107 protein-coding genes and 3 tRNA genes (2 of these 110 running past the window's edge) are annotated in these 115,343 nt (G+C 39.3%); 14 read left to right on the top strand and 96 right to left on the bottom strand.

The window, feature by feature from the left end; genetic code table 11:
* The 9 genes from recO to BAU15_RS14165 all read right to left on the bottom strand — a co-directional run.
* Positions 1-270, bottom strand: the beginning of a protein-coding gene (recO, locus tag BAU15_RS14205; protein WP_161843385.1) for a DNA repair protein RecO. It extends 507 nt beyond the left edge of the window; only the first 270 of its 777 coding nucleotides appear in the window; it begins with the start codon at positions 268-270; its stop codon lies beyond the left edge, outside the window.
* A gap of 95 nt (positions 271-365) precedes the next feature.
* Complete coding sequence (era, locus tag BAU15_RS14200; protein WP_161843384.1) at positions 366-1,265, bottom strand: GTPase Era; 900 nt, start codon at positions 1,263-1,265, stop codon at positions 366-368.
* Positions 1,266-1,283: 18 nt separating this feature from the next.
* Positions 1,284-1,718: a diacylglycerol kinase family protein gene (locus BAU15_RS14195; protein WP_420022129.1), complete on the bottom strand. Its 435-nt coding sequence runs from the start codon at positions 1,716-1,718 to the stop codon at positions 1,284-1,286.
* Entirely contained in the window at positions 1,696-2,175 is a 480-nt protein-coding gene (gene ybeY / locus BAU15_RS14190; RefSeq protein ID WP_161843383.1) for an rRNA maturation RNase YbeY, read from the bottom strand. Before ybeY ends, BAU15_RS14195 begins: the two co-directional genes overlap by 23 nt.
* Positions 2,175-4,373, bottom strand: a complete 2,199-nt coding sequence (locus tag BAU15_RS14185) for an HD family phosphohydrolase (RefSeq protein WP_161843382.1) — start codon at positions 4,371-4,373, stop codon at positions 2,175-2,177. Before BAU15_RS14185 ends, ybeY begins: the two co-directional genes overlap by 1 nt.
* 21 nt (positions 4,374-4,394) lie before the next feature.
* Positions 4,395-5,318 (bottom strand): PhoH family protein, encoded by a 924-nt coding sequence (locus tag BAU15_RS14180; protein ID WP_161843422.1) that lies wholly within the window; start codon positions 5,316-5,318, stop codon positions 4,395-4,397.
* A gap of 702 nt (positions 5,319-6,020) precedes the next feature.
* Entirely contained in the window at positions 6,021-6,470 is a 450-nt protein-coding gene (locus BAU15_RS14175) for a GatB/YqeY domain-containing protein (protein ID WP_161843381.1), read from the bottom strand.
* Between the two features lie 26 nt (positions 6,471-6,496).
* Entirely contained in the window at positions 6,497-6,673 is a 177-nt protein-coding gene (rpsU, locus tag BAU15_RS14170; protein ID WP_002356740.1) for a 30S ribosomal protein S21, read from the bottom strand.
* 342 nt (positions 6,674-7,015) lie between these two features.
* Entirely contained in the window at positions 7,016-7,444 is a 429-nt protein-coding gene (locus tag BAU15_RS14165; protein WP_161843380.1) for a Fur family transcriptional regulator, read from the bottom strand.
* Between the two features lie 91 nt (positions 7,445-7,535).
* Here BAU15_RS14165 and BAU15_RS14160 point away from each other — a divergent pair, with 91 nt between their 5' ends.
* Positions 7,536-8,378, top strand: coding sequence for a pyruvate, water dikinase regulatory protein (locus tag BAU15_RS14160; RefSeq protein ID WP_161843379.1), 843 nt, complete (start codon positions 7,536-7,538; stop codon positions 8,376-8,378).
* Between the two features lie 78 nt (positions 8,379-8,456).
* Here the strand turns inward: BAU15_RS14160 and BAU15_RS14155 are convergent, their stop codons facing one another.
* The 8 genes from BAU15_RS14155 to trxB all read right to left on the bottom strand — a co-directional run bounded on the left by BAU15_RS14155 (position 8,457) and on the right by trxB (position 17,667).
* Complete coding sequence (locus BAU15_RS14155; RefSeq protein ID WP_161843378.1) at positions 8,457-9,383, bottom strand: homoserine O-succinyltransferase; 927 nt, start codon at positions 9,381-9,383, stop codon at positions 8,457-8,459.
* 1 nt (position 9,384) lies between these two features.
* Positions 9,385-10,656 carry an O-acetylhomoserine aminocarboxypropyltransferase/cysteine synthase family protein gene (locus BAU15_RS14150; protein WP_161843377.1) on the bottom strand — a complete coding sequence of 424 codons (1,272 nt, stop codon included), beginning with the start codon at positions 10,654-10,656 and terminating at the stop codon, positions 9,385-9,387.
* A gap of 86 nt (positions 10,657-10,742) precedes the next feature.
* Entirely contained in the window at positions 10,743-11,606 is an 864-nt protein-coding gene (gene thrB, locus BAU15_RS14145) for a homoserine kinase (protein ID WP_161843376.1), read from the bottom strand.
* A complete protein-coding gene (thrC, locus tag BAU15_RS14140) occupies positions 11,603-12,661 on the bottom strand; it encodes a threonine synthase (protein WP_161843375.1) in 1,059 nt (352 codons plus the stop codon). Before thrC ends, thrB begins: the two co-directional genes overlap by 4 nt.
* A 3-nt stretch (positions 12,662-12,664) precedes the next feature.
* Positions 12,665-13,960 carry a homoserine dehydrogenase gene (locus BAU15_RS14135; RefSeq protein ID WP_161843374.1) on the bottom strand — a complete coding sequence of 432 codons (1,296 nt, stop codon included), beginning with the start codon at positions 13,958-13,960 and terminating at the stop codon, positions 12,665-12,667.
* A gap of 133 nt (positions 13,961-14,093) precedes the next feature.
* Positions 14,094-14,387 carry an ArsR/SmtB family transcription factor gene (locus BAU15_RS14130; RefSeq protein WP_161843373.1) on the bottom strand — a complete coding sequence of 98 codons (294 nt, stop codon included), beginning with the start codon at positions 14,385-14,387 and terminating at the stop codon, positions 14,094-14,096.
* A 225-nt stretch (positions 14,388-14,612) separates the two neighbouring features.
* Positions 14,613-16,340, bottom strand: coding sequence for a phospho-sugar mutase (locus BAU15_RS14125; protein WP_161843372.1), 1,728 nt, complete (start codon positions 16,338-16,340; stop codon positions 14,613-14,615).
* A gap of 388 nt (positions 16,341-16,728) precedes the next feature.
* Positions 16,729-17,667, bottom strand: a complete 939-nt coding sequence (gene trxB, locus BAU15_RS14120) for a thioredoxin-disulfide reductase (protein ID WP_161843371.1) — start codon at positions 17,665-17,667, stop codon at positions 16,729-16,731.
* 247 nt (positions 17,668-17,914) lie between these two features.
* On the opposite strand from trxB, the gene BAU15_RS14115 reads away from it, so the two are divergent.
* Positions 17,915-19,300 (top strand): MATE family efflux transporter, encoded by a 1,386-nt coding sequence (locus BAU15_RS14115; protein ID WP_202622746.1) that lies wholly within the window; start codon positions 17,915-17,917, stop codon positions 19,298-19,300.
* A gap of 124 nt (positions 19,301-19,424) precedes the next feature.
* Here the strand turns inward: BAU15_RS14115 and BAU15_RS14110 are convergent, their stop codons facing one another.
* Both BAU15_RS14110 and BAU15_RS14105 read right to left on the bottom strand, forming a co-directional pair.
* On the bottom strand, positions 19,425-20,888 hold the full coding sequence (locus BAU15_RS14110) for a glycoside hydrolase family 1 protein (RefSeq protein ID WP_161843370.1): 1,464 nt from the start codon (positions 20,886-20,888) through the stop codon (positions 19,425-19,427).
* A 139-nt stretch (positions 20,889-21,027) separates the two neighbouring features.
* Positions 21,028-22,461: a 6-phospho-beta-glucosidase gene (locus BAU15_RS14105; RefSeq protein ID WP_161843369.1), complete on the bottom strand. Its 1,434-nt coding sequence runs from the start codon at positions 22,459-22,461 to the stop codon at positions 21,028-21,030.
* 248 nt (positions 22,462-22,709) lie between these two features.
* On the opposite strand from BAU15_RS14105, the gene BAU15_RS14100 reads away from it, so the two are divergent.
* Positions 22,710-23,630: a MurR/RpiR family transcriptional regulator gene (locus BAU15_RS14100; RefSeq protein WP_161843368.1), complete on the top strand. Its 921-nt coding sequence runs from the start codon at positions 22,710-22,712 to the stop codon at positions 23,628-23,630.
* Positions 23,631-23,781: 151 nt separating this feature from the next.
* On the opposite strand, the gene BAU15_RS14095 is transcribed toward BAU15_RS14100, so the two are convergent.
* The 7 genes from BAU15_RS14095 to BAU15_RS14065 all read right to left on the bottom strand — a co-directional run bounded on the left by BAU15_RS14095 (position 23,782) and on the right by BAU15_RS14065 (position 33,028).
* Positions 23,782-25,689, bottom strand: coding sequence for a beta-glucoside-specific PTS transporter subunit IIABC (locus BAU15_RS14095; RefSeq protein ID WP_161843367.1), 1,908 nt, complete (start codon positions 25,687-25,689; stop codon positions 23,782-23,784).
* A gap of 140 nt (positions 25,690-25,829) precedes the next feature.
* The gene (gene licT / locus BAU15_RS14090; RefSeq protein WP_161843366.1) at positions 25,830-26,672 is read right to left on the bottom strand and encodes a BglG family transcription antiterminator LicT; all 843 of its coding nucleotides are present in this window, start codon (positions 26,670-26,672) and stop codon (positions 25,830-25,832) included.
* 424 nt (positions 26,673-27,096) lie between these two features.
* Positions 27,097-28,878, bottom strand: a complete 1,782-nt coding sequence (locus BAU15_RS14085) for an ABC transporter ATP-binding protein (RefSeq protein WP_161843365.1) — start codon at positions 28,876-28,878, stop codon at positions 27,097-27,099.
* Positions 28,878-30,629, bottom strand: a complete 1,752-nt coding sequence (locus tag BAU15_RS14080) for an ABC transporter ATP-binding protein (RefSeq protein WP_161843364.1) — start codon at positions 30,627-30,629, stop codon at positions 28,878-28,880. Before BAU15_RS14080 ends, BAU15_RS14085 begins: the two co-directional genes overlap by 1 nt.
* Positions 30,630-30,795: 166 nt before the next feature.
* Positions 30,796-31,011 (bottom strand): YneF family protein, encoded by a 216-nt coding sequence (locus BAU15_RS14075; protein WP_161843363.1) that lies wholly within the window; start codon positions 31,009-31,011, stop codon positions 30,796-30,798.
* A gap of 117 nt (positions 31,012-31,128) precedes the next feature.
* On the bottom strand, positions 31,129-32,019 hold the full coding sequence (locus BAU15_RS14070; protein ID WP_161843362.1) for a deoxyribonuclease IV: 891 nt from the start codon (positions 32,017-32,019) through the stop codon (positions 31,129-31,131).
* A 100-nt stretch (positions 32,020-32,119) separates the two neighbouring features.
* Positions 32,120-33,028 carry an AEC family transporter gene (locus BAU15_RS14065; RefSeq protein ID WP_161843420.1) on the bottom strand — a complete coding sequence of 303 codons (909 nt, stop codon included), beginning with the start codon at positions 33,026-33,028 and terminating at the stop codon, positions 32,120-32,122.
* A gap of 414 nt (positions 33,029-33,442) precedes the next feature.
* Between BAU15_RS14065 and BAU15_RS14060 the strand changes: the two genes are divergently transcribed.
* Positions 33,443-35,899, top strand: coding sequence for a transglycosylase domain-containing protein (locus BAU15_RS14060; RefSeq protein ID WP_420022133.1), 2,457 nt, complete (start codon positions 33,443-33,445; stop codon positions 35,897-35,899).
* 354 nt (positions 35,900-36,253) lie between these two features.
* Here the strand turns inward: BAU15_RS14060 and ccpA are convergent, their stop codons facing one another.
* Positions 36,254-37,255, bottom strand: coding sequence for a catabolite control protein A (gene ccpA, locus BAU15_RS14055; RefSeq protein WP_161843361.1), 1,002 nt, complete (start codon positions 37,253-37,255; stop codon positions 36,254-36,256).
* A 200-nt stretch (positions 37,256-37,455) separates the two neighbouring features.
* Here ccpA and BAU15_RS14050 point away from each other — a divergent pair, with 200 nt between their 5' ends.
* Positions 37,456-38,559, top strand: coding sequence for an aminopeptidase P family protein (locus BAU15_RS14050; RefSeq protein ID WP_161843360.1), 1,104 nt, complete (start codon positions 37,456-37,458; stop codon positions 38,557-38,559).
* 1,145 nt (positions 38,560-39,704) lie between these two features.
* On the opposite strand, the gene BAU15_RS14045 is transcribed toward BAU15_RS14050, so the two are convergent.
* From BAU15_RS14045 to BAU15_RS13930, 24 genes are all read right to left on the bottom strand, one after another.
* Positions 39,705-40,310, bottom strand: a complete 606-nt coding sequence (locus BAU15_RS14045; RefSeq protein WP_161843359.1) for a YtxH domain-containing protein — start codon at positions 40,308-40,310, stop codon at positions 39,705-39,707.
* Between the two features lie 18 nt (positions 40,311-40,328).
* Complete coding sequence (locus tag BAU15_RS14040; protein ID WP_161843358.1) at positions 40,329-40,766, bottom strand: DUF948 domain-containing protein; 438 nt, start codon at positions 40,764-40,766, stop codon at positions 40,329-40,331.
* A 387-nt stretch (positions 40,767-41,153) separates the two neighbouring features.
* On the bottom strand, positions 41,154-42,086 hold the full coding sequence (gene galU, locus BAU15_RS14035) for a UTP--glucose-1-phosphate uridylyltransferase GalU (protein WP_161843357.1): 933 nt from the start codon (positions 42,084-42,086) through the stop codon (positions 41,154-41,156).
* A gap of 39 nt (positions 42,087-42,125) precedes the next feature.
* A complete protein-coding gene (locus BAU15_RS14030) occupies positions 42,126-43,145 on the bottom strand; it encodes an NAD(P)H-dependent glycerol-3-phosphate dehydrogenase (protein WP_161843356.1) in 1,020 nt (339 codons plus the stop codon).
* Between the two features lie 62 nt (positions 43,146-43,207).
* Positions 43,208-44,041: a prolipoprotein diacylglyceryl transferase gene (gene lgt / locus BAU15_RS14025; protein WP_161843355.1), complete on the bottom strand. Its 834-nt coding sequence runs from the start codon at positions 44,039-44,041 to the stop codon at positions 43,208-43,210.
* 11 nt (positions 44,042-44,052) lie between these two features.
* Positions 44,053-44,988: an HPr(Ser) kinase/phosphatase gene (gene hprK, locus BAU15_RS14020; protein ID WP_161843354.1), complete on the bottom strand. Its 936-nt coding sequence runs from the start codon at positions 44,986-44,988 to the stop codon at positions 44,053-44,055.
* A 125-nt stretch (positions 44,989-45,113) separates the two neighbouring features.
* Positions 45,114-45,470 carry a phage holin family protein gene (locus tag BAU15_RS14015; RefSeq protein WP_161843353.1) on the bottom strand — a complete coding sequence of 119 codons (357 nt, stop codon included), beginning with the start codon at positions 45,468-45,470 and terminating at the stop codon, positions 45,114-45,116.
* Positions 45,470-45,793 carry a PspC domain-containing protein gene (locus tag BAU15_RS14010; protein ID WP_161843352.1) on the bottom strand — a complete coding sequence of 108 codons (324 nt, stop codon included), beginning with the start codon at positions 45,791-45,793 and terminating at the stop codon, positions 45,470-45,472. The genes BAU15_RS14015 and BAU15_RS14010 overlap by 1 nt, the downstream gene beginning before the upstream one ends.
* Before the next feature lie 75 nt (positions 45,794-45,868).
* Positions 45,869-47,473, bottom strand: a complete 1,605-nt coding sequence (liaX, locus tag BAU15_RS14005; protein ID WP_161843351.1) for a daptomycin-sensing surface protein LiaX — start codon at positions 47,471-47,473, stop codon at positions 45,869-45,871.
* Between the two features lie 433 nt (positions 47,474-47,906).
* The gene (gene phoU / locus BAU15_RS14000; RefSeq protein ID WP_161843350.1) at positions 47,907-48,578 is read right to left on the bottom strand and encodes a phosphate signaling complex protein PhoU; all 672 of its coding nucleotides are present in this window, start codon (positions 48,576-48,578) and stop codon (positions 47,907-47,909) included.
* Between the two features lie 10 nt (positions 48,579-48,588).
* Positions 48,589-49,347, bottom strand: coding sequence for a phosphate ABC transporter ATP-binding protein PstB (gene pstB / locus BAU15_RS13995; RefSeq protein WP_161843349.1), 759 nt, complete (start codon positions 49,345-49,347; stop codon positions 48,589-48,591).
* Positions 49,348-49,393: 46 nt separating this feature from the next.
* Positions 49,394-50,200 carry a phosphate ABC transporter ATP-binding protein PstB gene (gene pstB / locus BAU15_RS13990; protein ID WP_161843348.1) on the bottom strand — a complete coding sequence of 269 codons (807 nt, stop codon included), beginning with the start codon at positions 50,198-50,200 and terminating at the stop codon, positions 49,394-49,396.
* Between the two features lie 12 nt (positions 50,201-50,212).
* Complete coding sequence (gene pstA / locus BAU15_RS13985) at positions 50,213-51,097, bottom strand: phosphate ABC transporter permease PstA (RefSeq protein WP_161843347.1); 885 nt, start codon at positions 51,095-51,097, stop codon at positions 50,213-50,215.
* Complete coding sequence (gene pstC, locus BAU15_RS13980) at positions 51,097-52,017, bottom strand: phosphate ABC transporter permease subunit PstC (RefSeq protein WP_161843346.1); 921 nt, start codon at positions 52,015-52,017, stop codon at positions 51,097-51,099. Before pstC ends, pstA begins: the two co-directional genes overlap by 1 nt.
* A 130-nt stretch (positions 52,018-52,147) precedes the next feature.
* A complete protein-coding gene (locus tag BAU15_RS13975; RefSeq protein WP_161843345.1) occupies positions 52,148-53,005 on the bottom strand; it encodes a phosphate ABC transporter substrate-binding protein PstS family protein in 858 nt (285 codons plus the stop codon).
* 466 nt (positions 53,006-53,471) lie between these two features.
* Complete coding sequence (gene cls, locus BAU15_RS13970; protein ID WP_161843418.1) at positions 53,472-54,893, bottom strand: cardiolipin synthase; 1,422 nt, start codon at positions 54,891-54,893, stop codon at positions 53,472-53,474.
* Positions 54,894-55,036: 143 nt separating this feature from the next.
* Positions 55,037-55,921, bottom strand: coding sequence for a permease-like cell division protein FtsX (gene ftsX / locus BAU15_RS13965; RefSeq protein ID WP_161843344.1), 885 nt, complete (start codon positions 55,919-55,921; stop codon positions 55,037-55,039).
* The gene (gene ftsE / locus BAU15_RS13960; protein WP_161843343.1) at positions 55,914-56,600 is read right to left on the bottom strand and encodes a cell division ATP-binding protein FtsE; all 687 of its coding nucleotides are present in this window, start codon (positions 56,598-56,600) and stop codon (positions 55,914-55,916) included. The genes ftsX and ftsE overlap by 8 nt, the downstream gene beginning before the upstream one ends.
* Before the next feature lie 103 nt (positions 56,601-56,703).
* Positions 56,704-57,820 (bottom strand): peptide chain release factor 2 gene (gene prfB, locus BAU15_RS13955; RefSeq protein WP_161843342.1). Its coding sequence is split into 2 segments (ribosomal slippage): positions 56,704-57,747 and positions 57,749-57,820, totalling 1,116 coding nucleotides; the frame shifts between segments, so codons are not numbered across the junction.
* A 96-nt stretch (positions 57,821-57,916) separates the two neighbouring features.
* A complete protein-coding gene (gene secA, locus BAU15_RS13950; protein ID WP_161843341.1) occupies positions 57,917-60,454 on the bottom strand; it encodes a preprotein translocase subunit SecA in 2,538 nt (845 codons plus the stop codon).
* Between the two features lie 268 nt (positions 60,455-60,722).
* The gene (gene hpf / locus BAU15_RS13945) at positions 60,723-61,277 is read right to left on the bottom strand and encodes a ribosome hibernation-promoting factor, HPF/YfiA family (protein ID WP_161843340.1); all 555 of its coding nucleotides are present in this window, start codon (positions 61,275-61,277) and stop codon (positions 60,723-60,725) included.
* Positions 61,278-61,420: 143 nt separating this feature from the next.
* Positions 61,421-62,119: a ComF family protein gene (locus tag BAU15_RS13940; RefSeq protein WP_161843339.1), complete on the bottom strand. Its 699-nt coding sequence runs from the start codon at positions 62,117-62,119 to the stop codon at positions 61,421-61,423.
* Positions 62,109-63,425 (bottom strand): ATP-dependent helicase ComFA, encoded by a 1,317-nt coding sequence (locus BAU15_RS13935; protein ID WP_161843338.1) that lies wholly within the window; start codon positions 63,423-63,425, stop codon positions 62,109-62,111. Before BAU15_RS13935 ends, BAU15_RS13940 begins: the two co-directional genes overlap by 11 nt.
* Positions 63,426-63,591: 166 nt before the next feature.
* Positions 63,592-63,879 (bottom strand): DUF7662 domain-containing protein, encoded by a 288-nt coding sequence (locus BAU15_RS13930; protein ID WP_161843337.1) that lies wholly within the window; start codon positions 63,877-63,879, stop codon positions 63,592-63,594.
* Between the two features lie 209 nt (positions 63,880-64,088).
* Here BAU15_RS13930 and BAU15_RS13925 point away from each other — a divergent pair, with 209 nt between their 5' ends.
* Positions 64,089-64,709: a VanZ family protein gene (locus tag BAU15_RS13925; RefSeq protein ID WP_161843336.1), complete on the top strand. Its 621-nt coding sequence runs from the start codon at positions 64,089-64,091 to the stop codon at positions 64,707-64,709.
* An 87-nt stretch (positions 64,710-64,796) separates the two neighbouring features.
* On the top strand, positions 64,797-65,429 hold the full coding sequence (locus tag BAU15_RS13920) for a YigZ family protein (RefSeq protein WP_161843335.1): 633 nt from the start codon (positions 64,797-64,799) through the stop codon (positions 65,427-65,429).
* Positions 65,430-65,511: 82 nt separating this feature from the next.
* Here BAU15_RS13920 and BAU15_RS13915 read toward each other — a convergent pair whose 3' ends face one another.
* Both BAU15_RS13915 and BAU15_RS13910 read right to left on the bottom strand, forming a co-directional pair.
* Positions 65,512-66,219 carry a GntR family transcriptional regulator gene (locus BAU15_RS13915; protein ID WP_161843334.1) on the bottom strand — a complete coding sequence of 236 codons (708 nt, stop codon included), beginning with the start codon at positions 66,217-66,219 and terminating at the stop codon, positions 65,512-65,514.
* A 255-nt stretch (positions 66,220-66,474) separates the two neighbouring features.
* Positions 66,475-70,716: a 2-hydroxyacyl-CoA dehydratase gene (locus BAU15_RS13910; protein ID WP_161843333.1), complete on the bottom strand. Its 4,242-nt coding sequence runs from the start codon at positions 70,714-70,716 to the stop codon at positions 66,475-66,477.
* Between the two features lie 182 nt (positions 70,717-70,898).
* Between BAU15_RS13910 and BAU15_RS13905 the strand changes: the two genes are divergently transcribed.
* On the top strand, positions 70,899-71,504 hold the full coding sequence (locus BAU15_RS13905) for a TetR/AcrR family transcriptional regulator (protein ID WP_161843332.1): 606 nt from the start codon (positions 70,899-70,901) through the stop codon (positions 71,502-71,504).
* A gap of 177 nt (positions 71,505-71,681) precedes the next feature.
* Here the strand turns inward: BAU15_RS13905 and BAU15_RS13900 are convergent.
* From BAU15_RS13900 to secG, 27 genes are all read right to left on the bottom strand, one after another.
* Positions 71,682-71,753 (bottom strand) — tRNA-Gln (locus tag BAU15_RS13900).
* Position 71,754: 1 nt separating this feature from the next.
* Positions 71,755-71,838: transfer RNA gene (locus BAU15_RS13895), tRNA-Tyr, on the bottom strand.
* 102 nt (positions 71,839-71,940) lie between these two features.
* Positions 71,941-72,174 (bottom strand): DUF2969 domain-containing protein, encoded by a 234-nt coding sequence (locus BAU15_RS13890; RefSeq protein ID WP_161843331.1) that lies wholly within the window; start codon positions 72,172-72,174, stop codon positions 71,941-71,943.
* 130 nt (positions 72,175-72,304) lie between these two features.
* Positions 72,305-72,958 carry a CBS domain-containing protein gene (locus BAU15_RS13885; protein WP_161843330.1) on the bottom strand — a complete coding sequence of 218 codons (654 nt, stop codon included), beginning with the start codon at positions 72,956-72,958 and terminating at the stop codon, positions 72,305-72,307.
* Between the two features lie 3 nt (positions 72,959-72,961).
* Positions 72,962-73,666 carry an ABC transporter ATP-binding protein gene (locus BAU15_RS13880; protein WP_161843329.1) on the bottom strand — a complete coding sequence of 235 codons (705 nt, stop codon included), beginning with the start codon at positions 73,664-73,666 and terminating at the stop codon, positions 72,962-72,964.
* Positions 73,666-74,442 (bottom strand): ABC transporter ATP-binding protein, encoded by a 777-nt coding sequence (locus BAU15_RS13875; RefSeq protein WP_161843328.1) that lies wholly within the window; start codon positions 74,440-74,442, stop codon positions 73,666-73,668. The genes BAU15_RS13880 and BAU15_RS13875 overlap by 1 nt, the downstream gene beginning before the upstream one ends.
* Positions 74,423-75,400 carry a branched-chain amino acid ABC transporter permease gene (locus tag BAU15_RS13870; protein ID WP_161843327.1) on the bottom strand — a complete coding sequence of 326 codons (978 nt, stop codon included), beginning with the start codon at positions 75,398-75,400 and terminating at the stop codon, positions 74,423-74,425. The genes BAU15_RS13875 and BAU15_RS13870 overlap by 20 nt, the downstream gene beginning before the upstream one ends.
* Before the next feature lie 10 nt (positions 75,401-75,410).
* Positions 75,411-76,289, bottom strand: a complete 879-nt coding sequence (locus BAU15_RS13865) for a branched-chain amino acid ABC transporter permease (RefSeq protein ID WP_161843417.1) — start codon at positions 76,287-76,289, stop codon at positions 75,411-75,413.
* Positions 76,290-76,423: 134 nt separating this feature from the next.
* Entirely contained in the window at positions 76,424-77,590 is a 1,167-nt protein-coding gene (locus BAU15_RS13860; RefSeq protein ID WP_161843326.1) for an ABC transporter substrate-binding protein, read from the bottom strand.
* 316 nt (positions 77,591-77,906) lie between these two features.
* Positions 77,907-78,779, bottom strand: a complete 873-nt coding sequence (locus tag BAU15_RS13855) for an ROK family protein (RefSeq protein ID WP_161843325.1) — start codon at positions 78,777-78,779, stop codon at positions 77,907-77,909.
* Between the two features lie 119 nt (positions 78,780-78,898).
* Entirely contained in the window at positions 78,899-79,351 is a 453-nt protein-coding gene (locus tag BAU15_RS13850) for a GNAT family N-acetyltransferase (RefSeq protein WP_161843324.1), read from the bottom strand.
* A complete protein-coding gene (yidD, locus tag BAU15_RS13845; protein WP_161843323.1) occupies positions 79,348-79,626 on the bottom strand; it encodes a membrane protein insertion efficiency factor YidD in 279 nt (92 codons plus the stop codon). The genes BAU15_RS13850 and yidD overlap by 4 nt, the downstream gene beginning before the upstream one ends.
* Before the next feature lie 83 nt (positions 79,627-79,709).
* Positions 79,710-79,886, bottom strand: coding sequence for a DNA-directed RNA polymerase subunit beta (locus BAU15_RS13840; RefSeq protein WP_161843322.1), 177 nt, complete (start codon positions 79,884-79,886; stop codon positions 79,710-79,712).
* Between the two features lie 18 nt (positions 79,887-79,904).
* Positions 79,905-81,206: a UDP-N-acetylglucosamine 1-carboxyvinyltransferase gene (gene murA / locus BAU15_RS13835; protein WP_161843321.1), complete on the bottom strand. Its 1,302-nt coding sequence runs from the start codon at positions 81,204-81,206 to the stop codon at positions 79,905-79,907.
* Between the two features lie 94 nt (positions 81,207-81,300).
* Positions 81,301-81,534 carry a DUF1146 family protein gene (locus tag BAU15_RS13830; protein ID WP_161843320.1) on the bottom strand — a complete coding sequence of 78 codons (234 nt, stop codon included), beginning with the start codon at positions 81,532-81,534 and terminating at the stop codon, positions 81,301-81,303.
* Positions 81,535-82,017: 483 nt separating this feature from the next.
* A complete protein-coding gene (locus BAU15_RS13825; RefSeq protein ID WP_161843319.1) occupies positions 82,018-82,440 on the bottom strand; it encodes a F0F1 ATP synthase subunit epsilon in 423 nt (140 codons plus the stop codon).
* A 13-nt stretch (positions 82,441-82,453) separates the two neighbouring features.
* Entirely contained in the window at positions 82,454-83,860 is a 1,407-nt protein-coding gene (gene atpD, locus BAU15_RS13820; protein ID WP_161843318.1) for a F0F1 ATP synthase subunit beta, read from the bottom strand.
* Positions 83,861-83,882: 22 nt separating this feature from the next.
* Positions 83,883-84,794 (bottom strand): F0F1 ATP synthase subunit gamma, encoded by a 912-nt coding sequence (locus BAU15_RS13815; protein ID WP_161843317.1) that lies wholly within the window; start codon positions 84,792-84,794, stop codon positions 83,883-83,885.
* A 17-nt stretch (positions 84,795-84,811) separates the two neighbouring features.
* Entirely contained in the window at positions 84,812-86,368 is a 1,557-nt protein-coding gene (atpA, locus tag BAU15_RS13810) for a F0F1 ATP synthase subunit alpha (protein ID WP_161843316.1), read from the bottom strand.
* A gap of 30 nt (positions 86,369-86,398) precedes the next feature.
* A complete protein-coding gene (gene atpH, locus BAU15_RS13805; protein ID WP_161843315.1) occupies positions 86,399-86,941 on the bottom strand; it encodes an ATP synthase F1 subunit delta in 543 nt (180 codons plus the stop codon).
* Entirely contained in the window at positions 86,928-87,455 is a 528-nt protein-coding gene (gene atpF / locus BAU15_RS13800; RefSeq protein ID WP_161843314.1) for a F0F1 ATP synthase subunit B, read from the bottom strand. The genes atpH and atpF overlap by 14 nt, the downstream gene beginning before the upstream one ends.
* Positions 87,456-87,576: 121 nt before the next feature.
* Positions 87,577-87,789, bottom strand: coding sequence for an ATP synthase F0 subunit C (gene atpE, locus BAU15_RS13795; RefSeq protein ID WP_161843313.1), 213 nt, complete (start codon positions 87,787-87,789; stop codon positions 87,577-87,579).
* A gap of 38 nt (positions 87,790-87,827) precedes the next feature.
* Positions 87,828-88,550, bottom strand: a complete 723-nt coding sequence (gene atpB / locus BAU15_RS13790) for a F0F1 ATP synthase subunit A (protein ID WP_161843312.1) — start codon at positions 88,548-88,550, stop codon at positions 87,828-87,830.
* Between the two features lie 333 nt (positions 88,551-88,883).
* Positions 88,884-89,348, bottom strand: a complete 465-nt coding sequence (gene smpB, locus BAU15_RS13785) for an SsrA-binding protein SmpB (RefSeq protein WP_161843311.1) — start codon at positions 89,346-89,348, stop codon at positions 88,884-88,886.
* Positions 89,349-89,363: 15 nt separating this feature from the next.
* Positions 89,364-91,733: a ribonuclease R gene (gene rnr / locus BAU15_RS13780; protein WP_161843310.1), complete on the bottom strand. Its 2,370-nt coding sequence runs from the start codon at positions 91,731-91,733 to the stop codon at positions 89,364-89,366.
* Complete coding sequence (locus tag BAU15_RS13775) at positions 91,730-92,497, bottom strand: alpha/beta hydrolase (RefSeq protein ID WP_161843309.1); 768 nt, start codon at positions 92,495-92,497, stop codon at positions 91,730-91,732. The genes rnr and BAU15_RS13775 overlap by 4 nt, the downstream gene beginning before the upstream one ends.
* Positions 92,498-92,622: 125 nt before the next feature.
* A complete protein-coding gene (gene secG, locus BAU15_RS13770; protein WP_161843416.1) occupies positions 92,623-92,859 on the bottom strand; it encodes a preprotein translocase subunit SecG in 237 nt (78 codons plus the stop codon).
* 205 nt (positions 92,860-93,064) lie between these two features.
* Between secG and BAU15_RS13765 the strand changes: the two genes are divergently transcribed.
* Complete coding sequence (locus BAU15_RS13765; protein WP_161843308.1) at positions 93,065-93,292, top strand: hypothetical protein; 228 nt, start codon at positions 93,065-93,067, stop codon at positions 93,290-93,292.
* A 351-nt stretch (positions 93,293-93,643) separates the two neighbouring features.
* On the opposite strand, the gene BAU15_RS13760 is transcribed toward BAU15_RS13765, so the two are convergent.
* The 8 genes from BAU15_RS13760 to rpoN all read right to left on the bottom strand — a co-directional run bounded on the left by BAU15_RS13760 (position 93,644) and on the right by rpoN (position 101,607).
* Positions 93,644-93,919 (bottom strand): GNAT family N-acetyltransferase, encoded by a 276-nt coding sequence (locus tag BAU15_RS13760; protein WP_161843307.1) that lies wholly within the window; start codon positions 93,917-93,919, stop codon positions 93,644-93,646.
* 2 nt (positions 93,920-93,921) lie between these two features.
* Positions 93,922-94,194 carry a (4Fe-4S)-binding protein gene (locus BAU15_RS13755; RefSeq protein WP_161843306.1) on the bottom strand — a complete coding sequence of 91 codons (273 nt, stop codon included), beginning with the start codon at positions 94,192-94,194 and terminating at the stop codon, positions 93,922-93,924.
* Between the two features lie 243 nt (positions 94,195-94,437).
* Complete coding sequence (eno, locus tag BAU15_RS13750; RefSeq protein ID WP_161843305.1) at positions 94,438-95,736, bottom strand: phosphopyruvate hydratase; 1,299 nt, start codon at positions 95,734-95,736, stop codon at positions 94,438-94,440.
* A 125-nt stretch (positions 95,737-95,861) separates the two neighbouring features.
* Positions 95,862-96,617 carry a triose-phosphate isomerase gene (tpiA, locus tag BAU15_RS13745; RefSeq protein ID WP_161843304.1) on the bottom strand — a complete coding sequence of 252 codons (756 nt, stop codon included), beginning with the start codon at positions 96,615-96,617 and terminating at the stop codon, positions 95,862-95,864.
* Between the two features lie 66 nt (positions 96,618-96,683).
* Positions 96,684-97,874 (bottom strand): phosphoglycerate kinase, encoded by a 1,191-nt coding sequence (locus BAU15_RS13740; protein ID WP_161843303.1) that lies wholly within the window; start codon positions 97,872-97,874, stop codon positions 96,684-96,686.
* A 113-nt stretch (positions 97,875-97,987) separates the two neighbouring features.
* Entirely contained in the window at positions 97,988-98,989 is a 1,002-nt protein-coding gene (gap, locus tag BAU15_RS13735; RefSeq protein ID WP_161843302.1) for a type I glyceraldehyde-3-phosphate dehydrogenase, read from the bottom strand.
* 40 nt (positions 98,990-99,029) lie between these two features.
* A complete protein-coding gene (locus BAU15_RS13730) occupies positions 99,030-100,067 on the bottom strand; it encodes a sugar-binding transcriptional regulator (RefSeq protein WP_161843301.1) in 1,038 nt (345 codons plus the stop codon).
* Positions 100,068-100,269: 202 nt separating this feature from the next.
* Complete coding sequence (gene rpoN / locus BAU15_RS13725; protein WP_161843300.1) at positions 100,270-101,607, bottom strand: RNA polymerase factor sigma-54; 1,338 nt, start codon at positions 101,605-101,607, stop codon at positions 100,270-100,272.
* A 58-nt stretch (positions 101,608-101,665) separates the two neighbouring features.
* Here rpoN and BAU15_RS13720 point away from each other — a divergent pair.
* Positions 101,666-101,737 (top strand) — tRNA-Arg (locus BAU15_RS13720).
* A gap of 628 nt (positions 101,738-102,365) precedes the next feature.
* On the opposite strand, the gene BAU15_RS13715 is transcribed toward BAU15_RS13720, so the two are convergent.
* The 3 genes from BAU15_RS13715 to BAU15_RS13705 form a co-directional block, all read right to left on the bottom strand.
* Positions 102,366-104,732: a phosphoketolase family protein gene (locus BAU15_RS13715; RefSeq protein WP_161843299.1), complete on the bottom strand. Its 2,367-nt coding sequence runs from the start codon at positions 104,730-104,732 to the stop codon at positions 102,366-102,368.
* A 492-nt stretch (positions 104,733-105,224) separates the two neighbouring features.
* Positions 105,225-105,839, bottom strand: a complete 615-nt coding sequence (gene rpoE, locus BAU15_RS13710; RefSeq protein ID WP_161843298.1) for a DNA-directed RNA polymerase subunit delta — start codon at positions 105,837-105,839, stop codon at positions 105,225-105,227.
* A gap of 76 nt (positions 105,840-105,915) precedes the next feature.
* Complete coding sequence (locus tag BAU15_RS13705; RefSeq protein WP_161843297.1) at positions 105,916-106,353, bottom strand: YwiB family protein; 438 nt, start codon at positions 106,351-106,353, stop codon at positions 105,916-105,918.
* 296 nt (positions 106,354-106,649) lie between these two features.
* Here BAU15_RS13705 and BAU15_RS13700 point away from each other — a divergent pair, with 296 nt between their 5' ends.
* Genes BAU15_RS13700 through yidA form a run of 3 tightly spaced genes read left to right on the top strand, consistent with a single transcriptional unit; the run spans position 106,650 to position 109,679 of the window.
* Positions 106,650-107,483 carry a lipoate--protein ligase family protein gene (locus BAU15_RS13700; protein WP_161843296.1) on the top strand — a complete coding sequence of 278 codons (834 nt, stop codon included), beginning with the start codon at positions 106,650-106,652 and terminating at the stop codon, positions 107,481-107,483.
* Positions 107,480-108,847, top strand: a complete 1,368-nt coding sequence (locus BAU15_RS13695) for an HD domain-containing protein (protein WP_161843295.1) — start codon at positions 107,480-107,482, stop codon at positions 108,845-108,847. The genes BAU15_RS13700 and BAU15_RS13695 overlap by 4 nt, the downstream gene beginning before the upstream one ends.
* Before the next feature lie 16 nt (positions 108,848-108,863).
* Positions 108,864-109,679, top strand: a complete 816-nt coding sequence (yidA, locus tag BAU15_RS13690) for a sugar-phosphatase (RefSeq protein WP_161843294.1) — start codon at positions 108,864-108,866, stop codon at positions 109,677-109,679.
* A 189-nt stretch (positions 109,680-109,868) separates the two neighbouring features.
* On the opposite strand, the gene BAU15_RS13685 is transcribed toward yidA, so the two are convergent.
* Complete coding sequence (locus tag BAU15_RS13685) at positions 109,869-110,309, bottom strand: NUDIX hydrolase (protein ID WP_202622745.1); 441 nt, start codon at positions 110,307-110,309, stop codon at positions 109,869-109,871.
* Between the two features lie 137 nt (positions 110,310-110,446).
* Between BAU15_RS13685 and gloA the strand changes: the two genes are divergently transcribed.
* Positions 110,447-110,821: a lactoylglutathione lyase gene (gene gloA / locus BAU15_RS13680; protein WP_161843293.1), complete on the top strand. Its 375-nt coding sequence runs from the start codon at positions 110,447-110,449 to the stop codon at positions 110,819-110,821.
* Between the two features lie 224 nt (positions 110,822-111,045).
* Here the strand turns inward: gloA and BAU15_RS13675 are convergent, their stop codons facing one another.
* The 4 genes in view from BAU15_RS13675 to BAU15_RS13660 are tightly spaced (at most 41 nt apart) and all read right to left on the bottom strand, a layout consistent with a single transcriptional unit that may run on beyond the window.
* Positions 111,046-112,404, bottom strand: coding sequence for a TrkH family potassium uptake protein (locus tag BAU15_RS13675; RefSeq protein ID WP_161843292.1), 1,359 nt, complete (start codon positions 112,402-112,404; stop codon positions 111,046-111,048).
* Between the two features lie 41 nt (positions 112,405-112,445).
* Positions 112,446-113,084 carry a V-type ATP synthase subunit D gene (locus tag BAU15_RS13670; protein WP_161843291.1) on the bottom strand — a complete coding sequence of 213 codons (639 nt, stop codon included), beginning with the start codon at positions 113,082-113,084 and terminating at the stop codon, positions 112,446-112,448.
* A gap of 4 nt (positions 113,085-113,088) precedes the next feature.
* Positions 113,089-114,465 carry a V-type ATP synthase subunit B gene (locus tag BAU15_RS13665; RefSeq protein WP_161843290.1) on the bottom strand — a complete coding sequence of 459 codons (1,377 nt, stop codon included), beginning with the start codon at positions 114,463-114,465 and terminating at the stop codon, positions 113,089-113,091.
* Positions 114,458-115,343 carry the final stretch of a V-type ATP synthase subunit A gene (locus tag BAU15_RS13660; RefSeq protein WP_161843289.1) on the bottom strand. Its footprint extends 896 nt past the window's final position, so the window shows 886 of its 1,782 coding nt (coding positions 897-1,782); its start codon lies beyond the right edge, outside the window — the gene reads right to left on this strand; it ends in the stop codon at positions 114,458-114,460. Before BAU15_RS13660 ends, BAU15_RS13665 begins: the two co-directional genes overlap by 8 nt.

Genomic DNA, 115,343 nt, shown 5'->3' with positions numbered 1-115,343 from the left:
CAAAAAAATATCCTCTTGGAGTTTCCGGAAACCTTGAATTTCCTTCGCACTATTCAGAAATGATAGACCTTCCTGCCTGAAGTCACCCATATAGATAGCTTCTGTAAAAGGAATCAGCGCAGGTGTTAAAGGATTGTTCTGTCGATGGGCACCCTTGACGTAAAACATCATTTTCCCAGCAGACTCAGTAAATATTTTAACTAATTTATCTTTTTCTTTGTGGTTCCGACTAAAAAGAATGATTCCTTTTGATTCAACCAGATGACTCATGACCTTCCTCCTTCCATCAATCAAAAAGAAAGACTGAGACACAATCGATTGATTTGCGTAGCAGTCTACTCTTTTTTTATCTATTGAGATACAAATTAATATTCATCTTTTCTATACCCAAAATCTTGTAGGTATGTTTGTTTATCTCGCCAATTTTTTTGGACTTTGACCCAGACTTCTAAAAAGACTTTGTCGCCTAATAAAACTTCAATATCTTTACGGGCTTTTGTGCCAATTTGTTTAAGCATTTTGCCGCCTTTACCAATAACAATCCCTTTTTGGCTATCTCTTTCAACAATAATCGTCGCTAAAATACGAACTTTATCATTCTCATCGCGCTGCATTTTGTCGACAACCACCGCTACAGAGTGAGGAACTTCATCTCTCGTCAACTCTAAAACTTTTTCACGGATTAATTCAGAAACGATAAAGTATTCAGGATGGTCAGTTACTTGATCATCAGGGAAATATTGTGGGCCTTCTGGCATACGATCAACTAGGATATCCATTAATCGATCGACATTGTTTCCTTCAGCTGCTGAGATGGGTACGATTTCCGTGAAGTCCATCTGTGAGGTATAGTCCTCGATAATTCCTAATAAACGATCTGGATGAACCTTATCGATTTTGTTAATGAGTAGAAAGACCGGTGAAGAAACATTCTTCAACCGCTCGATGATGAAATCATCGCCGCGGCCACGTTTTTCGTCAGCACTAATCATGAAAAGCACAGCATCGACTTCGCGTAAGGCGCTATAGGCTGCCTCTACCATGAAATCGCCTAAGCGATGTTTTGGTTTATGAATTCCCGGTGTATCGATGAACACCATTTGTGTGTCGGTGGTTGTATAAACCCCTTGAATTTTATTTCTAGTTGTTTGTGCCTTGTCGCTCATGATCGCAATTTTTTGCCCCACAATACGGTTTAATAACGTTGATTTGCCAACGTTTGGTCTGCCTACAATCGCAACAAACCCTGATTTATGTGTAGTCATAGTGCCTCCCTTAGTTATTTAACGAAAAATAAGTTGATATAGTTTGGGGATAAAAATAATCGCCCCGATGCATGCTGCAAATAATGCAGTTAGTAAAACGGCTCCTGCGGCCATGTCTTTGACTCGTTTGCCGATAGGATGAAAATGAAAATCGGTGACCATGTCTACGACATTTTCAAAGATGGTATTGATTATTTCAACAACGAAAACTAAAAAGACAGCTAATAGTAACCAGAGCCATTCCATTTGAGAAAGCTGAAAGATAAAGCCAGCTAGAATAGCAAGAAGGCCGAACAGTCCGTGCTTGCGCATGTTTCGTTCTTCTTGGAAGACGGTCTTAATTCCATGAATGGCGAATTCAACCGAGCGAATAAAATGTTTATTTTTCTCGATGGTTTCATTCCCAATAGGTTCTTTATCAGGTGTCTGGTTATCTTTTGAGTCCATAGGCATCCAATATTTCTTTTTGTAGACCAAACATTTTTTCCTCGTCTTCAGGGATCATGTGGTCATAGCCATTGATGTGTAAAAATCCGTGGACAGAGAGAAACCCTAGTTCTCGTTCATAAGTATGACCGAATTCAGCTGCTTGCTCTGCTGCCCGCTCGATAGAGATCATAATATCGCCTAGATTTCTAGGGATCTCCATCTCATCTCCGTCTTCAAAAATAACTGGGATTTCATCTTCCCCTTCTTCCTCTAAGGCGAAACTGATGACATCTGTCGGTGCATCTTTGCCGCGATAGTCACGGTTGATAACCTGGATTGCTGCATTGTCCATAAAAGTGACCGACATTTCTGTGTCTTCAGGAAGGGAAAGGTAATCCGCTGCAAATTGCAGCAGATTATCAATTTCTTTTATCTTTTCTTCAGAAACTTTGCTTGTCTCATCAATAAAAGTAATATCCATTAGGCATCTCTTCTTTCTTGTTCTTCTTTCATTTTCTCCGCTTCAGACTTCATTTTCGGATATTTAATACGTGAGTGGAAGGTACTGCTTAAGCCATTAATTAATGATTTTTCCACTTTACGAATTTCCTTCAAAGTCAATCCAGAATCATCTAATTGGCCATCGAGAATCCGACTTTCGATTAGGTCAGCGACAAATTTTTCGATTTTTTCATTGGTCGGATGATCCATTGCTCGCACGGCTGCTTCGCAACTATCTGCGATGTTAACAATGCCTGCTTCACGAGATTGTGGACGTGGACCTGGGTAACGAAATTGTTCTTCCGTAACCTCTGGATTTCTTTCTTTTGCTTTCACATAAAAATAACGCATTAAAGTTGTACCATGATGCTGTTTACAAATATCGATAACCATTTCAGGCATCCCATATTCTTCAAGAATTTTTGCCCCATCAATCACGTGACCAAAAATAATCTGCTTGCTATCTTCAGGTAATAAGAAATTATGGGGATTTTCAGCACCCGCTGGCAGATTTTCCACAAAGAAGTTTGCATGTTTAATTTTACCAATATCATGATAGTAACAAGCCACTCGAGTGAGCAAAGAGCGCCCGCCAATTTCGGCGACTGCATTGGCACTTAAATTCGCCACCATCATACTGTGGTGATACGTACCAGGTGCTTCTTCTAATAACTGTTTCAATAATGGATGATTAGGATTACTTAACTCATTTAAAACAATCATACTATCGTCTGTAATCATTAATTCGATATAGGGATGTAAGCCCATGGTCAATAAGAATGACAGTAGGCAGCCGGCTAAGCCACAAACAAGTGCGGTCCAAGTTTTCCCATCACTAAAACTCATTCCTTGATAGATTGTTAATATAGCATTCATCAAGACGGGGAAAATAACGACCCACATGACGGCTGGCCAACCTTGCTCAGAAATTCTCTGATGTTTAACTACTGTGGCCATTAAACCAGCAAATAAATAAGTAATTAAAGTAATTACTAAGAAGTTGGTTCCAATGGAGTCATAGAATACAAACAAGGCAAAAACCACTTGAAAGAGTGCTGCCACAACCCCTGCTCGCCTATTTAAGAAATAGCTGAGAACAAGTGGCGTAAAGGCTGCCGGGAAAAAGAGGGAAATATACATAAGCTGTTCCGATTGAAACATTTGGAAAAATTTCATTAGAACAACGCTCATCGCCATAGCCCCTACGTAAAAGAAGATAAAGCTTTGTTGCTGATCCTCTTGGAATTGGTGCGTAAAATAGAGTAATACTAAAATTTGCATAACAATCGTTAGGAATAGTGCCACTAACGGGAAAATTGACGTATTGGTACTCGTCAATCCTAACAATTTTAATTTTTCGATGGCGTTGGCATCTATTTGACTACCTTCACGGACAATTACTTCCCCTTGAATAATCATTACAGGGAGAACCGCTTGTCGTGCTGCTTCACGCAATTCTTCCGTACGTTTTTCGTTTGGAAAGTCATTAACCACGATACCAAGGTTAAGTAAATAACGAATATCTTGTTGCTGTGCAGCAGTAATATTTAAATATTGTAGTTTATCAGTTGCTTCTTGTTGGAAATTTTCGAGATCATTTTCACGAATCTGTTTAGCCATTTGCTCATCAATTAAGGCTAGACTTTCTGTTCGAATGGTCGCAATTTCCTCAGCGGGCATCATCATAATGGTTTGATAGAACTGATTGGGTAATTTTTGATATAAAGCAACATCCTCATCATTAGCCCCTTCAAATTCTTTCTTTAAGGCCGCCACTCGTTCGTCCGCTGTTGGTTTTGGTACGTTGGTTCCGGACTTAGCTTTGTCAACTTTTTCCTGATATTCCTGATCCACTTGGTTATTTGTCTTTGTAATTAAGGCAAATAGATTATCCAAACGATCATGCTGTTGGCCTGCTAAATCCTCTTGGTAACTGTATTCGGGTGTGACTGCCTCGGCAGCCAACTTACGTTTCTGTTGCGTTTCAGCAGTATTCTCAATCGTCTTATTGGCGCGAATACTTTCTGTCGCCACTTGACCTTCTTTGTAATCAACGGCTTTTTGTTTGACGCTACTGAATGTAATAGCGAATAAAAAGAGAGCAAAAAGAATTAATACGCTGGGCAAAAAGAAGTGTCCTAGCTTCTCTCGTATCTTTAAAACGGTTCTATTAAACACTTATTTACCTCCTACTTCTTCTCAGTCTTTCGGATCCTGTCGCAAGCTTTCTTTTTCGTAAGCTTGGATAATCTCAGCAACAACAGGATGACGAACGACATCGCTTGCTTCAAACGTCACAAAATCAATTTTTTTGATTGATTTTAATGTTCGCTCGGCATGGATTAATCCACTCATAACCCCTCGCGGCAAATCAATCTGGCTACTATCGCCATTGACGATCATCTTGGATTGGAAACCCAGACGAGTTAAAAACATTTTCATTTGAGCAATCGTCGTATTCTGTGCCTCATCAAGAATGACAAAGGCATCATCTAACGTTCGGCCACGCATGTAAGCAAGCGGCGCAATCTCAATGACCCCTCGCTCCATTAAACGATTGGTATGTTCTGTTCCAAAAATTTGGTAAAGAGCATCGTAGACGGGACGTAGATAGGGATCAACTTTTTCTTTTAAATCGCCAGGCAGAAAGCCGAGATTCTCTCCTGCTTCAACTGCTGGACGTGTTAAAATGATTTTTTGTACTTCACCTCTTTTTAAGGCTGCAATTGCCATAACCACAGCTAAAAAGGTTTTCCCAGTCCCAGCGGGTCCAATACCAAAGACCACATCATGCTTTTTGACAGAAGCAACATAATTTTTCTGTCCGATATTCTTAACACGAATTGGTTTGCCATGATGATCTTTGACAATCTCCTCTTCGTACATATCAACGAAATAATCCAATGTCCCTTTCCGAGCCATTTTAAGCGCCGTAACGACATCTGGTGTACTAATATGAATGCCTCGTTTAATCAACTCTTGTAGCATTCGGATGACGTCTGCGACTAAATCGACCTCATCAGGTTCTCCGATAATTTGAATCATCTCTCCACGCGTGTGAATATCAGTTTTTGTATTGTCTTCAAGAAATTTAATATGTTTATCGTGCGCGCCTAAAAGCATACTGATATCATCAGCTGCACCAAGTTTTATTTCCAAAGATTTTGACTCTTCTGCTGTCAAAAATGCGTCATCTCCTTTGATTTATATTCTTACCTATAATACCACATTCTCGGGAAAAGAAAAAATTTCCTATAGGAGAAAAGGCAAGTAAGACCCTTGTCTCTCAACAAATCGAAATAGTTAGAATAATAAGGAAGGAAGAGTGCCAAAAATTGGGTATGGGATAATGGACAACATAAAGTATCTTTACACTTAATTTTTTGAACTATGCACTTATTGGCGCCCTATTCTAATATGGTGAACTGCTCTGGTTTGCTTTATTGGATTACTCATAGTATTTTGGTGGATAATTGTGAAGGCTAGGAGCTTTTTAACTGAAGTGAAATGTACCATTTCACAAAATTGCCCTACGCATAGCATTCCGCTACTACTTGGTTCTGTATAAATAGAACTGCAAAGTAGATCATGCAACTAAATGTCCATGTATAAACGAGTCTGGCAGCTAGGGCCGGGTAAGGAATGAAAATGTCCCATTTTCTTTATTGGCCTACGCATACCATTCCACTAGTGCTAAGGTAATGAAGCGAACTGTTCCAGTTCATTCTATTGCCCTACGCATACCATTCTACTACTGCGATACTTGGTAAGTGGAACTGGCAAAAAAACACCACAGATCTGAATTCTGTGGTGTTTAGCTAATTCTTATTCGGGTTGCAAAAGTTCTTTGACGATTGCATTGACTTGATTGCCGTCTGCTTTGCCTTTTACGTGGGGCATTACAGCACCCATGACTTTGCCGAATTCTTTCGGCGAAGTGGCTCCGGTTTTGGCAATTGCCGTTGTAACGATTTGACGAATTTCTTCTTCAGAAAGTTGCTCAGGCATGTATTTCTCAACAATCACAATCTCACTTTTGACTTTAGCTGCTAAATCATCGCGCCCCGCTTTTTCAAACTCTGATAAAGAATCACGGCGTTGTTTCATTTCGCGAGACAACACTGTTAGTTCTTCTTCTCCGTTCAATTCGTGGCCTACTTTGATCTGCTCGTTTTGAATGGCTGCTTTTAACATACGAACGACTTGCAAGGTTTCCTTGTCTTTCGCCTTCATCGCAGTTTTCATGTCCTCATTCAATGTACTTAGTAGTGACACACTACCAGCTCCAATTCATCGAAAAACTAGAATTTTTTACGTTTTCTAGCTGCTTCAGATTTTTTCTTACGCTTTACGCTTGGTTTTTCGTAGAATTCACGTTTACGAGATTCTTGTAAAGTACCCGCTTTTGACACGGAACGTTTGAAGCGACGAAGAGCATCGTCAAGAGATTCGTTTTTACGAACGACTGTTTTTGACATGTTAATTCCCTCCCTCCGAGCTTAAAAAGTAACCGTTTTTGCTATTGAAAGTTAATACCTCAAAAAACAAGACTGTCCTTAAAATATTATATCGAATGCCCCTCAGACCGTCAAGGTATTATGGGAAAGTTTTGTTAATTATTCGCTTATCTATGAGAATAATCGTAGAAATCGGTGGGATTCTTAGAAAACAGACGATTTTTTTACCGATTATTTGCTAAAATAGAGACGCATTTTTGAGAATTTTAGAACTAAAGTTATTTTTTTGAAGTTTCTTCGAAAAATTATGTTCAAAAAAAGAAAGCAATTAATTCATCGCCTTCTTTTTTCTTAGAGCTAAATTTACTGACATTCTTCACAGCGACCTAAAATTTCAAAACGGTGCCCTTCTATCGTGCAGCCTGAAAGTTGCTCTTCAAAAAAGTTCATCGGGCACATATGAATTTCTTTGGTTTTTCCACAAACGGTGCAAATAAAATGGTGATGATGGCCGACATTTCCTTGGCAGCAATGGAAACGAAACTTCATTTCACCATTAAGGTCCGTCTCTTCTAATAAATCGAGTTCGGAAAAGTCATGGAGATTTCGGTAAATCGTATCGTAGCTTAACCCTGGAAAAGATTCCTGCATATAATGATGGACTTCTTTCGCTGAGACATAGCGATTTCTCTTAATCAGATAGGTCAGTAAAGCTTCCCGCTTTTTAGTATATTTCAGCCCATTATCTTTTAAGCAATCCAGCGATTGTTGGATGAGCGTTTGTTGATTCATTCGAATTCCTCCTAAATCAAAATCGTTCCGACTTACATTTTCGATTTTATGGTATAATAAATTATCAAATTTTGCAAGCGAGGTTTTTATTATGACAGATGGAACAATGGAGATTGTCACGTTTTATGTAATTTCAGATTCAGCCGGCGAAACGGCCTCAAAATTGGCCCAAGCTTCGATGGCGCAGTACCCTTCCGTGGAGTTTAATTTATTCCGCAGAACGTTTGTCAACGACAAGGAGCTCTTATTAAAAGCATTAGAAGATGCAAAAGAAGAAAATGCAATGGTCTTACATACAATTATCAATGAAGAGCTCGTTAAGATTACCCATGAGTTTTGTGAACAGCATAGCTTGTTCAGCTTTGATGTACTCACACCGGCTGTCAGAGAAATCGAACAGCGCTCAGGTGTGGCACCTACTAGAGAACCAGGTGCATTACATCATTTGAACGAAAACTACTTCAAACGCATCAAAGCGATGGAATTTGCCGTAAAATATGACGATGGTAAAGATCCGCGTGGCTTTTTAGAAGCAGATGTCGTTTTACTTGGGGTTTCTCGTACGTCAAAAACACCATTAAGTTTATTTTTAGCCAATAAAAACTTAAAGGTAGCAAATCTGCCGCTTGTCCCACAAGCCCACATTCCAAAACAGATTTGGGAAGTTGATCCTAAGAAAATTGTTGGACTAACAAATGATCCTAATATTCTAAATAATATCCGAAAAGAGCGGATGAAATCATACGGATTAAATCCGGATACCGCCTATTCTGATATTGAAAAGATTAAAGCAGAACTAGTTTTTGCAAATGACTTATACCAAAAGCTCGGCTGCGAAGTGATTAACGTGGCGACTTTATCAATCGAAGAAACAGCCTCAATCATTTTAAATGCGCTGCACTTAGAAGATCATAGTTATTACGGTACGGTCTAAACACACGCAAGTAAAAAAATACGACAGCTCTTGTTGAGCAAGAGCTTGTCAATAAAAAGTGGACTGCACCTGAATTGCTCAGGTGACAGTCCACTTTTCTTGTTTAATATCTTCTAATTTGTAAGGAGTGAATTGATAAACATCATTCAGCCAGTTATGATACAACAGATTAGCATGTGCTCGCCAATTATTATTCACCTGCTGCTGATCTTTATCAACAAAATAATGAGCCGGTGGCAAAGTATCTAGCCCTTTATCCTGATCGCGAGCATATTCATTGGCTAGTGAGTCTGTGTCGTATTCAAAATGTCCTAAAACAAAAATATTTCGATAGTTTTCTGAGGCGATAATTGTCGCCCCAATTTCTTCTGAACGAGCTAATACAGATAATGAGGTCTCCTGCAATTTCAGTTCATCAATCCCTGTGTATCGCGATTGTGGGCAAAAGAAGAGATCATCAAAGCCACGCAATAAGCGAGGTTTACCAATTGGTTTTTGGCTATAGATACCAAATAATTTTTGGTCATATCTGACTTTTTCTATTTGATAATGGTGGTACAGACTGGCTTGTGCTCCCCAACAGATATGGAGTGTTGAGGTGACATTTGTCTGCGACCAATCCATAATTTGCTGCAATTCTTGCCAGTAGTTAACTTCTTCAAAAGCCAACGTTTCAATCGGTGCTCCTGTAATAATCAAGGCGTCGTAACACTGGTCTTTAATCTGCTCAAACTCTAAGTAAAACTTTTTTAGATGATGCAGACTGGTATTTTTATGCACATGACTGGTGATTTTGAGAAATTCCACGTCAATTTGAAGCGGTGTTTGACTGATTAATCGGAGCAATTGCGTTTCTGTATCAATTTTATTAGGCATCAAATTCAGAACTAAAAGTTTCAACGGGCGGATATCTTGCTGCCGAGCCCGCTCATCTTGAATCGCAAAAATATCTTCTTTTTCGAGAATTTGCTTTGCTGGAAAATCATCTAATAATTTAATTGGCATATTATTGCTCCAAAGAAGCGAATGCTTGCGCTAAATCAGCTAAGATATCTTTACTGTTTTCAATCCCACAAGAAATTCGGATTAAGCCTGCTGAAATACCTGCTGCATCTAGTTCTTCGTCACTCAATTGACGATGTGTCGAAGTGGCTGGGTGTAGTGCACAAGTCCGAATATCAGCCACATGGACTTCTAAGCTGACAAGTTCCAGTTTATCTAACCAAGCAGCAGCGACTTCTTTGCCCCCGTTAATTGTGAATGAAATAACGCCGCAAAGCCCATTAGGGACATATTTTTGAGCTAATTCATATTGAGAATCAGTTGCTAATCCAGGATAAGAGACTGTTGAAACATGAGACTGTTTTGCTAAAAATTCAGCGACTTCAAGCGCATTTTGATAGTGACGATCCATCCGGACAGCCAACGTTTCCATTCCAAGGTTTAATAAAAATGAATTATGCGGTGACGGCGTAGCCCCTAAATCTCTCATTAATTGGACACGAGCTTTAGTAATATAGGCAGCGTTGCCAAACGTTTCTGTATAGACTAAGCCATGGTAAGTTACATCCGGTTCGCTAAGCTGCGGGAATTTCCCATTGGTCCAATCGAAATTACCGCTATCGACAATCACGCCCCCTGTTTGTACGGCATGGCCATCTAGGTATTTGGTGGTGCTATGGATAACAATATCCGCGCCATATTCAATCGGCCGACAGAAATAAGGCGTTGCGAAGGTATTATCGATGAAAAAAGGAACGTCTGCTTCATGGGCAAAGGTTGCAAACTTTTCGATATCTAAAACGGCCATAGCAGGATTAGCAATGGTTTCGGCGAAGACTGCTTTAGTATTTGGCTGAAGCGCTTTTTTCAATTCATCTAAGGAAGCTGTTTGGTCGACAAAGGTCACTTCAATGCCCATTTTTTTGAAGGTATGAGCGAATAAGTTGAAGGTTCCGCCATAAATTAAATTAGAAGAAACGAAGTGATCCCCCGCTTCTAAAATATTCAGTAAAGCAAAAAAGGTCGCCGCTTGTCCAGAAGCTGTGCATAAAGCGCCAACGCCGCCTTCCAACGCTGCAATTTTTTGTTCAGCTGCGTCTGTTGTCGGGTTTGCGAGGCGTGTATAAAAATAACCAGCTTTTTCTAAATCGAATAATTTACCAATCTCCTCAGTTGAATCATAAGTATAGGTAGTACTTTGAACGATTGGCATCACTCGAGGTTCTCCATTTTTTGGCTGGTACCCCGCGTGTAGACATTTTGTTTCAAATTCCATAATAACGTCCTCCATTTTTTGTTTTTTTGTAAAAAAAGGCGGTAAGTAATCCCGTACTTACCTAGCCTTTTTATTAGAAAAATTTGTTAGAAAACTTGCACACCTTCTGTATCAACGTGTAACAAATTAATTTGTGCTTTCTCATCGAGTTGCGTTAATCGTGTAATTAGCGCTGCGGTTTTGTCTTCAGGTGTTAAGACGAGAACAGTCGGTCCTGCTCCACTTAGAAAGGCTGCATAACCGCCTTCTTCATGACAAATTTCACGAATCTCCTTCAGATGAGGAACTAGATGTAGGCGGTGATTCTCATGCCATTTATCTTTTTCCATCATGACGCCAGCCAAAGGCAAATTGCCATTTAAAATAGCTGCAATCATCACGTTAGCAATTCCGCTTGCTTCGACTGCTTCGCGATAGTCAATCGTTTCTGGTAAAACACTGCGGCTTTCGGTAGTCAGTAGCTCATGACTAGGCACATAGGCCAGGACCTCACAGTCTGGGAAATGGTGCTTAACATAGCGCACATCCCCTTCTAAGAAACTTGCTACGACAAAATCGCCACAAATCGCTGGAGCAACATTATCCGGATGACCTTCGAGCTCAGTGGCAATTTGCACTTTATCTTTAATTGAAAGATTTAGATTCCCCAGTCGATTGGCTAACTCAATACCAGCGACGATTACAGAAGAACTGCTGCCTAAGCCACGCGCCAAAGGTATTTCTGAGGTCATCTTCAGTTTTTTTGGTGACAAATTAGGTGCGAGAGCCAACGCAGTTTGCAAAAGTAAGTTGGATTCATCTGTCGGTATTTCATCAGAAAGATCATGTTCGATGACCCAAGTGTCTGTATCCTCGCCAATCTCAATAAATAAGTATTCAGACAAAGCGATACCGCAGGAATCAAATCCTGGACCTAAGTTTGCGCTCGTTGCAGGGACCCGAATTTTCATAGTTTCGCGACTCCTTCACGTAAGTGCATGCGCATTTCTTCTAAATCACTCATTTTCGAAATTTTAACATCGGTTGCGTTAATCGCTGTATCTGGATCTTTTAGGCCATTACCAGTAAAGACGGTCACGACTGTTTCACCTGGTTTAATTTTGCCAGATTTGACATGTTGAATGACGCCAGCCAGTGAAGCAGCTGAACCTGGTTCAACAAAGACACCATCCTGGGCTGCAACTTTGCGGTAAGCATTCAAAATTTCTTCATCCGTCACGGCATCGATATAACCAGAAGATTCATCGCGGGCCGCTTCTGCTAAGGTCCAGCTGGCTGGATTACCGATCCGAATCGCTGTCGCAATCGTTTCTGGTTGTTCAACCACTTCGCCGCGAACAATCGCCGCTGCGCCTTCCGCTTCAAATCCGTGCATTCTCGGTAAGGTTGTTCCTTTGACTTCATGCCATTCTTTGAAACCTTTCCAATAAGCTGAAATATTTCCAGCATTTCCTACTGGAATCGCTAAAACGTCAGGAGCCTGTCCTAATTGTTCGCAGACTTCAAAAGCGGCCGTTTTTTGACCTTCTAAACGATACGGATTGACTGAATTCACTAAAGCCACAGCTTCTGTTTTGGCAATATCTCTCACAGCTTTCAAGGCTTCATCGAAGTTTCCTGGAATCGAGATAATATCCGCTCCGTAGACAATTGCTTGCGCTAATTTACCCATCGCGATTTTCCCATCAGGAATGACTACGTAAGCTTTGACGCCAGCACGTGTCGCATAAGCTGCTGCAGCGGCACTGGTATTCCCCGTCGAGGCACAGACAATCGCTTTGGCGCCTTCTTCAACTGCCTTAGCCACTGCCATCACCATCCCACGGTCTTTAAATGAGCCGGTCGGGTTTAATCCTTCATATTTTCCATAGAGCGTAATGCCTAATTCTTTTGACAAATTGTGTAAAGGAATCAGTGGTGTATTCCCCTCAGCCAAAGAAATCATCGGCGTTTTATCGGTAATTGGTAAATACTCTTTATATTGTTTTAATAATCCTTCGTACATTTACTATTCCCCCAAAACTTTCATCGTATTTTCTAAAGAAAATGAAGTCTTTTCGTTAATCTTAGTTAATACTTCATCTAATTTTTTCTTACTTGTCGTATGTGTAATCACAATCACACGCGCTGTTTTGCCATCAGATTTTTGTTGCACGACTTGGTCAAAACTAACATCTGCTTGATTCATAATCTCAGCTAACTGCAAGAATTGTCCGCGCTCATCAGGTACTTCTAAGGATAAGTAATATTTGCTGAAAATTTCTTCATCCCCTGTCAAATGCGTTTCATGACGATAAGCATTAAACATGTGACCAGTTGTTTTCAAACGAATATTTTTAGCAATCGTAATTAAATCACTAACCACAGAGGTTGCGGTCGGCTTAGCACCGGCGCCTGGGCCGTAGTACATTGACTCACCGACGCCTGAACTTTCGATGAAAACCGCGTTAAATTCGTTACTAACAGAAGCCAAAGGATGACTATTTGGGACCAACATCGGCGAAACTTCCACATGGATACTATCGCCCGTTTTCTGTGAAGCTCCGATTAATTTAATCTCATAGCCAAGTTGCTTCGCCATAGTCACATCTTCTAGCGACAAGCCACGAATCCCTTTGACCGAGACTTGCTCCATACCAATGTTCATTCCAAAAGCGAACTGGCTGAGAATAATCATTTTATACGCAGCATCGATGCCATCAACATCATTCGTTGGATCAGATTCCGCAAATCCCAAAGCTTGTGCTTCATCCAACGCTTCCTGATAACTCTTAGCGTGAGTCACCATCTGCGTTAACATGTAGTTGGTGGTCCCATTGACGATGCCTAAAACATTCGTGATGTCGTCGGCAGCTAAGCTATTGGCAATCGTGCGTAAAATGGGGATGCCCCCGGCTACACTGGCTTCATAATATAAATCGCAGTGATGTTTCTGTGCTAAGGCCACTAACTCGCCACCATGTTGAGCCAACAAATCTTTATTGGCAGTTACCACGTGTTTTCCCTTAGCTAAGGCTTGGGAAATGTAGGTTTTGGCAGGTTCAATTTTCCCCATCAATTCCACTACAATGGAGATTTCAGGATCGTCTAAAATTTCATCAATAGAAGCAGTCAATTGAATATCAAATTCGGCAGCTAAGGCTTTTTTAGACTCAACTTCAACGTCACGGACAAAAGCTTTTTCCACGACTAAATCCATTCCTGTCACCTGACGAATTTTTTCTTGATGGGCAATCAGTATTTCGGGTACGCCAGAACCGACAACACCCAGTCCTAGTAAACCAATTTTTAATTTTTCTTCCATACATCCTCCAAAAATAATATCTAGATTAGAAAACTATCATTTTATTTTAATCTTTACCGTTTCTAGTATACCCAAAAACAGTAAAAAAAACTAGAGTTTTCCTGAGAAAATCCAGAAAAAATCTAGCCTATTTCTAATGATGCTGCACGTGTTCAAATGTTTGATCTAAGATGTCTAAGACATGGTGGTCATCCAAGCTATACAGCATAGTTTTTCCCTCACGCTGTGCTTTTACCACACGGTTGTCACGTAGCAATTTTAGTTGATGAGAAACAGCCGACTGCTCCATATCAACCGCTTGACTAATCGCCGTCACATTTTGCTCACCTGATTTTAGAAAGAATAAAATTTTTAGACGTGTTGGATCGCTTAAGACCTTGTACAATTGACTGACTTTTTCAATGTCCTGTTGCGTTTTCTCGCGCACGCACGACCCCTCCTCTACTCAAATCATAAGTTATTGCTAAAACTAGTATAGCAGAATTTTTAAATTATTCGAGAAATTTGCTGAGTATTTCAACGGATTCTCAATAAAAACTCTCAGTTTTTCTCCAGCAATTCCCAAAAACGATACGAACGGGCGTAATGGTTTTTGACTGATGGAGTAACAGAGAGTTTTATTGATACATTTTACTATTGATTACTGTTAGCTTTAGCCTTCAGTAATTTGGTTAATACTTTGTTCGTAAGCCGCAATTTTTGCATCAGCGTCAGCTTGTGAGCTGCCTTTTACGCCAATGTAGAACTTGATTTTTGGTTCAGTTCCAGAAGGACGTACGGCAATCCAAGCTTCATCTTCAAGGACATATTTTAAAACATTTGACGGTGGCGTTGTTAATTTCTCAACCGCACCTGACGCGTCTGTTTTAGTCAATAATTGGAAGTCTTCAGTTTGAACGACTTTTACACCGGCAAATTCTTTCGGTGCTTCTTCACGGAATTTCGTCATCAAAGCGGCAATTTTCGCAGAGCCTTCGATCCCACTCATAGTGACAGAGATGGTTTTTTCAGCAAAATAGCCATACTCTTCGAACATCTCTTGAAGCGCATCGTAAAGTGTTTTGTCTTGTTTTTTGTAGAATGCTGCCACTTCAGCAAGTAAAACAAGTGCTTGAATCGCGTCTTTATCACGAACAAAAGATTTTACAAGGTAGCCGTAGCTTTCTTCAAAACCAAACATAAAGGTTTGCGTGCGATCTTCTTCAAATTGTTGGATTTTCTCAGCAATAAATTTGAAGCCTGTTAAGACGTTCAACATTTTTGTGTCATATTTTTTGGCAATCGCTGTCGGTAATTCACTTGAAACGATTGATTTCAAGACAGCTGCATTTTGTGGCAGTGTGCCTGCTTGTTTATGTGCCTCTAAGATATATTGAATCATTAAAGCCCCAATTTGGTTACCTGAAAGAACTTGGTAGCTGCCATTAGGTAAGCGAACAGCTGCTCCTAAACGGTCAGCATCAGGATCGGTCGCAATAAGTAAGTCAGCATTCTCTTTTTCACCTAAACGGATGGCATACTCAAAAGCAGAATGCTCTTCTGGATTTGGTGATTTAACGGTTGTAAAATCAGGGTCAGCAATCGCTTGTTCAGGGACTAGCTTGAATTGTTCAAAGCCCGCTTGTTTCAAAGCTTTTTCACCCAACATTTTACCTGTTCCGTGTAACGGTGTATAGATTAGTTTCAACGTCTTGCCCATTTCAGCAATAAGCTCAGTGTTGATAGTTACCGCTTTAACTTCTTTTAAATAAGCCGTATCGACTTCTTCACCGATGATGTTAACAAGACCACTATGTTTGACTTCTTCGTCAGATAAGACAGCCACTTCTAAAGGATTTTCAATGCCACGGACATAAGTTGTCAATGCATCCGCATCAGCTGGCGGCATTTGACCCCCATCTTCGCCATAAACTTTGTAGCCATTATAAGCTGCTGGATTGTGTGAAGCCGTAATCATAATTCCTGTAAATGCGTTCAAATGACGAACTGCAAATGAAAGCTCTGGTGTTGGACGTAAACTTTCAAATACAAAAGATGGAATATCATGTTTTGCTAAAGTTTTTGCCGCTTCCATCGCAAACTCTGGCGACATATGACGAGAATCATAAGCAATCGCCACACCACGACGTCTTGTTTCAGGATCCTGCGCATCCATAAAACGAGCTAATCCTTCAGTCGCTTGACGAATCGTATAAATGTTCATCCGATTAATTCCAGGACCTAAGATTCCACGCATACCAGCAGTTCCGAATTCTAAAGGCGCATAAAAAGCATCCTCCAACTGCTCAGGATCTTCTTTCAATGTATTTAATTGTTGTTTTAAATTTTCTTCAAGGCTTGCTTCATTCAGCCATTGTTCATAGACTTGTTCCCAAGACATGACACGACACCTCTTTCTCAAATATTATTTCTTATAAAGTATACCATTCATTATTTATATTTGAAAGACGACATTGCCAGTTGCCAGTTCCACTTGCCAAGTATCGTAGTAGTGGAATGGTATGCGTAGGACAATAAAGAAAATGGAACATTTTCATTCCGTACCCGTCCCTAGCTTGCCAGTTCTGCTAACCAAGTATCGTAGTAGTGGAATGGTATGCGTAGGACAATCCTCTGAAATGGTACATTTCACCACATTATTCGTCCTTAGCTGCCAGACTCGTCTATACAGGGAAATCCAGCGTACAAACAAAAAAGACTATTTAGTACATCCCCACGGATGCACATAAATAGTCTATCTCAGCAAAATAATTACTTAATTACTCGCTTTATTTTTGTTCAATTGCTTCTGGCGTTTCCAAAGCTTCTAAGTATTTATAGACTTCTTGTCCAGCAATTCCACCTTCACCTACAGCTGTAGTGATTTGGCGTAATGTTTTTTCACGAACATCGCCGATTGCATAGATACCAGGAATCGCTGTTTTCATATCTTGATCCGTTTCAATCCAGCCAGCTTCGTTAGTCAAGCCAATTTTTTTGAATGGTTCAGTCAATGGATCCAAGCCGACATAGATGAAAATCCCATTTGCATCTGTTTCTGATACTTCATTTGTCTTAACATTGCGTAATTGTACGCCGGTCATCACCATTTCGTTACCGACAATCTCTTCAACCACAGTATCCCAGATGAAAGAAATTTTTTCATTGGCAAATGCGCGATCTTGAATGATTTTTTGTGCGCGTAATTGATCACGACGGTGAACAATCACTACTTCAGAAGCAAATTGTGTTAAATAAATCGCTTCTTCCACGGCAGAATCGCCGCCACCGACAACCACTAAACGACGGTTACGGAAAAACGCACCATCACACACGGCACAATAAGAAACCCCACGGCCAGCGAATTCTTCTTCGCCTTTGACCCCTAATTTACGATGGTCACAGCCTGTAGCGATGATAATTGTTTTGCCTTTGTAAGTAGTATCTTCACAGATAACTTCCTTGTAGTCGCCGTGATCTTGAATATCTTGCACGATCCCATAGGCGTTTTCTGTGCCAAATTTTGAGACACTTTCATACATTTTATAAGCTAGCTCCGGCCCCATAATCGAGTCGAACCCAGGATAATTTTCTACTTCTGCGGTGTTATTCATTTGGCCACCAGGTGCGCCACGCTCAATCATTAAAACAGACAGATTTGAACGAGATGCATACAACGCTGCGGTCATCCCTGCAGGCCCAGCACCAATAATTATTACGTCATACATAGTAGGAATACCTCCAATAATTTTTAAAGTAAATTCACTTTACAGTGGAAACCCGTTCTTGTCCATATTTCTGCTTGCTCGACTTCACACGAAAATCGACTGTGCATTCTTCCACCGCCGTCCCATGGATTAATTTTAAAGTAAAATAGTCCAGTAAAATCAGCAAGATAATCTATTGACTTATTTTCTCTCTCCTGTAAAATCATCACGATAGTTCTATTATATAGAAGTGGAGGATTACATACAATTGAATAAGAAGAAGTTTTTTTCGATTTCGGACCAAGAATTATTTTTCCTCAGTTGGCCTATTTTCATCGAAATGTTTTTACGGGTTGTTATTGGTAATGTTAATGTTTGGATGATTTCTCATTACTCAGAACCAGCTGTTGCGGCGGTGGGAGCGGCCAATCAATTATTAAATTTAACTGTCTTTATTTATGGCTTTATCACTGTGGGTACACAAATTATCATTGCCCAATTGATTGGTGCGAAGCAAAAGGAAAAGATCCCGACCGTTATCAACTCGGCTCTATTTGGGGCAGTGGTCATCGGCTTGTTGATTAGTTTGATGTTCCTCTTTTTTGCCGGACCATTACTCCGGTTTATGAATTTAGACGCTGAGTTGATTTCGATTGGCGATGGTTACTTACGAATTTATGGTGGCAGCTTATTCATTTCAGCGATTACCGCCACTATTATCGCGGTCATGAGAAGTCACGGGTTTACCCAACCGGCTTTACTCGTTCCAATGTGTGCCAGCATTCTGGCGGTTCTCGGGAATTACGTGGCACTATATAGTCCGTTTGGCTTGCCTCATCTAGGCGTCGATGGGTTAGCGGCATCGAGTGTGTTCGGGAATACGATTGGCCTAGTGATTGCTTGTTACTTATTGAAAAAACATATTCGTTTTTCTATTTTTTCATTCCGAATCAAGCACATCTCGCTTGATTTTGTGAAAAAGATTTTGGCCTATGGCTTGCCTTCATCTGGTGAATCACTTTCTTATCAAGGTGCTCAAGTTGTAGTTACAATGATTGTTGCTTCCTTAGGCTCTAGTGTTTTGATTGCCAAATCTTACGTCACGGCGATTTCCCAATTTGTCTATCTGATTGCTTCATCCCTCAGTCAAGGAAATCAGATTATGATTGGTCGAAATGTCGGTGCCGGTGAATTTGACCGAGCCTCTGCGCGCGGGTTGCGTACGATGAAAATTGGTGTCATCGCATCTGTCAGCATCTGTATTGTCACGTGGATTTTCATCGAACCCTTGATGGGGATTTTCACCACCAATGCAGAAGTCATTGCGATTGCTAAAGGTGTCTTCTTTGTTGAAATATTCTTAGAATGTGCCCGTGCTATTAACATGATTCTAGTCGGTGCGCTGAATGCCAGTGGCGATGTCAAATTCCCACTCATCTGTAGCCTATTGGTTTTATGGGTCATCAGCCTGCCCTTCTCATACTCATTAGCTATTTTCTTCAAATTCGGTTTGATCGGCGTTTGGATTGCCTATGCAATTGACGAAGGACTCCGCAGTGTCTTTATGATTATCCGATGGCGCTCCGGAATCTGGAAAAATAAAGCTGTCGTCCATAAAGAAGTCGAAATTGAAGAAACCGCAGCACCCTTATAAAAGACACTCAGAATATTAGTATTCAGACAATAAATAGTGAGGTTCAACACCGAAATTCAGTGTTGACCCTCACTATTTGTTTAATGAACGGTGTTCCAGAAGTAGCTTCTGCCACAGCCTTTTTTTAATTCGCTAATTCTTCACCGTTTGAAGCAATGACTTGTTTGTACCAATCAAAGGATTTTTTCTTCGTCCGTTTCAACGTGCCATTTCCTTTGTCATCCATATCAACATAGATGAAGCCATAGCGTTTCTTCATTTCGCCAGTGCCGGCAGAGACTAAATCAATACAGCCCCACGTTGTGTAGCCAATCAAATCAACCCCATCAAGTGTCACTGCATCATGCATCGCAGCCACGTGTTTTTGGAAGTAATCGATGCGGTAATCATCTTGAATTGAGCCGTCTGCTTCGATGGTATCAACCGCACCAAAACCATTTTCAACAATAAATAATGGCACGTTGTAGCGGTCATATAATGAACTTAAAGCGATGCGCAAGCCAGTCGGATCAACGCCCCAACCCCATTCAGATTCTTCCAAATAAGGATTTTTAACAGCTGGCATTTGATTCCCACCGACATATTTCACTTTATCAGGATTTGCTGTAGAAACAGTCGACATATAGTAGCTGAAACCAATATAATCAACGGTTCCTTTAGCGATTAATTCATCGTCGCCAGCTTCTTTCTTGATTACAACGCCTTCACGCTCAAATTGTTTCACTTTATGCGCTGGATAATAGCCTTTGACTTGCACATCAATGTAAAATTCTTGCTCACGGTTAAATTGTAAAGCGGCTAAGACATCTTCTGGGCGACAAGAAAGTGGATAACTTGGAATGTAAGCCACCATCATACCGATTTGGAAGTCGGGATTAATTTTTTTCCCTAGTAAGACTGCTTTGGCACTCGCTACAAACAAATGATGTGCTGCTTGGTATTTTGTTTGCGTGTCATTGTTGTGAATCCCAATCTGCGTCCAGCTACGTAAAAAGTTAATTTCATTGAAGGTCATCCAGTATTTCACTTTATCTTTGTAACGTTTAAAGATTGTTTCGCAGAAGAAAATAAAATTATCGATCGTTTGGCGGTCTGACCAGCCATCATGTTCATCTGCTAAATACATTGGAATATCAAAATGGTTGATTGTAACAACCGGTTCAATGTTGTGGGCAATCAATTCATCAAAGACACGATCGTAGAAATCTAAGCCTTCTTCATTGATTTCCATCGTACCTTTAGGACAAATGCGCGCCCATGAAATAGACATACGGAAACATTTAAAGCCCATCTCAGCAAATAGCGCGATATCCTCTTTGTAATGATGATAGAAATCAGTCGCAACATGACTTGGATAGTAAGTATCTTCATCAATGTAACCAACCGCGCCTTCAGGTAAAGCCTGTTCTCTCGTAACGCGCTCGATCTTGCCTTCTTTGGTTTTGTAAGTAATCATTCGAGGTGACTCATGACTGCCGCCAGTAATTGCATCCAACGTGCTTAGTCCTTTCCCGCCTGATAGGTAACCGCCTTCATATTGATTGGCAGCCGTTGCGCCACCCCATAAGAAATCTGTTTTAAAGCCCATTTAATTTTGTCCTCTCTTGGATAAAGATTTTTTTGATTCGTTGAATTGAAAAGAAGAGCCGAGGCCATAGCCCCGTCTCACTTTTCGATTCACTCATATACCTGTTTGCCAAGTATATAAGTGTATAACTGAAGAATTTTTAGTTGTTTTCTAAGTTTTCACCATTTGAAGCAATAACTTGTTTGTACCAGTCAAATGATTTTTTCTTCGTACGTTTTAGTGTTCCGTTGCCGTCATTGTCGCGGTCAACATAGATAAAGCCGTAACGTTTTTTCATTTCGCCAGTTCCTGCAGAGACTAAGTCAATACAGCCCCACGTTGTGTAACCAAGTAAATCAACGCCATCTTCGTCAACAGCATCGCGCATTGCTTGGATGTGTTCTGCAAGATAACTAATACGGTAATCATCCGCAACATAGCCATTTTCATCAGGCACATCGACAGCCCCTAGTCCGTTTTCAACGATGAATAATGGTTTTTGGTAACGATCGTATAAGTCGTTCATCGTGATACGTAGTCCTAGTGGGTCAATTTGCCAACCCCATTCGCTAGCTTCCAAATAAGGATTTTTAACAGATGAGAAGATATTTCCAGCTGTTTTTTCTAAGATTTTTGGATCAGTTGTTGCCACTCGAGATGAGTAGTAAGAGAATGAGATGAAATCAACTGTGTGCTCTTTAAGGAACTCTAAGTCGCCTTCTTCCATCGCCACTTCAATGCCGTTTCTTTCCATTTCTTTCAAAGCGTAGGCTGGGTATTCGCCACGAGATTGCACATCGATGAAGAAGAAGTTTTCACGGTCAGCTTTGCGCGCAGCAAAAACATCTTCTGGTTTACATGTGTACGCGTAGTTTGAACCAGCTGCTAACATACAACCAACTTGGTTTTCAGGATCTACTTCATGGGCAATTTTTGTTGCTAAAGCACTTGCCATTAATTCATGGTGAGCCGCTTGATATTTGATTTGCTCTTTGTTATCGCCTTCTTCAAAATATAAACCAGCGCCCATAAACGGTGCATGTAAAATCATGTTAATTTCGTTAAAGGTTAACCAATATTTAACTAAGCCTTTGTAACGAGTAAAGATAGCGTTACATAGATTTTCATAGAAACCGATCATTTCACGACTACGCCATGCGCCATATTTCTCAACTAAATGCATTGGACAGTCAAAATGAGTGATTGTAACTAATGGTTCAATACCATGTTTGTGACATTCTTTGAATAAGTCTTCGTAGAATTTTAGGCCTTCTTCATTTGGCTCTGTTTCGTCACCTAATGGGAAAATACGGCTCCAAGCAATCGATAAGCGATAAGTTTTAAAGCCCATTTCGCCGAATAAAGCAATGTCTTCTTTGTAGTGGTGATACATATCAATCGCTTCTTTTGCTGGGTAGAAATGGTCATCATCAAATTCGAACATTTTCTTTTCGCCGGTAATTACAGGGAAACGGTCTGGTCCAACTGGTGCTAAGTCAACGTTTGCTAATCCTCTACCGTCTTCATTATAGCCACCTTCACATTGATTGGCTGCTGTTGCGCCGCCCCATAAAAAGTCTTTTCTAAATCCCATCGTTTGGTCACTCCATCTCTTTATTTGTTTTTATTTACAACTTCATTTTCTAACTTGTAAACGTATTTTACAAGGCGAAAAAGAAAAATTACAGATTGATTCGCAAAAATTACGTATTATTTCGCTATATTTTGTAAATTTCATTTACAAAATAACAGAACAATCTTATTTCATGCACATTTTTTCAGAAACTCTCTTTCTTTTCATTTACAAAAACAGTATAATTCGTGTAAACGAGGAGGTCTGAGATGTTAATTCAAGAAAGAATGCAAAAAACGAGCTTCTCTAGCTCTGAACAACAAGTGATCGATTATTTACTAGCGCATACAGAAGGCCTGCAGGATTTGACGATTAAAGATATTGCTGGCGAAGTTTACACCCATCCTTCCACGCTCATCAGAATTGCCAAGAAAATGGGTTATTCTGGTTGGAAGGAATTGAAGGAAGCCTACATCGAAGAAATCACTTATTTGACGAGTCATTTCTCAACCATCGATGCCAATTTCCCTTTCGATCAAAGTGATGGCGTGATGTCGATTGCCTCAAAAATTGGTACATTACAAAAAATGACCATCGACGATACCTTATCCCTTTTACATCATGATGAATTACAAAAAGCCAAACAATATCTATTGCGTGCTGAGACGATTAAAGTCTTCGGTAGTAATGCCAATACCTTGATTTCTCAAGATTTTGCTTTGAAGATGGGTCGACTTGGAAAATCTGTTTCCGTCAGTACTACCTCAGGTGAAGGCCTGTACGAAGCGTGTAATTTGCCAGAAACGAGCTGTGCGATTCTGATTAGCTATACTGGCGAGAATAATTATCTCTTAGAGATTCTAGCTGCGCTGAAAGAAAAAAATATTCCAGTCATCGCACTGACTAGTATCGGAACTAATCAATTAGCAGAAAAAAGCAATTGTGCGTTACGAATGACTACGCGCGAACGGCTCTACTCAAAAATCGGTAGCTTCACCATCAATACATCCATTTGCTATCTGCTAGATGTCTTGTATAGCTGTGTCTTTGGCGAACATTATCGAAAAAATTTCAATCATATTTTTGAGGTTTCTCAGAAAGTCGATAATCGGCGCTCTTCTTCAGAAATTATTCGTGAAGGCAATCCCCAAGAAGTGCTGCATGCCTTAGATTCATGGATTCCCAATTAAGCAACCACGCATGAAAGTTAAACCCTTCAGCATATTGACACGCTGAAGGGATATTTTTTTGTTCACAAGGGTGCGAACAGCTATTTTGCTAAGCATAGTGTTGCAGCTAAACTTAGTCTAGCCCTGCTAGATAATTATAGTGAATATGTGCTTACACAAGTGCCGTGATTAATTCTTCCCCAGCACCAATTGTTTTATTTTGTGATTCTAGAATATCCAGATAATCTCCTGCATTTGTGACAATAATCGGTGTTTCAACGTTGTAGCCAGCTTTTTGTATGGCATCAATATCAAAGCGAACTAGGACTTGGCCTTTTTTCACCGTGTCATTTTGTTGTACAAAGGCTTCAAAATATTTGCCATCCAATTGAACCGTGTCTAAACCGATATGAATTAATAACTCAAGTCCATTGTCAGAGATTAAACCAATCGCATGTTTAGTTGGGAAAAGCGTCATAACTGTGCCATCAAACGGGGCAACAACTTCGCCTTTTGTTGGGTGAATCAAGACGCCTTTACCTAATGCACCTTGAGCAAAGGCAGCATCTTTTGATGTAGCTAATGGCGCAATTGTTCCTTGAATAGGTGTTGCAACGATTTCTTTATTGACGCTAATTTTTGAATCAGAGACAGCTTTCACTTCTTCTTCGACTGCATCATCTTTCCAGAAGAAGAATGTCAGTAGGAAACCAATTAGACCGGCAATCGCAATCCCGATAAATGATTTCATCATACCACTTGCATCGCCTGCTTTGTCGATGAAGTTTACCACACCGAAAATACCTAGGCCACCCATTACGTATGAAATAACACCACTTGACATCATGTAGAATCCAGCAGCAGCAGCTCCAATCATTGAGAAAATGAATGGTTTTTTCTTCGGTAAAGTAATCCCGTAAATCGCCGGTTCAGTTACACCGAAGATCCCTGAGATAATTGCTGGTGGACATAGTGCTTTTAATTTTTTATCTTTCAGTTTGAAGTACATTGCAATAACGACTGCTGTTTGCGCGAAGCTAGCACCAAATGAAGCGACTAATACTTGGCTTGCTCCATCTTGTGTTAATTGCATGATTGCCAATGGAATAACACTCCAGTGAAGTCCAAAAATAACTAAGACTTGCCAGAAGAACCCTAGAATGATTCCGTATAAGGCTGGTGAGAAGTTCATCAATGCGCTAAAGCCTGAGCTTAGTAAATCAGTCAACATGCTAATGATTGGACCAATAATTAAGAAGCCGATAGGTAAAGCAATTAATAAGACGAAAAATGGCACTAAGAATGTTTGAACAACAGCCGGAATGACTTTTTTCGCTATTTTTTGGATTTGAGCGGCAAAAGCAACAATAAAGATGATTGGTACGACACTACTTGTATAGCTTGCTCCTACCCAAGGAATTCCTAAGAACGTTTCGTAGGCAGGTAAGCCAAGTAAACTAAATGGTGCGGCAGCGCCGGCACCGGCACCTGCTTCATAAGCCGCTTGAAGTGCGCCACCTTGAACACTTGGATAACAAAGCGCAGCCCCGATAACGATTCCCACCATTGGATTTAAGCGGAATTTTTTAGCAGCTGTATAACCTAAAATAACGGGCATGAAATAAAAAATTGCATCACCGATGCCGTTTAACATCGTGTAGTTTCCTGAAGTATCTGTATAAAGTTTTAGAAAGACAAAGAGTGCATTTACCCCTTTAACCATTCCGGCAGCAGCTAGAGCGCCCAAGAACGGTTGGAAACAACCACTCAGAATATCAATCAGACGATTAAAAATGTTGCCATCTGACGGCGCTTCTTCTGATTCTCCTGAAAGATGAGCAACCTCGATCACATCGGCATAAACATCAGGCACATGGTTCCCAATTACCACTTGGTATTGACCGCCACTCTTCATGACTGTCACAACGCCGTCCATATTTTTTAAGATGTCATCATTTGCTTTACTTTCATCCTTCAATTTAAAACGTAATCGCGTGATACAGTGCGTCAGGCTGTTAATATTGCCTTCGCCACCGACATTTTCAACAATTTTTTTTGCTAATTCATTGTATTTTCCCATTTTTGTTTCCTCCAATTTTATTTGATTGAAGGTTTAGCCAACTTAATGTCACTATCCAAAAGCCACATCATTTCTGATATCGCAAAAAACTGTAAAACATTTAAAAACCACTATCCTCCTTCTATATTATAGTATTTATTTTACCGATTCTTATCTGCTAAACGCGCAATATGAATCGCTAAGTACATTTTTTCGTCACTCGACATATGATAGTCAAATGATTCAGTTAAGTAACTCTGAATTTTCTCGACACAGGTCACTGCAGTGCCATATTTCTTTTGCACAATCGAGAGTAGCTCCTCTTCAACCTCGCCCTCATGATGGGTATTATTTACCACTCGTGAAAGGAAAAAGCGTAAATGTGTAGTAAAACGATAAAAATAAACGGATTCTTCGTTGATATCAATTTTATAATAATAGCGAACAATATTAATAATATCTTGTAAGGTTTTTGTGAAAGCATACATGTCATCCATCGCTGGATTTTCCGTCTGAGCATTAACGATATGCAAGGCGATGAAACCGGCTTCATCTTCTGAAAGTTGAACACCGTAGCCTTCTTTAATTTTTTCTACCGTACGTTTACCTATTTCAAATTCCTCTGGAAACAAACGTTTGATATCCCATAAGAGGACATTAGGCATTTGAATGTTATTTTTGGTGCGTTCAATCGCGGTATATAAGTGATCGGTGAGTGAAAGATAGATGGATTCATTCAAGGATTTATTTAATTTCTCTTTGGCATAATCGATAATCTGAAAGGCAATAGTCAGATACTCAAGTGGAATATCATGCGCTAGTTCTTGAAATTTTTGCGACATCCCATGGTCGGATAGCTTAAAAATTTTGTCGATTTTTTCTTTTAAAATGAAATCGCCAGGCTTTTTGTTAAACGCCAACCCTTTACCCATCACGACAATTTCGGCTTGATTTTCGTCCTTTGTAACAACCACATTGTTGTTTAATATTTTTTCAATTACCATCTTTTTCCCTCCAAAAATTTATCTAGGATCTGAAAAAAAAGAAAAACCTAATCACTTCATAATGGGTAGACTGCTACCAAGAATGAACTAATTAGGTTTGGCTTGCCTAAGCAATCACCATCCAATATATTGGGTACAGACCCATCATAAACAAAACAAGCAAAGATGTCAACGCTTTCTTGCAAGGAAAATAATTAAAATTCACCTAGTTTTTTATTAGATATTTTTTATTCGGAAAAATGTTGAATTGACGGTCTCTGTAAACGCCCTGTCATTTGTTCTCATTAAAGGGAGTACAACTATCGCGAGTGTTAAGAATCTTCGTAGGATAGGAGTTTTAGTCTTTAAATACAAAAAAAGCAGGATGACTTGTTGTCCATCCCACTTTGATTTATCATTTAGATTTATTATTCATTCGAATCGCTTATACTTCACTGTTTTGCAGTTTATACATATCTGCGTACAGACCGTCTTCGACGAGTAACTCATCGTGTGAACCACGTTCGACGATGTGTCCTTTGTCGAGAACCAAAATTAGATTGGCATCGCGAATTGTTGAAAGTCTGTGGGCGATGGCAATCGTCGTCCGTCCTTGGCGCATGTTGGCTAACCCTTCTTGGATTAAGCCTTCCGTTTCAGTATCGATATTGGCTGTTGCTTCATCTAAGACCAAAACTTTTGGATTGGTCACAATCGTTCGTGCAAATGAAATCAATTGACGTTGCCCACTTGAGTAGCTAGCACCACGCTCAATCACTTTTGCATGGTAATCATTCGGCAATGTCTCGATAAATTTATCGGCTTGAACAAATTTGGCGGCTTCTCTGATTTGATGATCCGTAATGTCTGGATTCAGCATGCGGATATTGCCAGCGATATCGCCGTAAAACATAAAGGCATCTTGTAAGACTAGCCCCATCTTGCGGCGTAATTCTTCTATTGAAAAGTCACGAATATCGATGTCATCTATCAGAATCTGTCCTTCATAGAATTCATAGAAACGCATCAGAACATTAATAATCGAGCTTTTCCCACTCCCTGTATGACCGACTAAAGCGACGGTTTCCCCAGGATTTGCGATGAAAGAAATATTGTTTAAGACATTATTTTTCCCATCATAAGAGAAGCTAACATTACGAAATTCAATCTTTCCTTCAATAATTTCACTCGCAGCGCCCTCATTTTGTTGCGGCGTATATTCTTCGGTATCCATAATTTTAAGGATCCGGCTACCGGCCACAATTCCATCAGTAAAGACGCTTAAGAAATCCATCATTTGTGACATTGGATTAAAGAAGCCTTGAACATAAGTCGTAAAGGCATAGATTAAGCCGACTTCGATTGGCGAATGTAAGGCATCAAAGCCGAACAAACTAAGTGACATTGCCACCGCAATCGCGTATAAAAAGCTGATGATGGGACTCAGTAAAATCGAATTGGTTTTGATCATCGAATAACGCGTTTCGATATAGTCGTTGTTAATTGCTTCAAATTCACCTTCTAAACGCTTCTCTTGGCGGAATTGTTGGATAATTTGCATGCCCGAAATTGATTCATTCAGCTTAGTATTTAGCTGACTCAATTTTTCTCGCATATTTCGATAGATACGTGAGCTAAATTTTTGATAATACCAAATCACGACACCTAAGATAGGTAAGAAAATCAGATTCCACAAAGCAATTTTGGTATTGATTTGAAACATGGCGATAAAGGATGAAACGACTGCAAAGAGTCCCGTTAAGACCATTAAAAAGACATACCAAAAGTCAAAAAGTGTTTCCGTATCATTTGAGACCCGTGAAACGATTGAACCAGCTGGTGTTTGGTCAAAGTAACGCATCCCCAGTGTATGCAGCTTTTCAAAGAGCTTCACACGGATGTGCTGATACGTTTTGAGTGAGGCCATCGAATAGAGAAACCATTGGAAGAACCAAATGATACTCTTTAAAATAACCCCTAATAAATACAATCCGGCAAAGTATAAAATGACTTGTGTCGTGGCAGTTTGTGTGGATAAATAATCGTCCATAAATGTCTGAATAATTCTCGGTAATAATACATTAATTATTGAGAGAACAAAGGCAAACAAGATGGAAACGATAAAGGTTGTGCGAAACGGTTTAGCAAATTTCATCAGTCGTTGAATGATGTTTTTTTGCTCTTTTAACGGAATCGACTTCGTCCATTCTGATTTGTATTCTTCCATTAGGCCTCACTCCCTTCAATTTTTGCTTCTAGTTGTTGCTTGTCCCACATCCGTTTATACCAGCCACCTTTGGCTAATAAACTTTGGTGTGTGCCGCGTTCAACTATTTTTCCTTCATCAATCACGATAATTTCTTTGGCATGCATGACACTACTTAAGCGATGCGCCGAAATAATCGTCGTTTTTTCTTTACGAGCGGCTTTTAAATTTCGCAGAATGGCTTCTTCGGTTTTAGCATCGACGGCTGATAAGGCATCATCTAAAATGAGCAATTCTGGATTAACAATCAATGCGCGGGCAATCGATAGCCGTTGTTTTTGGCCACCTGAGAGAGAGACCCCACGTTCGCCCACCATTGTGTCATAGCCCTCTGGTAAGCCTAAAATATCCTCACCGATATAAGCCATGGTCGCTGCTCGTTCAACTTCTTCTTGGGTGAAATCAGGACTAGCGAAGCGAATGTTGTCTCTAATCGTCATTGAAAATAAGAAATGATCCTGTGGAACATAACCAATCGACTTCATCAATGCGTCCAAAGAATAGTCTTTAATATCATGTCCACCAAAAGTTAATTTCCCAGTATAGCTATCATATTCACGCATCAACAGCTTCAGAATCGTCGTTTTTCCGGCACCAGTTTTGCCGACAATTCCCAGAGTATCCCCTTCATTAATTGAAAATTGAATCTCTGAAAGCGCCGGATGTTCATCTTCTGGATAAGTAAATTCCACCAAATTCATCTCAAGTGTGCCTTTAGCAGGTGCTTTGATTGCATCTAATCGTTCAACAATATGCGTTTTCTCATGAAGCAATTCATTGACCCGATCGTAACTAGCATTCCCACGTTCCAAGACGTTGAACAAACGGCCAATGGCGAACATCGGCCAAACGAGCATCCCGATATAGCTGATGAATGAAACCAGCTGTCCAATCGAGATTTGCCCTTTCATAATATAATTTCCTCCGACGATAATCGTTAGGACATAAGAGATCCCAATAATTAACGTGATAAATGGATCGAATAAGGCATCCAAAAAGTTCACACGTCGATTTTTGATAATCGCATCATCTGCTTTTTCGGCAAAGTCAGCGATATCTTCTTTTTCTTGACCAAAAGTTTTAATGACCTTCATACCGGTGATACTTTCTTGTGCTTTATCATTAATTGCTGAAAAAGCTTCTTGCGATTCACGGAAAGCATCATGTAGTTTTGAGCCTAGAATTTTTGAAGTTAAAGCCAGTAGCGGCAGTGGAATCAGCGCAATCAACGTCAAACGCCAATCAACAAAGATAATCATTGCGATAATCGTTGCGCCCCCCGTAATCAGTGAGTCGGCAAAGGTTAAAATCCCCGCGCCCGCCACATTTTGAATGGCACTTAAGTCATTGGTAGCATGAGCCATCAAATCCCCTGTCCGATATTTTTGATAAAAGACATGATCCATTCGAGTAAAATGCTCGAAGAGTTGTCGACGTAAATCTTTCTCTAAACGAGCCGCACTCCCCCAGATATGGGTACGCCATATGTAGCGAAAAACATATTGCCCAATGGCTGCCAACACAAGGATGATGATCCAGAAACTCATTGTTTTCAGTGAGATATTTTTATCTGCGATCTCATCGATGATAATCCCAATAATTTTTGGTGGTGCTAATTGTACGAAAGCAACTAAAATAAGTGCACTTACGCCATAAATATAATGTTTCTTTTCTTTCTTAAAAAACCAACCTAACTTTCTAAATATCGACATACTTTCCTCCTTCTCTTGAGTGATTTTGAGAGAAAATCACTCGTCCCTACCATAAGTAATCCCTAATTATCCTAAAATAAGACAACAAAAAACAGGCTGAAAGAAATTTCAGCCCGTAATTTTTTCAATAATATGATGTGTCTACAAACAAATGATTTTTTGTTACTTATTTTTGGTTCTTCATTTGTTGCATCATCTGACGTACTTTCTTTTCAGAGGGTTTTTGACCCATTGACGCCATCATTGATCGTAACATTTCCTCATTAACGGGAGGATTTTTCTTAAGATAGTCTTGCATATATTTACGCGCGATGAAGAATCCACCCACAGCGCCTACTAATAAAGCGATAACCGCGATTAGTACAACTATTCCTACTGACATGTAAATCTCTCCTTTCGTCTCAAATTGCTCTCAAGAAATTATTTTACTAGATAAACGGACAAAAGAAAAGGCGTATTTTCAAAATAGTTAAACTTTTTTGAAAATACGTCGCTATTCTTATTGATTTTCTATTTTATTCAGCAAATCGGGATCAAAAACCTTTGATTTCAGCATAGCAATTTCAAAACCATAAGGAGCCTTCGCTGTTTTTTTATCTGGTCCAACATACGGTGTTTCTAGAATTTTAGGTAGTTCAGTTAATTTCTCATGGTGTACGACTTGGCTTAACGCATCAAACCCAATCGTACCAAAGCCGATATTAGCATGACGATCCTTATGTGAGCCCTGCGGATTTTTGGAATCATTGACATGTAAGACTTTTAGACGATCTAAGCCAATAATTTTATCAAACTCCGTTAGTACGCCATCGAAATCTTCGCGGATATTATAGCCAGCATCATTGGTATGACAGGTATCAAAAGTGACAGAAAGTTTTTCATTCAAGGTAACCCCGTCAATAATTGTTGCTAATTCTTCAAAGGTCCGACCAAGCTCCGTCCCTTTTCCTGCCATGGTTTCTAAGGCAATTTGGGCTGTTTGTTCCTTGGTTAAGACTTCATTTAAGCCTTTAATAATTTGTTTCAAGCCAGCATCGACACCCGCACCGACATGTGCACCTGGATGTAAGGTAATTTGCGTCGCGCCTAGTGCTTGGGCCCGCATAATTTCTTCTCGTAAAAATTGAGTAGCAAAGCCAAAGTTTTCTGGTTTAATGGTGTTCCCTAAATTGATGATGTACGGCGCATGGACAACAATATTGGAAAGATTGTGTTCAGCCATAAACTGTTGACCCGCATCAATATTCATTTCTTCGACTGGTTTTCTACGGGTATTTTGTGGCGCTCCCGTGTAAATCATAAAGGTCGTTGCCTTATAGCTAGCCGCCTCTTCTGCTGCTCCGACTAACATTTTTTTACCGCTCATACTTACGTGAGATCCTAATAACATAATTTAGCTCCTTTTTATTTACTCTCTTCTTTGTAACAGATATTTGCTCATTTATAAAGAAATCTGTCTGAACCGGTGTCAAAATTAATCAAAGAATTTGTTAAATACCGATAAAAATTAAGGCCAGTGTCATGCCAAAAAGTCCAATAATAAAACTGATTGAAGAAGTAAAACCGACGACTTCTGGTGCCATTCCCGCCTGCACGCTGTTAATGACGGAGAAGGTTGGGATAGGTGCAAAACAAAGTAAACAGAGAACAATCTTAACCGTATGTGGTAGGGGTAGCAGATAAAATAGAACAAATAAGATCAAACCAAAGCCGAAGCGCACACCGAGTGCTCTTTTTACTAAGGCGTAGCTTTTCTTTGGTAATTTTAATTCCAAGTACAAGCCCACCATAACCATCGACAAAAAAGTATTGGCATTCGCCATTAGTTGTAGCATGTCGATTAAGGCACGAGGCAAGTCAATTTCTCCAGAACGAAGAATCAACATTAATAAATACGCTGAAAAGGGCACGGACTTAAGGAGTTTCTTAACGATTCCAAAAGCTGATACAGGCGCCTTCTCACCGACAATTTTGTCGATAGCCACAGTCGTTCCGCCGGCAAGCATAATACTGTTTCCCATATCAAACATAGCCAATAGGGGTACGGCCGCAGGGAAAAAGCTTTGCAAAAACGGCAAGGTGAAATTTCCTACATTATAGCCAGAAACACTATACATAAAATATTCGCGTTCCTTCATTGATTTATTTTTTGAAAACAACGCACCGATAAAAATCATTAGGCAATTTAAAACAAAGGCAGCTAATAAAAGAAAGAATAAGTTCGCTTGAATTTTTAAGGTAGCGAGGTTAACGATAATTGCTGCAGGTAACGTGAGGTACAAGATGATGATGGACAAGGTGCCACCGTCAGCTTTGGAAAGTAAGTTCAGCCGTTTTAAACTATAACCAAGTAGAATGATAAAAAACAGCCCTAAAGCATTGAAAATAATGGTCTCGATAATTTTTTCCTTCTTTCTTACAAAAAATGAATTCAGTCTCCCCTCGCTGTCTAAGAACCAGAATTTTGTTTCTAGACTATCTAAGTAGCGACGTATCCCTTTTTTTGTTTCGTGTTCATGACTCTCTACTTCTATGTATCAATATTTCGCCAGGTAAGCCACTCCTCTTTGACCACTCTTTTTAGAAAAATTCAGCTTCCTTTTCTCTACAGGATAAAAGGAAGTCCAAAGAAGTTCACATGAGGATTGTTAGACGTATCCTCTAATTCTACCCGAAAGAATGGCTAAATAAAAGAAATTCATGGGCAAATATCCCCTAATTATGAAGTTTTTCTTCAGCTATTGCCCCCATTTTCCCACTAAGCTATTCATACGGATGTTTATTTGCTATAATTATACGGTATAAATTAAAAAATCGAGGTGAGTTCATTGCCCCCATTAAACAATGAAAGGCACAATCAAGACACGAAAAAACACCAAACGTTATTTCGACTAAATATTGTTGTCCGCGTGATTCAGTCCTTACTAACGGTCGGCGTTGTTTTACTGATACTAGGAGGATCCCTTGCGCTAGGCATCGGAACGGGCTATTTTGCCTATCTTGTTGAGGATACTACGATGCCCACGAGAGATGAGTTGAAACGTGATTTAGGGAATATCACTCAAACCTCCAAACTAACTTACAGTGATAACAGTGAGATAGCGACTATTCGTTCAGATTTAATGCGAACTGCCGTAGGTTCTGAAGAAATCTCGGATCTCATAAAAAAAGCCGTCATCACGACCGAGGATGAATATTTCGAAGAGCATAAAGGCTTCGTACCAAAAGCGGTCATTCGGGCATTAGTCTCTGAAGCCACTGGGATTGGCTCTTCAGGGGGGTCAACACTAACGCAGCAATTGGTTAAGCAACAAATTTTATCTGATGAGACGACTTTCAAACGTAAAGCCAATGAAATTATTTTATCTATGCAAATTGAAAAGTATTTCTCAAAAGATGAAATCGTGACGACCTATCTCAATGTTTCCCCTTTTGGCCGTAACAACAAAGGTCAAAATATTGCGGGTGTCCAAGAAGCAGCCAGAGGAATTTTTGGCGTTGATGCCAAAGATGTGAATATAGCGCAAGCTGCGTTTATCGCTGGATTGCCACAAAGTCCGATTGTCTATAGTCCCTATACGAATACGGGCGATTTAAAAGAAGATTATTCGCTGGGACTCAAACGTAAAGATTTTGTACTGTTCAGCATGTATCGGGAAAAGGCTCTTTCTAAAAAAGAATACGAAGAAGCGAAAGCCTACGACCTATCCAAAGATTTCTTGAAAAAAGAAGCAGTCAAAGCTGACGACCAAGGATTTCTCTACTATGCCGTCCTTGAAGAAGCACAAGATGCAATCGCAAAGAAAAATGCCAAAAAAGATGGTATCAGCGACGAAGACTTTGCTGAGGAAGCCACCTACACAGCCTACAAAAATCGTGCCAAAAAAGAATTAGAAAATGGCGGTTATACCGTCCAATCAACGATTGATAAAAATATTTACGCTACCATGCAAGAGGCTGTGCACGATTACGGCTATATGCTCGACGATGGTTCTGGCTCAAGGATTGAGACTGGAAGTGTCTTAATGGAGAACAAAAGTGGTAAAGTCTTAGGCTTTATCGGTAGTCGAGATTACAATACCGATCAGAATAATCATGCTTTTGATACTGTCCGACAAGCAGGGTCTTCTATCAAACCAGTGCTTGTCTACGGTCCAGCGATTGATCAGGGATTGATGGGTTCTGAGACACGAGTTGCCGATTATCCAATGAAGTATAAAGATGGCGGAACAGAGTTAGCTAATGCTACAAATAAAGGCTCAAAAACCTTTCAAACGGTTCGAGAATCGCTAGAATGGTCAAATAATATTCCGGCCTATCATATTTATCAGAAGTTAATCGAAGAAACTGGCTCAGATCAATTTGCCTACGATAACTATTTGAAAAAAATGAACTACCCCGCCTCTCATGACTGGGGCGTGGAAGCAGCACCTTTAGGAACTACGGATGTTACAACACTAGATCAAACAAATGGGTACCAAACCTTAGCCAACGGCGGTGTCTATCAAGAAGGCTATCTGATTGAATCAATTAAGGACAATGAAGGAAATGTCGTCTACCAGCACGAAGCAAAACCAGTAGAAGTCTTCTCCCCTGCTACAGCTTCCATTATGAATGATTTAATGAGAAGTGTGATTGATGCTCAGATTACTTCACCGTTCAAATCAGTCATTAGTGGGCTGGATTGGAATTTAGCCAATGCTGATTGGGTTGGAAAAACGGGGAGTACCGATAACTACGCCGACTCATGGCTGGTACTTTCGACACCCAAAGTTACGATTAGTAATTGGTCAGGACACGGTGAGGCCAATATCCCAATGAATGATGGAAGTGGTGATCGTTCAGCGAATTATATGGCGTATGTGATTAATAAGATCCATCAGAAAAATGGCGATGTCTTCGGAACTAACGATCGTTTCAACCTTTCTAAAGAGGTCAAACAAGTCAAAGTTTCCGACTTCACAGGTGCCCTACCAGCAACGGTTGACTATCAAAATTACAAACTGCAATCGCCAGGAAAAGAAGTCACTTCATTGTGGGCGAAAGATGGCGTAACAGATAGCACCTTCAAGTTTGGGATTGGTGGCACAGATGCCAACTACTCTTCTTATTGGAAAGCTTATCTTGATCGAATAGCTGCAGAACAGAAGAAAGCCGAACAAGCTGCCAAAAAAGCAGCAGCAGATAAGGCCGCTGCCGAAAAAGCTAAAAAAGACAAAGAAAAGACCAACTCCTCTGAGAAAAAACCAGCAGATAAAAAAGAGGATTAAAGCAGTAAGTTGCTTGAGGTAAAAAAGAACTCAACAAAAAGACAGACAAGCATGAAGCATTACTTGGATTATTCTAAAGGAATGAACGAGTTTATCAGCAAAAGTTTGCCTATAATTAAGAGCTATTTTCTGGTGAACACACTTCAGAAAATAGCTCTTATTCGTTTTCTTGTTTATCCGATTAGTCATTATATTGCTTTTGATGTTCTTTAATATTATCTAAACTCAAATGATTACTATTTACTGACCGTCACTTCCTCTATTTTGAAAAAGCAAAAAAGCTTGTCTACATCACTGTGGACAAGCTTTTTTCGAATAAACGGTGTTCCAGAAGTAGCTTCTGTTACAGCCTTTTTATTTAGTCGAGCCTTTTTTATCAATTCCGTAAGGTAAGATAATTGTTTTTTCTTCGACTTCTTCTTTGTTCATCATTTTTGTTAAAAGACGCATTGCCACAGCACCGATATCGTATAAAGGCTGTGTCACGCTTGATAAGCGTGGGCGCGCAACATCTGTTAATAATGAGTTGTTGCTTGTGATGATTTCAAATTCTTCAGGCACTTTTACCCCAGCATCTAACATGCCATCTAAGATACCAATTGCTAATTCATCATCTGTTACGTAAGCAGCAGTTGCGCCACTATTACGGATACGATCAGTTAAGGCAAGTCCGTCTTTAAAGTTATAAGCTGATTCAAAAACAAGTCCTTCGTTGTAAGATAAACCATTTTCAGAAAGTGCTTCTTTGTATCCTTTCACACGGCTTTGACCATTGATTGGATCAATTAATGCTCCACTAACAAAAGCAATTTTTTTGTTGCCATTTTTTGCTAGTAAATCTGTAGCATCTTTGGTTGCACTAGCGTAGTCAATATTTACACTACCTACTTGCTCATCAGGATCGATTGAACCTGCCAAGACCACAGGCGTTTTAGAACGAGAGAATTCACCACGGATTTCATCAGTAATATGATGACCCATGAAAATCACACCATCCACCTGTTTTGCTAATAAATTGTTCAAAACATTGACCTCTTTTTGGTCATTGCCATCAGAATTAGCTAAAATAATGTTGTATTTGTACATTGTCGCAACGTCATCAATTCCACGAGCAAGTGAAGCAAAAAACATATTACTTACATCCGGGATTAAAACCCCAACTGTTGTTGTTTTCTTACTTGCAAGGCCTCGGGCAACGGCATTTGGACGGTAATCTAAGCGATCAATCACTTCTAACACTTTTTTACGAGTGGCTGGTTTTACATTTGGATTGCCATTCACAACACGAGAAACAGTGGCCATAGAAACGTTGGCTTCACGCGCAACATCATAAATTGTAATTGTTTGTTTTTCCATGAAAATTCTCCTATTCATTTTTATATTCCATTTTCTGAAAATGCTATTTACATTTCTAAACTAGAATAGCAGATTCTATAAAATATTGCAACCGTTTTACTCCCGTTTTCATGAAAATTTTTCATTCGTTTCAATTAGTCTGCCGAATGGAATAGTGGTACAATGGATAGGAGAAATCATTACAGAAAGAAGGATCACGAATGAATAAAATCAAATTAGCAGAATTGACAGATTGGATGAAGCAAAATCACTCAGATTTGGCTTATATCAGCGATCCCGGTCACATCGCCTATTTCGCTGGCTATGAAAGTGAACCACATGAGCGGGTGCTTGCGTTGTTTGTTCCCGTCGACAGCGACCCTTTCTTATTCACACCGGCTCTTGAAGTAGAAGATGCTCAAAACAGCTCGTGGGCTTATGATGTTGTGGGCTACTTAGATAGCGAAAATCCTTGGAATAAGATTGCGCGTGAGATTGAAAGTCGTTATGGCAAACCTCAGTCTTTAAGTCTTGAAAAATCAAACTTAACATTAGATCGTTTTAACCAACTAGAAGATGCTTTTCCAGAGACTGATTTTTCCTCTGATTTGAGCCCACTTATTCAACGACTACAGTTACTTAAAACTGAAGAAGAAAAAAATAAATTGATGGAAGCTGGCTCATGGGCAGATGTGGCTTTTGAAATTGGCTTTAAGACCATCAAAGAAGGCGTAACTGAACAAGAATTAGTGGCCGAGATTGAATATCAACTAAAACGTCAAGGCGTTATGGCGATGTCTTTTGACACACTTGTTCTTGCTGGCAAGAATGCGGCGAGTCCTCATGGTAATCCAGGTAAGAACGCGGTGGCTAAGAATGAACTCGTTCTATTTGACCTAGGGGTTGTTTGGAACGGTTATTGCAGCGATGCCACTCGAACAGTTGCCTATCATGAACCAACGGAATTTCAAGAAAAGATTTATTCAATCGTGCTCGAAGCACAACTTAAAGCACAAGCAGCAGTTAAACCAGGTGTCAAAGCCAGTGAGCTAGATAAAATTGCTCGCGATGTCATCGAAAGCTATGGCTATGGTGAATACTTTAATCATCGTCTTGGGCATGGAATTGGTACAACTGTTCATGAATACCCTTCTTTAGTAGAAGGCAATGATCTTGTAATTGAAAAAGGTATGTGCTTCTCACTAGAGCCAGGTATCTATATTCCAGAAAAAGTCGGTGTTCGTATCGAAGACTGTGTCTACGTCACTGAAGACGGCTGCGAACCCTTCACAAAAACTTCGAAAGAATTACAAATTCTTAACTAACTTACTCAGATAAGATAACCGTCCGAAGGCACATTATTGTGTATCGGACGGTTTTTTGCTTCTCAACAGATAGAATCTTACAGTTGATCAAGGTATGGGAAACACCTGACCGTCGCTAAGAAATGCTCCGTGTCACTCAACAAGAGATTTTACTTTTACTTCAGATGAGCGGTACAAACTGGCTAATCAAATACCACAATTGTCTGATTTTATAATTCATAAACTGTTATTTTATGTAGATTAGAGAGATAAAAATAGACCCTTTTTTCCCTACTAGTCTTCATTCGCACAGATTTCACGATAAAAAGTGAAGTGAAAAGAGTGAGTTCACCAGAAAAACCTACTAGGTAATGGATTCTTGCTATTTGACGCTCTTCTATAAATTTCTGAAAGTGTGCGAATAGACACTAGTGGGAAAAAATAGTGAAACCTCTGTGCGAATGAGGAACAGGACTAGCTATAGATTATATTTTTTGATTTTATTATAAAAATTGCCCATAGAATCCCCTATCTATAGGATTCTTACTCCCCTGTACATTTCAATTCGAGCATTGTAGTGAAGAGAAATGTACAGTTTATTCCCACTAGTCTTCATTCGCACAGATTTCACGGTAAAAAGTGAAATGAAAAGAGTGACTTCATCAGGAAAACCTACTAGACAATGGCTTCTTGTCATTTGATGCTCTTCTAAAAATCTCCAAAACTGTGCGAATAGCCACTAGTGGGAAAAAATCCAAAAATCTCTAATTATCAACACTTTACAAAAAATTTTTAAAAAGCAATTTGTTATTGCCAGTCCCACTTATATAAGTAAATTAGTGGGATGGTAGGCGTAGAGCAATCTCGTAAACTGGAACAGTTCACTCCATTTGAAAGCTCCTAGCTGCCAGTCCCACTTACCAAGTTTCGCAGTAGCAGGATGGTAGGCGTAGAGCAATCTTGTGAAATGGTACATTTCACTTCTTTTTTATCATAAGCTTTCAAAGTTCTTTTAAAATCTTTTTATCGTTTTCTAAAAGTCTCGGAATCCGATGCACTCTGGATAAGTCTTCCCTTTGTCGATAGGAAAAACACGATGGATAGCCACTGACGGCAAAAAAAGCTGTGACATTCGCCACAGCTTTTGCTATTCTATTCGATTATTCTTAGATTTGGTCTTTTGTTTCTTCAGCTAGGTCTTTCGCTGTTTCTTGAACTTGCTTGCTGCCTTCTTCAAGGGTTTCTTTTGTTACTTCTTTTGCCTCTTCCACTACTGGCTGTGCTTCATCGACAGCTTCTTTTAGCGTATCTTTGCTATCTTCAGCAGTTTCTTTGACATCAATGATGATATCTTCAGCTGTTTCTTCAGCTAAATCTGATAATTCATCAGCGCCGTCTTTAACTTCAGCAGCAGACTTCTTGAAACGATCAGTCAAATCAGCTGATTGTTGTTTTAATCTTTCTAACATAGAATCTGAAATATCGTGTGCATCATCAAAAGAACTACTTGTTTTATCTTTAATATTTCCAGCCAAGTCACCTGCTTGTTGTGAAAGAACTGTTGCTTTTTCCTTTGCAATTGATCCAAGCTCAGAAGATTTATCCTTTGCATAATCTGTGTAGTCAGACGCCATATCCAATAAATCATCCGCTTGTGCAGCTAAATCTTGACGTAACTCTTTACCTGATTTTGGCGCAAGTAATAACGCGGCAACAGCAGCAGCTGTCCCACCAATAACGGCACCTAATAAAAATCCACCATTTTTTGACATAACCAAATTCCTCCTACTCTATTTTGTATTTTTTTCTGTTGATTTGCTATTTCTGAAAAACTTATAAGCAGTTCCGCCGACTTTTGACGCAACACTTGCTTTCGCTGTTGATTTGCCCACAGAGGTCACTTTATTTAATAGATGCTTACTTGAGCTATTCAAATCAGAAACACTTTCACTCAAATCAGCTACAGCAGTGAACAATGGGTCAATTGTGGCTACTTTGCCATTGACGTCATTCAATAGCTCATTACTTTTAACCAATAGTCCCTCCACTTGACGGGACAAAACATCCACATCATTTGTCACAACATTGACTGTTGTTTTAACTTCTGACACTACATTATCCACATTTTTTAGTGTTTTTGATAATTGTAATAGTACAGGAATCAAAAAGACAACTAATACAACTAGCGCCAGTGCAGCTAGTAAACCTGCGATTTCTAAACCTGACATTTTAACACTCCTTTCAGCCTATAAACCTTATACTTAGCATAGCATTTCCCCATTTTTTGTACAAATAAAAACGCATACTAAATTAAGAAAATCTGTTATCTCTATTGTACAAGAAAAGCAACACATTTGAAACAGTACAGACTTATAAATCTGTCGCATATAGGAAAACTCAGATGTAAAAGACAAAGATTTCCTTTTTTATCAGACTGAGCTAACAGAAGTAAACACTAAAATTGATTTAATAAACAAATCGTAGGTTTTACATTGATTAACAGCACGAATCCATTTAACTAATTCTAGTCGTTTGCCGCCATCTTATATACAGAAAAAGTGGCACATTAATCGGTTTGATTAGTGTACCACTTACTAAGTTTTGTCTTTTTATTTCTATTCTTTTGTTGGTTTGTCTTCTTTTTTGGCTACTGCTTTTTCTGATTTCTTTTGTTCTTCAGCCAGTTCTGCCCCTAAGTCGATAATGTACTGTTTTAAGTTCTTACTTACTTCAGGATGCGTTAAGCCATATTCGATACTAGTTTTCATAAAGCCAAATTTATCGCCAACATCATAACGTTTGCCGGTAAATTCTTGTGCAAAAACGCGTTGTGTTTTGTTTAGCGTATCGATGGCATCAGTGAGCTGAATTTCATTGCCAGCACCGGGTTCTTGATGTTCAAGCACATCAAAGATCTCAGGTGTTAACAAGTAACGGCCGATGATTGCCAAGTCACTTGGAGCTTCTTCAGGATTTGGCTTTTCAACGAAATTTTTAACATTGAACAAGCCTTTTTCAACTTCTTCTCCTGGATTGATAATACCATATTTTGAAGTATCTTCATGTGGAACGCGCATCACTGCTAAAGTCGACGCGTGTGTTCGTTCGTAATCATTAATGAGCTGCTTCGTTAACGGAGTAGTATCTTCCATTAAGTCATCACCCAGCATCACAACAAACGGTTCATTGCCAACAAATGCTCGTGCTTGAAGTACGGCATGGCCTAAACCTTTTGGATGAGATTGACGGATAAAATGAAGATTCACATCGGTTGTTTCTTCTACCAATTTTAGTAGCTCTGTCTTGCCTTTTTCGCGTAGGTTGGTTTCTAGCTCCACATTTGAATCAAAATGATCTTCAATCGGGCGCTTTCCTTTACCGGTAACGATTAAAATATCTTCGATTCCTGATTTCAATGCTTCTTCAACAATAAATTGGATTGTCGGTTTATCAACAATCGGCAACATTTCTTTAGCCATTGCTTTGGTAGCGGGTAGGAAACGTGTTCCTAAGCCGGCTGCTGGAATAACTGCTTTTCTGACTTTCATGCTTACTGCCTCCTAATTTACTAATTACTAGTTTACCTTTTATTTGATTGAAAATTCATTCTCTATTTTGCCATCGCGTAACATAATATCTTTCGCGGCAGCTTTAATTTCCTTACCTTCATAAAGAACGCTATAAATGGTTTCTGTGATAGGCATTTCAACATTGACCTGATGCGCCAGTTCAATTGCTGCTTTAGTAGTAGAAACACCTTCAACAATCATCCCCATATTCTCCAAAACTTCTTGCAGATTGTGGCCTTTACCCAGAAGGTTCCCAGCTCGCCAATTCCGTGAATGGACACTGGTACAGGTCACGATTAAATCACCTACACCACTCAAGCCGATAAAAGTTAACGGATCCGCACCCATCGCAACACCTAGGCGACTTATTTCAGCTAGCCCACGCGTCATGATAGCAGCCTTCGCATCATCACCAAAGCCTAAGCCATGAATAGCACCGGCACCAATCGCGATAATATTTTTTAATGCTGCACCCATCTCGACACCGATGACATCTGTATTTGTGTAAATGCGGAAATAATCATTCATGAATAAGTCTTGGACGTAGGTCGCCTCTTCCACTTTTTCACTCGCCGCTGTAATTGTTGTAATATCGTGCACGGCCACTTCTTCTGCGTGACTAGGTCCAGATAAAACAACCAACCCACGCCGTTTTTCGACAGGGATTTCTTCACATAGAATCTCAGAAATTCGTTTGTGAGTTTCTTGTTCCAACCCTTTACTGGCATGAATAATCAATGGCTTGTTCTTTACTTTTTTGACAAACTCTTGTGCCACTGAGCGAATAGCTTTGGTGGGAACTACAAAAAGAATGGCATCTGCCCCATCAATCGCTATCTCTAGTTCTTTTTCTCCACGAATCGACGCTGGAATTGTTAAATCTGGTAAATAATGACGATTAGTATGATAAGTATTAATCTCATCAATCTGAGCGGCGTTATTGCCCCAAATTCGAACGTCATGTCCGTTTTCTGCCAAGACCTGTGCTAAGGCAGTCCCCCATGAGCCTGGGCCTAATACTGCAATTGTTTGTTTCACTTAAAAGCGCTCCTTCTTGTTTCTTTTCCCTGTTAGTTTACCATAGTAAACATGGGTTTTCATTAAATTAGCCATTGGTTCTCGCCCAATGTCCGATTATATTCTTGTAAATGACTTTCTTTTTTTCGACGCCAAATGAGCAATGCGATTGCGCCAACGAATAGAATAGCTGATAGGGCTTGTGAAACGCGTATATTGGCAAAGAGGTACAAGCTGTCTGTCCGCATTCCTTCGATGAAGAAACGGCCAAAGCTATACCAAATAATGTAGCCAAGAAAGACTTCCCCTTGTTTAAGTAAGTGTTGTTTTTTACGTAGGAAGATTAATAAGATAAAGCCCAGTACATTCCACGTTGATTCATATAAAAAGGTTGGTTGGCGGTAAGCACCGTCAATGTACATATTATCGATGATAACCTGTGGTAAATGTAGTCCCTTTAGAAAAGCCTCTGTGGTCTTCGCGCCAAACGCTTCGTGATTCATAAAATTTCCCACGCGACCAATCGCTTGAGCTAAGATCACACTCGGTGCTGCGATATCCAGAAAGGTCCAAATAGAGATAAAATGATATTTGGAAAAAAAGTATAACGTGATTCCACCAGCAATCAAGCCACCATAAATGGCCAAGCCCCCAGAACGAATATTAAAAATCTGGATGGGATCCTCTAAGTAGAGTTGAATATCAAATAGAACATAATAGAGACGCGCGCCGATAATTGCCATAGGTAAACCCCACAACATAAAATCTGTCACATCATCTTTTTTTAAACCGACACGCACCGCTTCACGGCTGCTGAGCCACATTGCAATGGCAACGCCAGAGACAATCAGTAAAGCATACCAGTAGATAGGCAAGCCAAAGAAGTTGAACGCTACACGGTTGATTTGTGCCAACATAGTAAAACTCCTTAATTTGCAGAATTTTCTTCAATAAGTTTAGTTAATCGTTCTTCAAAGGTCTTCGTCGCATCATAACCCATTGTTTTTGCACGGAAGTTCATGGCAGCCACTTCAATAATGATCGCGACATTTCGCCCTGTTTTGACAGGAATCTTAATCTGCGGTACATGGACTTCAGCAATCTCGACCGTTGTGTCATCAGAACCTAAACGATCATATTTCTTATCCTTTTCCCAAGATTCAAGATAAACCGTCAGCTGAACTTCTGTTGAGCCACGGACAGCACTTGCCCCAAATAAGTTCATCACATCAATGATACCAATCCCACGAATCTCAATTAAATGTTGCAGGATTTTTGGCGGTTCACCAACCACTGTTAATTCGTCTTGTTTATAGACATCCACACGGTCATCCGCAATCAGTCGGTGCCCACGTTTAATTAATTCTAACGCTGTTTCACTTTTCCCGATACCACTATCCCCTTGAATTAAGACACCCAGGCCGTAGACATCAACTAAAACGCCATGAATGCTGGTACGAGGAGCCAAACGGCTATCTAGATAACTAGAAATCTCGCCTAATAGACGGGAAGTTGAAATAGGTGAGCGCAAGACAGCAATATCATATTCTTCTGCTGCTTGAATCATTTCTTTAGTTGCTTCTAAGCCTCTAGAAATTATAAATGCCGGTGTATCCGGGCTGCACATCCGTCTAATCACCATCAAACGTTCTTCCGGTGTCATACGTTCAGCAAATGTTGTTTCTTTACTTCCAAATAATTGTAAACGGTCATGAGAATAATAATTAAAATAACCTGTTAATTCTAAACCAGGTCGTGATACATCACCTGTGACGATGTCACGGTCTAAACTAGTAGCGCTGCCTGTTACGACTTCCAGCGATAATTTATCGACTAGCTGACTTACTTTGACAATCTCTGTCATTACAGTCCCTCATTTCTTATAGTATTCTGTACTATTTTATCATTATCGCAAGCAAGATACTAGAAAGAAATAACCTAAGCTGAGATTAATACTACTCTAGCTTAGGTTATCTATGAATTTCTATTTTATTGATATTTTGACATCGTATGCTCACTGACAATTGTGTTCACTAAAGTCATGATCACCGCAACAAGAATTGCTGCGCCAAAAGAGGAAAAGCCAAATTGCTCTGCACCGACGAAAAAGGAGGTCAATTTTAAGATAATCGCATTGACCACAAAACTAAACAATCCAAAAGTCAAAAGTGTAAATGGTAAAGAAAGGATTGTTAAGACAGGTTTCACTAGCATGTTCAACAGGGACAGAACAAAGCTTGCGATAATGGCTGTTGGAATCCCTTGGACATGAACCATGCTAGGAAATAGGACTGCTAATGAGATAAACGTCAACGAATTTACAACCAGTCGTTGGAAATAGGTCATTAGAAATCACTCCAGTCATCCTCATCAATTTTTTCAGCTTGTTTACGCGTTGCTTTTTTACTATCTTTGTAGCGCGGTCCTTGGTAATTGTTGCTTTGGTAATATGGGTTATCATGACCGTAGTTATTGGCTTGTTTGCGACCTGAAGGGATGAGCAACGCCATGATAATATATAAAATTATTGGGCTTCCAATAAATAAAAAGCTAGCTGCAACATAAATGACACGAGCAATCGTTGGGTCGATCCCAAGGTATTCAGCAATTCCGGCTAATGTCCCTGTAAGAACTACATTTCGATTTGATTTTGTTAATTTTTTTCTCATTATTATTCACCTCTATCCCTTCAAATTTTACACTAGAAAGATGCAAAATGCACCTTTCTAGTTCAAAAAAATTAGTTATTTATCTGTATCTTTTATAAAGATACTTCCTGTTGTTGTTGATAAGCTTACTTGCGCCATTTGCTCTTCAGAGACACGGCGGAATTGAAGCATTTGATTCGTACGTTCTTTCTTTTCACGAACAACTTCATAGTCACTCATACGGCTATTAATTCGGCCAAGGCTTGTTTTAGCATAGCCATCGACGCCTAATTCAACAGGAATCGCAACTTTGACATTCCCGTTGACAGAACTTGCTTCTATCTTGTGTAGCCCAGCACTTTTCGCAGTGATTCGGATATCCCCATTCACTAAGGAAACAGAAACGTTTTGCGGCGCTTCATCAAATGAGGCATTCCCGTTAACTGTTTCAACGATTGAATCTAAAATCTGGCTGTCAGATACACCAATATTGCCGTTAACTCCTTCAATTTCTAGCATCGTTGCTTTAATTTTATTCAATTGGATGTTGCCGTTTGTTGATTTTGTATAGGCATCTTTGACTTCCAATTCATCGATCGTCAAATTACCGTTTAATAGTTTGACAGACACATGGTCGTAGACCCGTGTTGGTAAGTAGAACACCAAGTCTGCGCGAATCCGTTTGTTGGGAATTTGGAAGGAAATTTGGTCATCATCGACGTTAATTTGACTTCTTTGCTCGAACGCTTCAAACGGAGTTTCGGCATCCATCTTGCCATAAAGACGAATCTTCGCTTCAACTTTGACATCTTCCTTATCCCACGTTTTGAATTGGATATTTCCGTTGGCCACTTTGACATCTAAAATGCTCGCTTGAGGTGCTTCATAATAAAACTCATGCTCGAATTTTGTTGACGCAATGCCTGGTACGCGTAAGCTGATATCTTTCCATTCCATATTGTCATTGACTGACTCAGAAACCGTTTGGAAAGTTTGTTTGAGGAATTTGCCCAATTGAGTACCAGCTTCTGCCATTTTCCCGCCAACTTGACCTAATGTTTCATTGGCTTGGTCTTTCCAATCATCTGGAATATCAAATTTCGAACCAATCGATTCTTTTGTTTCAGACCATTGATTTTTGCGGATATTTTTAAGCTCTGCTTCTAATGTTAGTTTTTCTTCTAACAAATCGCTCAATGTGTCTTCTAAGTCTTCCAACTCACCTTGTAAGGCTTCACGGTTTTCCAACTCTTCATCCGTCAAACTACCTAATTCTTCTTTGGTGTCTAACTGCATTGATTGTTCTTGTTTTTCTTTGATTTCTGTGCGAATTCCTTGGATTTCAGCATTGATCTCATCCAATTCAACGGATGCTTGATTGGCTTCTGTCGCTAAATCATCGAGAATTTTTTCTAAATTTTCTTTGTCTTCTTGTTCTTTATCTTTCAAATCTGGAGTTGGTTCTTCGACCTCTTGCCCATTTTCTAAAGCATCTATTAATTTATTGATTTTTTTGTCCTCTTCTGAAGAGCTATTTGCTTTATTCGTCAGGTCTTGATTAGTGGAAGAAACTTTATCCGCCGCCTGTTCAATGTGTTGTTCGTCTTTTGCAGTTGCCATCGTTTCAAGTAAATCTAATGCTTCCTCAGTGGAGAGCACACCTTTTTTTACTAAATCTAAAATACGTTCTCTTTCTTTCATGGAAATTGCCTCCTTGAGCAAATTTATTTTGCAAGGTTTTCCTTACATGCTTATTATGCCTTTTTTTTTACCAAATGTCATAGGACTTTAGTTGTAACTTTTTCTCTGTCTCAAGGTGAAATTTAATTTTTTTGACAAATAAGGCCCATTTATTATCAGGGACTCTTTCTCACCTCAGAAACTCGAGACAAAAATTTATATAACTTTTGTCTGAAGTAACCTCCTTTAATAGTAGAAAGCCAGAAAAATCTAGAAAATAGGTTTGAATGTTTACCTAAGATTGAATATTAGTAAAGTGCATCTAATACCTATAAAAGCATACAAAAAAACTGAGACTGCTGTCAATCAGACAAAAGTCTCAGTTTTTTAATGGTTCCTTATGCAATAGCGATATAGATTGGTTCATATAATTTTATTAGCCTATCTATAGCGACTATTCATCGTGATTCGTGTTTAATTCAGTAATCTTGCCTGTCGCTAAATAGACAATCCATTCACAGATATTTGTCACATAATCAGCGATACGTTCTAAGTAAGTTGCTACATGCAGATAATCCGTCCCACTGACAACTGTTTCTGGGTGATTTTCCATTTTTTTAATCGAGCTATTGTAGATCTGAGTGAAATATTCATTAACCCGTTGATCCATGTTAGCAATCGTGCGGGCATCTTTTTCGTCGGTCTTCACGTAGGCTACTAAGACGTTATCGACCATTTTTTTAACGTAATCAGACATGTCAGAAATTTCTTTTTCGATTTCTGGAATCCGTGTTTCACCTTTGACGCGAATCGTTGATTTTGCGATTGATACCGCATGGTCAGCCATTCTTTCCAAGTCAGAGCTGGCTTTCATAACAGTGATAATCATGCGTAAGTCGGTCGTTACTGGTTGTTGTAAAGCAATCATCTCAAAGCTTTTCTTTTCCAAACGAACTTCCATATCATTGATCGCGACATCATTTTCGATGACTTCTTTAGCCAACGCTTTATCATGTTTGATGTATGATCGAACAGACTTATGCACCGCGCTACTGACCATCATACCCATCTCATAAAACTGATTGTGAAGGTTTAATAGTTCTTCTTCAAATTGTGTACGTAACATATTTCTCCTCCTATCCAAATTTACCAGAAATATAATCTTCTGTTTCTTTCTTTTCAGGTTGTAAAAAGATTTTTTTGGTGTCATTGTATTCAATTAGATGACCATCTAGGAAAAAGGCGGTCTTATCTGAAATCCGTGAAGCTTGTGACATATTATGCGTCACCATAATCATCGTGTATTGTTCGCGTAATTCTAATAGTAGATTCTCAATCTTCCCAGTCGAGATTGGGTCTAGTGCACTGGTGGGTTCATCCAATAGAATAATCTCTGGACTGACCGCTAACACCCGAGCGATACACACACGTTGTTGTTGCCCACCTGATAGTGAGAGCGCACTCTTGTGCAATTTGTCTTTGACATCTTCCCAAACAGAGGCTGCCTTCAAGCTTTCTTCCACTACTCGATCCAACTCTTGTTTGTCTTTGACACCTTTGAGCTTCAAGCCATAAATGACATTCTCGTAGATTGAAAATGGGAACGGATTCGGCTGTTGGAACACCATGCCGATTTCTTTTCTCAGTTCAACTGTGTCCGTTTTAGGACTATAGATATCATTGCCTTTATACATCACACTACCTGTAATCGTCACACTCGGAATCAGATCATTCATGCGATTCAACGAACGCAGATAGGTAGACTTACCGCAACCAGAAGGGCCAATCATAGCAGTAATTTGGCCTTGTTCAATCGCCATATCGATGCCTTTTAAGGCTTCTTTTTTTCCATAATATAGATGTAAATCTTTTGATACGATGATTTCATTTGTCATCTGTGAACCTCCATTTTAGCATTCCTCTGTTCTTAAAGCAAAAAGCTTAGCCAAAGTGACCTGAAACATAATCTTCTGTTGCTTGGACTTTTGGTCGAGTGAAGATTTTTCTAGTTTCATCGTATTCAATCACTTTTCCTAAATAGAAGAATGCCGTGTAATCACTGATACGCGCTGCTTGTTGCATATTATGTGTCACAATAATGATCGTGTAATGGTCTTTCAAATTAATCAAAGTTTCCTCGACCGTCCCAGTCGAGATTGGGTCTAGGGCGCTAGCTGGTTCATCTAAGAGTAAAATATCAGGTTTCATGGCAATCGCGCGAGCAATACAGAGTCGCTGCTGTTGCCCACCAGATAAAGCTAAGGCACTTTTATCTAACGTATCCTTTACTTGGTCCCAAAGAGCGGCTTGTTTTAAGCTAGTTTCGACAATTTCATCTAATTTCCTTTTATCTTTTTCACCATGCTGTTTTAAAGCAAACGTGATATTTTCATAGATTGATTTACTAAATGGATTTGGTCGTTGGAACACCATGCCGACACGCTTACGCATTTCATAGACATCGACTTCTTTTGAATTAATGTTAACATCCTTATACATGATTTCCCCAGTCACCTTGGTATTAGCAATCCCATCATTCATACGATTTAATGAACGTAGATAAGTTGACTTACCACAGCCAGAAGGACCAATTAAAGAAGTGATTTTATTTTTTTCGAATTCCAGTCCGACGCCTTTGATGGCTTCATTTTCACCATACCAGACATGTAAATCGTTGGTGTGTAGCGCAATATTCTGTCTATCCGGTACTGAAATGATATTCGTATCATTTAAGTCATATTCTTTCATATGATCGTCTCCTTATGCTGAAGTCATCTTTTTGTGTAGACGTTTGCCAATGGCACGAGCGCCAAAGTTGAAGAGTAGCACAGCAATAATTAATACTGCTGAAGCCCCTGCTGACACTGCGGCCCCATCAGGCATTGTGCCTTCTGTGTTGACCTTCCAAATATGAACAGCCAGCGTTTCTGCTTGGCGGAAAATACTAATTGGACTTGAAACGCTTAATGGGTTCCAATTGGTAAAGTCTAGTGCTGGTGCGCTTTGACCCGCTGTATAGATTAAAGCCGCTGCTTCTCCAAAAATCCGACCTGAGCTTAAAATAATTCCTGTCAAAATTCCTGGCAATGCTTCTGGAACGACAACTTTCGTCACTGTTTCCCAACGTGATAAGCCAAGTGCTAAACCTGCTTCTCGCTGCGTATAATGGACTGCCCGTAACGACTCTTCTACATTTCTTGTAAGCAATGGTAAATTGAATAAGGTTAAGGCTAGTGCCCCCGAAATAATCGAGAAGCCATATTGAAATTGAATAACAAAAATCAAGAATCCGAATAAACCAACCACTACTGAAGGTAATGAGCTTAAAATCTCGATGGACGTACGAATGATATCTGTCAGCCAATTCTTTGGCGCATATTCTGATAAATAAATTCCGGCTCCCAATGAGATGGGAAAGCTGATAATCATAGTGATGAATAACAAATATAAGGAATTAAATAATTGAATCCCGATTCCTCCGCCAACTTGATAGGCTTTTGAGGGCTCCGTTAGAAATGCCCAAGAAATATGAGGCACACCACGCACTAAAATATACAGTAGTAAAGCTGCGAGAATTAAAACAATAATTCCTGAGATGACATAGAGTATCCCTGTAGCAATTTTATCTGATTTTTTTGCATCCATTATTTAAGCGCCCCCTTCTTACCAATCATGCGGATAACAATATTGAAGAAAAGTGACATTAATAATAGGATTAAGGCCAGCGACCATAACACATTATTTTCGACAGTTCCCATAATCGTATTTCCAATTCCCATAGTCAAAATTGACGTCAGTGTTGATGCCGGCGTTGTAAGGCTAGACGGCATTAAGGCGGCATTCCCGATCACCATTTGAATGGCTAACGCTTCACCAAAGGCCCGCGCCATCCCGAAAACAACTGCAGTCAAAATCCCTGGAACAGCCGCTCGTAAAACAACTTTGTAAATTGTTTGCCAACGTGTTGCTCCTAAGGCCAATGACGCTTCTCGATAGTAACGAGGCACTGATTTTAAGGCATCCACGGTCATCGTTGTGACAGTTGGCAAAATCATAATGAATAAAACAAACGTTCCTGCTAAAATCCCGAACCCTGTGCCACCGAAAACAGAACGCACAGCAGGTACAATTACAGATAAACCGATAAAACCGTAGACAACTGAAGGGATTCCGACAAGCAGTTCGATAACCGGTTGTAGAATTTTCGTGCCTTTTTTAGGTGAAATCTCTGTCATAAAAACAGCTGCGCCAATCGCAAACGGTGTAGCCACGATAGCGGATAAGAACGTCACGATAAACGACCCAACAATCATAGGTAAGGCGCCCACCATGGGTTTGCCATCAGCTCCCAATTGACTAGGATTCCAATCAGAACCGAATAAAAAATCAAGGACATTAATTTTATCCACGAAAAATGTCGCTAATCCTTTGCTTGCGACAAAAAAGAAAATTGAAATAACGACGAGGACGATTAGCGCAATACATAGAAAACTCAAAAGTTTCCCTCGTTGCTCCATCCGTGCCCTTTTTGATTTGGTAAGTAAGACTTTTTTTACATCTTCCAAGCTAGTTCCCCCTCTAAACGATCAGCTATCACTGATAGTTGCATACGTTTCTTAGTTTACTGTTAGAACATCAATTTGGCTTTAACTTCATGTAAAGGTTTTGTGTAGATTGTAAAATTTGTGTAAAGATTTATTTCTCGATGATTTCCCCTTGCCAATCTCGCTCGATAGCCATTTTTGAAACTGGGATATAGCCCAGCTCACCGACAATCTGTTCTTGAATCTCATCAGATAATATATAGTCTAAAAATTCTTTGGTTAAATCAGTTGCTTCGCCGTTTGTATACATATGCTCGTAAGCCCAAATCGTCCAAGCGTTCGTTGTCACGTTCTCATCAGTTGGTGCAACCCCATCCACTGTTAAGGTAGCAACATCATCAGTAATATAAGAGAAGGCGGTATAGCTAATAGCTCCCGGTGTGTCCGCTACAATTTGACGAACCATACCACTAGAATCTTGTTCTTGAGATTTGATAGCCGTTTCCCCATCAAGCACCCATTTTTCAAAAGTACTACGTGTCCCACTACCTGCTGCACGATTCAGTATGACAATCGTTTGATCAGCACCACCCAATTCTTTCCAATTGGTGATTTCTCCTAAAAATACTTTGCGTAAATCAGTCAGAGAAATATCTTTTAAGCCAATATTTTTATTGACAATTGGTGCAATTCCAACAACAGCAACCTTATGGTCAACAAGTTTTTCTGCATCAATCCCTGATTTTTCTTCAGCAAATAAATCAGAATTTCCAATCTCTACGGCGCCCGATTGTACCTGACTCAGCCCCGTTCCACTACCTCCTCCTTGGACATTCACAAATCTCCCCGGATTCTTTGCCTGGTAGTCCTCTGCGACCGTTTCAACTAATGGTTGGAGTGCAGATGAGCCAACTGCTGTAATTGATTCACCACGGTCAATCCATTTTGAACAACCGGTTAATAAAAGTAATGAACCAAACAATGCCAGAATAATTCTATTTTTTTTCATGTATAAACTCCTCTTTAGAAAGATAAAATCAAGTATAGTTTACCATGATATTTACAGATTGGAAATCAATTGTCGAATATCAATAACAAATAATTGAAAAAAAAGTCGATTTTTTTGACTCAAATACTATCTCGAAACCAATCAATGTGCTATACTAATCTTGAAATGCGTCTCTATAAAAGAACATTCTACTCGCTACTTATCTATCGATTTCCCCAAAATCATAGATTCCCCAAAAGTATTGAAATAGAATTGTTTCTGGACGGTTTCATCATTTCTTCGACATTCCCCATATGTTTGCTGAAATGATCATCCCTTTTGAAAGTGTATTGTCTACAAGACGATGCACTTTCTTTTTTTATTTGTATAATAGCAACAGATAAACGCCAATTACTTCTTCAATAAAAGAACTGCTTGCCACAAGAAAAAATTTTTTTCTCGTAGCAAGCAGTTTATTTATAACAGATTATAAGAGTGGTGAGATCAAGCGGGCAAGCCCTTCCTTAATTTTGATTAGGAAGCCACGTTGCTCATATCGTTCACTTGTTAATAGTGCGGAAACTTTTGAATCTTCGTAGAATTCTTTTCGCAATTCCTCAGCAAGTCGCTCATCGTAAATGATTGCATTCACCTCGAAATCTAGTCTAAATGAACGGACATCGATGTTTGCCGAACCAACTGAGACAATCCCGCCATCAATAATCATCGTTTTCGCATGAATAAAGCCATTTTCGTAAGTTTCAATAATTGCTCCATAATCCAGTAACTCAGCTGCAAATGAATAAGTTGCCCAGTAGACTAACATATGATCCGGTTTATTAGGAATCTGAATATGCACCTTAACACCAGAAAGCAGCGCTAACTTCAATGCCTCATGAATCGACTCATCTGGAATATAATAAGGTGTTTGAATTAAAATTTCTTTTTTAGCCACAGAAATCATTTTTAGATAGGTCATTTTAATCTGCTCATGCTCTGAATCAGGACCGCTAGTGACAATCTGCATAGCTTTGTCGCCATCTGAGGTAATCGTTGGAAAGAAGCTTTTCTCGTAGCTTACCTCTTTGGTATGTTGTGAGTTCCAATCCATTAAAAAACGGTTTTGTAAGGCATAGACCGCCTCTCCGTGAATGCGCAAGTGATTATCACGCCAATAACCAAAACGCTTAACAAGCCCCAAATACTCAATTCCAACGTTAAATCCACCTGTATAACCAATTTCGCCATCAATAACAACAATTTTTCGGTGATTGCGATAATTAATACGAGGATTTAAATAAGGCACGAACAACGGAAAGAAAAGTGCCACTTCGCCATCAGCTGCTTTAAGTTCATCAAAGAAGCTCATGGATACTTGAGTAGAGCCCCAGGCATCTAATAAAACACGGACCTTTACGCCACGCTGGGCAGCTTTTATTAAGGCATCCCGCACTTCAATTCCTAGACTATCGCTGCGATAGATATAATATTGTAAATGAATATGGTCGGTTGCCTGATTGATATCTTCTAGTAAAGCATCGAACTTTTCTCGCCCATCGGTAAAAAGTTTGACTTGATTTTTGGTCGTATATAAAGAGCTTTCAAAAACCGTCAACATGTAAATTAGTTGCTTGGGGTCTGCTTGACCAGTTGGCGGATGTGGATAAAGTCCACGCATTAGAGCAAGTTTTTCTTGCTCAATTTCAATATTCATCCCTAACTTAGCTTGCATTTTCAAATCAAAAATTTTATCTTTGGAAATACCACGACCAAAAAAGATATATAGAATAAATCCTAACACTGGAATAAACATCAGAACCATTAGCCAAGCCCAAGTTTGAGCTGTTTGTCGACGCTCTCGAAAAACGATAATTAATGAAAGTAAAATATTAGCGATTAATAAAATCATCGAGAGATTGCTGGTAATAAACTGCAAAGACTCACCCCCTAAAGATGGAAACACATTCCTTTCAAGCATACCCAAATTGAAATTAGAAGTAAAGAAAAAGCGAGCAAAATTTGCTCGCTTTCAACTTATTTTTGATTTGTTTTTTAGATTTTAAGGAATCTACGCATAGAGATAATTGATCCCATTGAACCAATAACGACCCCTATACCGACAATCAATAGATCGATTTTCCAGATAAAGTCATCTGGTTGTAACAATGAATAGTTTGATCGTAAGAACATTGGGTTAGTCAGTCCATAAACTGCTTGATAACCAAATGTGATAATTAAAATAGGAACAATCGCACCAATTAAGCCAATCCAACCGCCTTCTATAAAGAACGGCCAACGAATATAGCCATTTTTGGCCCCTACTAAACGCATAATCTGAATTTCACGTTTTCTAGAGAGAATCGTAATACGGATCGTATTTGATATTAGGAACATGGCAACAAAAATTAATAGCGCCGCCGCACCTAATCCCCATGTCTGAACTGCACCAGCAATCTTCATGATTTTATCAGAAGAATCACCACCGTAATCTGCTTTAAAAACAGCTGGCAATTTCGCCGCTTTTGCCGCAACAGCTTTCGTTTGACTAGGCTCGGTCGTGCTGATTACAAACGTATCATATAGTGGATTACTATCCCCTTCAAAAAGGTTCCAGGCATCCCCCATTGCACTCTGAATTTTCTTTAATTCAGCGTCTTTACTTGAGAATGTAACATCCTCAACATTTGTTAATTTGCGTAATTCAACTTCCAACTTATCAATCTCATCTTGCTTAGTTCCCACATCAATAAAGACGGAAACATTCACATTATTTTCGATATCTGTAGCTAACTTAGTGGCATTCATAATGACCGCTAAAAACACACCTACCAAAGTCAAAGTGATGGTTACCGCACTAACTGAAGCAACGGTCATCCAACCATTACGCTTTAGACTTTTAATACTTTCTAATAGGTGACGGAAAAAAGTTCTAATCATCGTATCCGTATTCCCCTTCCGCTTGATCTCGAATTATTCGACCATTCTCAATAGCGATTACGCGGTGCCGAATTCTGTTTACGATGTTACTATTATGCGTAGCCATCACGATCGTTGTTCCTTGACCATTAATCCGATCTAATAATTTCATGATATCCCATGAATTATCCGGATCAAGATTCCCCGTAGGTTCATCAGCAATTAAAACCTTTGGCGTATTTACGATAGCGCGAGCAATTGAAACTCGTTGTTGTTCCCCACCAGAAAGTTCACTTGGGAACACTCGAACTTTGTGTTTTAAACCAACCAGGTCAAGAACTTCCATTACCCGTTTTTTGATTTCGCGTGGTTTTCTGCCAACGACTTGCATCGCATAGGCAACATTTTCATAGACAGTCTTTTTCGGCAACAATTTATAATCCTGAAAGACAATTCCAATATCACGTCGTAAGTAAGGAACTTCCCGATTTTTTATTTTTAATAAGTCGTGGCCAGCAACATTTAGGACGCCTTTTGTTGCTTTTTCTTCACGATACATTAATTTGATAAACGTTGATTTACCGGCGCCAGAAGGGCCTACCACGTATACAAATTCACCTTGATCAATATTGATCGAGATATTTCGGATGGCAGTTGTCCCATTTGGGTACTTTTTCATTACATCCTGCATTTCAATCATGGCTATCTCTCCATCTCTTTATATTCAATCACAAATCATTATAACATGTAAACATTGCAACTATCTTTCAGCAGTTTACAATTATATTTCAATTCAATGAATTCTAACGAGGCTCATTCTGAGTTAAGCGCATTTTCAGATAGGCATCGATAAAATGATCTAGATCGCCATCCATCACAGCTTGCACATTCCCTGTTTCATAGTCAGTCCGATGATCTTTAACCATCGAGTAAGGATGGAAAACATAGGAGCGAATCTGTGAGCCCCAACCAATTTCCATTTGTTCCCCTTTTAGTGCAGCTGCTTCTTGTTCTTTTTTCTCGATTTCGAGTTGATAAAGTTTTGCTTTCAGCATGCCCATCGCTTGTTCTCTATTCTTTAATTGCGAACGTTGTGCTTGGCTAGCTACCACTGTTCCAGTAGGTAAATGGGTAATTCGCACGGCTGATTCCGTTTTATTAATATGCTGACCACCCGCTCCACTTGCTCGGTAAGTGTCAATTTTTAAATCATCTGAGTTAATCTCTACCTCGACTGTACCGTCTAACTCAGGCATCACATCGACTGAACAAAATGAAGTGTGGCGGCGATTAGCCGAGTCAAAAGGAGAGATTCGCACCAAGCGATGCACACCCTTTTCAGATTTTAAATAGCCATATGCATTGTGCCCTTTAATTAGTAAAGTAACACTTTTAATCCCTGCTTCATCGCCTGCTTGATAATCCAATGTCTCCACTTGATAACCATGCTGTTCTGACCAACGCGTGTACATCCGTAACAGCATACTACCCCAGTCTTGGGATTCCGTACCCCCTGCCCCCGGATGTAATTCTAAAATAACATTATTCTTGTCATAAGGTTCATCTAAAAGCATTGATAATTCGTACGTAGCTAGTTTTTCATCCAACTGATTGATGCGCGTTTCCAATTCGACTTGTAAATCTGCATCAAATTCTTCCTGTTGCATCTCAGCCATCACAGTCAGTTCTTCTAATTCTTCGGCCAACTGATTAAATTGATCAAAAGTTTCCTTATTGGCATTATTTTCATTAATTATTTTTTGGGCATGGACACTATCGTCCCAAAAACCAGGTTCAGCCATCTGATGCTCTGCTTCGGCAATATCTTCCTCCAGCTGATCTAAGTCAAAGAGACCCCCTAAAACTTGTGACCTTTTGTTCCATGGATTCTAGTAAATTTCGTATTTCAGCAATTTCCATTTCTATTCCTTCTTTCTGTATAGTAACAAGAAACTGAGGCAAAACTCAAAAGAATTTTGCCTCAGCGATTGATTTCATTTTGACCGAGCTAAAAATCTAGTCAGCATTTCTTCCATGACAATTTTTGAATTTTTTCCCGCTACCACAAGGACAAGGATCATTTCTGCCTACCTTGTTTACTTGAACAGGGCTCTTCTTGTCGCTTGTATTACTCTTTTCTACAACGTCTTCAGGCTCTTCTTGGTAATTTGCTTCACCACGAACAACTTGTTCACGTTCAACGTTTTGGCGGATTTCAGCTTTCATGAAGAGACGAGTCACTTCATATTCGATAGCACCAATCATGTCTTCAAACATCTTGTAGCCTTCAGTTTGGTATTCTACCAATGGATTGTTTTGTCCATAAGCACGTAAACCAACTGATTGACGTAATTGATCCATCGCATCGATGTGATCTGTCCATTTTGTATCAACAACACGTAAGATAACGACTTTTTGGAATTCTAATAATTGTTCAGGTCCATTTAGGTGCCCTGATTTGACTTCCATGACTTCTTTTGCTCGATTGTATAAATCTGTTTTGATGTCTTCAGCAGATTTATTTTTCAAATCAGCAACAGTAATTGAATCTTCATGAACTAAAGCGCTCGCCGCAAAATCAACGATTCCCTCAAGATTCCATTGTTCTTTTTCTAGCTGAGTATGGGCATCAACCACTCGGTCGATCGTCCGTTTCACCATGTTCATTAAAGCATCAGTTAAGTTGTTTTCTTCCATGATTACTGCAAGACGTTGTTTGTAGATAACCTCACGCTGTTCACGCATTACATCATCATACTGTAAGACATTCTTACGTGTATCATAGTTATTTCCTTCCACTCGTTTTTGAGCAGATTCAACTTGTTTACTGAACATTTTACTTTGGATAACAGAATCTTCTTCATCCAATTTCATGCGATCTAAGAATGCTTTAATTCGTTCAGAACCAAAACGCTTCATCAAATCATCTTCCAATGAAAGATAGAATTGAGAAACCCCTGGATCACCCTGACGACCCGCACGTCCACGCAACTGATTATCAATACGGCGTGATTCATGACGTTCTGTACCGATAACAGCAAGACCGCCAAGTTCAACAACGCCCAAGCCTAATTTAATATCGGTCCCACGACCCGCCATATTGGTAGCAATTGTAACTGCACCTTTTTGGCCGGCATTCATGATAATTTCCGCTTCTTTAAAGTGATTTTTCGCATTCAAGACTTCATGAGGTACCTTTTCTTTGTTAAGCATCTCTGATAAAAGTTCAGAAGTTTCAACGGCAACTGTCCCCACTAGGATTGGTTGGCCTTTGCGGTAACGTTCTTTAATATCTTTAACAACTGCATTAAACTTGCTTGTTAAAGTTGGATACAATAAATCTGCCCGGTCATCACGAATAATTGGTTTATTCGTAGGGATTTGGAAGACTTGAATATTGTAGATTTCACGGAACTCTTCTTCTTCAGTCTTAGCCGTACCGGTCATCCCAGCAAGCTTTTTGTACATACGGAAGTAGTTCTGGAAAGTAATCGTCGCCATTGTTTTTGTTTCATCTTCAATCTCGACACTTTCTTTTGCTTCAATCGCTTGGTGTAAGCCATCAGAATAACGACGACCATCCATGATACGACCAGTAAATTGGTCAACGATTAAAACTTTGCCTTCTTGAACCACATAATCGATATCGCGGAGCATGATATAGTTTGCCCGCAATGCTTGATCCATATGGTGAGTTAAGGCTGTATTTTCGATATCATAAAGATTTTCTAAGCTAAATGTTTCTTCCGCTTTTTCAATCCCAGCTTCAGTCAAACTAATTGTTTTTGATTGGATATCAATTTTGTAATCTTCTTCTTCTTTTAGACGTTTAACGAAGTTATCTGTCCGCGTATAAAGAGCCGTTGATTTTTCTGCTTGTCCAGAAATAATCAAAGGAGTTCTCGCTTCATCAATCAAAATAGAATCGACTTCATCGACAATTGCATAATTTAGTGGACGTTGCACCATTTGGCTGCGGTATACCACCATGTTATCTCTTAGATAATCAAAGCCTAATTCGTTATTTGTGCTATAAGTAATATCGCAGGCATAAGCCGCACGTTTTTCTTCAGAAGATTTTGAGTTAATGTTCAATCCAACTGATAAGCCTAGGAAATTGTACAATTCACCCATTTCTGTCGAGTCACGAGTTGCTAAGTATTCATTGACGGTAACTACGTGCACGCCTTCGCCGGTAATTGCATTTAAGTATACAGGCATTGTGGCAGTCAAGGTTTTCCCTTCACCTGTTCTCATCTCAGGGATATTGCCGTCGTGTAACACGACCCCACCCATTAACTGCACTCGATAAGGATATAAACCGAGCACACGTTTTGCTGCCTCACGGACAACAGCAAAAGCTTCAGGTAATAATTGGTCTAAGGTTTCGCCTGCTTGATAGCGCGTTTTAAATTCTTCTGTTTTCGCTGTCAATGCTTCATCTGTTAGAGCAGCCATGGCATCCGCATGTGCTTCAACTTTTTTTGCTATACCTTCTAGCCGTTTAAGTTCTTTATTATCATTTTCAATTATTTTTTTCAAAAAATTGGCCATTCGTTTATTCTTCTCCTTTTATCTCACTTCTTTTTATTACAATACACCAAAGTGTAAATTCTCCCGTATATTTTATCATTTCTTACGTGCAAATGAAATAACCTTAAGAGAAATACACACGAACTTTGACACATTCTAGTTTATTATGTACTTTTTTGCGATAAAAAGATAGCTATTTTAGTAATAAAACAACAGATTTTTATATTTTTATAAAATAAAAAGGAGGTACGACATAGTGTCATACCTCTTTTCTATTTGATAGAAATGATTAATCTGTTTCGATTAATCCATATTTGCCATCTTTACGACGATAAACAATGCTTGTTCCGTTCGTTTCAGCATCTTCAAAAATGAAGAAGTTATGGCCTAACATGTTCATTTGAAGTACTGCTTCTTCACTATCCATAGGTTTTAGTGATAAGCGTTTTGTACGAACGATATCAAGTTCTGATTCGTTTTCGTCTTCCCCGTTACTTTCATTAAAGAAAGTAGCTGCTGCTGCAGTATTGACTGCAGTTTCACGAGACTTACGGTTAATTTTTGTTTTAAATTTGCGGATTTGGCGCTCTAATTTATCAACAACCAAATCGATACTTGCATATAGATCTGGTGAAGTTTCTTCTGCGCGTAAAACAAGATAAGGAAGTGGAATTGTTACTTCAACTTTAGCTGTTTTCTCAGTATAAACTTTTAAATTCACATGAGCAGTTGCTTCAGGTGCTTCACTAAAGTAGCGTTCTAATTTACCGACTTTCTTTTCTACATAATCGCGAATAGCGTCTGTCACTTCAATATTTTCTCCACGAACATTGTATCTAAACATAAAAATTACCCCTTTCGTCTACCACATCCAAAGAAGGAAAAGGACCACTCTTTTTGCCTTCTTTATACTCTTATTATATCGAACTTTAGCCTATTTGCAAATTAAATCGCTATCATTTCTGAAGATTCTGAAACAAGTGGTATTTATCGCGCAAAAGTCAGACTTTCAACTTTTGCAGGATTTGCTAAACGTAAGCATTCGGCAGCATGAAATAACGTTCTACCTGTTGTATAAACGTCATCGATTAATAAGATTGACTGATGTTTAATCTGGGCTTTTTCTACTGCTAAGACATATGGCTGTGGCATTAATAAACGCTCTTGTCGCGTCTTCCCTGATTGGGGAGCAAGTTCTAGTCGTTTCAGTAAAGGTACAAAAGGAATCGATGCCGCCAATAAGACCCCTTCAACTTGATTAAACCCACGCTGTTTTTGCCGCTCAATCGATAGCGGTAACGGACAAATCAATGTGTTTTTATACGTACGCTGAGAAAGTGTCCGCTTTAATCTCTCAGAAAAAGTCCCTCTTAGTTGATAATCTCCTGAAAATTTGTAGCTTGAAATCCATTCTTTAAATGAATAATCATAGCGAAAGAGAGCTCGATTTTTAAAAGAATATGTCGGGTATCTTTTTTGCCAATACAAGCAATCTGCGCACAAACCAGGCTCCTCTTTCATAGAGGTGTCCCGGCCACAACCAGGACAAGCAGTAGTCGGGTCAATCTGATGAAAGAGCTGGGTACAATGACTACAAAGTTCAAATAGCGGAATGGACACTAAGCCTAAAATTTCTGCTAGCGAGAGAGTTCTGACGAGCGGTTCTTTACAGTAACTACACTTCATCGATAAGTCCTCTTTCTCTAGCTAACTGATTGGTCTGTTTAATTTCTCTAATAGCGGCTTTCATCGCGACTGTCTGCTCATCATAGATAAAGCAGACACGCCCAAAATTAAAAGGTCCTTTACGATCCACTCGCCCGGCAATCTGGATCAGTGTTGCCTTAGTAAATACCGGATGATTCGCCCCAAGGATAATGACGGAAACTTGTTCAAAAGTAACACCACGTTCTAATATCGTTGTACACAAAAAAAGTTGGAATTGTTGTTGCCGCATCTGTTGAACTTTCTCTGTTCGCAGTGGATCATTAGCGTGGACTTGCTCAATCACTAAGTCAGGAAAATATCTCTGTAATGCAGAAAATAAACTTTCCATAAGCGCGATACTCGGACAAAATAACAAAATGTGATTTTTTTGAATAAGCCGTTCAATCAGACGGCAAAGTGTGGCTAACCGTTTACCTTGCTGGCAATGTTTTTGCCAGGCATACCACCAAATGTTCTCAGGCTCAGGTAAAGGGCGTCTGTGAAATCGTGCAGGCAATTGACTAATCGTAAAGGTCGCTTGGATTGCCTTGACTAATCTTTGTGGCGGGGTAGCTGTTAGATAAGTCAAACACGCTTCGGTTTTCTGCGCTTGGGCCACCGCCGCGCTGAGTCGTGCATCCCCTTCAAAAGGAAATGAATCAACTTCGTCTACGATTAACAAATCAAAGGCTTGATAGAAATGCAATAATTGATGCGTCGTACAAATAACCAATGAAGTGTACGCATAAGAAACTTCGCTTGCACTATACAGTAAAGCGATTATTTCATTCGGAAAAATTGCTTTTAGACGAGGATACAATTCTAAGCAGACGTCAATGCGAGGAGCGGCAATTGCTACTCTTTCTCCTCTAGAAAGGGCGGCAGCAATCGCTTTGAAAAGGATCTCGGTCTTGCCGGCACCTGTCACCGCATGGATTAGATGAGGACTCTTTTCAGCTACACTACGACATAAAGCATCTGAAATTTCTTCTTGAGCAGCTGTTAATTGGCCAGTCCAAGTCATCAATACTTCACGCACTTGGTGGTCGGGTTCTGCTTGATGAATCAGCTGCTGACTAGTATCAAGCCGTCCCATCTGAATACACGCCGGACAATAGAAGTATCCGGAAGGCAACGCGACGGACTCTTTCAATGTATCTGTCTGACACCTTGTACAATGTATATAAGCTCCCTCGACGCTGACCGCCGGAAATAGTTGATATTCTTCTGCCAATGCTTCAAAACGTGGTGTCCATAAGACTCTTCTTCCCCAAAGCTCTTCCATAAAAAAATCACCTCAAAATAAGCTACGCATTTATCTGGCCTAATTTTTTCTAAGGCAAGAGATAAATGAATCTTAGTTGAAGTGATAGATAAAATTTAGTCAATTGATACATAATTAAAAGTTGTGCAGAGCGCTAGTTCCAGTAATCCGCCCATTTAACTTGAATTTATAGGGAAAACCAAGTTGATTTAACCAGCTGATTAAAAACCGCATATTCTTTTCTAAGATTAATCTGAACGACTTCATACCCCGCGTTAAGCCAGCCGTACGCACCCTTTTCAGGATGTTTATAGTCGTTGGCCCACCAGTCTGTTTCCGTTCGAGCCGTTTTTGGTAAGCCTGAATGAGGGAAAAGCAGCTCATCCAATTGAGTGAAAGTCAGTGTTACCTGAGAGCCTCCATTATTTTTTAAATATTCGGTTATTGCATCATATTTTTTTGCCCGTTCCTGCATGATCACTCACCCACCCTTTTCTTCTATTATCGCACAAATTACGCCCTCTGCAAATGATTACCTAGAAAGTTTACGCATGTATCCAACTATGTAAATTACTTTATATTCTTCCCATCATTGAGAAATGCACATTTTATAATGCGTGTTGTTTTACAGGAAATAATCGATTAAACTTACAGTAATTAATTTGATTGGAGTTGAGTAAAATAATGAATAAAGTAAAATCAATCGGGCTATTTATTGGGCTCTTTGTTCTTTCTTTTCTTTTTTGTCGCTGGCTATACATGAATGTTTTTTATTTTTATTTAATGCCCATGTTGGCTTCCTTCAATGGAAATTTTTCAGATGATTTTTGGTTTTCGCTTCTGTTGCTGACTATCGGCAGCCTGATAATCAGTACATTGCTTTATCAAATCATTCGTTTTCGGACACTGAGCCCGCTATTTATTAAGGTATTCTATGGAATCTATTTCTTGTTTTTAGGCTACTTTTTATTTTTTAAAAGTATCGGAATACAAGGAATCTCCCTAAATCCATTTTCTTTTATCACAGATTTCATCAGTGGCGATTCGATGATTGTCTTATTGAACATCATTTGTTTTATCCCTCTTGGCTTTTTATTTGTTTTGAATACGAAAAATAGCTTGTTGTTCCTAGGCTTTATTTTAGTTGTTGAGATCAGTCAGTATAGTTTCCATCTGGGCTTTTTTGATGCAGGAGATATCGTCGCCAATTTTGCTGGCTTTGTGATTGGTAGCCTGATTGTGAAAAGTAAATTTTACAAGTCTATTTTTCGAAACGCTGATTTTATTCAAAGGGAACTCATTTAAAGGAGCTCTTTTCATCTGGATTCTCAAATGACCAAGTTGAAAGTTCGCGCTATTTTTCCTATACTAGCTAGTGAGGGGTGAAGGACAATGGATCAATATATTACGATTAAAGAAAACTATCAAACAGAAATTGAAATCAAAAAGTCGCGATTTATTTGTTTTTTAAAACGAATTGAAACCGAAGAGCAAGCAAAATCCTTCATTCAAGAAATAAAAAAAGAACATTGGAAAGCCAATCATAATTGCAGTGCCTTTGTGCTGGGTGAGAATCAAGCAATTCAGCGCAGTAGCGATGATGGCGAACCTAGTGGTACAGCTGGTGTTCCCATGCTTGAGGTCCTCAAAAAAAATCAAGTGATGAATGTTGCGGCAGTCGTCACTCGCTACTTCGGCGGGACCAAACTAGGCGCTGGAGGTCTAATTCGTGCTTATTCAGGTGCAGTTGCCCAGGCAATCGCCGAAATTGGGCTTGTGCGTGGCGTTTTACAGCAGGAAGTCTTGATACATACTAGTTATCCTTTATTAGGGAAAGTTCAAAACTTTCTAGAGCTCAATCAATATGTGATAAAAGAGACGCTATATACAGAGGCCATCACAGTGATTGCGATGGTCGATCAAGCCGAATTAGCCGTCTTTCAAGCAAGCATCACCGATCTTCTGAATGGTCAAGTCACCTTTGAGGAAGGCGAAACCAGCTATGTCGAGACGCTGATTTCTTAATCTTCAACAATAACCGTCAATCTTTAGAAATAAAAAAGCTTCACAGAGCCTCATTGCTGAGCCTTTGTGAAGCTTTTTTGTCTTATTTTTCTAGATAGAATTCAAAACGATTGCCGACGTATTGAGTTCGAACATATTCAAAAGGTTCCCCATCTTCGAAATAAGAAACTTGGCGAAGGCGTAAGATTGCATCGCCCCGTTTAATCTCCAAATATTCAGAAATACGTTCAGAAGCTAACATGGCAGAAACCGTTTGATTGGCCCGACCGACCTTCTTCGCGCCTTTTGTCTCTAATGTCCGGTAAAAAGAATCGGTAATCTCTGCCTTACTAAATTCTTCCACCAATTTATTTGGGATGCTCGCCACCTCAAAACAGATTGGCACGCCATCAGCATAACGAATGCGTTCCATTCGTAAAATGGAATCAGTTTTTGCTAAATTTAATTTATCCATTTCGCTTGAACTAGGCGAAGTCACAAAGTAAGAGACTGTTTTACTTGATGGAACACGATTTTGTGATTCCATAATCTCGGTAAAACTCGTTGTTCCACTCATTTTTTCTTGGACTTTTTCTCGTGCTACATACGTCCCTGAACCAATTTTTCGTTCTAAAATTCCCTCATCCGATAATGTTTGGATGGCTTGACGTAAGGTCATACGACTCACGCCAAATTTGACAGACAGCTCTCGTTCTGAAGGTAGACGATCGCCAATCTTCCAAAGACCATTTTCGATTTCTTCTTTTAATTGATCATGTATTTGTATATAAACCGGTAAACTTCCAGGCATATGGGTCTCCTCCTTAAATTCAATTTCTCCCTTTTATTATAACTGGTATATACCTAATTCACAACTATAATTCGAACAATTTAATTGGTAATAATGCTGAAATATCAAGTTTTAACGCAGATAACGATGAATTTGAGTAGAAACATCCATCGCACAAATAATCATTTGGGCTAGGTCACTTCATGTAAATGAGAAAAGCAAAAAGAGCCGGAATAGTTCCCGACTCTTCTGTCTGCTACTTAAATCAGCAGATGATTATTTAACTGTTTCTTTTTCTAGCATTTTATTCGCTGTAGCCATCATCAAACGGATTCGGTTTAATTGATTGACTAGAGAAACACCTGGATCGTAATCAATTGCCGCGATATTCGCTTTTGGATATTGACGACGCAATTCTTTGACAACTCCTTTACCTACCACGTGGTTAGGCAGACAGCCGAAGGGTTGCATACAAACGATATTGTTGACGTCCTCTTTCAGCAGTTCAATCATCTCACCAGTTAAGAACCAACCTTCACCGGTATGATTTCCGATTGATAAGATTTTCTCAGCGTCTTCGGCCATATCGTAAATCGAGTTAATCCCGTCAAAACGTTTAGATTTTCTTAACGCTTTATCCATCGGTTTTTCGACCATTTCAATCAAACGGATGGCAAATTGGGCCACTAACTTACTTTGTTTAGACATCCCTAAGTTGTCGTACTTCCAAATTTGGTTATACAACGAGTAGTTCATGAAGCCGACGATATCAGGCACAATCGCTTCGGCACCTTCTGCTTCTAGTAAACGCACGATATCGTTGTTGGCTGTTGGTGAATATTTCACCAAGATTTCGCCGACAATCCCGACTTTCGGTTTGACAACATCAGATAATGGAATTTCATCAAATTCACGGACAATTTTCTTCATGTTTCGATTAAAGGCAGTCAACGAACCACTGCGAATATTCGGTTCGATTTTCTTCAACCATTGTTCATGTAAGGCATCAATCACGCCAGGTTCTAATTCATAAGGACGTGTTCTGTAAACTACACGTTCGAATAAATCACCGTATAAGAAGGCAATTGCCACACGTTTTAACATTGGTAAAGTAAATTTGAAGCCAGGATTCGATTCTACCCCTTTGTTCCCCATCGAAATGGAAACAACAGGCACTTTATCAAAGCCAGCATCATTCAAGGCTTTTCTAAGTAGTGGAATATAGTTGGTTGCACGACAACCTCCACCGGTTTGCGTCATCATGACACTAGTGTTTTCCACATCATACTCGCCACTTTGCAGCGCTTCGACTAGCTGACCAATCGAGATGATAGCAGGATAGCAGGCATCATTATTCACGTATTTCAAACCAATATCCACCGCTTGATTATCTTCAGCGGGTAAACAAACGACATTATAGCCAGAAGCTTGCAAGGCTACATCAACTAAGCCGCTTTGGTGAATCGGACTTAACATTGGTAAGAGCAAGGTGTGTTTGTTTTTCATTTCTTTGGTGAAAATAATCTTTTCGGGCTCTTCGAAACGCTGAACCGGTTCGAAGTTCATTTTTTCACGCTCGCCAACGGCTGCTTTTAATGAACGTAGACGAATTCGGATAGCTCCTAAGTTTGAGCCTTCATCAATTTTTAAAACAGTGTAAATTTTACCGTATTGATCCATAATTTCTTCCACTTGGTCCGTTGTAACGGCATCAATCCCACAGCCGAATGAGTTCAGCTGAACAAGCTCCAAGTTTTTCGATTTTGCTACAACACGAGCCGCGGCATACAGACGAGAGTGGTAAACCCACTGATTGACAACCCGTAAATTACCCACATCACCAAGGTGTGAGATACTATCTTCCGTCAGCACATGGAAGCCTTCTTGGGTAATGACTTCAGCAATTCCGTGGTTGATTTCAGGATCCAGATGATAGGGACGACCAGAAATAACAATTCCTTTTTGCCCTTTTTGATTCAACATCATTAAGGTTTCTTCACCTTTTTGTTGAATATCTTGTTTAAAGGCATCTAATTCTTCGAAACCATGACGAAGAGCTTTGGCGATATCGCCTTCTGAGATCCCTAAGTCAGCAAAGTTTTTGGTTAAAACGCCCACCATTGACTCTTCATTCGCTAGGTTTAGGAACGGATTGCGATAATCGACTTTTCCATCACGAATATCATCAACATTATTTCTTAAGACATCTGGATAACTTTGGACAATCGGACAGTTAAAGTGATTTTCAGCACCCGCTGTCTCCTGACGCTCAAAGATAATCCCAGGATAGAAAATCCGCGGCACGCCTGAATCGATTAAAGCTTGAATATGTCCATGAGCGATTTTCGCTGGGTAACAAGCAGTATCACTTGGAATGGTATCCATGCCTTTTTCGTATAAGTCTTTATTTGAACGTGGTGATAATTCCACTCTAAAGCCTAAATCAGTAAAGAATGTATGCCACAATGGATAGTTTTCATACATATTTAAGACACGAGGAATCCCAATCGATCCACGAATCGCATCTTTTTTACGTAGTGCCCGGTATTTGAACAAACGACGATATTTATAATCGACTAAATTAACTTTTCGTTCTTCCCGCTTAATCTTAATTCGAGCACCACGTTCACAACGATTTCCTGTGACAAATTGACGACCATCTGAGAAGACAGTCACAGTCAACATACAGTTGTTTTCGCACAGACCACAATGGGTAAATTCTTTTTCAGAAGTAAACGCATCAAGCTCTTCTAATGAAAGCGTCGTTGTTTCATCGCCAAACTGATAATCTTCTAACGCAATGATGGCTGAACCATAAGCCCCCATCAAACCTGCGATTGACGGACGCACGACTTCACGTTCACTAATCTGTTCAAAGGCACGTAAAACGGCTTCGTTATAGAAAGTTCCACCTTGGCAGACAACTTTCTTGCCTAATTCTTCGGGACGACGGATTTTGATTACTTTGTAAATGGCATTTTTAATGACTGAGTAAGAAAGTCCAGCGGAAATATCGCCGACTGAGGCTCCTTCTTTTTGCACCTGCTTAACTTTTGAATTCATAAAGACAGTACAACGAGAACCCAAATCAACAGGTTTACGCGATTCAACGGCAGCTAAAGCAAAATCTTTTACATCATAATTCAATGATTTAGCAAAGGTTTCGATAAATGAGCCACAGCCTGAAGAACAAGCTTCATTTAATTGGATAGATGAAAGTACACCATCTTTAATCGTCATGGCTTTCATATCCTGCCCACCAATATCAAGAATAAAATCAACGCCAGGTTGGAAATGATTGGCTGCTTTGTAGTGAGCCATGGTTTCTACTTCACCAATGTCGACCTTCAAGGCATTCTTAATCAAATGCTCACCGTAACCTGTCACCGCGGCTTTCCCGATAAAGGTATCCTTCGGCATCTTTTGATAAAGATCTTTTAAGACTTCCATAGTCGTTTCAAGTGGTTGCCCTTGATTGTTACCATAAAATGAAAAGAGAATGTTAGCATCTTCATCAATCAACGTAACTTTTGTCGTCGTCGATCCGGCATCAATTCCCAAAAAGGTCACACCAGTATGCGTCGCTAAGTCTTTTTCTGTGGCTTGCGCTTTATTATGACGCGCTCTAAATTCAGCTAGCTCTTCATCATTATGGAATAAAGGCTCCAAGGTATCCGAAGGACTCAACTGTTCTTGGTCCCCATTGATTAAATTATCCAACAAGCCTTCAAGTGTTGTTTCTTCTGCAGATTCAGAATATAAAGCTGCCCCCATCGCCACAAATAATTGCGGATTTTCAGGGAAAATGACATCTTCAGGTTTGATATCTAAGGTTTCAATAAATCGTTTACGTAATTCAGACATAAAGAAGAGCGGTCCACCTAAAAAGGCCACCTTCCCTTTAATTTTTCGTCCAGAAGCTAAGCCGGCAATCGTTTGATTCACCACTGCTTGGAAAATACTCGCTGAAATGTCTTCTTTTGCAGCACCTTCATTAATCAACGGCTGCACATCTGTTTTTGCAAAGACCCCACATCGTGAAGCAATTGGATAAAGATTTTTATAGTTTTTAGCAAACTCATTAACACCATTTGCATCAGTTTTCAGTAAAGAGGCCATCTGATCGATAAAAGCCCCTGTCCCACCAGCACAACTACCGTTCATGCGTTGCTCTAAAGCGCCCTCAAAAAAGGTGATTTTGGCATCTTCTCCACCTAATTCAATCGCGACGTCTGTTTCTGGTATAATTTCTTCCACGGTTTTTGTACAAGCTATCACTTCTTGTACGAAAGGAATATCTAAAACATCTGCCAGCCCCATGCCGCCAGATCCTGTGATATTCATTGTTAGTGTTTGATTTTTAATTAGTGTTTGTGCTTCTTTTAAGACACGTTCAGTTGCTGCTTTCACATCTGAATAATGACGCTCGTACTTCGCAAAGACAGTTGCGTTCTCTTCATTCAGAATAACCAGTTTCACAGTAGTTGAACCGACATCAATCCCAGCTCGTAATGTCATTTTCTTCGCCTACTTCCTTTTTTTTCGACAGATTGTTGATTATCTAACAAAGTGTCTGATATACTACTATTGTATATTTTATTGAGAAATCAGGAAAAATTCAATACGCAATTCGCGTCGTTTTGTGAGATATACAACAAAACACACAAAATTGTTGTTTGATTTGTTAGGAGGTTCACAGAATGAAGAAAACTGATTTGCGCGTCATACGAACCAGGAAAATGATCGTCGATGCTTTTATTCGTTTAGTCGAAGAAAAAGGCTATGACAATGTCACTATTCAAGACATTGCCGATGAAGCGATGATTAATCGTGCGACGTTTTATTCACATTTTAAAGATAAACCAGATCTCTATGAACGAATTTTTGAATTAGCAGTCTCTGCGTTCACGTCCGTTTTAGATCCAGAACAATTAATTGAAGGCAATAAGCTACAAATCAAAAAAGTGGAGTTTGTTTTAACCGGTATTTACGTCAAAATTCACGAAAATAAAAAATTCTTTTTAACGGTGATGGACGGCTCATCCAATGAGTTACTTCGTCAAAAGATTGCCGAAATTCTTTACGATAAATATGATCATATTTTTAAGCAATTGCGTATTACGGAAAACGATATTGAGGTCCCAATGGACTTTATTATTGAGTATATGACCTCTATCTTCATTGGCACGCTTCATTGGTGGGTCACAAGTAACACCGATATGTCGCCTAACCATTTGGCACGCTTAGTAATTAAGCTTGTCGGCAACGGTCATTTAACCGTCTTAGGAATCGATATTGAAAAATAGTTACCCTAGACATTTTTGAAAGGATATTACCTAAATGTAGGTGATTTCCTTTCTTTTTTTGAAGCTATTTTTTGATTTCTATGTAATTTTATCTTTTTATTTGAAAAGTTATAGGCGCCCTTCGAGAGATAAAAAAAGACGTAAAAAAAAACCGAATCAATTGATTCGGTTTTGAAACTGGGGTAGCTGGATTCGAACCAACGCATGAGGGAGTCAAAGTCCCTTGCCTTACCGCTTGGCTATACCCCAATGGTGGAGGAAAGTGGATTCGAACCACTGAACCCTAAGGAACGGATTTACAGTCCGTCGCGTTTAGCCACTTCGCTATTCCTCCAAAAGTCTAGTAAAAAACCTGACTTAGTTATAATACATAAAAATGCGTGTTATTGCAAGAGGAAATTTTAATTTTTTTTAGTTATTTTTAGATGTTATTTATTTAGTCGTGAAGATTCCATTGGCGGATGACTGATTCTACTGCTTCACCAAAAGTTTTTGTCACGCCTTGAGATTCATTATCCATATAAATTTCAAAATGTTTGGCATCATTTGTAAAGATTTCACCAATCATTTTTTTACCAATGAATAATTGAGTAACTTCAATTTCTTGACCATTGACTGATTTCTTTGTTTCTTCCATACGAACTTCGATATCTTTATTTTTTTTTGACATAATTCTCACCTCGTTGCCTATTTTACCATATTCTCTTTTATTTGTATCTGTCTAGTTCACTAAGTTCTCCGATGAACACAATAAGAGCCAAAGTAAAAGGGTCTCCTCTACTTTGACTCTCAATGTTTAACTAGTCTTCTTCATTCGTTAAGACAGCTTCTAAGACCTGATAACCAGCATCCTTTAAGAGCTGCTGAACCTTTTCAGTCTCTCTCGTTTGAATCTGTAATTCAACAATCGTTTCTAATTCTTTTCTATTCACAACAACGGTTAAAATACTAAAGTCATTGTCCGCTAATAGTTTCGTCAGATCAGCTAAAATCCCTTTATGGTCTTCAACAATCTGAATTTGAACACGAGTTCCACCATCTTTATAGCCGGTAATTTTTAGAAAGGCATCAAAAATATCATTGTTGGTAATAATTCCAACTAAATTTTCTTGGCTATCGACGACAGGCAAGACACCAACATTGTTCTTACGCATCAGGCTGATTCCTTCTTCTAAGAGCGCTTCAGGTAAGACAGTTTGAACATTTTTAACCATCACATCGGCAACCGTCGTTTTGTTTAATAGATAATTGGCCTCATAGACACTGAGAGTTGTGGCTTTTGAAGGCAATGCTTCTTGAATGGTTCCCTCTGTGATTAAGCCGATTAAGCGATCATTTTCGACGACTGGTAATCGGTGAATATCGTTTTTTTTCATTAAATCGACCGCATCAAAAATTTTTGTTTGCGGCTGAACCACCACTAAATTTTTTGTCATAAAATCTTGAACGCTCATGAATTACCCTCCTAAATAAGCTTTTTTAACTTCTTCGCTGGCTAATAACTCTGCACCAGTTCCTTCAAGAACAATTTTCCCGGTTTCTAAGACATAGCCTCTATTAGCAATTGAGAGCGCCATTTTGGCATTCTGTTCGATTAGTAAAACGGTTGTCCCTTGTTGTTGAATCTCTTGAATGATATTAAAAATTTCCTTGATAAAAATTGGGGCTAAGCCCATTGATGGTTCATCTAATAGCAGAAGTTTAGGCTTCGACATTAATGCTCGACCCATCGCTAGCATCTGTTGTTCTCCACCTGAAAGTGTGGCAGCATCCTGCGTTTTTCGTTCTGCTAAAATTGGGAATTTCTTAAAAATTTGTTCATAGTCAGTTTTCATCTCAGCCGAGTCTTTACGCAAGAAGGCACCCATTTCTAAGTTTTCTTGGACCGTCAATCCTGGGAAAATATGTCGTCCTTCTGGCACTTGAGACAATCCTGATGCTACGATTTTTTGTGGGACCGTTTTATGAATCTCGTTACCTTCAAAACTAATACTACCACTAGAAGGTCGGATTAAGCCAGAAATCGTGCGGAGAATCGTCGTTTTACCGGCACCATTGGCTCCAATTAAGGAAACAATCTCTCCTTCTTTTACTTCAAAACTGACGTCTCGAACAGCTTGAATCATGCCATAATGCACTGATAAATTTTGAACACTTAACATTATAGCTCACCTCCAAGATAGGCTTCGATTACACGTGGGTTGTTTTTAATTTCTTCAGGTACTCCTTCAGCAATCACTCGGCCATATTCTAACACATAGATGCGTTCACAAACATCCATAACTAAACTCATATCATGCTCGATTAACAGAATCGTAATTTGGAATTCTGCTTGAATTTTTCGGATCAAGGTTGTTAATTCAGCCGTTTCCTGCGGGTTCATCCCGGCAGCAGGCTCATCCAAGAATAAAATTTTCGGTTGAGTTGCTAACGCTCGTACGATTTCTAACCGTCGCTGTTCCCCATAAGGTAGATTTTTGGCTAAGGTTTGGGCTTTTGTTTCCATCCCAAAGATAGCTAATAGTTCAATCACCTTTTTTTGCATCGCTTCTTCTTTTTTATAGAAGCTTGGAAAACGTAGGATACTCGATAGTAACCCTTCTTTATTTTTGCTATTCATGGCAATTAAGACATTATCCATCACAGTCAAATCTTTAAACAGACGAATATTTTGGAACGTCCGACTTAATCCTAGGTCAGCAATTTTATAAGGCTTTTGGCCATTTAGACGATGCGTCTTCCCGAGGTTTTCGAACAAGACATCGCCTTCACTAGGCTCATAGACACCTGTTAAAAGATTAAATAAAGTCGTTTTACCGGCACCATTAGGTCCGATTAACCCAATTAATTCATTGGATTCTAAATGTAGATTCACATTTGAAACGGCAGCTAAACCGCCAAAGTTTTTGGTTAAGTTTTTAACGTCCAATAGAGGCATCAGAATCGTCCTCCTTTTTCCCAAATTTTTCAAAAATACGTTTAACAGAAAATTCCCAAGTCCCTAATAAGCCACCTGGCTTGAAGATCATGATGATGATTAACGCCAACGCATAAATAATCATCCGAAGTGCACCGAAATCTTGTAGGTACATATTCAAAATACCCAATACGATTGCTGCAACAAAGGTTCCTGTGACACTACCAATCCCACCAAATACAACAATAATCAGGATATCGATTGATTTCATGAAACCAAAATCTTTTGGTGCAATTGATTGAACATAGCTTGCTGATAAAGCGCCAGCGATACTAGCGGTCATGGCACCTAACATAAAGGCAATAACCTTATATTTAGTCGTATTAACCCCCATCGATTCAGCGGCAATTTCATCTTCGCGAATTGAGATAGTTGCTCGCCCTGGACCACTATGAAGAAAGTTCACAATGACTAAAGTTGTGATAACAACAAAGCCAAAGACCATCGACCAGTTAGCAAATGGCGGAATGCCAAAGATTCCTGAAGGACCATTTGTAATATCACGCAAATTGACAATCAGAATCCGAATAATCTCTGAAACACCGAGAGTCGCAATCGCTAGATAGTCGCCTTTTAAACGAAGCGTTGGAATACCGACTACTAGAGCGACTAAACCAGATAAGAAAATTCCTAAAACAAGACCTGAAAAGAAACCACCTAATGTGGGGTTTTTGACACTCATGATAGCCGCACTATAGGCCCCAATTGCCATAAACCCAGCATGACCTAGAGAAAACTGTCCCGAAAATCCGATAATTAAATTGAGCCCACAGGCTAAAATAATGTTGATACCAATATTGACAATAATGAAATCAGTAAAGAATGTAATAATCCCTGCACTATAGAGCGCATATAGAATTGCATAAAGACCAGCGGCAATGACCAACCAGACAAGATTAAACTTTAGATTTTTTTTCATGGCTGTCCACCTACACTTTCTCTTTAATATTTTTACCAAGAATCCCAGCTGGTCTGATTAATAAGATGATAATCAAGACGCCATAAACAACTGCATCCTTATAATCAGAAAAGCCCATTGCCGTGGTAATTGTTTCCAGCAAGCCGATAACAAAGCCACCTAAGGCTGCACCAGGAATAATCCCAATTCCACCTAATACGGCTGCAACGAACGATTTAAGGCCAGGAACAACTCCCATCATCGGATCAATCGAATTGTAGTAAAGTCCAATCAGCATCCCACCAGCGGCCGCTAACGCAGAACCCAATGCAAAGGTGAAGGAAATTGTCCGATTGACATTAATCCCCATTAACTGAGCCGCATCGGCGTCAACACTCACCGCACGCATGGCTTTACCCATCTTCGTTTGTTTGACAATAATTTGTAAAAGAATCATTAAGGTTAGCGAAATGCCTAGAATTAAAAGTTGAATATTGCTGACTTCAATAAAACCTAGCTTAAATGATTGTCGTTGAATTGCTTGAGGAAAGGCCCGAGTGTCAGAGCTGAAGAAATAAATCATGACATTTTGTAGGAAAAAAGAAACCCCGATTGCTGTAATTAAAGCCGCGATTCTAGTGGATTTCCGTAAAGGACGGTAGGCTAGAAATTCAATCGTCACACCAACAACCGCACTGAGTGCCATTGATAAAATAAGTGCCGGAAAGAAGCCCATGTTCAGTTGATTAATTAAATAATAGCCGATGAAGCTACCGATCATATAAATCTCGCCATGGGCAAAATTGATCAGCTTGATAATACCGTAAACCATGGTATAACCTAGCGCCATAAGAGCATAAATACTCCCAAGGAACAGGCCGTTGATTAATTGTTGAATTATAATTTCCAATGCCATCACTTCCAATGTTTTTTTGTATTGCTTAAAAATAGGCTGGTACAAAAAACTCTTGCGCCAGCCTTTATTTCTGTGTAACTCGTGTCTCTCATTAATCCTTACTATCTAGTGAACTTTTGCGAGCAGTATTATTTAACTGTTTCAGCTGAAGTTTCTTTTCCTTCAGTTAGACCTAAAACAACTGCTGATTTTTCAGGATTATGATTTTTATCCATGGTCATTTCGCCAGTTACACCGACAAACCCTTTGATTTTACCTAAAGCTTCGGTAATTTTTGCAGAGTCAGCAGAATCAGCATCTTCAATTGCTTGTTTTAACATGTATACTGAGTCATAGCCAAGTGCGTTGAAGGCAGAAGGTTGTTTACTATATTTTTTAGAGAAAGCTTCAACAAATGGTTCGACTTTATCTGTACCAGGTGCTTCAGTTGAGAAGTGTCCTGTGTAGAAGACGTTTGATACATTGGCTGCTCCAGCCGTTTCAACTAATTTTTCATCACCAAAACCATCCGCTCCGATAATTGGTTGTTCAATACCCATTTCGCGTGCTTGTTTGATGATTAAACCAGCTTCAGTGTAGTAACCTGGGATGTAGATGACATCGAATTTTTCGTTTTTGATTTTTGTTAAAATAGCTTGGAAATCTTTATCATTCGCCACAAAGTTTTCTTCTTTAACAATCTCCCCTTTAAAGGTTTCTTTAAAGGCCTTCGTTAACCCAATCGCATAATCACTTGAGTTATCCCCGATGATCACTGCTTTTTCAGCTTGCAATGTGTCTTGCGCATATTTCGCTAAAAGAACGCCTTGGAAGCTATCTTGGAAACACACACGGAAGATAAATTCTTGAACTGCATCTCCTTGAACAGTAATTGTATCATCTGTAGCAGATGGTGTAATTACTGGTACAGCCGCTTTTGTCATGTTTGGTACACTTGCTTTTACGGCGCCAGATGTTGCAGGTCCAACAACTGCGACTACTTTATCATTCGTTGTTAAGTTCGCTGCAATTGATGCGGCTTCATTATTATCAGATTTATTGTCTTTTTCGATTAACTCAATTTTCTTACCTAGGATTCCACCAGCTTCGTTGATTTCTTCGACGGCTAAATCGATTCCTTCTTTTTCTGCATTTCCGTATGCGGCAACCGCTCCAGAAAGCTCCATGTTCATACCAATCTTGATTGTGTCACCCTCTGCTTGGTTCCCATTATCTTTAGGACCAGCAGCTCCGCCTGCCCCACAGGCTGATAGCAAGAATAGACTTGCAAATAAAAACGTGAATTTTTTCTTCATTTTATTTCCCCCTTTTAATCTTTCTTTAAGATATGTATATCAATATACTGAAAAATAATCAGGTTGTCAATGAATTATCAGAAAATTTCTATAATTCAGGAAATTAAGGAATTACAATGGTTATTCCCTATAATTTCAATAATTCAATCATAGAAATGAATAAAGCGCATACATTCTTATGGAGATTGAGAAATTATTTTTTAATCGTCAAAAGCAAAAAAAATGTAGAAGAGAAGACTCGAAAAACGAGACCTTCTCCTCTACATTTTATTTATTTTTTGTTTTGTCCATTTTTTTTAGATAAGCATCTTACTAGTTATTTGTGTTCCTGTGCCGCATAATTTGCTGCTGCACCAACTAAATTGGCGTCATTTCGATATTCACACAGCACAATCTTCGGAACAAAATCATTCAAGTTGTGTTGAGCGAGCTTTTGAGCCATCCGTTGGTTAATCTCATCCAGTAAGCCATCTTTCGCTGAGATTCCCCCACCAAGTACAATCACTTCAGGATCAAAGGCAAATTGAATACTAAATAAGCCTTGAGTAAGATGTTCGTAAAAGTTCTCAACCTCTTCTTTTGCCAGTTCATCGCCAGCTTCAGCAAATTCAAAGACTTCTTTGCCTGAGTAAGCAGTTTTTTCAAGGCCTTTACGTTCACAATAGCGCCAAGCCATTTGAACAGCGGTTCCCAACACACTAAACGTTTCCCCACCATCCAAAAACATCAAACCAAATTCTCCACCGTATAGATGAGCTCCTTTGGAAATTTCGCCATTGACAAATAAGGCCCCACCAATACCAGTCCCAATCACGACAAAAGCCACATTCTGATACCCTTTCGCAGCACCCTGATAGAATTCAGCCATACCGGCACAATTAGCATCATTCTCAATCGCTACTGGTAAACCAAAAAGTTCCCGTAATTCACCAAAGATATCAAAATTGTGAATGTAAGGAATCGCGCTAATCCCTTCAATCTTTTGTGTTTGGACATTTACGACACCCGGTGCACTAATCCCTACGCCATCAAACGGCTGCTCCATTTGTTCGGCCACATTTTTTAAGGCTGCCTTCATCTCAATCCAGGTTCCTGGAGTTGTAAATTGATTTTTACTTTCTAAAGTTTCACCATTCCAGTAGCCATATTTGACCGCTGAACCACCAATATCAAAAACTAATAATCCCATAATAAGAGTCTCCAATCCGTCAATTTCAAAAAGTTATTCATCTTATTGTACGATATTGAGAAAGAGCTTTCAATGGATATCTTAAATAAATATATACATTTATAGCTGATAATCTATTTTTATATCGTTTGGCTCAAAATAATTTGATCCGTTAGAAGTATCCCCTCTTCATAGATTTTCTCACGATAATGTGTCAAAAAATAATCTTTGATGCGAGCGACCTCTTGAAAGCCCATTTGCTTATACAAAGCTAATGCTGGAAGTGTGCTATTCCCTGTTTTGACTAAGACAGTTGTCGGTTTAGCTGCATGTGCCTGAATCATCAGAAGCGCCTGCTTGATCAAATCTTTCGCTATACCTTGTCGCTGATGACTAGGTAAGACCGCCAAGTTCAGTAATTCTGCTTCAGCTCCTCGGATTTGATAGACCAGACAAGCAACGATGGTTTCTTTGCGGCAATCCACTAGAATCTCCGAGTCATAAATATAACGTTCCACGACCTCTTTATCGGGATCAGCATCTAGCAGTAGCGTCCATGGAAGAGGTTCATTTTTTTCTAGTAATCGAATCATTTAGCTCTCCTATAGGTATAAGTTGGTAAAACTTTGTCGGTATCATTTCTTTTTAGACTAAATTTTTGTGGCACATAATCTAAACCGCCTTTCACGAATGGGTGGCACCGTAAAATACGCGAGGTTCCCATTATCGTGCCCTTTAACGCCCCATGAACGGTAATAGCTTGAATCATATAGCCAGAACAGGTGGGATAATAGCGGCAGCTCGGCGGAAAAGCGGGAGATATATATTTTTGATAGAAACGAACCAGACCAATCAATATTCTTTTCATTGTATATGCATTCCTTCGTATAAAGTTAATCAAAAGAGGCAAAAACGAAAACGAATGTTTTGTCTTTGCCTCCATTTAAATTATTATTTGAAAAAAGTGAAGATATGATTCCACAGGTCATGACTAAAAACAGAAAGAGGTTTTCCTCCACCAATAACCCCATAACCAATCATCATACCGATGACAAAGAGGAGCATAATCAAGGCAATGACCACCACAATTTTAAGTAGTGTAATTAAAATATAGCGCGTAGCACTCATCGACATGCCTCCTTAAATTTATATCTTAACTGCAGATGCTGTAGTCGTTGTTGTTTCGGTTTCACTTACACGTTCAACATTCGCACCTAAATTTTGCAATTTTTTATGGAATTGATAATAGCCACGATCTAAATATTTTAGATTACGGACGCGAGTAACACCAGTAGCACATAAGCCTGCTAAAACTAACGCAGCTGCTGCGCGTAAGTCAGTCGCATAAACCTCAGCACCTTGTAGATCATGTGCGCCATCGATTATGGCAATATTTCCATCAATCTTAACATGGGCATTCATTCTACGCAATTCTTCTAAATGTTGGAAACGATTTTCGAAGACTGTTTCCGTCGTTATGCTAGTTCCTTTAGCAACCAATTGAATGGCTGTCATTTGCGCTTGCATATCTGTTGGAAAACCAGGATGTGGCATTGTTTTAACATCCGTTGCTTTTAATTCTTTTGGACCGATGACACGAACGCCATGGTCTTCATCAATCACGGTTGCCCCCATCTCGATGAGTTTTGAAATCAATGGACGGTTATGCTCAGAAATAGCATCTTCAATTAGTACATTTCCTTGAGTCATAGCTGCTGCGACCATGAAGGTTCCTGCTTCGATACGGTCTTGAACGATTGAATGTTCAACTGCATGCAGATGTTCAACCCCTTCGATACGCATCGTTTCGGTTCCAGCACCGTATACACGAGCACCCATCTTATTCAATACATTAGCTAAGTCAACAATCTCAGGCTCACGTGCCACATTTTCAATAGTAGTCGTTCCTTTAGCTTTGACAGCAGCCATCATAATATTCTGAGTAGCCCCTACACTTGGGAAGTCTAAATAAATTGAATTTCCGATTAATTCATCAGCGATGGCTTCAATATAGCCATTTTTTTGAATAATCTTCGCACCTAGTGCTTGAAATCCTTTTAAATGCAAATCAATCGGTCGTTTTCCAATCGCACAACCACCAGGCATTGCTACCTTAGCATGGCCGTTACGAGCCAATAACGGGCCCATCACAACGATTGAAGCTCTCATTTGACTCACGTATTCATAAGGTGCTTCAATCTCTAATTGTTTTGAAGCATCTAAAGTAACTTGTTTTAATTCTTCATTGAATGTTACATCTACATTTAAGTGACGAATCACTTGATTCATCGTAAAGACATCCGATAATATTGGTACATTTTTTAAAGTAGTTGTGCCTTCTTCTGCAAGTAAACTCGCAGCTAAGATAGGTAGCACAGCGTTTTTGGCGCCCTCAATTTCGACAGTTCCTTGTAATTGATTACCACCTTGAACAATAATTTGTTCCATTTTGTCCCCTCCACACATTCCTTTGCGCATAACTTCACACAAAATCTTTTCTATTATAGCACTATTTGTCCCTAAATAGTAGCCTTTCTTCCGTTTAAAAGCCGATATAGAATAAGTTCCGACATAAAGCAATAAATTCTAAAAAAAAGCTGCTTGCTGTATATCCTAAAACAATAGAAAATAAAACAATCGCCATCCGCACTTGTGCTGGCATGGTGACTTTAAATAGTGTTTCTACTCGCAAAGAACGCAAGGCCCAAAAAGTCAAATAAATAAATGTCAGATGGCTAGCGATGCGAACAATGGCATCTACTCCATAAACTTGCATAGGTTTCTCCTTACCACTTCGTTGAGTATTGAATATTAACATACTGATAATAACACAAATAGAGGAAAAGGAAAATCGTTGCGCACTTAAAAATTCGTTAAAAAGTCTTTTTAAAGACTCTTCCGTTTTTATAACGATTGTTCTCTAATATACAGTAGAACAATCCACTACTCTGTGTAGTTTTTTCTCGCTGTTGTCATCTTGTTTCATATGTTTATACTCTACGTGAACTGTTCTCTGATTGTATTCAATTCTTTACAAAAGACACTAATTATACAAAGACTTCTGTTTCAAGTTAGAGTGACTGCTCGATTTACCTATCAAATCCAATAACGATTCTTTTGAAACGTCATCAATTAGAAACACACCCTCTTCCTCTAGGAAGCGAGACGGTCAGCGATAGTTATCGGAATAATCATATTTTGAACGTAAAAAACCCAAGCCTGGATTTATCGCAGACTTGGGTGAGTTGATCTATCCTATTTAGCTGTGTTTTGAAACATTGATTCGATTGATTGCTCGGTGTAAGGCAACAGTCGCCCGACTAAGCTCATCAATATCATCATTTTGCTTCGCTTCTTTGATCATCTGTTCAGCTCGTTGTTTTGCACGTTCGGCACGCGGAACATCAATATCACGTTCACGCTCAGCACTATCGGCAATAATTGAAACAACATTTTCTCTGACTTCCATTACACCGCCATTAACGGCTACCCAATCGACATGGGTGTCAGAATCAACACGTTTGATCCGAACTTCGTCGATGGCTAAAGGAACAATAATCGGCGCATGTCGTGGTAAAATACCAACCTCGCCATCTAATGTCTTAGCAACTACGATTACTGCATGATGATCATAGACAAGGCCATTTGGCGTAACCACGTTCACGGTTAAATAATTATCCATGAGGCACCCCTTTCTAGTAACCTAGTGTTTTGGCTTTTTCGATAACATCTTCGATACGACCAACACTTCTAAAGGCTTCTTCAGGAAGAGCGTCGTGTTTACCATCTAAAATTTCACGGAATCCTTTAATTGTTTCTTCAACTGGTACATAAGAACCTGGTTGACCAGTAAATTGTTCTGCTACGTTAAAGTTTTGAGATAAGAAGAACTGAATCCGACGGGCACGAGCTACTAAAACTTTTTCGTCATCAGAAAGTTCATCCATCCCTAAAATAGCAATAATATCTTGTAATTCACGGTAACGTTGCAATACATGTTGAACTTCAGTTGCAACTTCATAATGCTCCTCACCTACAACTTCTGGTGCTAAGGCACTTGAAGAAGAAGCAAGTGGATCCACTGCTGGATAAATCCCTTGTTCAGTTAATTTACGTTCCAAGTTAGTCGTTGCATCCAAATGGGCAAAGGCTGTCGCTGGAGCCGGGTCAGTATAGTCATCGGCTGGTACATAAATCGCTTGAATTGAAGTAATTGAGCCTTTTTTAGTTGAAGTGATTCGTTCTTGCAATTGTCCCATTTCAGTTGCTAAGGTTGGTTGGTAACCTACGGCTGATGGCATACGGCCTAACAGCGCAGAAACTTCTGAACCTGCTTGAGTGAAACGGAAAATATTATCAATAAATAAAAGCACATCTTGTTGTTCGACATCACGGAAATATTCAGCAATCGTCAAACCAGTTAATGCCACACGCATCCGGGCACCTGGTGGCTCATTCATTTGGCCAAAGACCATGGCTGTTTTTTCAATAACGCCAGACTCTTTCATTTCAAAGTATAAGTCGTTCCCTTCACGCGTACGTTCACCAACACCAGTGAAGACCGAAATCCCCCCATGTTCTTGCGCGATATTATGGATTAACTCCTGAATTAGAACGGTTTTACCAACACCGGCACCACCGAATAACCCAACTTTACCACCTTTTAAATAAGGGGCAAGTAAATCGATAACTTTAATCCCAGTTTCGAGAATTTCAGTACTAGTACTTAACTCATCGAAGTTTGGTGCTTTCTTGTGAATCCCGCTACGAGGTGCATCAGCTGGGAAAGGCGCTTCTAAGTCGATTGTGTCACCTAGGACATTAAATACTCGACCTAACGTTTCCTTACCAACTGGAACAGAGATTGCTTTCCCTGTGTCAATAACTTCCATTCCACGTTGCAAACCGTCTGTAGATTCCATTGCGATTGAACGAATGACGCCATCTCCTAGTTCTAGGGTAGCTTCTAAGACGACTTTTTGTTTTGATTCATCATTTTTATAAACGACTAAGGCATTGTTAATATCTGGTAAAGAATGGTCAAGTGAAAACTCCACGTCAACGACGGGCCCAATGACCTGAACAATTTTGCCTGAATTCATTTGTATTCCTCCAATCATGACATTACTCTAACGCAGCTGCTCCAGCTACAATTTCGGTAATTTCTTGAGTAATTGCGCCTTGACGCGCACGGTTATATGAAATAGTTAAATCACTAATAATATTTTGTGCATTGTCAGTCGCCGTTTTCATTGCGGTCATTCCAGCCGCATGTTCTGCTGTTTTTGCATCAACAATTGCCCCATAAATTAAACTTTCGGCATATTGTGGCAATAAGGTATCTAGAATAACATCCTTCGATGGTTCTAGAATATATTCCTGTTCATAAGTTGTTGCTTCATCTGCATCTAAATCAGAAATTGGTAACATTTTTTCCACACGAAATTGACTGGTTAATGAGTTAATATGATGATTGTAACAAACATAGAGCTCATCAAAGACTTCACTTTCATACATGGTTGTTGCCATTGAAACAATCTTACGGACTTCTTCGAAACTAGGTTGATCCGATAAATTACGGAGCTCATAAGCTAAATTGATGCCGCGAGTTTTGAAAAAATCGGCCCCCGTTGCGCCAATCGCAATCATGACGTATTCATCTTGTGAGGTATGATCCTCTTCTAACATGCCCATCGTTTGTTTCAAGATAGAACTGTTATAACCGCCCACAAGCCCACCATCAGAAGTGATGACGATATAGCCAGTTTTCTTAACCGGACGTTTTAACAACATGCTATGATAATTTAATGCGTCATTTGAAGTAGCTTCCGTAATTTCTTCCAAATCTGCCAACTGTGCAGCCACTAAATGGGTAACAATTGAGCGAACTTTTGAAGCATACTCCTGGAAATTCTTTGAAGAAGCTTCTGATTTGGTCAATTTGGCTGCGGAAACCATCTGCATGGCTTTCGTAATTTGACTAGTTTTTTTAGTTGAAGCAATCCGCTGCTTAATTTCATTTAAGGAAGCGCCCATTGTCTTTCACTCCTTTATTAGGCATTTTGGATCGATTGCAATTGTTCTTTAGCTGATAAGCCATCTCGATTAGAAGCAACAAAAATTTCTTGATAGTTTTTAATCGCTTCATTCAACTTATCTTCGTCAGGTAAATCTTTTGTTTCACGAATCGTTTGGAATAAATCGGCATGATTGGCGTCTAAATATTCAAATAAAGATTGTTCAAACTCTAAGATTTTATTTACAGCAATCCCATCTAAGAAGCCATGAGTCAACGCGTAAAGAATAACTACTTGTTTTTCAACAGCTAATGGGGCATGCAATTTTTGTTTTAAAATTTCTACTGTCCGACGACCACGATTTAGTTTTGCTTGTGTTGCCGCATCTAAATCAGAACCAAACTGCGTGAACGCTTCTAGTTCTCGGAAACTAGCTAAGTCTAGACGAAGCGTCCCAGCTACTTTTTTCATGGCTTTAATTTGAGCAGAGCCACCAACCCGTGAAACAGAAAGCCCAGCATCAACAGCGGGTCTCGTTCCGGCATAGAACAAATCACTTTCTAAGAAAATTTGTCCATCAGTGATTGAAATCACGTTGGTTGGAATGTAAGCAGAAATATCGCCGGCTTGTGTTTCTACAAATGGGAGAGCTGTCATTGAACCGCCACCCAATTCATCACTTAATTTTGCTGCACGTTCTAATAAACGTGAATGTAGGTAGAAAACATCCCCAGGATAAGCTTCACGACCTGGCGGACGACGAAGAAGTAATGAAAGTTCACGATAAGCAACTGCCTGTTTTGATAAATCATCAAAAATGATCAAAACATGTTTACCATTGTACATAAACTCTTCACCCATTGCAGTTCCAGCATAAGGGGCAATGTAAAGTAATGGCGCAGGTTCAGAAGCACCCGCAGTTACAACAATCGTATAATCCAGTGCGCCATATTGACGTAACGTTTCAACTTGTGCGCGGACAGTCGAATCTTTCTGACCAATCGCCACATAAATACAGATCATGTCTTGCCCTTTTTGGTTAATGATTGTATCAATCGCGATTGAAGTTTTCCCAGTTTTTCTATCACCAATGACTAATTCACGTTGGCCACGACCAATTGGAACTAAAGCATCAATTGCTTTTAGACCCGTTTGCATTGGCTCGTTAACTGATTTACGTTGCATAACGCCTGGAGCCATAGCTTCAACCGGACGTGTTTTATCCGTTTTAATCTCACCTAGTCCATCAATCGGCTGACCTAAAGGATTCACGACACGGCCAATTAGACTTTCCCCAACAGGAACTTCCATAATTTTGCCTGTACGTTTGACCTTGTCACCTTCACGAATGGTTTCAAAATCGCCTAGGATAATAATCCCAACGTCATTTGATTCTAAGTTTTGCGCCATCCCGAAAGAACCGTTTGAGAATTCTAATAGCTCACCACTCATTGCGTTTTCTAGTCCATGCGCACGAGCAATCCCGTCACCAACATAAGTGACTGTACCGATTTCTTCTACAGAAAGCTCGTTTTGATAATTTTCTATTTGTTGTTTAATCAAGGCACTAATTTCTTCTGCTTTGATAGCCATTCGATTCACCTCTTTAATACATTTCTGTTCTTATTTTTTAATAAGTCTCGTAATTTTTTCTAATTGTTTACCGATGCTACCATCAATGACTTGGTGATTCGCTTCAACGACGACGCCACCAATAATTGATGGATCCACTTTATTGACTAACTTAGCTTCACCATAGCCTAAATGTTGAGCGATTTTCACTTCTAGCTGCACTTTTTGCTCTTCTGAGAGCGGCACAGCTGTCGTTGCTACACCAGTGACTAAACCTTTATATTCACCATATCGATGCTCATATTCATCAATCATTAAAAGCAAGTCGTCCATTCGACTGTAGTTAAAAACGACTTCTAAAAAGTTTCTCATTGTGCCTTGATAATGACAGACCAATTTATCCATAACCACTCGTTTTTCATTTGGTTCTAAACGAGTATCACTAAGGATATTCCCAAGATCAGGTAATTCTGCATAAACGGCTCTTAAGCTCAATAATTGTTGGTAGATATCTTCAATTGCTTGTTCTTCCATCGCCAAGTTGAACAAGGCTTTGCCATATCGTTTACCAACGGTATATTTATCTAGTTTCATTTGTTGAACCTAAACCTTCAATATATTGATTGATTAGAGATTCGTGTGATTCAGGTGTTAATTCTTTTTTTAGAATTTTTGCTGCAATCTGTAGTGAAAGATCAGCGACATCATCCTTAACCGATGTTAAAGCAGCGTCACGTTCCATAAGAATATCGTTTTGCGCTTTTTCTTTTAAGCGCGATACTTCTTCTTTGGTATCTTTTAAGATTGTTTGACGACTTGCTTCACCATTTTCTTTGGCGGTTTTTAGAATGTCGGCTGCATCTGAACGAGAAGCAAGTAATTGTTGCTGACGTTCTTGTTCAAGTTTAGCAGCTGATTGTCGAGATTGTTCAGCCGAATCTAAATCATTGGCGATTTTGTCTTCACGTTGTTTTAGTAAATCAGTGATTGCTCCCCATGCGAATTTTTTTAATAGAAGTATGAGGATTAAAAAGGCACCACTGACAACTAGTATGTTACCGATCATAGCGTTTCCTTGTGCTTCGGCAATAACCAATTGATTAAACATAGATGCTTCAACTTCCTTCCTGTGTCAGAGCTCTTCTAAAACAATGAATGAGACTCTACATATAGAAAGAAAGCAGCGACGGTGTCCCGAGTAATCGGCGTCCTGCCTTCTTTTAGAGAATTTACATAAAGATAAGTAGTAACGCTACAACTACCCCTAGAATTGGCACAGCTTCAATCATACCAACCCCGATAAACATTGTTGTACGTAATTGCCCAGCCATTTCAGGTTGACGAGTCATTGACTCAATTGTTTTTGAAATTACTTGTCCGTTACCATATGCTGCACCGATTGATGCGCCAAAAATTGCGATTGCTGCTGCGATATATTGCATGATTATTTTCCTCCTAAGATAATGTAGCTTTTTTTATTTTATTCCTCTACTTCGATCTTGTGACTCATATATACCATTGATAATGAGACAAAAACGAAAGTTTGGATACTACCAATAAATATTGAAAAACCAATCCAAATCATTTCCAACGGGATGGCTAACGGGATACCCAAGCCTCCACCTAATCCCCCTAATTTCGAAGAAATTAAGGTAAGTAGTACTTCACCTGCGTAAATATTTCCATAAAGACGCAAGCCCAGAGTTAGAACATTCGTGAATTCTTCCATAAATTTTACTGGGGCCAGAAAAGATACTGGTTTAAAGAACGAATTCGTTATATATCCTTTAACACCAAATCTAGCAACACCATATAAGTTTGAAAGAACAATCACCATGAAGGCTAATGTCAGTGTGACAATCGGATCAGCCGTTGGGCTTTTCCAGACAGACAACTCACCTGGCAAGACAATCTTCGTTACTAAACCTAACATATTTGCTACAAAAACAAATAAGAATAATGTAAAGGCTAATAAATGAAAATTACTCAACTCTTTCTTTGGCATATTGTCAGTAATGATTCCTTTGACAAAGTCGATCACCCATTCGATGGCATTTTGTTTTCCTTTAGGCTTCATGGTTAAGTTCCTTGTGCAAAAGAAAACTGTGAAGAAAACAATCGCACAGGTGAGTAAAACCATGAGGCAAATCGTTCCATCAAACCAAATGGGGCCAATGTGAAAAGTTAATGATTTTTCATCCAATTCATTTCACCTCTTTTCCCGTAAACTCATCTCTAGATACTGATCCAGCGGTGGTATGTCGATAGTAATTTATGATGACATTGGTCATCATACCACCATAAAACAGAAATTTCAAAGCATTTTCATGAAAAATTCGACATTTTTTTCAAATTGACAAAAAAAGCCTAGTTTTGTCAATAAATCACTCTAAAAATCATAGTTTCTTCCTATATAAGAGTGACTGAAAAAATGCGTCCGAAATTCACCTCTAGTTTCCCTAGATAGTGTTATGCTATCAAACTTTCGTCAATAGTAAAAGAAAATCCATTGAATATGTGAAAAAGTATATTTGCTCTACCTAGAATAGTTCTTGAGTGTACGGCTAATTTGTCGATCCACATCTTTTCGTTTTAAATCTTCTCGTTTATCATATTGCTTCTTCCCTTTAGCCAGACCAATAAGAACTTTGGCATAGCCATTACGAAGATAGACTTTCAGAGGCACAATTGTCACGCCAGTATTTTTTGTTTCGCCAATTAAGCGAGCAATCTGTTTCTTGTGCAACAAAAGTTTTCGCGTACGTAAAGGCTCATGATTAAAAATATTGCCTTGCTCGTATGGGCTAATATGAACATTATAAAGATAAGCTTCTCCATTACGAACGCGGACAAAACCATCTTTCAAATTAATTCGTGCATTACGAACCGACTTGATTTCTGTCCCTTGAAGCACCATTCCTGCTTCCATTGTGTCTAGTATGGCATAATCATGACGTGCTTTTTTATTTTGGGCGATTAATTTCCCTTCTCCTTTAGGCATAGAAGACTCCCCTTTTTACTGTTTTTTCTTTTTCTTACCTTTTTTTGCAACCCCTTTATAAAAAGGTTTCTTGCCTTTACCAGCCGGTTTTCCAGCATTTTTTGGTTTCTTCTTATTTCTGTTGGCTGATCCTTCTGGTTTTTGTTTTGATTTAGGTGTACGTCGGTCATCTGGACGATTCCGTCGTTTGTCCTTCTTCGGTGCTTGAAGCGTTGGAATCTCTTCAGCTTCTAGTAATTCAAAATCAATCTCACGTGTCTCAGGATCTGATTTAACAACTTTAATACGAACTTTTTGCCCAATCTTGAAGGTTAATCCTGTTCGTTCTCCGACCAAAGCTAGATGATTCTCTAAAAAGTGGAAATAGTCTTGTTTCAATTCATTAATATGAATTAGACCTTCGACCGTGTTAGGTAACTCAATAAACAAGCCGAATTTGACCACTGAACTAATAATTCCATCAAATTCTTCGCCGACTTTATCCGCCATAAATTCCGCTTTTTTCAGGGAATCAACTTCACGTTCCGCATCAACTGCTCGACGTTCCATACGCGAACTGTGCTCAGCAATTTCTGGTAACTCTTCTGCCCACTTATCTTGCATCTCTTGGCTCGTATCATTTCCATAAGAGCGAATTAAACGATGCACAATTAAATCTGGGTACCGTCGTATTGGTGAGGTAAAATGCGTATAATATTCTGCAGCTAAGCCATAATGCCCATAATTTGTTTCTGAATATTTAGCTTGTTGCATACTACGTAAAAGCATTGTATTAATGACAGCAGATTCAGGTTTATCCGCAACCTCTTCCACGACGTTTTGCAAGTCTTTAGGCGTAATAGTGCCTTTCGTTCCACGGACCACAATTCCTAGTGCCGCAGCGAAGTCAAAGAAGCGCTGCATTTTTTCTTCTTTAGGCTGCTCGTGGATTCGATAGATATAAGGTAATTTTAAGCGCGTAAAATGTTCAGCCACGGTCTCGTTGGCCGCTAACATAAACGATTCAATTAAACGTTCCCCAATTCCACGACTTCTGAGTAGAATATCCACTGGATGACCTTCAGGATCAACTAAGATTTTTGCTTCGCGATCCTCAAATGAGACAGCACCACGTCTAATCCGCATAGCTTCTAAGATTTGATGCAACTGCCCCATCTCTCTAAACATCGGCACAAGTGCTTCATAACGTTCAAGTGTTTCAGGTTTTTGCTCTTCAAGTATTTCATTGACAGCTGTATAAGTCATTCGTTCCGTTGTTTGAATGACACTTTGGAAGACTTCGTGATGGACCACATTTCCTGAAACATCAATCTCCATCTCACAGCTCATAGTGAGGCGAGGAACTTTGGGATTTAGCGAACAGATACCATTTGAAAGTCTCTGTGGAATCATCGGAATCACGCGGTCAGTTAAATAGACACTCGTGCCACGATCGAATGCTTCACGATTCAATTGGCTCTCTTCTGTTACATAGTAAGAAACGTCTGCGATATGCACGCCAAGAAAATAATTGCCATTGTCTAATTTTCTGACCGTCACCGCATCATCCAAATCTTTGGCATCTTCGCCATCGATTGTTACAATCAGTTGGTCGCGAAGATCACGACGACCTACTAAGTCAGCTTCTTGAATTGTATCAGGGACCTGATCAGCTTCTGCTAAAACATCATCTGGAAAACTTGTTGGAATTCCATTAGCGACAATGACTGATAATATATCCATCCCAGGATCATTTTTATGCCCAATGACTTGTTTGATAATACCTTCCAAACTAGTCGAATAACCCGACTCTGGGTAGTGAGTAATCTCAATCAGCACAATGCTCCCGTCAACGGGTCGCACACCTTCTGCAATCGCATAAACTTTAAAGTGGCCTAATTTCTTATCCTTAGGGACAACTACGCCATATAAATCAGTTTCCGCTACTTCATCATCTGTATAGGCGACAAATTCACCAGCAATCTGTGTCAGCTTTCTTTCACGGACTTCGATAACTTTCCCTTCGGCCCCTTTGTCTGAAAAAGGATCAGAAGTTCTTATAATATCAATCGCCACTGTATCGCCATTCATCGCAAAACCAGTCGCTTCTTTAGGAATGTAGACATCATCCTCTTCAGGATCAATCGTTACAAAGCCAAAGCCTCGTTCATTTGCACGAAATATCCCTTCAACCAACGTAGGCGAAAAGGGTAATTTAATCTTTCCTTTTTTATTGAATTCAATTTGTCCAGCGCGTTCCATCGCAGCAACCGTTTGGACAAGACTTTTAAACTCTTCACTTTTTTGTAGACTTAAAGCCTCAGCTATTTGTTCCATAGAAAAAGTCTTTTTTTGACTTGATTCCATAAAGAACAGTATTTTCTTTTTGATTATTTCTTGATTCATTCTTTTTCCTCATTCCAAGGCAGGGCGTTTAAAAAGCTCAGTACGTCCTGCTGTAATTGTCGTCGGTCTTTGCCGACAGTGATGACGTGTGTACTCTCTGGATACCACTGTAACGTGTAGCGACTATTTTTTAAAGCTTGAGCCGTTTTAAAGACATTTGTTGGGTCAATCATCTTATCTTGTCCGGCTTGCGCTAAAAATACCGGAACCTTAATCTCAGATAACTGAGTGGATGCTCGCTGTGCGGTCTCTTGGATGGCTGCTAATTGTTTTTCTGCTAAAGGCTCAAATTCTGCCAACTTCTGCTCAATTGTAGCTGAAGGCAACTCTGCCAATGTCATAACCTGTTTTGCATATAACATGAAATTTTCGAAAACATGATTATTTTCCGGAAAAATGGGCGAACAGAATAAGCCACCACCAACAATTGCTGGATCCTGTAATTCCAATGCGTGCATCGCATAAATGCCACCCATTGAAAGGCCAAAAACAGCAATTTGTGTATAGCCCTGTTCTTTTAAGAAAGCTAAAGCTGCAGTTGTATCCTGCCACCAAGCTTCTTTGTCTTGTGTTAAAATATCTAGCGGATCTAATGTGCCATGGCCAGAAAAATTTGGCGAATAGACGGTGTAGTCAGCACTCTCTATATACCGACTCATCATGCGCACATCATTTGAGCTACCTGAGTATGCATGAAGTAATAAAACAGCTCGCTTGCCGTGAGGTGCAAAGAGCGGCTTTGGTAAATTGATTTGTTGTTTCATTAAACTCACCTCTCACTTCCCATTCTACCATAGATTGCCTATGAACTGCCGTCCTGCGCATTTTTTGGCAAAATAAAAAGGTTACCACAGGAAAGCAAAACATCCTACAGTAACCGTGTAATTGTCTAGTGAGAAGAAAGATAAGCTAATGCAAATAATAAAGCAATCCAAAGCACACCCATTATTGCAGTTGCTCTTTGCATAACGGCCTCAAAACCGCGTGCTTTTTGTTTCCCAAATAATTGATCTGCGCCGCCTGTAAAAGCACTAGCAGCACTATTTTGTTTACTTGGCTGCATCATAATAGCAATGATTAATAAGACAGACAAGACGATTACAGCGCCTAAAATAAGATTATACAAGTTCACGTAATAAAACCTCCTTTTTCACGAAAATTCATCTATCTTAATGTATCATAGAATGAACGAGATATCTAGTGGAATTTTCAGTAAACACAAAAAGAAGCTCACTACAGGGCTTCTTTTTGCGTAATTTTATTATTTATTTAATGAGTATAAGTTTTTCTCGCAAGATAGTTTTTGTGAATGGATTGATCAATACTCTTTTATGTATCTTCAACCGTATGCCGCATCCGGGATTCCTTCCATCAAAAAGTTCACAGTCTGGTCGCAAGCAGCTCAACAAAGAACGTTAATCTCATTGCTAAATCAGTTCATACAAGCTGTAAATAGTGAAAATGCACAGCTAGTAATTTATGATTCCCCTATAGGGACTGCAGAATTTTTAATTGCAGGAATTCCTACTGCTAGATTGGCTAGCCATTGTCTTGCCTAAATTAAAATAGTCGAAAAAATATACCCTGAAGATATGTTTGAGGGTGTATCAATACTTAATCCGCGTATCAATTTGATCTTCATGATTAAGCATTATCTGCGGCCAGTAATTTTAATCTACCCATAAATAGTTGCTTAATTTGTGCAAGAACATTCAGAGAATTGACTGTTATATAAGCCTCCAGATGTTGTATTCAATGTGTAATTTATATAGAGTTGTATTAATATTCAATAGTCAAAATAATTCTCTGATTGTATACTAAAACCTCAGCAGACGCTGAGGTTATTTATTGCGTATATGTTTGTTAAATCGTACATATTCAACATTAACAAATGTGCTGCATCTGACTACTTATTTTCTCAAAACATCCGCATATTCAGGTTTTTGGTCGAATTCTTTTTTTGCGAATGGGCATAATGGGACGACCTTTTTATCGTCACGACGAGCTTTTTCAACCCCCGCCTTGACTAACTTTTCCGCTAATTTTTGGCCTCGATACGCTGGCTCAACAAAGGTATGATCAATAATCATAATCTTTTCTCCAGCATTCGACCAAGTCATTTCGCCGATTTCTCTTGAAGCATCATTTAATAGAACAAAGCGATTTTTTTCTTCTTTAATTTCCATGCTTATTCAACATCCTTTCGTATGTACTTTAAGGCACCACTAGGGCATTTTGCAATAATTTGCACCTGCTCATCAACTACAGCATTATCCGCTATAATCCATGGACGACGCCCTACTTCGTAGACCGCTGAATTCCCTCTCACACATTCTCCAGCATGGATACAAATATCCTTATTGTAATAGATATCGATCTCTTTTCCACTATATTTTCGATAACCGTTTGTGTCTAGCAATTCCTCAGTCACTGGTTGCCCATCAAACTTCTTTCCGTCCATTCTATTTTACGCTCCTTTTTTGCAATCAATGCATATTCATTCTAGCAAGTAATAATAGAAACTACAAATAATTGCACATGTGAACTATTAACGAAGTAGGATTTGTTGACACGATAAATCAGTTTCGGATTTTTATAATCACTACCTCCTCTTTCTGAACTACATATGAACCAATTTAATCAATCAAAAAAAAACACTCTCCAGTTTTATCCGAAGAGTGTTCCAAATTCATTTCGTTAAAAATTATTTGTTTTTAAGGTTGTAGAAAGATTTCAAACCTTTGTATTGAGCTACGTCACCTAATTGGTCTTCAATGCGAAGTAATTGGTTGTATTTAGCGATACGATCTGTTCTTGAAAGAGAACCAGTTTTGATTTGGCCAGCATTTGTTGCAACAGCGATATCAGAGATTGTAGAATCTTCTGTTTCACCAGAACGGTGAGATACAACTGCAGTGTAGCCAGCTTCTTTAGCCATTTCGATAGCTTCAAATGTTTCAGTTAAAGTACCGATTTGGTTAACTTTGATTAGGATTGAGTTAGCAATTCCTTTTTCAATACCTTCAGCTAATTTAGTTGTGTTTGTTACGAATAAATCGTCACCAACTAATTGAACGTTGTCGCCTAAAACTTCAGTCAATTTCTTGAATCCGTCCCAGTCGTTTTCGTCTAATCCATCTTCGATTGAGATGATTGGGTATTTAGCAACTAATGCTTCGTAGAAAGCGATCATTTCTTCAGTAGTTTTTTCGCCTTCGCCAGAATCAGCTAATACGTAAACACCTTTTTCTTTATCGTAGAATTCAGAAGCAGCAGCATCCATAGCAAGAACGATATCTTTACCAGGTACATAGCCAGCTTTTTCGATAGCTTCGATAATTACTTCGAAACCTTCTTCGTTAGAACCTAAGTTAGGAGCGAAACCACCTTCGTCACCTACTGAAGTTGCTAAACCTTTAGCTTTTAAGATAGCAGCTAACGCGTGGAATACTTCAGCACCCATACGTAGAGCTTCTTTGAATGTAGGCGCGCCTACAGGCATGATCATGAATTCTTGGAAGTCAATACTGTTGTCAGCATGAGAACCACCATTGATGATGTTCATCATTGGAGTTGGCAATACTTTAGTATTGAATCCGCCTAGGTAGTGGTATAAAGGTAATTCTAAGTAGTCTGCTGCTGCACGAGCGGCTGCAATAGAAACACCAAGAATTGCGTTTGCACCTAATTTACCTTTGTTAGGAGTGCCATCTAATTCGATCATTGCTTTGTCAATGCCCATTTGGTCAGTAACATCGTAGCCGATGATTGCTTCTGCAATAATGTTATTTACGTTATCTACAGCTTTAGTAACACCTTTACCTAAGTAACGGCCTTTATCGCCATCACGTAATTCAACAGCTTCGTATTCACCAGTTGAAGCGCCTGAAGGAACCATTCCGCGACCAAACGCACCGCTTTCAGTGTATACCTCTACTTCGATTGTTGGGTTACCGCGTGAGTCTAGGACTTCGCGAGCGTAAACATCAGTAATAATTGACATGTTTTGTCTCTCCTTTGAGTTTGTTTTTATCCTAAGGGATTTCTCCCCTTATGAACAATTTTAGTTAATTTTGAACCAGAGTGCAAATGTTTCTTGACTATTTTCAAAACTTTTACAAAATTAGACTATTTTACAGCGTCTAATAACGCTAAGAATGAGTCAGCTTCTAAGCTAGCTCCGCCGACTAAAGCACCATCAACGTTTTCTTTCGCCATGTATTCAGCAATGTTTTCAGGTTTCACAGAACCGCCGTATTGAATACGAACAGCTTCAGAAACTTCTTTACCGTATAATTTTTCAACAGTTGCACGAACCACGCCACAGATTTCATCGGCAATGTTAGCATCTGCAGATTTACCAGTACCAATCGCCCAGATAGGTTCATAAGCAATCACCATTGAAGAAACTTGTCCATCAGTTAAGCCAACAAGTCCGTTTGTGATTTGTCCTTCGATCCATTCAGAAGTTTTACCCGCTTCATAAGTTTCTAAAGATTCGCCACAACAGAAGATTGGCACCATGCCATTAGCAAAAATTGCTTTGGCTTTTTTGTTGATGTCTTCATCCGTTTCATGGAAATATTCACGACGTTCAGAATGACCAATGATTACATAGTCAAGACCTAGGTCAGAAAGTGCTGCAGGTGAAACTTCACCAGTGAACGCACCTGAGTTTTCCCAGTAGCAGTTTTGAGCTGAAATTTTTAATTCAGTTCCTTTTGCTGCTTCAACTAATTCTTGTAAAAATAAAGCTGGAGATCCAATAACTGAATCAACTTTATCATTTCCAGGAATTTTAGTTTTTACAGCTTCAGCAAAAGCTTTCGCTTCAGAAGCTGTTTTATTCATTTTCCAGTTACCAGCGATAATTGGTTTACGCATGAATGATTCACTCCTCATAGTTGAAGAGTCTATGGCCGCCTACTAAGCAACCACAGGCTCTATTAATTATTTATCGTTAATTGCAGCTAAGCCAGGTAATTCTTTACCTTCTAATAATTCTAAACTTGCACCGCCACCTGTTGAGATGTGAGTGAATTTAGAAGCAAAGCCTAATTGTTCAGCAGCCGCAGCAGAATCGCCACCACCGATGATTGTTGTTGCGCCTTCAAGGTTAGCGATGGCTTCACAAACGCCAATTGTTCCTTTAGCGAAGTTGCTCATTTCGAACACGCCCATAGGACCGTTCCAAACAACTGTTTTCGCACCTTTTAATGTTTCAGAGAACAAAGCTATTGTTTCTGGTCCAATATCTAGAGCCATTTGTCCGTCTGGCACATCGCCAACGTGGATTTCAGTTGGAACATCATTTGAGAATTCAGCAGCCGTTACTGAATCAACTGGTAAGACAAGTTTGTCGCCAGCTTTTTCAATTAATTCTTTTGCTAATTCTACTTTGTCTGCTTCAACTAAAGAGCTACCAATGTTCATTCCTTTGGCTTTGTAGAATGTATAAGTCATTCCGCCACCAATTAGAATTTTGTCCGCTTTAGGAATTAAGTTTTCGATTACGCCGATTTTGTCAGAAACTTTCGCGCCACCTAAGATTGCGATCATAGGGCGTTTTGGTTCTTCCACTGCTTCACCGATAAATTTAATTTCTTTTTCCATTAGGAAACCAGCAACTGTTGGGATACCAGTAGAAGCAATCCCTACGTTAGAAGCATGTGCACGGTGAGCTGTACCGAAAGCATCATTCACGAAAACATCGCCTAATGAAGCCCAGTATTTACCTAAGTCAGCATCGTTTTTGCTTTCTTTTTTGCCATCAATATCTTCAAAACGTGTGTTTTCAAAGACAACAACATCGCCGTCTTTCATAGAATTGATTGCTGCTTCTAATTTTTCGCCACGAGTTTCAGGAACGAAAGTAACTTCTTTGCCTAATAATTCGCCTAAACGTTTAGCAACAGGAGCTAAAGATTTACCAGCTTTATCTTCATCTGTTTTTACACGACCTAAATGTGAAAATAGAATCGCTTTGCCGCCTTGTTCCAACACATAGTTGATTGTTGGTAACGCTGCTTTAATACGTGTATCATCAGTGATTACGCCGTCTTTTAAAGGAACGTTGAAATCGACACGGACAAGCACTTTTTTATCTTTTAATTCGATATCTTTTACTGTCTTTTTAGCCATGAAAGAATTGCCTCCAATTGTAAATTTATTATCAAAAAAAGCGGAGAAGCGCGTCGCTTCCCCGCTTTTAGATTGTACAGTGTTTTGTTTTACACTCTTCAGTCGACTAAATCTTAAAGATTTGCGAAGTATTCTAAAGTACGAACTAATTGAGCAGTGTAAGACATTTCGTTGTCATACCAAGCAACAGTTTTCACTAATTGTTTGTCGCCAACAGTCATAACTTTTGTTTGAGTAGCATCGAATAATGAACCGAAAGTCATACCTACGATATCAGAAGATACGATTTGATCTTCGTTATATCCGTAAGATTCGTTTGCAGCTTTAGCCATTACTTCGTTAACTTCTTCAACAGTTACGTTTTTGTCAAGAACTGTTACTAATTCAGTTAATGAACCAGTTGCTACAGGAACACGTTGAGCAGCTCCGTCTAATTTACCATTTAATTCTGGAATTACTAGACCGATAGCTTTAGCAGCACCAGTTGTGTTAGGAACGATGTTTTCTGCTGCAGCGCGTGCACGACGGAAGTCTCCACCAGGGTGAGGTCCATCAAGAGTCATTTGGTCACCTGTGTAAGCGTGGATTGTAGTCATAAGACCTTCAACAACACCAAAGTTGTCTTGTAAAGCTTTAGCCATAGGAGCTAAACAGTTAGTAGTACATGAAGCACCAGAGATAACTGTTTCTTTACCTGTTAAGATGTCATGGTTAGTGTTGTAAACGATTGTTGGAACGTCATTTCCACCAGGAGCAGAGATAACAACACGTTTAGCACCAGCTTTTAAGTGTAATTCAGCTTTTTCTTTAGAAGTGAAGAAACCAGTACATTCTAATACGATATCTACTCCTAAGTCGCCCCAAGGTAATTCTTCAGGGTTACGGTTAGCAAGAACTTTAACTTCTTTGCCATTTACGTTGAATGAACCTTCGTGAACTTCTACAGTTCCGTTGAAACGTCCTTGAGTTGTATCATATTTTAACAAGTGTGCTAACATTTTAGCATCTGTTAAGTCATTGATTGCAACTACTTCGATTCCTGCTACATCTTGGATACGACGGAATGCTAAGCGTCCGATACGTCCAAATCCATTAATACCTACTTTAACTGTCATTTAAGATTTCCTCCTTATGAAAATCAAAAAAATATTTATTTTAAAGGGTTACCCCTTTTAAAATCACTTTTGCTGCGGCTTCATCTGTGATGAGCCACGTTTGTTCAGGTGCATTTTTCATGTATGCGTTAATTGCTTTGGCTTTTGAATGGCCGCCAGCAATCGCAATCACGATTGGGATATCTTGAATATCTTTTAATTGTAACCCAATCCGGGGAACTTTGTATACAACTTTGCCTGTTTCGTCAAAGAAATAACCAAATGATTCAGCAACTGCATTCTTTTGTTTTAACATCAGCAGTTCTTCTTCTGTCATCTTTCGACGAGCAGCCATGTGTAAGGCTCTCCCAATACTATGAATAACACAATTTGCCTGACTAATCAAGCCTAAGACCTCGTGAATTGAGGGCTCTTGTAAGAGAGAATTGTAAGTTGCCAGACTCAATTGCTCTGGAACATATAATGCACGGTAATTCCCTTTGGCTTTTGTCGCCATCATAGCACTGATTGAATTTGCTTGAACCGTGACAGCTTCACCAATCCCACCTCTTGCTGGAACAAATAGATTCTGACGTTTGTCTGTCTCTAAATTTGTTAAATGTTCAGCAACAGTCGCCATTGTTGTGCCACCCATTACGGCAATCACATTTTTGGCTTCAGGTAATAGTAACAACAAAGCGTCGTTTAGCGCTTCACCAAATTCATCCACAACTTTTTTCTGTTCATCACTGTCACCAGCAACAACCACACAACGCTTTATACCAAAGTACTCAGCCAGTTGTTTTTCAATTTGGTTCACTCCAAGAATTTGATTCATGATCTTTTCTAAATCCTGGTAAATATTCTCACCTTTATTAGTCAGCGTCATGCCACTCTTTGAAGTTTCAATCAATTGTAAATTTTTTAGCATGTCTGTTTCTGTACGCAGGACACGTTCAGTCATCCCCATACTTTCAGCTAAGCTACGTCGGCCAATTGGTTGCATCCAATAAATGTTCCGCAAAATTTGGAATCTTTCTTGAAGTACATCCATTACATCTGGAGCAATCGCTTCGATCATTTTCAATTCGTTAATCATAAGAGAACTCCTTGGTTGGACATTTTTTGTCCAAGATAGACTTAAAACGACCCATAGACACTAAAAAAAAGTGGAACGTCTTTTTATAAACAGTTTATAAAATAGAAAATCCATTCCTTACAAAAGTAAGTTTAGCAGTTTTTCATGATTATTTCAACAAAAAAAGCCGATAAATCGATAAAGATTTACCGGCTCTTTAAAATCAATGATCATATCGCTTTCTTTTTGAGGAGCTAGCTATGCCTAATTGATCTCTGTACTTAGCGACAGTTCTTCGCGAAATATCAATAGATTGCTCTTTTAATAGCTCCACAAGCTTCTGATCAGACAGTGGTTTGGCTTTGTTTTCTGCATCAACTAGCGCTTGAAGACTTCTTTTGACACTATCTGCAGAAAGCTCATCGCCATTCTCTGATTGGTTTGTGCCTAACTTATTTGTAAAAAACTTCTTCAATTCGAAAACACCAAAGTTGGTTTCAAGATATTTCCCATTGACCGACCGGCTGACTGTCGACTCATGGACACCGATAGCTTCAGAAATTTCTTTTAGCGTTAAAGCATTGATTGGACGTGTTTTATCGAAGAAAAATTCTTGTTGTCGTTCGATAATCGCTTTGGCAACATTCAAGATGGTATCTCCACGTTGAAGGAGTGTTTTTTGTAACCATTCGAATTCCTGTTGCTTTTCTTTTAGATACTTATTGACCTCTTTGTCGTTTTCTTGCTTCATACGGTCAAAGTATTTTTGTTGAAAATGAATTTCTGGCTGGCCTTTCTTATTGGACGTAACAATTAGTTGATCATCAACCACTTGGACTTTTACATCGGGAATAATATATAGTTCTGAAGTATTCCCAAAAATCGCTCCCGGAGTTGGTGTTAAGGTTTGAATATAATCAAATATTTTTTGAACCTCTTGTAAAGTAATATCAAACTGTTTTGTGATTATTTCCCATTTTCTTTGGGCAAGCTCAGTAAACTTCTCTTCTAATACAATATAGGCTAAAGCCGGCGCATGATCATCTCGTTCAGTTTGTAACATCAAACATTCTTGAAGATTGCGGGCCCCTACCCCTGCCGGATCCAACTGCTGCACCAAAGTCAGTGCATCGAGCATCTGAATTTCTGTCGCGCCAGTCTGCCGCGCTGCCTCTTCCAAATTGGTTGTTAAAAAACCATTTAAGTCAATAAATTCTAATAGATAGAGGACTAACGTTCGCAGATATGTTTCTCGATAATTGAGATGGACTTGGTCTAAAAGATATTCAAACAGCGACATATGCGTATCAGGAATTTGATTTAAGTAGTTAGATTTATCATCTGCACTATAATTGCTACTCGTTGTTCCAGACGAATAATCGGTTTTATAAATAGGCTCGACAAAATCAATCAAGGGATTTTCTAATGCTTTCGATTCGACAAATTCCGTTAATTCTTCACCATTAAACTGTAGAATTTGGATTGATTGTTGGAGCTGTTGCGTCATCGCTAATTTTTGCGTTTGCTTCTGTTGTTGAGAAAAATTTTGTTCAAATTTCATTTTTTGCTCCTTCCCCTTGTAATTTTCTTTCAAATCGGCTAAACTAATACTCGTGTCTGCGTCCTTAGTGTAGTGGATATCACCTGAGATTCCGGTTCTCAAGACGGGGGTTCGATTCCCTCAGGACGCATAATAGGTAGTAATTCCTTTAAAGCTTCTCATTTATTGAGAAGTTTTTTTGTTGTTATAAGAGTGACATAGCTAAATTTTGAGCGTCTTAAATACTCATTTGTTCATTCAGTAAACCATTTTACGCCTCTACTATAGTAACACAAATATTCCGAGCTGGAGCACCTGGCATTCGATATTTTTTACATAGTGATGTCTGCTAGTACCCCTGAAAATCACTCGCTCATTTAACAATGCGGATGTAGATGAATGATAGAAAGATAACTCAAGAATGATAATTCAGAGCTGTTTAGTCCATGGTAACACAAGTTACTATCAGAAGAATAGAGACGATGAACTGACTTTTGTAAACTTTACTAGCAGTCTGAAGGTAGCTGCCTAAAATCTCAGTGCTTGTTCCCTCTTTCAACTGTATAGTAGTTGCGTAATCAAGTAGCGACCAATTCATTCTTTAAAGTAGAATAAGAATCATAAAAAAGTGTGAAAATGTCTGCTTTTTAAATACTTATGGCTATTTGCGCATTTTGTAAAGCAAATAACGATGTAAAAAACTCTCTAATTTGCCATTCGCAAACTAGAGAGTTTTTGATATTAAGTCGTTTTATTTACATACACTTATATGCATTTTCTTATTTTAAAGCTGACCATTTCCAGTTAACTACTTCTGGAATGTCCACACCGTTTGCACGGATGTAGTCATGGTGGAAGCTCAATGTATCGTCCATTTTTTGTGCAAAGTCGCTGGCTTTATCACCTAGAGAGGCAACTGCTGCGTCTTTGGCAATATGGAAACGATCCATTTCAGAGAAGACACGCATATCAAATGGTGTAGTAATATCGCCATTTTCACGATAACCGTGAATGTGTAAATTATGGTTATGACGTTTGAAGAAGATATCACGTACTAATCCTTCATAGCCATGGAAAGCAAAGACAATTGGTTTGTCCGCTGTGAAATACGCATCAAATTCTTCATCTGTTAAGCCACGAGGATCTTGGTCAGGATGACGTAATTTCAATAAATCAACGATGTTAATGAAGCGAATCTTCAAGTCTGGGTATTGTTGATTTAAAATGGTCACAGCTGCCAAGGCTTCTAAGTTAGGTTCAGTTCCAGCTGCTGCGATTACCAAATCAGGTTCGTCATTGCCACTTGTTGAAGCCCAGTCGATAATTTTTAAACCATCTTTAACTAAGATTTCTGCTTCATCCGCTGAGTAAAATTGTGGACGTGGCTGTTTAGAAGAAACGATTAAGTTAATTTTTTCTTCAGAGCCTAGTGCTTCTTCCATGACTGCCATCAATGAGTTAGCATCTGCTGGTAAATATTCACGAATGAATTCTGGTTTCTTTTCAGAAAGATGTGTCAATAAACCTGGATCTTGGTGCGTATAGCCATTGTGATCTTGTTGGAATACTGTTGATGTCGCAATTAGGTTCAATGAAGGATACTGTTTGCGCCATTTATGATCAGCGGCTTTACGTAACCATTTGAAATGCTGAGTGATCATTGAGTCAACTACACGTAGGAATGCTTCATATGATGCGAAGAATCCATGACGACCTGTTAACACATAACCTTCTAAGAATCCTTCACACTGATGTTCAGACAATTGAGAATCGATTACTCGACCAGCTGGCGCAATCCACTCATCATATTCTGGTTTTTGTGCTTCCATAAATTGGCGGTTTGTGACTTTAAACAAATCAGCCATACGGTTTGATTTTGTTTCGTCTGGGCCAAAGATACGGAAATTGTTAGGATTTTCAACAATTAAATCTGTTGCAAATTTCGCAAACTCAGTCATATCTTGTGCTTCAACAGCGCCTGGCGTGGTCGTATCAACGGCATATTTTTTCCAATCAGTTAATTTCAACGGTTTAGGATCAATCCCACCATTTGTGATTGGATTTGTTGACATCCGGCGGTCGCCTTTAGGAGAAATCGCGCGGACTTCGTCTTTAATCGTACCATTTTCGTCAAATAATTCTTCTGGACGATAAGATTTTAACCATTCAACCAAGGTATCCACATGCTCCATATGATGTGCATCAACTGGGATTGGCACTTGATGGGCTCTAAAGCCGCCTTCGATTGGTTCACCATTCCAAGATTTAGGACCGGTCCACCCTTTAGGTGTGCGGCAGATGATCACTGGCCAAGCTGGCATTGTTGCGTCTTCGGCTTTACCAGCACGTGCTTCTGCTTGAATTGCTTTAATTTTTTCAATCGCTGTATCTAATGTCTTCGCCATCTCTGGGTGAACTTTCTCAGGATCTGTTCCACCAACAAAGATTGGGTCCCAACCAAGACCTTCAAAATATTTTTTCAAATCAGCATCTGATTTACGTTCTAGAATCGTTGGGTTAGAGATTTTCCCACCATTCAAATAAAGAATTGGCAAGACTGCCCCATCATTGACAGGATTGATAAATGAATTTGAGAACCAACCAGCAGCAAGTGGGCCAGTTTCAGCTTCACCATCACCAACAACGGCTGCAGCAATCACGTCTGGGTTGTCTAAAATTGCCCCGGTAGCATGTGAAAGTGTGTAACCAAGCTCGCCACCCTCATGAATTGAGCCTGGCGTTTCTGGCGCCGCATGAGAAGCGATCCCACCAGGGAATGAGAAAATTTTACACAATTTTTTGAAGCCAGCTTCATCTTGCGTAATTTCCGGATAGATTTCTGTATAACTGCCATCTACATAAGAATTAGAAACCATAACTTGTCCACCATGTCCTGGCCCTTCAAGGTATAGCATGTTCAGATCATATTTATTAATCACGCGGTTTAAGTGGGCATAGATAAAGTTTTGTCCGGCAATCGTGCCCCAATGTCCGATTGGATGAATTTTAACATCTTCCTCAGTAATTTCGCGTGTGAGCAATGGATTGTCTTTCAAATACATTTGTGCAACGGATATGTAATTACAAGCTCGCCACCAAGCATCAACCTTTGTAAGATATTCTTTTGAATCGAAATTTGTCGTCATAAAATTCGTATTCTCCTTTAAAAGTTTTTTTTACCTAAAACATATTGTTATTATAACCGTGCAGATTTATATGTCAAACTAGTTTTTAGTAAAAAATACTGAAATAAGAATTTTGTGGAAAGTTTGTGCAAAAATTGTGAGGTTAAGGATCGGTTTATCACGCGAATAATTAAGTTGTCCGGACAATTTTTTCACAGGATAAAAATTTTTTTATTAAATTTTATCGAATGAGCCTTTTTTTGAGTATTTGAGCATCAATCGACTAACTGAAACAGATTTTTGAAAAAGAATTTACAGGGAAATCTCGTATAGGTTAGACAGGATAATTTTAGCTTAATGTCTCTTGCCTACTAGATTTTTTAATTTTAGTTCTTTCTTATGGGGCTCAACTTTTTGCAAATAAATTGAGGGAGCAGTTCTTTCGAATGACTTATTACGCTATCGATTGACTTTTATAATCTCTTTTTGGCAAAAAAAAATAGACCAATTGGCCTATTTTTCTTCTTCATCTTCAAATTCGTCGTCGAATTCTTCATCTTCTTCATCATCATCGATGATTGTTAGATCTTCTTCGATACTTCCTGGAAGTTCTTCTTCATCATCAGAATCTGCGCCGATTTCTTTCAGATCTTTGTTGTATGCTGCGATTTCTTCTTCTTCATCGTCATCATCGTCTTCGAATAAATCATCATCATCATCGTCGACTAGATCAGCATCTTCTGGATCATCATCATTATAGTCAATTGCATCTTCATCACCAGTGATAAAGGCATTTACTTTTTTACGTTTGCGACGTTTAGGTGTTTCATCGTCTTCGTCTTCAAGTCCATGGTTGACTTCTTCATCAATTGAATCAAAGGCATACCAAGAACGTAAGCCCCAACGGTTATCCCCTAGTGAAATGAAGCTTCCATCAATATTCAAGTCTGTATAAAATTGCGCTAATGAATCGCGAATTTCACTATCTGTTTTTCCTAAGTAAGTTTGAATTTGGTTAGCCAAGTCAGAAAAATCCATTACATCCTCATGTTGTTCTAAAATTGCATGAGCTACTTCAATCATAGATAATTCATTTTTATTGACATCTTTAAATACGTTAATTTCCAAGCAGGACACGTCCTTTCACAGTCTATTCTTTATCATACAAAAACCTCGGCAAAAAAGCAATTCATTCTTGCAAATTTTATGCAGTAAAATCAAGAGTTAATAGATATTCCCCGATTTTATCCTCTGCCATATATAAATCATAATCAATCACTATTTTTCCTGAGATTGGTCGATCTTTTAGACTAAAACGCAAATTACGGGTAAATGTATGAATCGCCAATAAACCATAAGGGGTTTGATAATTGGTTTCTAGGCGCTCTTGATAACCAAATTTCAAGCGCATCCGCATTTCTCCCGCACGAATTAGCTGAATTCGTCCGTCTGGAGTAATTTTAATCGTTACTGGGACCTCTTCGCCCGTTTCTTCCTGTACTTCCTTGTAGCGTATATATAACGTGTCCGCCATTTTCACGACCTGACCTGTTAAATCGAAATAAAAATCTTGTACTTCCTGATTTTGAATCACCTTGGTTGCCAATTGAATGGACACAGGTATTCCATGTGTTAAATCCATACGACCCGATCTCCTTTACATTCTCTATTCTAGTTCAACCTTTTTTTTAAAATTAGAACCTCTATTTTATATTCTTCATAGTTTTACCTGTTTTGTCAATTAAAGTCAATCTTTTTGAAATACACCTGGCATTTGCCGCATAAAAAACGCTAAAGGGAGCATAAAGTCATCTTTTCGTATATAATAATAGACGAAGAAAAGGTCGTAAACGGTATTTATTTCATTTTTTGTCGTCTGTATCGTTTATCCACTTTCTGTTTTTCCAGAGTCTCTATTTCTTTATAAAGGAGCTTTTTATGACAAGTCAAACTTATATAATTGATCAACCTACCCTTACTAATAAAAATCAAACCCTACTTCCTTTTGCTACAACTGATGTTTTAATCGAAGTAGCTGGTCAAAACGCCCACCATTTCTTACATTTTTGGCAGTTGCAACAAACGATGATTTTAGGAATGAAAGATACCCGCGTTGCCGATTTAACTGCGGGACTACGTGCATTAAAAAAAGCGTCCTATTCACCTATTGTCCGTAATTCAGGTGGACTGGGTGTTATTTCAGATGAGGGCGTATTGAATGTTTCCTTGATTCTACCAATCGAAGAACAGGGCCAAAAACGAACGATAGATGAAGGCTATGAAGCAATGTTATCCCTTGTAAGAAAGGCGTTTTCGTCTACTGAGATCGAGGCCTATGAGATTCCCGATTCCTATTGTCCGGGAACGTATGATTTAAGTATTGATGGCAAAAAATTTGCAGGGATTGCCCAAAGACGTGTGAAAAATGGCTTAGCAATCATGATGTATTTAAGTATCACCGGCGATCAAGCGGCGCGTGGAAGAGCTGTCCAACAGTTCTATCAAGCTAGTTTGGGCCAAAAATTTGGCTTAGATGGTTATCCACCTGTTAAGCCAGACAGTATGGAAAACCTTCCCACACTACTCAAAGAAGAAATGACGATTGAGCAAGTGAAACATCAAATTGCGACGGCTTACGAAGCACTCTATGGCTCAGCAAAATTCTATGAATCTACTGATTATATCGAAGAAAAGTTATTACAACCAGCCATTGATCAACATCTTTTAAAGATGAAACAACGAAATGAAATGTTGAAGGAGCTATCCGTATGATGCCGTACAAGCAACAGACTTTACCAATTGAAAAAGTTTTTCGCGATCCTGTCCATAATTATATCCATGTTCAACATCAAGTAATTCTTGATTTGATTAATTCTAAGGAAGTTCAACGGTTGCGCCGAATTAAGCAATTAGGCACCTCTTCTTTCACCTTCCATGGCGCTGAACATAGCCGATTTTCTCACTCATTAGGTGTCTACGAAATTACACGCCGAATTTGTGATTTATTTGAGCGAAATTATTCTCTAGAAAAAATGGGGTCTGGCGGCTGGGATGATCAAGAACGTCTGGTCGCGCTGTGTGCGGCGCTGCTTCACGATGTCGGCCATGGTCCTTATTCGCATACTTTTGAGCATATTTTCCATACCAACCATGAAGCGATTACGGTTGAGATCATTACCTCGCCAGAAACAGAGGTCTATCAAATTCTGAATCGTGTAGAGGCTGATTTTCCTGAAAAAGTCGCTAGCGTCATTACCAAAACTTATCCAAATCCACAAGTCGTTCAGATGATTTCTAGTCAAATCGATGCGGATCGGATGGATTATCTACTGAGAGATGCTTACTATACAGGCACAGAATACGGCACGTTTGACCTAACTAGAATTCTTCGCGTCATTCGTCCTTATGCAGGGGGAATCGCTTTTGCTATGAACGGAATGCATGCGGTAGAAGATTATATTGTCAGCCGTTATCAGATGTATGTCCAGGTCTATTTTCATCCAGTTTCGCGAGGGATGGAAGTCGTTTTAGAGCATCTACTGAATCGAGCGCACGAATTATATCAAGAGGATTCAGAGATTTTTGATCTACATTCACAGTTACTTCTCCCATTCTTGAAGGAATCATTTACATTAGAAGAGTATCTAAAATTAGATGATGGTGTATTAGGAACGTACTTTATCCAATGGGCCGAGGAAAATGATCCGATATTGAGTGACCTAGCGAAACGTTTCCTGAATCGTAAACCATTAAAGTCTGCTACATTTTCTGGAGCAACAGATCAGCCGATTGTCGCAAAATTACAGCAATTAGTGGAAAAAGTTGGCTATAATCCGATTTATTATACGGCTATCAACTCTAGCTATGACTTGCCTTATGATTTTTATCGACCGGAGCAAGGCAGCCATCGGACACAAATCGAAATTGTTAGAAAAGACGGCACGCTGATTGAATTATCACAAGTTAGCCAACTGGTTTCAGCTTTGGCTGGGCAACAACAAGGGGATGAACGCTTTTATTTCCCAAAAGAAATGCTTGACCCAGCGCAAGAAGACCACTATGATTTATTTGATGAGACCTATCAAGAATTTTCAAAATATATTCGCAATGGTGCTTTAGTTAGCCCTGAATTTTAGGAGGATACAAATTAGAATGGCAATAAAATTAGTCGCAATTGATATTGATGGAACATTATTAAATAACCATCATGAAGTAACACCCGAAGTAAAACAAGCATTAAAAAAAGCTGAAGATCGAGGCGTGACGATCGTCCTATGTACTGGCCGTCCCCTTCCAGGTGTGCAACCCCTTTTAAATGAATTAGCGCTTTTAAAAGAAACTGATTATGTGATTACTTATAACGGTTCGCTTGTTCAAAATACGCAAACAGGTGCGGTTATTTCTCGCTATGGCCTGTCTAGTGATGACTTTATCACTGTTGAAGCTATGGCTAGAAGAGTCGGTAGTCATTTACATGTGATTGACGAGAAATTTATCTACACACCAAATCGAGACATTAGCCCCTACACGGTCCATGAATCTTCGCTAGTTGGTATGGCAATCAAATACCGCTCACCTGAAGAAATTATGGCGCAAGTAGAGCCGGTAAAAATGATGATGATTGATGAGCCAGATATTTTGGATCAGGCGATTGCCAAGCTACCAGAATCATTTAAAGAACAATATACTACGGTTAAGAGTGCTGATTTTTATTACGAAATTCTAAATAAAGAAGCCAGCAAAGGAGCAGCGATTGCAAAATTAGCCGCTCATCTGGGGATTAAGCAAGAAGAAATCATGGCGATTGGCGATAACGAAAATGACCTATCGATGATTGAATACGCCGGCGTCGGTGTTGCTATGGGTAATGCCACACCTGCTGTCAAGGAAGCCGCAGATGTGCTGACTACTTCTAATGAAGAACACGGTGTTGCCGAGATTATTAAGCAATACATATTAGAAAAATAAATCTAGCTAAAACAGATTTTTGGGAGGTGACAAAAAACTTGTCATCTCCCCTTTTCTTTCGAATGAATTAGGTCGCTAGAAACTATTTCTGGTCATCCATGTAGATCAATAAAAAACGAAACGAGGAAGAACAAAGCCCAAATAACTGGCTGTTCTTCCTCGCTTCGTTTTATGTATTTATAGGTGCAGTTATTTCTTTAGCCACTCTTCGACAGCCCATTTATGACTGCCTCGTTTTAATTGTTCGATGGCTTCTGCGGGCGAAAGCCACACTAATTGATTGGTCGTTTCAGTAGGTTCGCCTATCTTAGTCCAAGATTTGGCACAATAAAAATAGCCTGGATTGAAATAATAAGTATCGCGATGTCGTGAATAAAAATACTCTTGAGCTTCGCCAATATAACAATCAATGTCGACTGTAACCCCTAATTCTTCAATCATTTCCCGATCGATAGCTTCTTCTTTTGTTTCCTCATTTTCAATTTCTCCGCCTGGCAAGAAAAAGGCCCCATTTGGCGCTTGAACAAGAACCATCTCTTGTCCTTCATTTCGACTAACAATAATATAGGCTGCATAGCGCGCCTGATACTCTTTCCCAATAACCTTCTCCCCAAAAACTGGCATACTCATTCCTTCTCCTCCAACTCATCCTTTCCTATATTTTACAGGAGTAGATAATCAGACACAAGCGCGAAAATCAGCAAACTTAATTTCTTTTGCAACTTATGCTATGATTAAGTTATTAGAGATGAGAGGATGAATTATTTATGAAAATGGCACACACTTGTGTACGTGTAAAAGATCTTGAGGCTTCACTAGAATTTTATCAATCAGCATTCGGTTTTGAAGAAAGCCGTCGTCGTGACTTTCCAGAGCACAAATTTACGTTAGCTTACTTAACGTTACCTGGTGACGACTATGAATTAGAATTGACTTATAATTACGACCACGAAGCCTATAATTTAGGCGATGGTTATGGACATATCGCGATTGCTGTTTCTGATTTAGAAGCGTTACATCAACGTCAAAAAGAAGCTGGATTAAACGTGACGGATCTAAAAGGTCTACCTGGAACAGCTCCTTCTTACTACTTTATCGTAGACCCAGATGGATACAAAATTGAAGTTATTCGTGAAAAATAATTTGTTGAAAAACAGCCTATTTGTTTGAGTAACGAAAAGATTTTGAGCTCCGCTTTCTAGAAAAACGGAACACTGATTATAAAAAAATGAGTGTGCTAAATCTTTTATTACTGATCTGTTTTCGATGGAAATAAAAATGAACCGGTTAGCTCGTCAATTTGACGGCTATCCTGGTTCATTTTTTTGTGTGGTTGTGTTAAATTGTTTTATCAAGTAGTAAATAATTACCCAATCATTACGCTTTCTTCTGGGTATTTGTACTTAACTTCTTGGCGTTGTGCGGTTGTGATTAGTGAAAAGACAACGGTCAACACTCCGACACGGCCAATGTACATTAAAGAGATGATAACTGCTTTACCAATCACAGATAATTCTGGCGTTAGGCCCATGGTCAAGCCAACGGTACCAAATGCTGAAAAGACTTCAAAGGCAATATATTCAATACCAAAGCCTTGAGGAATCGTTTCAGTAATGGATAGAATCATGATTGTTACGACACATAAGGTGAGTGTCAGGAAAAATAAAGTCAACGCTCGGATCACCACCGTTGGACGAATGGTTCGTTCCCTAAATTCTGCGCGTGTTCTTCCTTTAAACATCGAATGCATTTGAATAACTAAAACGCCAAATGTTGTTGTTTTCAGTCCACCAGCTGTCGAACCTGAGGTCCCACCAATATACATCAAAAACATGGTTGTAATTAGCCCAGCATGGCTCATTTGCGCATAATCAATCGAAAAATAACCAGCCGTTCTAGGTGTGACACTCATAAAAAAGGTATTAGCCAGGCGCTCAAAAAAGGATAGATTAGGCGCTAATGCCTGTGCATTATTTTCAGTAAAGAAGAAAATTAGTGTGGCACCGAGTAGAAGCGTACCGGTAACAGCGAGCGCAATTTGCGTATGAAGAGAAGGACGTTTCTTTTTCTTGTAGTTTAAGACATCTCGCCAAACAAGAAAGCCTAACCCACCAGAAATAATTAAGGCAGAAATCACAAGAATCAAATAAATATTTGATTGATACTCTGCCAAGCTTGTCCCTAACAAGTCAAATCCCGCGTTACAAAAACTAGATACCGAATGAAAGATACTATACCAAATTCCTTTAAGCCAACCAAATTTTGGAATAAATACGATTGAAAGTGCGAGAGCCCCCAGCGATTGAATAGCCGCTGCTAGCTTTAAAATGTAGAGCATCAAGTTCATGACACCAGACATTTCATCTAGATTTAAGGCCTCTCGTAAGACAATTCGGGTACTGAGGCTAACTTTCTTTTTGGCAAGAGTGAAGAAAAGAATGGGCATCATCATAAAACCCAAGCCACCAATTTCGATTAATAATAGAATTAGAAATTGTCCTAATTCATTCCAATGCTCAACGGTGTTAAGTGTCGTTAAGCCTGTCACACAAACCGCTGAAGTTGCCGTAAATAAGGCATCAATAAACGGTGTCCAGGTTCCTGTGTGACTAAAAAATGGGAAAGTTAATAATGTCCCACCAAGAAAAATCAGAACTAAAAAACCAAAGGCTAATAATTGAACGGCGGTCAGATGTTTCGATTGCTGCCGTCTTTTCTTCTTCATTCTTCCGTTGCTCCTTTTTCTACAAGCGCGAATAGACTAACTTAGTTCTTTGAGTCGCTCATATTTTTTACTTTAATCAAGCGTGTCACTTCTGCTCGTTCGTTTTCTTCTAATTTCATCTTAATTGCATAGATTGTTTCTTCAAGCTGTGGAATAGTCATATATTCTAGTGCATTCACCCGACGTCTGGTTTTTTCAATCTCACCAGATAGCAGTTGGCAGGTTTTCTCGATCTCCGTTAACTCTAGGAGTTTAGGTAAATTTTCTGTAAAACGATCAATTGCCCGGTCCAACTGTTCATTGGAATTTAAGTAGCCGTAATCCAAAGGCGCTTCGCCTAGATGTTCATCGTAGCTGAAGCTCATGGCTGGTACTTTGACACTCATAATATTTTTTTCAACTAAATCTAGCGTAATTTTTTCGGCAGGCAGGATGAACATTTCTTCAATAAAGCGTTCATCAATTGAAGCATTTGCCAAAATAAAGCCTTGCATAGATTGTTGAAGAGTCTCCTCAACTTCTTTTCTCAAGGTATTATTTTTACGAATGAGCAGGATGAATTGGCGCATCAGTTCATCTTGTTTATCTTTCAACAATTTGTAGCCCCGGCTAGCGGTCGCCAATTGTTTTTTTAGACGAGTTAATTCCATCCGTGTAGGGTTGACGTTTAATTGCACCATTTTGTCACTCCCCTTCAGGTAAATATTGGTCTAGCATATCGTCTTTAATTCGTTTTAATTCCGTTCGTGGTAACATAGCTAATAGTTTCCAACCTAAGTCAAGAGTTTCCTCAATTGTCCGATTGGTAGTAAAGCCCTGATTGATATAATCTTTTTCAAATTGTGTAGCAAACTTGGCATACGCTCGGTCACTATCAGATAATGCTGACTCACCTAAAACCACACCTAATTCTTTGGCCTGTTTTCCTTGAGCATAAGCCGCAAATAATTGATTCATTGTCGCTGCGTGGTCTTCCCGGGTTTTTCCTGGGCCAGTCCCTTTATCTTTTAGACGAGATAATGACGGCAAGACATCAATCGGTGGCTGAATCCCACTCTTATATAATTCACGAGAAAGAATGATTTGTCCTTCTGTGATATAACCAGTTAAATCGGGAATTGGATGCGTTTTGTCATCTTCTGGCATCGTTAGAATTGGAATTTGAGTCACAGATCCTTTTAACCCACGAATCCGTCCAGCGCGTTCAAAGAGCGTTGCTAAGTTCGTATATAGATATCCTGGGTAACCTCGTCGACCAGGTACTTCTCGACGAGCGGCCGAAATTTCACGAAGGGCCTCACAGTAATTGGTCATGTCCGTCATAATAACTAAAACGTGCATGCCTTTTTCATAAGCTAAGTACTCAGCAGCTGTTAATGCCATACGTGGCGTCGCAATCCGCTCAATAGCAGGATCGTTGGCTAAATTCATGAACATTACTGAACGATCAATGGCGCCCGTTTGACGGAAATCTTCCATAAAGAATTCGGCTTCTTCAAAGGTAATTCCAATCGCTGCAAAGACTACCGCAAACTCTTCATCACTATTAAGTACGTTAGCTTGACGAGCAATCTGAGCGGCCAACTCTTTATGAGGTAAGCCTGAACCAGAAAATACTGGCAGCTTCTGACCACGCACTAGAGTGTTTAAATGATCAATCGCAGAAATCCCAGTTTGAATAAACTCATCTGGATAATCTCTGGCAACAGGATTAATAACCTCACCATTAATATCAACCATTTTTTCTGGTAAAATCTCAGGACCATTATCTTTCGGACGACCTAAGCCATCAAACACTCGGCCAATCATATCTTCAGATACGGCTAACTCTAAGGGATGTCCCAAAAAGCGTACAGCAGAATCGCGTAGATTGATACCGCTCGTTCCTTCGAAAATTTGGACCATCGCTTTGTCTTCATGCACCTCTAGAACCTGGCCACGACGAATTTCGCCATTTTGCATTCGGACTTCGATAAGCTCTTCATATTTTACACCAGAAACTTTATCAACCGCCATCAAAGGACCCACTACTTCACTAATTGTTCGATATTCCTTAATCATGGGACATTCCTCCTTCTGCGATAATTTCTTGCATTGTTTGTTTGATTGACTGTAAATAGCCATCCAATTTATCTAGCTCTGTTTCAGGAATATATTTGCTTCTCGCAATCCGATCACGTAAAGTGACAGTTCCTGACATAATTTCATTCAAATATGAACCTAGTTCTAGTGCACGCTGTCCTTCTTTTTGGAAAGCGAGAATCATTTCCAACATCTTAAATTGTTTTTCTCGAGAAGTAAAGGTATCCACATCATCAAATGCATTTTGTTGTAGATAATCTTCACGAATTGATTTGGCCACTTCTAATGTTAAACGATCTTTATCTGATAAAGAGTCTACCCCTACTAAACGGACAATTTCGTTTAATTGCGCTTCTTCTTGAAGAATACGCATAGCTGTAGCAACCATCTCAGACCAATCTGCTTGTAAGGCTTGATCCATATATTTGCCGACTTCTGTCGAATATAATGAATAACTTTGAAGCCAATCAATTGAAGGGAAATGGCGTTTTTGTGCCAAAATAGAATCTAGTCCCCAGAAAACTTTTACTACGCGTAGCGTATTTTGGGTAACGGGTTCTGAGACATCTCCTCCAGAAGGTGAAACGGCACTAATCGCTGTAATACTACCTTCTCGGCCTTCAGAGCCTAACGCAATCACTCGGCCAGCACGCTCATAATATTCAGCTAAACGGCTACCTAAATAGGCTGGGTAACCTTCGTCCCCTGGCATTTCTTCTAAACGACCACTCATTTCTCGAAGTGCTTCGGCCCAACGAGAAGTTGAATCTGCCATAATTGCGACACTATAGCCCATATCACGGAAGTATTCAGCAATTGTAATCCCTGTATAGATGGATGCTTCACGGGCGGCTACT

The sequence above is a fragment of the Candidatus Enterococcus huntleyi genome (assembly GCF_009933175.1).
Classification (GTDB): Bacteria; Bacillota; Bacilli; order Lactobacillales; family Enterococcaceae; genus Enterococcus_K; species Enterococcus_K huntleyi.
This window is presented reverse-complemented; position numbering and strand designations above follow the sequence as displayed.

Coding starts and splice junctions, on each gene's coding strand:
- era (WP_161843384.1), bottom strand. CDS start 1,265: ATGACTACACATAAATCAGGGTTTGTTGCGATTGTAGGCAGACCAAAC.
- BAU15_RS14195 (WP_420022129.1), bottom strand. CDS start 1,718: ATGCCTATGGACTCAAAAGATAACCAGACACCTGATAAAGAACCTATT.
- ybeY (WP_161843383.1), bottom strand. CDS start 2,175: ATGGATATTACTTTTATTGATGAGACAAGCAAAGTTTCTGAAGAAAAG.
- BAU15_RS14180 (WP_161843422.1), bottom strand. CDS start 5,318: ATGCTTTTAGGCGCGCACGATAAACATATTAAATTTCTTGAAGACAAT.
- rpsU (WP_002356740.1), bottom strand. CDS start 6,673: ATGTCAAAAACAGTCGTTCGTAAAAACGAATCTCTTGACGATGCTCTT.
- BAU15_RS14165 (WP_161843380.1), bottom strand. CDS start 7,444: ATGAATCAACAAACGCTCATCCAACAATCGCTGGATTGCTTAAAAGAT.
- BAU15_RS14160 (WP_161843379.1), top strand. CDS start 7,536: ATGACAGATGGAACAATGGAGATTGTCACGTTTTATGTAATTTCAGAT.
- BAU15_RS14155 (WP_161843378.1), bottom strand. CDS start 9,383: ATGCCAATTAAATTATTAGATGATTTTCCAGCAAAGCAAATTCTCGAA.
- BAU15_RS14150 (WP_161843377.1), bottom strand. CDS start 10,656: ATGGAATTTGAAACAAAATGTCTACACGCGGGGTACCAGCCAAAAAAT.
- thrB (WP_161843376.1), bottom strand. CDS start 11,606: ATGAAAATTCGGGTCCCTGCAACGAGCGCAAACTTAGGTCCAGGATTT.
- thrC (WP_161843375.1), bottom strand. CDS start 12,661: ATGTACGAAGGATTATTAAAACAATATAAAGAGTATTTACCAATTACC.
- BAU15_RS14135 (WP_161843374.1), bottom strand. CDS start 13,960: ATGGAAGAAAAATTAAAAATTGGTTTACTAGGACTGGGTGTTGTCGGT.
- BAU15_RS14125 (WP_161843372.1), bottom strand. CDS start 16,340: ATGTCTTGGGAACAAGTCTATGAACAATGGCTGAATGAAGCAAGCCTT.
- trxB (WP_161843371.1), bottom strand. CDS start 17,667: ATGTATGACGTAATAATTATTGGTGCTGGGCCTGCAGGGATGACCGCA.
- BAU15_RS14110 (WP_161843370.1), bottom strand. CDS start 20,888: ATGGGCTTTAAAACAGATTTCTTATGGGGTGGCGCAACGGCTGCCAAT.
- BAU15_RS14105 (WP_161843369.1), bottom strand. CDS start 22,461: ATGGGATTTAGAAAAGACTTTTTATGGGGCGGCGCAACAGCAGCCAAT.
- BAU15_RS14100 (WP_161843368.1), top strand. CDS start 22,710: ATGTTAATTCAAGAAAGAATGCAAAAAACGAGCTTCTCTAGCTCTGAA.
- BAU15_RS14095 (WP_161843367.1), bottom strand. CDS start 25,689: ATGGGAAAATACAATGAATTAGCAAAAAAAATTGTTGAAAATGTCGGT.
- licT (WP_161843366.1), bottom strand. CDS start 26,672: ATGGTAATTGAAAAAATATTAAACAACAATGTGGTTGTTACAAAGGAC.
- BAU15_RS14085 (WP_161843365.1), bottom strand. CDS start 28,878: ATGGAAGAATACAAATCAGAATGGACGAAGTCGATTCCGTTAAAAGAG.
- BAU15_RS14080 (WP_161843364.1), bottom strand. CDS start 30,629: ATGTCGATATTTAGAAAGTTAGGTTGGTTTTTTAAGAAAGAAAAGAAA.
- BAU15_RS14075 (WP_161843363.1), bottom strand. CDS start 31,011: ATGTCAGTAGGAATAGTTGTACTAATCGCGGTTATCGCTTTATTAGTA.
- BAU15_RS14070 (WP_161843362.1), bottom strand. CDS start 32,019: ATGTTATTAGGATCTCACGTAAGTATGAGCGGTAAAAAAATGTTAGTC.
- ccpA (WP_161843361.1), bottom strand. CDS start 37,255: ATGGAAAAACAAACAATTACAATTTATGATGTTGCGCGTGAAGCCAAC.
- BAU15_RS14050 (WP_161843360.1), top strand. CDS start 37,456: ATGAATAAAATCAAATTAGCAGAATTGACAGATTGGATGAAGCAAAAT.
- BAU15_RS14045 (WP_161843359.1), bottom strand. CDS start 40,310: ATGTCAAAAAATGGTGGATTTTTATTAGGTGCCGTTATTGGTGGGACA.
- BAU15_RS14040 (WP_161843358.1), bottom strand. CDS start 40,766: ATGTCAGGTTTAGAAATCGCAGGTTTACTAGCTGCACTGGCGCTAGTT.
- galU (WP_161843357.1), bottom strand. CDS start 42,086: ATGAAAGTCAGAAAAGCAGTTATTCCAGCAGCCGGCTTAGGAACACGT.
- lgt (WP_161843355.1), bottom strand. CDS start 44,041: ATGTTGGCACAAATCAACCGTGTAGCGTTCAACTTCTTTGGCTTGCCT.
- hprK (WP_161843354.1), bottom strand. CDS start 44,988: ATGACAGAGATTGTCAAAGTAAGTCAGCTAGTCGATAAATTATCGCTG.
- BAU15_RS14015 (WP_161843353.1), bottom strand. CDS start 45,470: ATGACCTATTTCCAACGACTGGTTGTAAATTCGTTGACGTTTATCTCA.
- BAU15_RS14010 (WP_161843352.1), bottom strand. CDS start 45,793: ATGAGAAAAAAATTAACAAAATCAAATCGAAATGTAGTTCTTACAGGG.
- liaX (WP_161843351.1), bottom strand. CDS start 47,473: ATGAAAGAAAGAGAACGTATTTTAGATTTAGTAAAAAAAGGTGTGCTC.
- phoU (WP_161843350.1), bottom strand. CDS start 48,578: ATGTTACGTACACAATTTGAAGAAGAACTATTAAACCTTCACAATCAG.
- pstB (WP_161843349.1), bottom strand. CDS start 49,347: ATGACAAATGAAATCATCGTATCAAAAGATTTACATCTATATTATGGA.
- pstB (WP_161843348.1), bottom strand. CDS start 50,200: ATGAAAGAATATGACTTAAATGATACGAATATCATTTCAGTACCGGAT.
- pstA (WP_161843347.1), bottom strand. CDS start 51,097: ATGGATGCAAAAAAATCAGATAAAATTGCTACAGGGATACTCTATGTC.
- BAU15_RS13975 (WP_161843345.1), bottom strand. CDS start 53,005: ATGAAAAAAAATAGAATTATTCTGGCATTGTTTGGTTCATTACTTTTA.
- cls (WP_161843418.1), bottom strand. CDS start 54,893: ATGATTTTATTAATCGCTAATATTTTACTTTCATTAATTATCGTTTTT.
- ftsX (WP_161843344.1), bottom strand. CDS start 55,921: ATGATTAGAACTTTTTTCCGTCACCTATTAGAAAGTATTAAAAGTCTA.
- ftsE (WP_161843343.1), bottom strand. CDS start 56,600: ATGATTGAAATGCAGGATGTAATGAAAAAGTACCCAAATGGGACAACT.
- secA (WP_161843341.1), bottom strand. CDS start 60,454: ATGGCCAATTTTTTGAAAAAAATAATTGAAAATGATAATAAAGAACTT.
- hpf (WP_161843340.1), bottom strand. CDS start 61,277: ATGTTTAGATACAATGTTCGTGGAGAAAATATTGAAGTGACAGACGCT.
- BAU15_RS13940 (WP_161843339.1), bottom strand. CDS start 62,119: ATGAAGTGTAGTTACTGTAAAGAACCGCTCGTCAGAACTCTCTCGCTA.
- BAU15_RS13935 (WP_161843338.1), bottom strand. CDS start 63,425: ATGGAAGAGCTTTGGGGAAGAAGAGTCTTATGGACACCACGTTTTGAA.
- BAU15_RS13930 (WP_161843337.1), bottom strand. CDS start 63,879: ATGCAGGAACGGGCAAAAAAATATGATGCAATAACCGAATATTTAAAA.
- BAU15_RS13925 (WP_161843336.1), top strand. CDS start 64,089: ATGAATAAAGTAAAATCAATCGGGCTATTTATTGGGCTCTTTGTTCTT.
- BAU15_RS13920 (WP_161843335.1), top strand. CDS start 64,797: ATGGATCAATATATTACGATTAAAGAAAACTATCAAACAGAAATTGAA.
- BAU15_RS13915 (WP_161843334.1), bottom strand. CDS start 66,219: ATGCCTGGAAGTTTACCGGTTTATATACAAATACATGATCAATTAAAA.
- BAU15_RS13910 (WP_161843333.1), bottom strand. CDS start 70,716: ATGACATTACGAGCTGGGATTGATGTCGGTTCAACTACTGTGAAACTG.
- BAU15_RS13905 (WP_161843332.1), top strand. CDS start 70,899: ATGAAGAAAACTGATTTGCGCGTCATACGAACCAGGAAAATGATCGTC.
- BAU15_RS13890 (WP_161843331.1), bottom strand. CDS start 72,174: ATGTCAAAAAAAAATAAAGATATCGAAGTTCGTATGGAAGAAACAAAG.
- BAU15_RS13885 (WP_161843330.1), bottom strand. CDS start 72,958: ATGAGCGTTCAAGATTTTATGACAAAAAATTTAGTGGTGGTTCAGCCG.
- BAU15_RS13880 (WP_161843329.1), bottom strand. CDS start 73,666: ATGTTAAGTGTTCAAAATTTATCAGTGCATTATGGCATGATTCAAGCT.
- BAU15_RS13875 (WP_161843328.1), bottom strand. CDS start 74,442: ATGCCTCTATTGGACGTTAAAAACTTAACCAAAAACTTTGGCGGTTTA.
- BAU15_RS13870 (WP_161843327.1), bottom strand. CDS start 75,400: ATGAAAAAAAATCTAAAGTTTAATCTTGTCTGGTTGGTCATTGCCGCT.
- BAU15_RS13860 (WP_161843326.1), bottom strand. CDS start 77,590: ATGAAGAAAAAATTCACGTTTTTATTTGCAAGTCTATTCTTGCTATCA.
- BAU15_RS13855 (WP_161843325.1), bottom strand. CDS start 78,779: ATGGGATTATTAGTTTTTGATATTGGTGGTTCAGCGGTCAAATATGGC.
- BAU15_RS13850 (WP_161843324.1), bottom strand. CDS start 79,351: ATGATTCGATTACTAGAAAAAAATGAACCTCTTCCATGGACGCTACTG.
- yidD (WP_161843323.1), bottom strand. CDS start 79,626: ATGAAAAGAATATTGATTGGTCTGGTTCGTTTCTATCAAAAATATATA.
- BAU15_RS13840 (WP_161843322.1), bottom strand. CDS start 79,886: ATGAGTGCTACGCGCTATATTTTAATTACACTACTTAAAATTGTGGTG.
- murA (WP_161843321.1), bottom strand. CDS start 81,206: ATGGAACAAATTATTGTTCAAGGTGGTAATCAATTACAAGGAACTGTC.
- BAU15_RS13830 (WP_161843320.1), bottom strand. CDS start 81,534: ATGCAAGTTTATGGAGTAGATGCCATTGTTCGCATCGCTAGCCATCTG.
- BAU15_RS13825 (WP_161843319.1), bottom strand. CDS start 82,440: ATGGATAATTATTTAACCGTGAACGTGGTTACGCCAAATGGCCTTGTC.
- atpD (WP_161843318.1), bottom strand. CDS start 83,860: ATGAATTCAGGCAAAATTGTTCAGGTCATTGGGCCCGTCGTTGACGTG.
- BAU15_RS13815 (WP_161843317.1), bottom strand. CDS start 84,794: ATGGGCGCTTCCTTAAATGAAATTAAGCAGCGGATTGCTTCAACTAAA.
- atpA (WP_161843316.1), bottom strand. CDS start 86,368: ATGGCTATCAAAGCAGAAGAAATTAGTGCCTTGATTAAACAACAAATA.
- atpH (WP_161843315.1), bottom strand. CDS start 86,941: ATGAAACTAGATAAATATACCGTTGGTAAACGATATGGCAAAGCCTTG.
- atpF (WP_161843314.1), bottom strand. CDS start 87,455: ATGTTTAATCAATTGGTTATTGCCGAAGCACAAGGAAACGCTATGATC.
- atpE (WP_161843313.1), bottom strand. CDS start 87,789: ATGCAATATATCGCAGCAGCAATCGCAATTTTTGGCGCATCAATCGGT.
- smpB (WP_161843311.1), bottom strand. CDS start 89,348: ATGCCTAAAGGAGAAGGGAAATTAATCGCCCAAAATAAAAAAGCACGT.
- rnr (WP_161843310.1), bottom strand. CDS start 91,733: ATGAATCAAGAAATAATCAAAAAGAAAATACTGTTCTTTATGGAATCA.
- BAU15_RS13775 (WP_161843309.1), bottom strand. CDS start 92,497: ATGAAACAACAAATCAATTTACCAAAGCCGCTCTTTGCACCTCACGGC.
- BAU15_RS13765 (WP_161843308.1), top strand. CDS start 93,065: ATGTATCTTCAACCGTATGCCGCATCCGGGATTCCTTCCATCAAAAAG.
- BAU15_RS13760 (WP_161843307.1), bottom strand. CDS start 93,919: ATGGAAATTAAAGAAGAAAAAAATCGCTTTGTTCTATTAAATGATGCT.
- BAU15_RS13755 (WP_161843306.1), bottom strand. CDS start 94,194: ATGGACGGAAAGAAGTTTGATGGGCAACCAGTGACTGAGGAATTGCTA.
- eno (WP_161843305.1), bottom strand. CDS start 95,736: ATGTCAATTATTACTGATGTTTACGCTCGCGAAGTCCTAGACTCACGC.
- tpiA (WP_161843304.1), bottom strand. CDS start 96,617: ATGCGTAAACCAATTATCGCTGGTAACTGGAAAATGAATAAAACAGCT.
- BAU15_RS13740 (WP_161843303.1), bottom strand. CDS start 97,874: ATGGCTAAAAAGACAGTAAAAGATATCGAATTAAAAGATAAAAAAGTG.
- gap (WP_161843302.1), bottom strand. CDS start 98,989: ATGACAGTTAAAGTAGGTATTAATGGATTTGGACGTATCGGACGCTTA.
- BAU15_RS13730 (WP_161843301.1), bottom strand. CDS start 100,067: ATGATTAACGAATTGAAAATGATCGAAGCGATTGCTCCAGATGTAATG.
- rpoN (WP_161843300.1), bottom strand. CDS start 101,607: ATGAAATTTGAACAAAATTTTTCTCAACAACAGAAGCAAACGCAAAAA.
- BAU15_RS13715 (WP_161843299.1), bottom strand. CDS start 104,732: ATGACGACAAATTTCGATTCAAAAGAATATCTTACAAAGGTTGATGCT.
- BAU15_RS13705 (WP_161843297.1), bottom strand. CDS start 106,353: ATGGATTTAACACATGGAATACCTGTGTCCATTCAATTGGCAACCAAG.
- BAU15_RS13700 (WP_161843296.1), top strand. CDS start 106,650: ATGACAAGTCAAACTTATATAATTGATCAACCTACCCTTACTAATAAA.
- BAU15_RS13695 (WP_161843295.1), top strand. CDS start 107,480: ATGATGCCGTACAAGCAACAGACTTTACCAATTGAAAAAGTTTTTCGC.
- yidA (WP_161843294.1), top strand. CDS start 108,864: ATGGCAATAAAATTAGTCGCAATTGATATTGATGGAACATTATTAAAT.
- BAU15_RS13685 (WP_202622745.1), bottom strand. CDS start 110,309: ATGAGTATGCCAGTTTTTGGGGAGAAGGTTATTGGGAAAGAGTATCAG.
- gloA (WP_161843293.1), top strand. CDS start 110,447: ATGAAAATGGCACACACTTGTGTACGTGTAAAAGATCTTGAGGCTTCA.
- BAU15_RS13675 (WP_161843292.1), bottom strand. CDS start 112,404: ATGAAGAAGAAAAGACGGCAGCAATCGAAACATCTGACCGCCGTTCAA.
- BAU15_RS13670 (WP_161843291.1), bottom strand. CDS start 113,084: ATGGTGCAATTAAACGTCAACCCTACACGGATGGAATTAACTCGTCTA.
- BAU15_RS13665 (WP_161843290.1), bottom strand. CDS start 114,465: ATGATTAAGGAATATCGAACAATTAGTGAAGTAGTGGGTCCTTTGATG.